Below are 114,874 nucleotides of genomic sequence, written 5' to 3'. Positions count from 1 at the left end.
CGCCAATCCAAGCTCGTCCTTCCAGGTCACTAATGCACCGGGCTTGGCCAGGCTGGCGCGAAACAAATCGGCCAGATCAAGTACGGCCTGTTCGGCCTTGAACGGATCGCTGACCACCAGGCTGGCAATGCTGTTCAGGCTGTTGAACAGGAAGTGCGGGCGTATGCGCGCCTGCAGCGATTCGATACGTGCCTGCAGCTCCGCCTGCTGCTGTCGGCGCCATTGGCTTTGCAGGTAAAAGTAGCGTAGCAGCAGTGCCGACATGATCAGGCTGATCAAGGCGTGGCGCAGGTACAGACGCGCTTCCGGGCTGGGTGGCCCGCCCAGCTCGAAATACTCGGTGACCCAGGTACAGCCCAGGGTCAGCACCACCACGATCAGACAGCACAACGGCCCCGCCACGGCCGGGCGCAAACGGGCCAGCCAGGGGCGCAGGCGACACAGCACGGCGGCTGACAGCAGCACGCACCACTGCACGAACAGCGAAGTCAGCGCCAGGCGCACCCAGTCGAAGCCGTGCAGCATCGGCTCAGCCAGTACCAACACCAGCACCAGCAGCTCAGCCAGCAGCACCAGGGAGAGCAGCGCCTCGGGCTCGCAGAGCTCAGGCACGAAGAAATCGTCCAGGGGCGCACGCGGCGCACCGTTCAGCCATTTAATTTGCATGGCTACAGTTTCCGCTCTGCCAGGCACGTCAGCAGCGATCTGGCGCACCGAACACAGGTGCCGTCCTAAGGAAGCGTGATGCGCTCGACAGCGTTGCACGGCAGCGGCGACAGGCCCGACCCTGCTATCATTCGCGCACCTTTTTGTCGGCATGCCGGCCGCCCCGAGCGTCCCGCCTGCCTGTTGCGCACCAGCCGAGAGCATTCCCATGAGTGTCGAGAAAACCAACCAGTCCTGGGGCGGCCGCTTCAGCGAGCCCGTCGACGCCTTCGTCGCCCGTTTCACCGCCTCCGTCGACTTCGACAAGCGCCTCTACCGCCATGACATCATGGGCTCGATCGCCCATGCGACCATGCTCGAGCAGGCGGGCGTACTGAATACCGAGGAGCGCGACGCGATCATCGCCGGGCTCAAGGATATCCAGGCGGAAATCGAAGCCGGCCAATTCGACTGGCGCGTCGACCTGGAAGACGTGCACATGAACATCGAAGCGCGCCTGACCGACCGCATCGGCATCACCGGCAAGAAGCTGCACACCGGACGTAGCCGTAACGACCAGGTAGCTACCGATATCCGCCTGTGGCTGCGTGACGAGATCGACATCATTCTGGGCGAGATCACCCGCCTGCAGCAGGGGCTGCTGGGCCTGGCCGAGGCCGAGGCCGAGACTGTGATGCCCGGTTTCACCCACCTGCAGACCGCCCAGCCGGTCACCTTTGGCCACCACCTACTGGCCTGGTTCGAAATGCTCAGCCGCGACTACGAGCGTCTGGTGGATTGCCGCAAGCGCACCAACCGCATGCCGCTGGGCTCGGCGGCCTTGGCCGGGACCACCTACCCGATCCAGCGCGAAATCACCTGCCACCTGCTGGGTTTCGAAGCCATTTCCGGCAACTCGCTGGACGGCGTGTCGGACCGCGACTTCGCTATCGAATTCTGCGCCGCCGCCTCGCTGGCCATGATGCACCTGTCGCGCTTCTCCGAAGAGCTGGTGCTGTGGACCTCCGCCCAGTTCCGCTTTATCGACCTGCCCGACCGCTTCTGCACCGGCTCCTCGATCATGCCGCAGAAGAAAAACCCCGACGTGCCCGAACTGGTGCGTGGCAAGTCCGGCCGCGTGTTCGGTGCCCTGACCGGCCTGCTGACCCTGATGAAAGGCCAGCCGCTGGCCTACAACAAGGACAACCAGGAAGACAAGGAACCGCTGTTCGACGCCGCCGACACCCTGCGCGACAGCCTGCGCGCTTTTGCCGACATGGTGCCGGCCATCAAGCCCAAGCGCGAGATCATGCGCGAGGCGGCGCTGCGTGGTTTCTCCACCGCCACAGACCTGGCCGACTACCTGGTGCGCAAGGGCCTGCCGTTCCGCGACTGCCACGAGATCGTCGGCCATGCGGTGAAATACGGCGTCGACACCGGCAAGGATCTGGCCGAGATGAGCCTCGACGAACTGCGCCAGTTCAGCGAGCAGATCACCGATGACGTGTTCGCCGTACTGACCCTGGAAGGCTCGGTGAATGCCCGTGACCACATCGGCGGCACCGCGCCGGCGCAGGTGCGCGCGGCGGTGCAGCGCGGCAAGGAACTGCTCGCAGGCCGTTGAAAGATGTGGGCGAGGCAGGCACCAGTCTGCCCGCTTAACACGGGAGCGAGCCCATGAGCGCGCGCAAGACTCGCCTGCCCTTCGCCAATGCCTGGTTCTTTCCCGCCGCAGCGCTCTACGCTGCGGTCTTACTCCCGTGGTCGGTACTGGCCCTGTTCGGCCTGCTGCCGACACCCGCCGGATTGCTCAGCCCGCTCGGGCATGCCCATGAAATGCTCTTCGGCTTTGCTCTGGCTGTGGTCGCCGGCTACCTGCTCGGCCCGCAGCCGCTGCCGCTCATCCTATCGCTGCTGGGCTGCTGGGCACTGGCGCGCCTCGGCTGGCTGTTCTGGCCGGGGGCCTGGTGGACAGTAGTTGCCGCCGCGCTGTTTGCCGGCGGCGTGGCCTGGAACGTGGTGCCGCGTTTTCTCGGTGCGGCGAAAAAATGGCGTAACCAGATCGTCGCGCCGGTGGTGGCCTCGCTCGCCCTGCTGAGTGCCATTGCCAGCCTACCCTTACCGTTGGAATTGACCCCGCGCCTAATGCACGAAGCCTTGCTGCTGCTCGCCATGCTACTGTTTTTCATGGGTGGACGAATCATCGCTCCGGCGGTGGCAGGGCACATGATGAGCCAGGGTCACATCCTGGATGCACGCGTACAGCCGAGGCTGGAGGGCGCGGCCTTGATCCTGCTGGGCCTCGCCTTGCTAAGCAATCTGCTGCCCTGGGCACTGGCCAGCCAGGTAAGTGGTTTCTTGTTGCTGAGCGTGGGCCTACTGGCTGGCGTGCGCCTGTTGCGCTGGCAGCCCTGGCGCTGCGCCCGACGACCCGACTTGCTGGTGCTGCTGCTCGGTTACCTGTGGCTGAGCGTGGGCCTGCTGCTGTTCGGGCTGGCGCTGCTGACGACTGCCCTGCCGTTGAGCGCCAGCCTGCACGGCTTGACCATTGGCGCGCTGGGCACCCTGACGTTCGCGGTGATGGCCCGTACGCGGTTGATCTACCGCCTGCGAGACGCCAACGCACGGCCCTGGATTCACCCTGTCGCCGTTCTGCTCAGCCTGGCGGCGCTGGCGCGCATCCTGCCGCCACTGCTGCAGCTGGAGCCTTTTCCCTGGCTGCTGCTGTCTGCGGCCTGCTGGTCGCTGGCCTTCCTGCTACTGGCCGTGCTGCTCTGGCAGACGCGCGGACGCTTTAACCACAAACCCTGAAGTAGAGTACGCGAGCCCACCATGAATCTGCATATCCGCCCCGCCAGCGCCGATGACGCTGCGCTGATTCTGCGTTTTATCACTGACCTGGCCATCTACGAAAAGGCCGAGCACGAGGTCAAGACCGACGCCGCCGGCATTTGCGCCAGCCTGTTCGCCGCTGACAGCAGCGCCCAGGCGCTGATCTGCGAGCGCGACGGCCAGCCAATCGGTTACGCGGTGTATTTCTTCAACTATTCGACCTGGCTGGGTAAGAACGGCTTATACCTCGAAGACCTGTATGTCGATCCTGCCCAGCGAGGTACTGGCGCGGGAAAGGCGCTGCTGCGCCATCTGGCAAGACTCGCAGTGGACAAGGGCTGCGGACGCTTCGAGTGGGCGGTGCTGGACTGGAACCAGCCGGCCATCGATTTCTATGAGTCGCTGGGCGCGCGCCCCCAATCGGAGTGGACCACCTACCGGCTGGCCGGCCAGGCGCTGCTGGATCTGGCAGCGGATTGAGCGCCAACGGCTGCTGAAAAATAAACGCCCCGGCTTCTGGCCGGGGCGTTTGCATTCAGACCTGTACAGGTCGCACAGGCTTGTTGCTGAGGTTTTCTTCTTTCATCTGCTCGATGGAATGCTTGCGACGCTCCTCCGCGCGACGGGTGAAGTACCACGCCGCGAAGGTGAACATCGACACCACCAGCAGGATCAGGCTGGCCACCGCGTTGATCTCCGGCTTCACACCCAGGCGCACGGCGGAAAAGATCTCCATCGGCAGGGTGGTCGACCCCGGACCGGAAACGAAGCTGGCCAGTACCAGGTCATCCAGCGATAGCGCAAAGGACAGCATGGCCCCAGCGGCCAGCGAAGGCGCAATCATGGGCACGGTGATCAGGAAGAACACCTTCCACGGCCTGGCGCCCAAGTCCATGGCCGCCTCCTCGATGGACAGGTCCAGTTCGCGCAGCCGCGCCATCACCACGATTGCCACATAGGACGCGCAGAACGTGGTATGGGCGATCCAGATGGTCACGATGCCACGCTCCGCCGGCCAGCCGATCAGCTGGGCCATGGCCACAAACAGCAACAGCAGCGACAGACCAGTGATCACCTCGGGCATCACCAGCGGTGCGGTGACGAGGCCACCAAACAGCGTGCGTCCCCGAAACCGCGGAACGCGGGTGAGCACGAATGCCGCCAGGGTTCCGATGGCCACGGCGGCGATGGCGGTGTAGCAGGCGATTTCCAGCGAGCGCATGACCGCACTCATCAACTGGCGGTTATCGAGCAGGCCGACGTACCACTTCACCGACCAGCCGCCCCAGACGGTAACCAGTCGCGAGCCGTTGAAGGAGTAGATCACCAGAATGATCATCGGCAAGTAAATGAACAGCAGCCCAACCCAGAGGACGATGTTCGAAAAACTCCAGCGCCTCATGGCTTGCCCTCCATGACCTTGGCTTGCTTCGGAATGGAGAGCCGGTTGAACAGAATCATCGATCCTGAGCGTGAGAGCGTCATGGCTTGCCCTCCAGTTCCTTGGCCTGGTTACGGTTGAACAGAATAATCGGCACCAACAGGATCGCCAGCATCACTACCGCCAGCGCCGAAGCCACCGGCCAGTCACGGTTGTTAAAGAACTCCTGCCAGAGCACCTTGCCAATCATCAGCGTCTCCGGACCGCCAAGCAGCTCGGGAATCACGAACTCGCCAACTACCGGGATGAACACCAGCATGCAGCCGGCAATGATGCCGTTCTTGGACAGTGGCACGGTGATCTTCCAGAAACTGGTGAAATGCCGCGCACCCAGGTCGGAAGCAGCTTCCAGCAGGCTTGGATCATGCTTCACCAAATTGGCGTAAAGCGGCAGGATCATGAATGGCAGATACGAATAGACAATGCCGATATACACCGCCAGGGTCGTATTGAGGATTTGCAGCGGCGTATCGATCAGACCCACGCCCATCAGCACACCGTTGAGCAGACCGTTGTTGCTGAGGATACCCATCCAGGCGTACACGCGGATGAGGATCGCGGTCCAGGTCGGCATCATGATCAGCAACAGCAGCACCACCTGTTTTTGCGGGTCGGCCCGGGCGATGGCATAGGCCATCGGGTAACCGATCAGCAAACACAACAGCGTGCTGAACAGGGCGATTTTCAACGATCCCAGGTAAGCGAGCAGGTACAGCTCGTCCTCGCTGAGGAACACGTAATTGCCGAAGTTGAGCAATACCTGCAGCTGATTCTCGGCCCAGGCAAACACTTCGGTATACGGCGGGATGGCCACATCGGCTTCGGCGAAGCTGATTTTCAGAACAATCACGAACGGCAGCAGGAAGAACAGCAGCAGCCAAAAGAACGGCACGCCGACGACCAGTTGCCGCCCGCTGGGCAGCAGTCTTTTCAGGCCGGACGCTCTCATGACTGCAGCACCACGCCGCTGTCGTCGATCCAGTACAGATACACCTGATCATCCCACGTCGGGCGCTTGACGTTGCGCTCGGAGTTGGCCAGGAACGACTGGACCAGCACGCCTGACGCCAGCTTGATGTAATACAGGGAATGACCGCCCAGATAGGCGATGTCATGCACGGTGCCTTGCACCCAGTTGTAGCCTTCGTGCTCGATTTCCGGCATTTCGCTGCTGATCAGCAGTTTTTCCGGGCGCAGAGCATAGGTAACGCGTTTGTCTTCAGCGCGCGTGCTGATACCGTGACCGACATAGATCGGGCGTTCCAGCGCCGGGCAGGCAATCACCGCATGGTCGCCGACGTCTTCGATCAGCTCGCCATCGAACAGGTTGACGTTGCCGATGAACTCACACACCAGGCGGCTGGCCGGCGTTTCGTAGATGTCCATGGGGCTGCCGACCTGGGCGATCCAGCCCTGGTGCATGATCGCAATGCGCTCGGCCATGGTCATGGCCTCTTCCTGGTCGTGGGTGACAATCAGGCAGGTCACGCCGACGCGCTCGATGATCGCCACCAGTTCCAATTGCATCTGCGAGCGCAGCTTCTTGTCCAGCGCACCCATAGGTTCGTCGAGCAGCAGCAGCTTGGGACGCTTGGCCAGCGAGCGGGCCAGCGCCACGCGCTGGCGCTGGCCGCCGGACAACTGGTGCGGCTTGCGCTTGGCGTACTGGCTCATTTGTACCAGCTTGAGCATTTCCGCCACGCGCGCTTCGACCTCCGCCTTGGGCAGGCTGTCCTGCTTGAGGCCGAACGCGATGTTCTGCTCAACCGTCATGTGCGGAAACAACGCATAGGACTGGAACATCATGTTGATCGGCCGCTCATAGGGCGGCAGATCGGTGATGTCCTGACCGTCCAGGTAGATGCGCCCCTCGGTGGGCCGCTCAAAACCGGCCAGCATGCGCAACAGAGTCGACTTGCCCGAGCCAGACCCACCCAGCAGGGCGAAAATTTCGCCCTTGCGGATGGTCAGCGACACGTCGTCAACCGCCACGGTATCGTCGAATTGCTTGGTCACCCGGTCAATCTTGACCAGGATTTCCTTGGCTTGCTGATCGCCACTGAGGGCTTTCTTGTAGGCGCTAGAGGCCACCGCCATAACTATCATTCTCCCCGAAACTTCAACCCTGGCGCCGCCAGGCCGGATATTTCAATAGCGATGCAGAACGACGGAAGCAGTCAACCATTCCGCGCCCTTGCAGCAAGTCAAAATCAGTCGTGCCGGCGCACTCGCCAGCCCCCGTGCGGACCCTCCGGCGCGGGGGCGCAATTGAAACATTCAGACGAGCGTGGGGCCAGCCCGGGCGCGGCTTTCTCGCCACTTATTGGCCGGATTTAACCTTGGTCCAGCTACGGGTCATCAATCGCTGCACCTTTGTCGGCAATTCGGCAGAAATATACAACTTGTCCAACACGTCTTGCGGAGGGTAAACAGCCTCGTCCGCCAGCACGTCCGGGTCCATGAACTCGCGCGCCTTGAGGTTCGGATTGGCGTAACCGACATAATCGCTGACCTGAGCAATCACCTCAGGCTCGAGCAGATAATTGATGAAGCGGTGCGCCGCTTCCACATTACCGCTGTCGGCGGGAATGGCCAGCATGTCGAACCACAGGTTGGCGCCCTCTTCGGGAATTACGTAGGCGATTTCCACGCCCTTGCCGGCTTCTTCCGCGCGGTCAGCCGCCTGGAACACATCGCCGGAATAGCCCACCGCCATGCAGATGTTGCCGTTGGCGAGATCAGACACATATTTGGAGGAGTGGAAATAGGTGACGTAGGGGCGCACCGCCGCCAGCTTGGCCTCGGCCTTGGCATAGTCCTCGGGGTTCTGGGTGTTGGGGTCCAGGCCCAGGTAATTGAGCATGGCCGGAAGCATTTCATCACCCGAATCGAGGAACGCGACGCCGCAGCTGGACAGCTTCTTCATGTTCTCGGGCTCGAACACGATGGCCCAGGAGTCAATTTCCACGTCATCGCCCAAGGCCGCCTTGACCTTCTCGACGTTGTAACCCAGGCCATTGGTACCCCACAGATAAGGGACCGCGTACTGGTTACCCGGATCGTTGACCTCCAGCTGCTTGAGCAGGGCCGGGTCCAGATTGCTCCAGTTGGGCAGCTTGCTCTTGTCCAGTTTCTGGAAAGCACCCGCCTTGATCTGCTTGCCAAGGAAGTGGTTGGACGGCACGACCACGTCATAACCGGAACGGCCAGCGAGCAGCTTACCTTCCAGGGTTTCATTGGAATCGAACACGTCATAGACCGGCTTGATGCCGGTCGCCTTGCGGAACTCGGCCAGCGTGTCTTCGCCGATGTAGTCCGACCAGTTGTATATATGCACCGTGGTTTCGGCCTGGGCCGTGCCGGTCAGGATCAGGGCTGCGCTCGCGGCGAGCATGGCGTTGCGATAGGACGTATTCAATGGAGGATCCTCTTGCCAGCCGCGGTTAAAGCCACGGTCTTGCGTCGTTTAGTGGCGACCTGAAGGTCGCACTCATGGTGCCCTGACGAAATTCGCCCCGGGCATTGGGGTTACGCTCCCGGCCTTGCGGCCTGACTACGGTTTATTACGGTGTGAATGGCCGGCTGCACGAGCAACCGGCCGGGTCTGCACTTAACGACCGGACTTGATCTTGGTCCAGCTGCGGGTCATGGCGCGTTGCACTTTCTGGTCCAGGTCCGGGAAAGTGTAGAGCTTGGCCATCACCTCTTCAGACGGGTAGATACCCGGGTCGGTGCGAATCGCCTCGTCCACCAGCGGCGTGGAAGCAGCGTTGGCACTGGGGAACTGCACATAGTTGACGATCGGCGCCATTACTTCAGGCTTCAACAGGTAGTTGAGGAAGGCATGGGCGTTATCGACATTCTTCGCATCGGCGGGAATGGCCAACATGTCGAAGAACGCACCCGCGCCTTCCTTGGGAATGTTGTAGCTGACCTTGATGGCGCCACCGGCTTCCTCGGCGCGCGCCTTGGCTTGGTAAACATCACCGGAGTAGCCGATCGCCACGCAAATATTGCCGTTGGCCAGGTCGGAGATGTACTTGGACGAGTGGAAATAGGCCACGTTCGGACGGATCTTGAGGAACAGCTCTTCGGCTTTCTTCAGCTCATCGGGCTTTTCACTGAGCGCGGGGTAGCCTAGGTAATGCAGCGCGGCGGGCAGAATCTCGGTGGGCGAGTCCAGGAAGGACACACCACAGGCCTTCAGCTTCTCGATGTTCTCGGGCTTGAAGACCAGTTCCCATGAGTCCACGGGCGCGTTATCGCCCAGCACAGCTTTGACCTTCTCCGGGTTATAGCCAATGCCGATGGTGCCCCACATATAGGGGACGGCGTACTGGTTGCCCGGGTCGCTGGAGTCCAGGGACTTGAGCAGGTTCTTGTCCAGGTTGTCCCAGTTGGAAAGCTTGCTCTTGTCCAGTTTCTGGAACACGCCGGCCTTGATCTGCTTAGCCAGGAACGGGTTGGACGGCACGACGACGTCATAACCCGAACCACCGGAGAGCAGTTTGGCTTCGAGTACTTCGTTGCTGTCGAAGACGTCATAAACGACCTTGATGCCGGTTTCCTTCTGGAAACCCTCCAAGGTGTCCGGAGCGATGTAGTCCGACCAGTTGTAGACGTGCAACACTTTTTCCTGCGCCTGGGCCAAGCCGGCCACGGCAGTCAGGGACAACGCGAGAAGGGTCTTGCCGAACATATTCATGCGTTACAGCTCCGATTGTTTATAGGTATCTGGAGTGACGTTGCTGACGAACCCGATCTTGCGGCTCACTACGGCGCACCCCCGGTGAGCCTGGCAAACGCACCGGCGAAGTCTGGCAAGGACCAGGGTCCGTGACAACAGGTGCGGCGGCGAAATTGTGAGCGGACTTTAAGGATTCTGCCGTTTCGCAATCGGCGTGACGGCAATAGGCCTTCAGCCCTTGCCCGACACTTCACGTACCGTTAGATCCAGGCAGGTGCGCGCCTTGTCGATCAGCTCATCAATCTCCTCCTTGTTGATTACCAGAGGCGGGGCAATGATCATGGTGTCACCCACCGCGCGCATCACCAGGCCGTTGGCAAAACAGTGTTCACGGCAACGCATGCCGACTTCCAAGCCACTGTAACGCTCGCGGGTCTCCTTGTTCTTCACCAGCTCGATGGCGGCCACCAGTCCGACGCCGCGGGCCTCGCCCACCAGCGGATGCTCGGCCAGCTCACGCCAACGCTGCTGCAAGTACGGTGCCGTTTGCGTCTTGACCTGGGTAACGATGCCTTCGCGCTTGAGCAGGCGAATGTTGGCCAGCGCCACCGCCGCCGCCACCGGATGCCCGGAATAGGTGAAGCCGTGGGCGAACTCGCCGCCGCGGTCTAGCACCTTCACCACGCGCTCATGCACCACCACGCCGCCCATGGGGATATAGCCGGAGGTGAGCCCCTTGGCGATCGGCATCAGATCGGGCTTGAGATCATAGTACTGGCTGCCGAACCATTCACCGGTACGCCCGAAGCCGCAGATCACCTCATCGGCCACGAAGAGGATGTCGTACTTGGCAAGGATCTCGCGCACCTTCGGCCAGTAGCTGTCCGGCGGCACTATCACCCCACCGGCGCCCTGGATCGGCTCGGCGATAAAGGCCGCCACCCGGCCCTCGCCGACGTCGAGAATCTTCTTCTCCAGTTGCTCGGCGGCCCACACACCGAAGTCCTCGGGAGTCATGTCGCCGCCTTCGCCGTACCAGTAGGGCTGATCGATGTGCTCGATACCGGGAATCGGCAAGCCACCCTGGGCATGCATCCCTTTCATGCCGCCCAGGCTGGCACCGGCGATGGTGGAACCGTGATAACCATTCCAGCGCCCAATGACCACTTGTTTATCAGGCTGACCCAAGGTTGCCCAATAATGGCGCACCATGCGCAACACCGTGTCGTTGGCCTCGGAACCCGAGCCGGTGAAGAACACATGGTCCAGCCCTTCCGGTGCCAATTGTGCGATTTCCTGCGCCAGCTCCAACGCCGGCGGGTGGGCAGTCTGGAAGAACAGGTTGTAGTAGGGCAGTTCCCGCATTTGCGCGGCGGCGGCCTCGACCAGCTCTTCGCGCCCATAACCGACATTCACGCACCAAAGACCGGCCATGCCATCGAGGATCTTGTGCCCCTCGCTGTCCCACAGGTACACGCCCGACGCCTTGGTGATGATCCGCGCACCCTTGCGGTTCAGCGCCTGGTAATCCGTGAAGGGGGCCAGGTGGTGCTGGCGGCTCAGGGTCTGCCATTGCTCGGTTTGCGGATTGCTCATCGATTCCCCCTTTGAATGCACTGTATGGACGCGCGGTGATCACACCGAAAACAACAGAAACTCCCGTTCCCAGGAGCTGATCACCCGCTTGTAGTTTTCGTTTTCGGCTCGCTTGACCGCCACATAGCCGGTAATGAATTTGTGGCCCAGGTATTTATCCAGCGTCTTGCTGGTTTCCATGCGCTCCAGGGCATCTTCGATGGTCAGCGGCAGGCGCAGGTTACGCCGCTCATAACCACGGCCCTTGACCTGGGGACTTGGGCTGATGCCCTCGATCATGCCGATATAGCCACACAGCAGGCTGGCGGCGATGGCCAGGTACGGGTTGGCGTCGGCCCCAGGCAGACGGTTCTCGATGCGCCGGTTCTGCGGCGTGGATTCCGGCACGCGCAAGCCCACCGTGCGGTTTTCTTCGCCCCATTCGACGTTCACCGGCGCCGAGGTGTCAGGCAGGAACCGGCGGAACGAGTTGACGTTGGGCGCGAACAGCGGCAGCACTTCAGGGATGATCCGCTGCATGCCACCGATGTAATGCAGAAACAGCTCGCTCATGGAGCCGTCATCATTGGAGAAAATATTGCGCCCACTCTTTATGTCGATCACGCTCTGGTGCAGGTGCATGGCGCTGCCCGGCTGATCGGTGATCGGCTTGGCCATGAAGGTCGCCGCCACGTTGTGTTTGAGCGCCGCCTCACGCATGGTGCGCTTGAACACGGTGATCTGGTCGGCCAGGTGCAAGGCCTCGCCGTGGCGGAAGTTGATCTCCATCTGCGCCGGGCCTTCCTCATGGATCAGCGTGTCCAGATCCAGGTTCTGCGCCTCGCACCAGTCGTACATGTCCTCGAACAGCGGGTCGAATTCGTTGGCCGCGTCGATGGAAAACGACTGCCGACCGGTCTCCGCTCGCCCCGAGCGACCGATTGGCGCCTGCAGCGGGTAGTCCGGGTCATCGCTGCGCTTGGTCAAGTAGAACTCCATTTCCGGCGCGACAATCGGTTGCCAGCCGTGGTCGGCATACATCTTCAGCACGCGCTTGAGCAGGTTGCGCGGCGACAGCTCGATGGGGTTGCCGACCTTGTCGAAGGTGTCGTGGATCACCATGGCGGTGGGCTCCAGCGCCCAGGGCACCAGGAACATGGCGCTGGCATCCGGACGGCAGAACATGTCGATGTCCGCCGGGTCGAGCAATTCGTAATAAATGTCGTCTTCGACGTAATCGCCGGTCACCGTCTGCAACAGCACGCTCTCCGGCAGGCGCATGCCCTTCTCGGCGAGAAACTTGTTGGTCGGGGCTATCTTGCCGCGGGCGATGCCCGTCAGGTCGCTGATCAGGCATTCGACTTCGGTGATCTTGTGTTCTTTCAGCCAGCTGGTGAGCTGGTCGAGGTGGCTGCTCATAAAGACCTCAAGGTTGAACCAAACCGGCCCCTGCCGGCTCAGCGGTTTTGCGCTCGCGCCCGACACGCCCGGCCAAAGGCCTGGAACAGCGCGAGGGAATCGGGATTGGCCTGTACCTGCCATTCAGGATGCCACTGTACGCCGACAGCGAAGCTGCGTGCAGCCTCCACCGAAAAGGCTTCGATCAGCCCGTCGGGTGCGCGCGCCTCGATACGCAAACCCGGCGCCAGACGGTCGACGCCCTGTGCGTGAATGGAATTGACGTGGATTTCGCTCGCCAGGCCGAGCCCGCTCAGAACGCCGCCGGGCTCGAGGCGCACGACATGCCGCGGCGCGTACTGCACCTCCAGCGGCTGGTCCTTGGGTTCGCGATGATCTTGATAGGGCGCCACGCTGTGCACGTTCTGATGCAGGCTGCCGCCGAGCGCCACGTTGATTTCCTGAAAGCCGCGACAGATGCCCAGCAGCGGCACGCCAGCCTCCAATGCCGCAAGGATCAGCGGCAGGGTAATGGCATCGCGGGCCGGATCATGAGCGGTGCCCGGTGCACTGGTCGCCCCCTGATAAAAATGCGGGTCGACATTGGACGGCGAGCCGGTGAGTAGCAGCCCATCCAGGTGCTCGAGCAGCCGCGGCAGGTCGAACGCTTCGACCAGGGCGGGAATGATCAGCGGCATGCCCCCGGCAGCAAGGGCCACCGCACGGACATATTTATCGCCGGCAATGTGGTAGGGATGCAGGCCGATCTGCTTGTTGCAGGCAGTGATTCCAATCAACGGCTGGCGGGACATGGGGCACCCGTATCCAATCTATTGCTGTTTCGTTTCGAGCTTAGTCTTGTTCATTTTTTTACACAACAGCTTGGCAAAAAACCGAACACCGCTCTGCAGCGCCCCGATCAAGCGCTGGCAACGCACCCGTCCCACCGTTCTGACACGCCCTAAAATAGGCCTTGATGCCCTGTTAGAGGGCGTAATCTGGAGCTATTGACAGCCCCTGAGGATTAAGATTGACTCACCTTCAAATGACTTCACTGATTGATATTTTTAACAAGAAAGGTGTTGCATCATGTCTCCTCCCCCACGTGCCGTTCAGCTCAACGAAGCGAACGCGTTCCTCAAGAAACACCCTGAAGTCTTGTTCGTCGACCTGCTCATTGCCGACATGAATGGTGTCGTGCGTGGCAAACGGATTGAACGCACCAGCCTGCACAAGGTGTATGAAAAAGGCATCAACCTGCCTGCATCGCTGTTCGCCCTGGACATTAATGGCTCGACCGTGGAAAGCACCGGCCTGGGCCTGGATATCGGCGATGCCGACCGCATCTGCTTCCCGATTCCCAATACACTGAGCAACGAGCCCTGGCAAAAACGCCCCACCGCGCAGCTGTTGATGACCATGCACGAGCTGGATGGCACACCGTTCTTCGCCGACCCACGCGAGGTGTTGCGCCAGGTGGTGAGCAAGTTCGACGATTTGGGGCTGACCGTTTGCGCCGCCTTCGAGTTGGAGTTCTACCTGATCGACCAGGAAAATGTGAACGGCCGGCCGCAACCGCCGCGTTCGCCGATATCCGGCAAGCGCCCGCATTCGACCCAGGTGTACCTGATCGATGACCTCGACGAGTACGTCGATTGCCTACAGGACATCCTCGAGGGCGCCAAAGAGCAGGGCATCCCCGCTGACGCCATCGTCAAGGAAAGCGCGCCCGCGCAGTTCGAAGTCAACCTGCACCACGTGGCCGACCCGATCAAGGCCTGCGACTACGCGGTACTTCTCAAGCGCCTGGTCAAGAACATCGCTTACGATCACGAGATGGACACCACCTTCATGGCCAAGCCCTACCCCGGCCAGGCCGGCAATGGGCTGCATGTGCACATCTCGCTGCTCGACAAGCAGGGCAACAATATCTTCAGCAGTGATGATCCCCAGCAGAACGCCGCTTTGCGTCACGCGATCGGCGGTGTGCTGGAGACCATGCCGGCCTCGATGGCCTTCCTGTGCCCGAACGTCAACTCTTACCGCCGCTTCGGCCCACAGTTCTACGTGCCGAATTCGCCGTGCTGGGGCCTGGACAACCGCACCGTCGCCCTGCGCGTGCCCACCGACAGCGCGGACAACGTACGCATCGAACACCGCGTCGCCGGCGCCGATGCCAACCCCTATCTGCTGCTCGCGTCGGTCCTGGCTGGCGTGCACCACGGCCTGACCAACCGGATCGAGCCGGGCCCGCCCGTGGAAGGAAACTCCTACGAGCAGAATGAGCAGAGCCTGCCCAACAACCTGCGCGATGCCCTGCGCGAGCTGGACGACAGTGAGGTCATGGCCCAATACATCAGCCCGGATTACATCGATATCTTCGTGGCTTGCAAAGAAAGCGAACTGGCCGAATTCGAGCATTCGATTTCCGACCTGGAGTACAACTGGTACCTGCACACCGTGTAACCCCCGCAGATACGCCCGTGCAGGAGCGGTCTCGGCCGCGATTATCGACAGCTTGGTGCTTCCGCAGCCCTATCGCGGACAAACCGCTCCTACACGGGCAGCAAAAAAACGCCCGTATCCCAGTGCGCCTCTTCCGCTTACGGATGAGTTGCCGTGACCTGCTTTGTACGTGCAGCTACAATGCGCGCCATTCGACGCAGCCTGCGCCTGTTTTGGCGCCACGTCCGGCAAGGAGGTTTCCATGGGTCAACGCACGCCCCTGTACGCTCTGCATCTGGCAATGGGAGCCAAGATGACCGATTTCGGCGGTTGGGAGATGCCGCTGCATTACGGTTCCCAAGTCGAAGAACATCACCAGGTCAGACAGGAATGCGGCGTCTTCGATGTCTCGCACATGTGCGTAGTGGATGTCGGCGGCGCTAACGCCGAAGCATTCCTGAAACACCTGCTGGCCAACGATGTCGCCCGGCTCGACCTGCCCGGCAAGGCCCTGTACAGCGTGGTGCTCAACGAGCAGGGCGGTGTACTCGACGACTTGCTGGTATACCTCACGGCGTCCGGCTACCGGCTGGTCAGCAACGCCAGCACCCGGGAGAAAATTCTCGGCTGGCTTCATCTGCACAGTCCATCCTTCGATGTAACGCTGCATGAACGCCGCGATCTGGCCATACTGGCGATTCAAGGGCCGCAGGCACGCGCCAAGCTCAGCCAGCTGGTGACCGTCGCGCGCGCGGCACTGATAAAAGAACTCAAGCCATTCCAAGGCCTGGAAGAAGGCGGCTGGTTCATTGCCCGCACCGGCTACACCGGCGAGGATGGCCTGGAAGTGATGATGCCGGCCGACGATGCGGCGGATTTCTTCAACGAATTGGTCGGTGCCGGCATAGCGCCAATTGGCCTGGGTGCGCGTGACACGCTGCGTCTGGAAGCGGGGCTCAATCTTTATGGCCAGGACATGGATGAAACGGTTTCACCGCTAGTCTCCAATCTGGCCTGGACCGTCGCCTGGGAGCCGGCCTCGCGAGCCTTCATCGGCCGCGCCGCGCTGGAAGCTCAACTTGCCAGCGGCGTGCCGAGCAAGCTGGTCGGCTTGGTATTGGAGGAGCGCGGCGTGTTGCGCGCCCATCAAGTGGTGCGGGTCGAAGGCTTGGGCGATGGCGAGATCACCAGCGGCAGCTTTGCACCAACCCTGGGTAAATCCATTGCCCTGGCGCGGGTGCCGATGGCCACCGGCGAGCGGGCGGAAGTGGAAATTCGTGGCAAATGGTTTCCCGTACGGGTTGTACGAGCGCAATTTGTACGACACGGTAAAGTATTGATTTGATCATCGGCGATATCGCCAACCAGAGAGGACATGACATGAGCACTATCCCCGCTGATCTGCGTTATGCCGCCAGCCATGAGTGGGCGCGCCTGGAAACCGATGGCACCGTGACCATCGGCATCACCGACCATGCCCAGGACGCCCTCGGCGATGTGGTGTTCATCGAACTGCCCGAAGTGGGCCAACAATTGGCTGCCGGACAGCAAGCGGGGGTAGTCGAGTCGGTAAAAGCCGCATCGGACATCTACGCACCGATTAGCGGCGAGGTGATCGAGGTGAACTCGATGCTGGTCGACGGCCCCGAACAGATCAACAGCCATCCTTATGAGAGCTGGTTCTACAAGCTCAAGCCGCAGAACACTGCCGAAATGGATAACCTGTTGGATGCCGCTGGCTACCAGGCCTCAGTTGACGCCTGACCCACCGTGCATCGCGTCCAGAGGCCGCCTTAGTGCGGCCTCTGGCGTTTCTGGACGCTTATTCTGCAAACTGTTGGGGATACGCGAGGATCGCAGTGGCCAGTTCCAGGTCATTGACCCGCAGGTCGGGATACTGTTCACGCACCTGCTGCAGCGCGGCGTCGAGGTAGGCGCCACGCAGGGTGCCGCCGCTGGCGACGAAGGCGCTGGCATCGTCCTGGGCAGCGGAAACGACCTTGTCATCCTTGAGCGTGGAATACAGCGAGGCCGAAATACCAGCCGACGTAGCGTAATCACTCCAATCCCTCGCACTCAGCGAAGTGGCGGACACACCCAACGCGATAGCGCTGAACATCAATAGCGTGCGGCGCATGGCAGCAGCTCCTGCAAAACTGAAGAAAATACTTACCTTTGTTCAGATTACCGCTGCGGCAGGTGAGTTCCCGCCTGTTCTCGAGGTGAAGCCGCATTCAAGGCCGCACGCAAGGCAGGATCACGTCCGTAGATATCGGGGCGATACAGCACCCGACCACTGGCATCGACTTCAGCAGTCCAGTACGCCATGAGGATGGGCAGCGGTCGGTTCAGTCGGTACTCATGGGTCTTGCCCGTTTCCAACAGTGCCGTCACCCGTTCGTGCTCGCCCTCGCTGAGCAACAGATCCACCAGCGTCAGGGCACCTTCGACTCGTACACAACCGGAGCTGAACGTACGCTGCGCTTCCGAGAACAGCTGCTGGCTGGGCGTGTCATGCAGGTAGACCGCAAAGGGATTGGCAAAGCGCACCGCCACCTTGCCCAGCGGATTGCTCGGCCCGGCATCCTGGCGCAGGCGCAAACCCCGCACATTGTTCCAATCCACGTGATAAGGGTTCAGTCGGTTGCCATACTGGTCGAAGACACGCATCTGGTGACGGGCCAAAAATCCGATGTCACGGCGGATTTCCGGCAGTTTGTCTTCGCGCAAAATAGTCGGCGGTACCGTCCAGGTCGGGTTCAGGGTCAGCCGTTCGATCATCGACTTGAGCTGCGGCGTGGCCCGCTCCGCACGACCGACCTGTACGCGCGTCTGCCAGACAGGCATCCGGTTGCGGTAGTAGCTCAACTGCCCTCCGGCGATATCCACCAGCAGCAGCTGGCTCTCCATGTCGCGGGCGTACCAGCGCCAGCGTTCGAGATTGACGCGCAATTGATCGAGCCGCGACGCGGGGCTGATATTGAGCGCGTCCAGCGTGCCCGGGCCGACGATGCCATCCACCTTGAGCGCATGTTGGCGCTGAAAGTCCTCTACCGCGTCCACCAGCGCGTATTGATAGCGCAGCCCTTCGCCGCCTTTTTCCAGTTCGAGCACCGAGGACGTCAGATAACCCGCCTGAATCAAGCTGCTACGCAAGGCGGGCACTCGACTGTCCTGCATGCCTGGTCGCAGCAGGGGGCCGGGCGGCACTGGCGTCCAGGGCGGCAGCGGGCTGTCCCGCATTCGCACATAGGCAGCGCGCAACGCCTGGTAGTGATCGAGCGATGGACGAGCCCGTTCGAACGCGCTGTGTACGTCATCAACGCCCAGCAACGCCAGCGTCTGCACGGTCAGGGCTTCATCCGTGTGCTGCGCACGCCACATAGGCTCCAATTGCGCCTGTGGTAGCCGCCCATGGACGAGATGCTGCAAAGCCTGCAGATAGGCATGACTGGCTAGAATGTCGAGGCAGGCGAGCCAGCGTGGATCGGCGCCGCCATTCTGGCTCATTCGCCGCAGCGTCGCCGGCTGGTAGAAGGCCGCGTCCAGGCCATCATCGGCCAGTTTCTCCAGCTCTTCCACCAAGTTGTTCAAGCTGCGCGGGTCGCTCCACAGCGGGGTGAAGGCGAATGGCAAGTAGAAAGCCTGCAAGCGCTGGCGGGCCTGTTCATCAAGCCCCGGCGGGGTCGTTTGGCAGCTGCCCGGCAACCGTCCCAGGATTTGCTGGAGTGGAGTGGTGGCGATGGGGGCGTCCGTTTTAGCCGTTGCGACGAGCGGAACCGTCAACAACCAGACACTCAGATAAACTGCCGATCGTTTTTTATCCAAGACATCGCTCCGCACTCACTTGGACAGTCAGACGGTCGCACCCTCAAAAGGGCGGACCCGTGAACAACAAGAGTCCTCAAGGAGTATAGGCAGGTAGCCAGCGATACAAGACAGGACGTCAGGAGACTGACCAACGAGGCCTTTGCCCATGATTCGCGTTATTCGACGCCTGCTTTGCGCTGCGGGATTGTCCCTGTGCGCCACGCCACTTCTGGCAGCTCAACCGACGTATCAACCCCTGGTGGACAGCCTGGCCAGGGTCGCGCCCAAGCTCGACCGTCAGGTACTCACCCATGCCGTGGCGGCCATGCAATGTGCGGTCAACCATGGCGCCACGCCTGCCGAGCGGCTGGCGGTGATCGATTTCTCGCTGCCGTCCAGTCAGCGGCGGCTGTGGATTTTCGACCTGGACAAGAAAACGGTTTTGCTCAAGGAGTACGTGGCCCACGGCCAGAAGTCCGGACAAAACCATGCCACGCGCTTCTCCAACCAGGTCAACAGTCATCAATCGAGCCTGGGTCTGTTCCGTACAGCCGAGAGCTATCGGGGCAAGCACGGCTACTCACTGCGCATGGATGGCATGGAGCCCGGCATCAATGACCGCGCCCGTGAACGGGCCATCGTCATTCACCCCGCCGATTATGTAGACCCAAGCTGGATCGCCAAGCAGGGGCGCATCGGCCGCAGCTGGGGTTGTCCGGCGGTACGCCCGGAAGTGGCGCGCATGGTGGTGGATAGCCTCAAGGGCGGGCAATTCATGTTTTCCTGGTACCCCGACCAGGAGTGGCTGCAATCCTCGGCCTACCTGAACTGCGAACCGCAGCGGGTGGCGAGCATCATTGCCGCCGGTCCGCGCAAAGGCTGATCCGCATCAGCCACGGTTTCGTCAGCGCTACCGTTGCTCACTCTGCGGGGTGACCCGCAACACTTCCTCCACGGTGGTCAGTCCGGCGGCAATTTTCTGCGCGCCGGACAACCGCAAGCTGCGCATCCCGTCCTTGAAGGCGGCCCGGCGTAGGGCGATCAGGTCGGTATCGGCACCGATCAGCGGCTTGAGGTGATCATCCAGCAGCATGATTTCGTAGACCCCGGCGCGCCCGCGATAGCCGGTGTCGCGGCATTCCAGGCAACCCACCGCACGATGCGCACCCGTGGGCAGCGGCGCGTTCCACGGTTTGGTCAGGGTCTGCCAATCCTCGGCGTTCAACTCCACCGGCGCCTTGCAGTGGGGGCACAGGGTGCGCACCAGGCGCTGGGCCATCACGCCAAGCAGCGTGGCGCGCAATAGATAATGGGGCACACCCAGTTCCAGCAAACGGGTGATAGCGCTGGGGGCGTCGTTGGTATGTAGGGTGGACAGCACCAGATGGCCGGTAAGTGCCGCCTGGATGGCCATCTCGGCCGTTTCAAGGTCGCGGATTTCACCGATCATGATGATGTCCGGATCCTGACGCATCAGCGCACGCACGCCACTGGCGAACCCCAGTTCGATGTTGTGCTGCACCTGCATCTGGTTGAAGGCGCCTTCGATCATCTCGATCGGGTCCTCGATGGTGCAGACGTTCACTTCCGGCGTCGCCAGCTGCTTGAGTGTGGTGTACAGCGTAGTGGTCTTGCCCGAGCCAGTCGGCCCGGTCACCAGGATGATGCCGTTGGGCTGACCGGTCATGCTCTGCCAACGACGCAGGTCGTCGGCGCCAAAACCAAGCTGATCGAAACTTTTTAGCAGCACTTCCGGATCGAAGATACGCATCACCATCTTCTCGCCAAACGCCGTAGGCAGCGTTGAAAGCCGCAGCTCCACCTCGTTGCCCTCGGGCGTCTTGGTCTTCACCCGGCCATCCTGCGGCTTGCGCTTCTCGGCGACGTTCATCCGCCCCAGCGATTTCAAGCGGCTGACCACCGCCATGGTCACCTGCGGCGGCAATTGGTAGACGTTGTGCAGCACGCCGTCGATGCGAAAGCGCACCGTGCCCTGCTCGCGGCGTGGCTCGATATGGATGTCGCTGGCGCGCTGCTGGAAGGCGTATTGGAACAGCCAATCGACGATGTTGACGATGTGCGCATCGTTGGCGTCCGGCTCCTGATCGGTAGCGCCGAGACTGAGCAACTGTTCGAAGTTGCCCAGGCCACTGAATTTCTGATCCACCGCCGTGGCGCCACTCACCGAACGGGCCAAGCGGTAAAACTCGGTGGTGAAGCGCTGAATATCCGCCGGATTGGCCACCACGCGGCGGATCGGCCGTTGGAGCACATGGGTCAGGTTGGCTTCCCAGGCATGCACGAACGGCTGGGCGCTGGCGATGGTGACCGTTTCGCTGTCCACCGCCACGGCGAGAATCTTGTGCCGCTGGGCGAAGGCATAGGACATCAGTGGCGTGACCGAGGCGACATTGATCTTCAAGGGGTCAATGCGCAGGTAGGACTGGTCGGCCCACTCGGCCAACCACAAGGTCAGGCTTTCCAGATCCAGCATGCGACCTGGCCGAGTCAGATCATCCAGCTGCTGAGTGGCGAGAAACTCCAGCGGGTGCTGCTGGGGATTGGCGGCGCCGCGGCGGATGGCCAGGCATTGCTCGGCACTTTCCTGGGACACCCGCCCCTGAGCGACCAGCTCGCGCAACACATCGTTGAGGTCCAGCCAGCGGTCGGGGGCGGCAGGAGCGAAAGTGGACATGGACGAGGCCTCGGACTGCGGCAAACGGATCGGCGCAGCTTAACGAGTCGTCCTCGGCCACGCCTTGCGGCTTTGCACAGTCCGAGCAGAGGGCGGCGGAGCCGGATGCAGGAGCGGGCGGGTCCGCGATATTCGACTCCCGATACCCATCCGGGGTCTGTGATGGGTATCGCTTCGCTCAACGCCCTGCCACGAGGCGCGTGTCGCGCCAAGGAAAGGATTTTTACGCGCGGTTACTTCAAGGCTTTCCAGCCCTTGAGCATCCATACGGTTTGCACCTGCTCGGCGCGTGCTGCCAGCACGGCGTCGTCGGCCGGGGCGACTGCCAGCTCATGCAACTTGTGCAGCTCGCCGTACAGGCGGTCGGCTTCGGGAATGTTCAGCGCACCACGGGCCAGGCGCAGCCACGCGAGCATGCGCTCCAGACGCGGCAACTGTTCAGCCAGGTCACCCGGTTGGCGCTGGTAGCGCTCCAGCGGCAGGGCGGTAATTTCCTCGTTGAACAGGCGGTTGAGCCAGCGTTCGATCGGTGCGGCGCCGGCGCGAGCACCGCGCTCGTTGCGCGCTGTGGTCCAGGCGCGGCTCAGCAGCCACTGCGAGGCCAGCAATGAGAAGCGGCCCCAGCGAATCGCGCCGAGCTCGGCAGCGAATAGCTCTGGCGCCGCCTGACGCACCTGGGCGTCATCGCGACCGGCGCTCAGGCGCGGACGCCAGTCACCGATCAATGCATCCAGCGCTTCGCGCAGCTCACGGCTGCTGGCGCGCGGCACGGCCTGGCCGAGACTGCCGAGCAATGCGCGCAGGTCGAGCAAGTGTTGAAGCCACTGCTCGAGCAGCTTCCAGTGGCCATTAAAACGGTACTGCTCCGCCAGGCGCTGACTGCTGCCCAGCAGGTACCAGGCCAATACAGTAAAGGCATCGTCCAGCGGTTGCTGGGCCTCAATCTGCGGCGTCGGCAGGCTCAGGCTGTAGCTGTTGGCATCGAACAGTCGGTAGCCGCGCTCGGCCTTGCTGATGTCGCAGGGCATCAACGGCAGATCGGCGGCCAGCTCGGCAGCCAGTTCCAGCAGCGCTGCGGGCTCGCCCTGGCGAAGCTCCAGTTCCAGCTCGCAGATTTCTTCTTCGCCTTCACCGGCAATCACCTTGCCCAGGTCCAACGCCGCCTCAATCACCACCTTCGCCTTGCCACGGCCCCAGGCAATTTCCGCCTTTTCACGAACAAAATCGGTGGTGAAGAGCGGCGCGAGCTGCTGTTTGTCCAGGTCGGCCAAGGCCGCCGGCCAGCAATCGTCCGCCAGCTTGCTCAGGTCCAGCGCGGGGGTATCGAGGTACCAGTCCCACTCGTTGCGCTCAGAAAGCCCTGCGACGCTCTGACCGCGGCTCTTCAGCGTCTGGATCAGTTGTTCACCGTCGCGACGCAGGCGCAGGGCGACATGGGCGCGGGCCAGGTCGCGGGCGGGCGTGTCGAAATACTGATTGGAGAGCTCGCCGCGCTGCCAGCCGCTCTTGTTGCGCTTCTTCAGCAGCGGGTGCTCGCGCAGGGCGGTCAGGGTTTCACGGCTGACGCGCAGCTTGATTTCGGTTTCTTTGTTCATGCGGTGGCGGGCTCGGTGTCACGATGAGAGGGCGGGAACAGACGGCGAACGTACTGCAGTCAGGGAGACCGCCTCGCGGCCTGACAAGGGCCGTCTAGCATACAGGCATTACTGTTCGATGACCTACGCTAGCGAGGGCTCGCAGTGCCCCGTATACTTGCCGCCTCTTTTCGACCTAGGGTTCTCCCTAATGCCAGTCAATCCCTTTGCCAGTCTGTTCGGTCGGTCGCCTATCGGGCCGATGCAACAACACATCGCCAAGGCCCACGAATGTGCGGCCAACCTGGTGCCCTTCTTCGAGGCCGTCATGGCCGAAGATTGGGAGCGTGTAGAACAGGTGCAGCAGGAAATGGTGCGTTTGGAGCGCGAGGCCGACAAGCTCAAGAAGAGTGTGCGCATGCACCTGCCCAAGAGCCTGTTTCTGCCTGTGCCGCGTTCCGACTTGCTCGATCTGCTCAGCGTGCAGGACAAAGTGGCCAACCGGGCCAAGGACATCGCCGGCCTGATGCTGGGCCGCCAGATGACCATTCCCCACTCCATCCAGCCGCAGATGCTTGCCTACGTGCGCCGCTGCGTGGATGCCAGCGCCCAGGCCTTGAAGGCCATGGATCAATTGGACGAATTGTTGGAAACCGGATTCTCGGGCCGCGAAGCCACGATTGTGGAGCGCATGGTCGAGGAACTGGAAGCTATCGAAAACGAGACCGATCGTCAGCAGATCGAAGTTCGTCGCGGTTTGTACAAACTGGAGAAGGACCTTCCCCCCGTCGATGTGATGTTCCTCTACCGGATCATCGACTGGGTCGGCGACATCGCCGACCGTGCCGAGCGTGTCGGCAACCGACTGGAACAACTGCTGGCGCGCTAGGCGCCAGCTTCCTTTCTGGAATCTACAGGTAATTTTTTATGTCTCTTGTCGCGGACTACGGCTTCGTACTCCTCGTGCTGGCCTGCTGCTTCGGTTTTTTCATGGCCTGGGGTGTGGGTGCCAACGACGTTTCCAACGCCATGGGTACTTCGGTGGGTGCCAAGGCACTGACCATCAAACAGGCGATTCTGATCGCCATGGTGTTCGAGTTTCTCGGCGCCTACCTGGCCGGTGGCCAGGTCGCTGAAACCATCAAGAACGGCATTGTCGCCGCCGATGTGATTCCCGCCGACCTGTTCGTGCTGGGCATGCTGTCCTCACTGCTCGCCGCCGGTACCTGGCTGCTGGTCGCCTCCCTGCGCGGCTGGCCGGTCTCCACCACCCACTCGATTGTCGGTGCCATCATCGGCTTCGCCTCGGTTGGCGTGTCGGTCGATGCCGTGAACTGGGCCGGACTGGTACCCATTGTCTCTAGTTGGATCGTTACACCGCTTCTCTCTGGAATCCTCGCCTGGGGACTGTTCAAAAGCGTGCAATGGCTGATCATCGACACTGACAACCCCTTCCAGAACGCCAAGCGCTGGGTGCCGGTCTACATGTTCCTCACCGGCTTCATGCTGGCGCTGATGACCTTCACCAAGGGTCTGAAACACGTTGGCTTGAACTTTAGCGTGGGCCAGAGCGTGCTCTTTTCTATCGGCGTCGGTGCTGCCGTTTGCCTGCTGGGCGTTGCCCTGCTGACGCGCATCAAGCTCGACCCCGAAGCCAACCGCACGTTCCAGTACGCCAGTGTGGAAAAAGTGTTTTCCGTGCTGATGATCTTCACCGCCTGCGCCATGGCCTTTGCCCATGGCGCCAGCGACGTGTCCAACGCCGTGGGCCCATTAGCGGCAGTGGTCGGGGTGATCGAAGCCGGCGGAGACATGGTCGTTGGCGGCAAATCGCCCGTTCCGGCTTGGGTCCTGTTGATGGGCGCCTTCGGTATCGTGGTCGGCCTGGCCACCTACGGCTGGAGAGTGATTGCCACCATCGGCAAGGGCATCACCGAGCTGACCCCCAGCCGTGGCTTCGCCGCCGAACTGGCCACCGCCAGCACCGTGGTCGCTGCGTCAGGCATCGGCCTGCCAATCTCCACCACCCATACCCTGGTGGGCGCCGTACTGGGCATCGGCCTGGCACGCGGCATCGGCGCATTGAACCTGTCGGTGGTCGGCAAGATCTTCACCTCCTGGGTCGTGACCCTGCCGATTGGCGCTCTGTTGGCGATCATCTACTTCGAAATCATGTCGCTGATTTTCCTGTAAGAGCAGTTGCAAGCTCCAAGCTACGAGCCGCAAGCTCGTAGCCTGGATTAGCCGAAGGCGTAATCCGGGGGATGCATGTCCTTCGGGTTGTCGGATTACGCTTCGCTAATCCAACCGACGCCTGAAGCCTGTTGCTATGATGAGGGCCTCTGCGAGAGAGTCGCCCCCTATGCCCTTGCCTTCGCTGAAAGACCAGTTCGCCGCGCTGATCGCCGCGCCCTCGGTGAGTTGCACCCAGGCGGCCCTGGACCAATCCAACCTTGCCGTGATCGAGTTGCTGGCCGGCTGGCTCGGCGACTTGGGGTTCGTCTGCGAACTGCAAGAGGTTACGCCCGGAAAATTCAACCTGCTGGCCAGCCATGGCACAGGCCCAGGCGGCCTGGTGCTGGCCGGACACAGCGACACCGTGCCTTACGATGCCGCCTTGTGGCGCAGCGATCCCTTGCGCCTGACCGAGCGGGACGGCCGCTGGGTTGGTCTGGGCGTGTGCGACATGAAGGGCTTTTTTCCGCTGGTGATCGAAGCGGTCAAGGGCCTGCTCGACCAGACCTTCCGCCAGCCGCTACTGATTCTCGCCACCTGTGATGAGGAAAGCTCGATGTCCGGGGCCCGCGCCCTGGCTGCCGCCGGTCGACCGCTAGGCCGCGCTGCGGTGATCGGCGAACCCACCGGACTCAAGCCAATTCGCCTGCACAAAGGCGTGATGATGGAACGCCTGAATATCCTCGGCCAGAGCGGCCACTCGTCCGACCCCCGTTATGGCCACAGCGCCTTGGAAGCCATGCACGACGCCATGGGCGAACTCCTTGCACTGCGCGCACAATGGCAACGCGAATTCCACAACCCGCTGTTCAACGTGGCGGTGCCTACGCTTAATCTCGGCTGCATCCACGGCGGCGACAATCCCAACCGCATCTGCGGCCAGTGCGCCTTGGAGTTCGACCTACGCCCGCTACCGGGCATGGACCCGCAGCAGCTGCGCGCGGCAATTCACAGCAAACTGCAGCCCCTGGCCGAGCGGCACCAGGTGCGCATCGACTTTGCCCCATTGTTTCCCGAGGTGCCGCCCTTCGAGCAGACTGCCAACAGCGAACTGGTACGCCTGGCCGAACGCCTGACCGGACAGGCCGCCGAAGCGGTGGCGTTCGGCACCGAAGCGCCTTATCTTCAGCAGCTTGGCTGCCAGACAATTGTGCTGGGCCCGGGCGACATCGCCTGCGCCCATCAGCCGGACGAATACCTGGAGCTGGCGCGCCTCGAACCCACCGTGCGTATCCTGCGCCAACTGATCGAACATTACTGCCTGCGCCCAATGTCCATGGATGCCAGCGCCACCTTGCCTACAGGAGACTGACCGTGCAGCCGCAGCTTCGACGATAAAGCCGCTTACTGTCTTCCGCTTGCTCATCGACCGCTTACGCAAAAGGCTTCCCATGCACGAATACGTCAACTGGCTGCGCCATGCCTCGCCCTACATCAACGCCCACCGCGACCGCACCTTCGTGGTCATGCTGCCCGGCGACGGCGTCGCCCACCCGAATTTCGGCAATATCGTCCACGACCTGGTTCTGCTGCACAGTCTCGGCGTACGCCTGGTGCTGGTACACGGTTCGCGCCCGCAGATCGAAGCGCGTCTTGCTCAGCGCGGGCTGACGCCGCGCTTTCACCAGGACCTGCGCGTCACCGACGCGGCAACCCTGGAGTGCGTAATCGACGCGGTCGGCCAATTGCGCATCGCCATCGAAGCGCGCCTGTCCATGGACATGGCCGCCTCGCCGATGCAGGGCGCGCGCTTACGTGTCACCGGCGGCAATTTCGTCACCGCACGGCCCATCGGCGTCGTCGAGGGCGTCGACTACCAACACACCGGCGAAGTGCGACGCATCGACCGCAAGGGCATCAATCGCCAACTCGACGAACGCAGCATCGTGCTGCTGTCGTCGCTGGGCTATTCGCCCACCGGGGAAATCTTCAACCTGGCGTGTGAGGACGTCGCCACTCGCGCAGCCATTGATCTGGAAGCCGACAAGCTGCTGCTGTTCGGAGCCGAACGCGGCTTGCTCGACGAACAGGGCACGCTGGTGCGTGAACTGCGCCCACAGCAGATTCCGGCCCACCTCAAGCGCCTGGGTAACAGCTATCAGGCCGAGCTGCTGGATGCGGCCGCCCAGGCCTGTCGCGGTGGTATCAAGCGCAGTCATATAGTCAGTTACGCCGAAGACGGCGCGCTGCTCAACGAACTGTTCACCCGTGAAGGGGGCGGCACCTTGGTGGCCCAGGAACAGTTCGAGGCGGTGCGCGAAGCAAGCATCGCCGACGTTGGCGGCCTATTGGAATTGATTCGCCCGCTGGAAGAACAGGGCATCCTGGTGCGCCGCTCACGGGAGATGCTGGAGCGCGAGATCGAACAATTCAGCATCGTCGAGCGCGAAGGCCTGATCATTGCCTGCGCGGCGCTTTATCCCATACCGGACTCGGACTGGGGCGAACTGGCGTGCCTGGCCGTGCATCCCGATTACCGCCACGGCCAGCGCGGCGACGTGCTGATGGAACGCATCGAGAAACGCGCCCGTGCGTTGGGGTTGAAGACCCTTTTCGTGCTTACCACCCGCACTGCCCACTGGTTCCAGGAGCGCGGTTTCAAACCCAGCGGCGTCGAACGCCTGCCGGCGGCCCGCGCTTCGCTATACAACTTTCAGCGCAACTCGAAAGTGTTTGAAAAAGGGCTTTAAAAGCAGCGGCCAGCATCAAGCCCGAGGCGTGACAGGGCACTCGGCTTTAACACGCTGCTCGACGCCATACCCATCGCCTTAATGCGCTGGGTATCGCTTCGCTCAACGCCAAGGCGAGGCTTATTCCAACGCCATCCATTCCTCGCTCAGGGCGCGCGCGTGACGGTCCACGGTAGTGGGCGCAAAAGGCCGACCGGAAGCGCTGACCAACGCACTGCTCTGGCTGTTCATGTCGAGCAGGGCAACGCGCAGGTACTGCCAGCGTGCCTGGATCTTGGTCAGCTTCGGATTATCCTCGGCCAACCCCTGCATTTCCTGATCAATGAACGGCACCAGCTTGCGTTCATCCTGCCCAAGATAGGTATCCGGCTGTTCGCGAGCGATCTCGAAATTACCAAAATAGGCGCGGCTGAGGTATTGCACGGCGAGGTATTCGACCTTGGCCGCCACCTCGGTGGGCGAGGCGGAAGGATGCGTGCGCAGGGCACTGAGGAAATCGCGCAGCGCACGGGCCAGTTCTTCCGGATAGCGCCAGGGCATGCTGTCTTCCCCTGGGCCGAACGCCACGCCACGGCGCAACTCTTCGATCAATTGCAGGTGCAGGCGGTACAGCGTCTCGTCGGACTGCAGCGCCTGCATGGCCCGTTGCAAAGCCTGGATGTCATCCTCCAGCCGCAGCTGATGGTCTTTCTGAAATCCTTCGCCACGCAGCAGTAACAGACTGCCGGTAGCCCGCGTGGCCTGGATCTGAACAGTTTCCACCGGCGTCAAAGCAGCAAACGCCAGAGGCGGCGCCATCATCAACAGGCCCAGAAAAAGAGCCGCCAGGCGGCGCAGTGAAACCACGAACGTTGGCATGGGATGCTCCTTTTTTTATTGTTGTGAGCCGTCAGCCCAGTGGCTTGGAATGACGTGGTCCCCAGCTTAGCGCTCGCCGTAACGAAAAGAGTCAGTCGAAAAGATGATTTGTGACCGGCTTGGCCTGGCGCTCTCACATGACGCCATGCAGGCGCCTTGTAGGGGGGATGTCGCTTTTTTTACATCCACCTTGGGCACCGACAGGTGGACAACTAACAGCGGTTGTCCACCCTACATGCCTCTACGTCAGGGATGCAGCGGCACACCGGCCTTGGGTTTGAAGTACAGCGTCTGGCCACGGCTCAAATCAACCAGGCTGTCGTGGTCCTTGGCCACTTCGGCTTCGATCGGCTCTTCCTGCCCAGAGAGCTTCAAGGTCACCCGGGTAATGGCGCCGAGCGGACGTATGTCGCGCACTTCGCCGGCGAGGAAATCGCTCAGCTGGCTACGGGACAGGTCCACTTCGTGGGGGCGGAACAGCACGTGGTGCTCGGTGCCGACATACAGGCGGTTGGCGTCGCCCAAGAAGTGGTAGACGAAATCGCTGGCCGGATGCTCGTAGACCTCGGCCGGCGAGCCGATCTGCTCGATCACGCCCTTGTTCATCACCACGATGCGGTCGGCCACTTCCATGGCTTCCTCCTGATCGTGGGTGACGAAAACGCTGGTCAAGTTGATGTCCTCATGCAGGCGCGCCAGCCAGCGACGCAGCTCCTTGCGTACCTTGGCATCCAACGCACCGAAGGGCTCGTCAAGCAGCAGGATCTTCGGCTGCACCGCCAGGGCACGGGCCAGGGCGATGCGCTGGCGCTGGCCGCCAGACAGCTGCTCCGGGTAACGGTCGCCGAGCCAGTCCAGCTGCACCATCTCCAGCAATTCCTTGACCCGCGAGGCGATCGTGGCCTCATCCGGGCGCTCGCGCTTGGGCTTCATGCGCAGGCCGAAGGCGACATTGTCGAAGATGGTCATGTGACGGAACAGCGCGTAGTGCTGGAACACGAAACCAACGTTGCGGTCGCGCACGTCGCGGGTCGACACGTCTTCGCCGTGGAACACGATGGAGCCGGTGTCCGGGGTTTCCAGGCCGGCGATAATGCGCAGCAGGGTGGTCTTGCCGCAGCCGGACGGGCCGAGCAGGGCAACCAGCTCGCCGCTGTGGATATCCAGGTTGATGTCGTTCAATGCGCGGAAGGCGCCGAACTGCTTGTGGACGTTGCGGATTTCAATGCTCACAGGTTTTATTCCTCCGCGCCGCTGTGGCGTTGGCGGTTGATTCGCGATTCGCTCCACTGCTTGAGCAGCAGGATGATCAGGGCTAGGGCCAGCAGCAGGCTGGCCACGCTGAACGCCGCGACGTGGTTGTATTCGTTGTAGAGAATTTCGACATGCAGCGGCAGGGTGTTGGTAACCCCGCGGATATGCCCGGACACCACCGACACGGCGCCGAACTCGCCCATCGCACGCGCCGTACAGAGTACCACGCCATAAATCAGCCCCCAGCGGATATTCGGCACCGTGACGTGCCAGAACATCTGCCAGCCGCTGGCGCCAAGCAGACGCGCGGCCTCTTCTTCCTGGGTGCCCTGCTCCTGCATCAGCGGAATCAACTCGCGGGCCACGAAGGGCACGGTGACGAACAGCGTGGCCAGGACAATGCCTGGCACGGCGAAGACGATCTGGATGTCGTGGTCCTGCAACCAGGGGCCGAGCGCGCCTTGAGCGCCAAACAGCAGGACATAGATCAGGCCGGCAATCACCGGCGAAACCGAAAACGGCAAGTCGATCAGCGTGACCAGGATGCTCTTGCCGCGAAACTCATACTTGCTCACGCACCAGGCGGCGGCGACGCCGAACACCAGGTTGAGCGGCACCGAAATGCCCACGGCAATCAGCGTCAGCTTCAGTGCCGCGATGGCGTCGGGCTCGAAGATGGCGTTGAAGAAGGTGCCCAAGCCGTGCTTGAGGCCCTCGCTCAGCACGATGACCAGCGGCAGCAGCAAAAACAGCACGAAGACTGCCCAGGCCGCGCCAATCAGCGTGATGCGACCCCAGTGGCGCGGGGCCGGGCGGTTCAAGACGGTAAGGGGCGCTGCCACGGAAAGACTGCTCATGACGGACTCCTCAATGGGCGCGAATGTAGCGCTGCAGCAGATTGATCAGCAGCAGCAGGATGAAGGCCACCACCAGCATCAGCACGCCAATGGCGGTCGCGGCGGCATAGTCGTACTGGTCGAGCTTGACCATGATCAGCAACGGCAGGATCTCGGTCTTCATCGGCATATTGCCGGCGATGAAAATCACCGAGCCGTACTCGCCGACGCCACGGGCGAAGGCCAGGGCGAAACCGGTCAGCCAGGCCGGAACCAGCGCCGGCACCAGCACGTGACGGAACACCTGGAAGGGTTTGGCGCCCAGGCAACTGGCGGCCTCCTCAACCTCCCTGGGAATGTCGGCCAGCACCGGCTGCAGAGTGCGCACCACGAACGGCAGGGTCACAAAGGTCAGCGCCAGGGTGATGCCCAGCGGGCTGTAGGCGATCTTGAAGCCCAGGCTGGTGGCGAACTGGCCGATCATGCCGTTGGGCGCATACAGCGCCGTGAGCGCAATGCCGGCCACCGCGGTGGGCAGGGCAAAAGGCAAATCGATCAGCGCCTCGATCAGCTTGCGTCCGGTAAAGCTGTAACGCACCAGCACCCAGGCCAGCAGCGTGCCGATGATGCCATTGAGCAGCGCGGCGCCTAAAGCGGTGAGAAAGCTTAGCTTGAGGGCGGCGAGCACGCGCGCGGAACTGATGATGGCGATGAACTGGTCCCAGCTTAGCTCGGTGGTTTTGACGAACAGGGCGCCCAGTGGAATGAGCACAAGGAAGCTCAGGTAAAACAGGGTGTAGCCCAGGGTCAGCCCGAAGCCGGGTATGACGGGAGACGTTCGAATGGACATGGTCAACGTTCGCTCTGGTTGAGCTACAAGCAAGCCACAAGCGGCAAGTACAGGAACCAGATGGGCTCGCTCTTGCCGCGTGAAACCTGTCGCTTGCAGCCGGCGCGCTTAGTACGCCTGGTAGATCTGGTCGAACACGCCGCCATCGTTGAAGAACTTGGGCTGAGTTTCTTTCCAGCCGTTGAAGTCCTTGTCGATAGTGACCAACTCCAGGGCCGGGAACTGCTGACTGAACTCGGCCGCCACCTTGGCGTTACGCGGGCGGTAGAAATTCTTCGCCGCTATGCGCTGACCTTCCTCGCTGTACAGGTAATTCAGGTAGGCGTTGGCCAGTTCGCGGGTGCCGTTGCGCTCGACGTTCTTGTCCACCACGGTCACCGGCGGCTCGGCAAGAATCGACAGCGACGGCACGACGATTTCCAGCGCATCGCCGCCTTCTTCCTTGAGTGCCAGGAAGGCTTCGTTTTCCCAGGCCAGCAGCACATCGCCGATCTTGTTGTTGACGAAGGTGATGGTCGAGCCACGGGCGCCGGTGTCCAGCACGGGCACCTGCTTGTACAGCTGGGCCACGTACTCCTGCGCCTTTTCGTCGCTGCCGTACTGCTTCTTCGCCCAGGCCCAGGCGGCGAGGAAGTTCCAGCGCGCACCGCCGGAGGTCTTCGGATTCGGGGTGATGACTTCCACGCCAGGCTGGACCAGGTCGCCCCAGTCCTTCAGGCCTTTCGGATTGCCCTTGCGCACCAGGAACACAATGGTCGAGGTGTAGGGTGTGCTGGCGTCCGGCAGACGTTCTTGCCAATCTTCCGGAATCAGTTTGCCGAGGCGGTGCAGCTCATCGATGTCGCCAGCCAGGGCCAGGGTCACCACGTCGGCGCGCAGGCCGTCGATCACCGAGCGGGCCTGCTTGCCAGAGCCGCCATGGGACTGCTGGATGCTGACCTTGTCATGGCCCTGGGCTTGCCAGTGTTGGGCGAAGGCGGCGTTAAATTCCTGATACAGCTCACGGGTCGGGTCGTAGGACACGTTGAGCAATTTGTCCGCAGCGAAACTCGGGGCGGCGAACAGGGCGCTGGCCAGGGCGGCGACAGCGAAACGGCGAATGGACATGGTGCAGCTCCTGAAGTTTTCTTTTACGTCTTGGCTATTTTTTGAGGAGGAGTGTCAGCTCCGCATTCGCGGGCGACAGCTGCGGTACCGGTGCGTAGTCATCTGATGGTCTCGATTCATACACGCCCTCCGGTGGTCCAGTCGGGCTTCAGCGTTGGGGTGTTTAGGCAGGCTTGCCCGGTTGATGCTGCAAACGGAATTTTTCCTTGCGCTCGATCTGTACGACTTGGCCGTTGTGCACGGTGATTTCCACTGAGCCAAAGCGCAGATCACGCAGGGCGCTGCGGATTTCACGCAGCAGGGTGGCATCGTCCTGGCCGTCGAGGCTGAGAAGGGTTGCGCTCATGATGGCTCCGAAAGGTCGGCACCCTGACCAGTGGGCCAGGGCGTGGAGCGGAATATAGAGATCACGTGATATTCTGAAAAATACCATTTAAGAATTTTTATATTCTTATATTGCATATATCAATGGCCGCTTGGGATGTGTGCGGGGATAAGTCATCGTGGGTGAACTACTGAGAGGTGAAGTAATTTGGAACAGCCTATGGCGCGAGTGGCGTAAGGCAGTCTCGCCCGCTGCGAGCTGTTGGGATGGATTTGCGCATACTCGGAAAGCCCGCCGTGAGGGATACTCCGGGACGATCCCATGGGACCGGGATAATCGGTATGGTGCCGTACGGTGGTGGAGCGCAGCGATATCCATCGCGTGATTTGGCGCCGAAGCACAGACCATAGGGACGGCATGAAATCAGGCATAAGAAGATAACTTTTTATTCCTTCACCGACATACCAGCTGTCCCTACACTGCCACCCATTCCTTTACGGAGGTGGCTCATGCCCAGTTCCCTCATTCGTTACCTGATCGTCCCCGGCTGGCATGGCTCACCGGTGGATCATTGGCAAAGCCACTGGCAACGCACCTTGCCCAACAGCGCTCGCGTCGAACAGGCCGATTGGCTGACCCCGCGACGCGAGGACTGGGTTGCCCGGCTCAACGCTGCGATTGCTGCTGATGGCTGCCCAACCATTCTGATCGCCCACAGCCTGGGCTGCGTAACGGTGGCGCACTGGGCCGAACAGGCACCACGACATTTACTCGGTCGCGTGCGCGGTGCCTTGCTGGTTGCGCCAGCGGACGTCGAACGGCCCGACTGCCCCGAGCCATTGCGCAATTTCGCTCCACTGCCTCGCCAGACGATGCCGTTCCCTAGCCAGTTGATTGGCTCGGACAACGATCCGGCAGCCACTGCCGCACGTGCGTTGCAGCTCGCCGTCGACTGGGGCGCCGAGGCGAGCATTCTCAGTGGCGTCGGGCATATCAACGTGAAATCCGGGCACCAACGCTGGGAGCAGGGCTTCGCCTGGCTGTATCGCTTGCAGGTACAGATCGACGAGCAGGCACGGCGCCGCGCCTGACTTTTCACAGCCCGCGCGGGTAACCGGTCGCCACAGATTTTGGAGCGGACACCGTTATTGTGACGCCACGAATACGGGTTGTGCGCCCTACAAAGCAGCCGATGTGAAGTCGACCCTACAAGAAAGCCATGCGTTTAGCCGGCCTTGCGAAAGGTCAGGTTGATGCGGTGCGCGCCGAGCACCGCGTGACTCGCGGCCTTCACCGTCAGCACGCCGTGGTAACGCAGGCGATCCACGCCACCCCACACCACCACATCCCCATGCAGCACCGGCACCCGCTGGGTCTTGTCGCTGCGTTTTAGGCCGCCGAACTGAAACACGGCGGGAATGCCCAACGACACGGACACGATCGGCGCGCTGAAATCCCGCTAGTCCTTGTCCTGATGCAGCGAGAGCTTGCTGCCCGGCGCATAGCGATTGATCAGGCAGGCATCGGGCTCAAAGCCGGCAAAGCCCCCCTCGGCCGCAGCGGCTTGCGCCAGGCGCCGGAACACCTCGGGCATTACTGGCCAGGCCAAGCCGGTCAGCGCCTCCACGGGGGCATAGCGATAGCCGTGGCGGTCCGACGTCCAGCCCAACGCGCCGCAATTGGTCATTGCCACCGACATGCTGTAGCCGCCCGGCGCCTGCATATGGCGAAAGGGCGCAGCTGTCTCGATATCAGCCAGCGCTGACAACAAATCGCCGACGTAGGGCAAGGCGAATTCGCGCAACACACAGGCGCTTGGCCCCAGCCATTCGGTGGTCAGAGTGGATTCGGGAAACAGGTCGGGGATGGAGCCCAGTAGAGTGTGAACTTTCATGGACACATGATCCTGCGCAACACGGGGCAAAGGAACACCAAGTGACCAATGGCCGAACGCTTTTGTAGGGGCGAATTCATTCGCCTGGCGCATGACTCCCAGGCCACACAGCCGCCGCGACCAACTCAAAGGCATCAGCTGGGTCGTTCGTCGCACCCCCGCAGGTGCCGGAAAGCCCGATGCCAGGCGAATGAATTCGCCCCTACAAATGCCCCGCCAAAAATAATTCGTCAAAATAATTTAAGTCCTGCTTCAAGTCCGTCGCCCTACCTGTATAGCGGGCAATCGAAGCCAGCTTTCCAAGCCAATTTTTTGATGGAGGCCCACATGGCCATCTCGATTCATACCAACTACGCCGCATCGCTGACCCAGACCAACATGAGCAAGACCAACAGCGCACTGGGCACCAACCAGCAGCGTCTGGGTACCGGTCTGCGCGTGAACAGCGCTGCTGACGATGCCGCTGGCCTGCAAATCGCCACCCGCCTGAACGCCCAAGCCCGTGGCCAGGCCGTTGCCATGCGTAACGCCCAGGACGGTATCTCCCTGCTGCAAACCGCCGAAGGCGCGCTGAACGAATTCACCAACGTTGTGCTGCGCATGAAGGACCTGGCCACCCAGGCCGCCAACGGCACGAACAGCGCCGACGACCTCACCGCCCTGGATGCTGAATACACCGAGCTGAGCGCTGAACTGACGAACATCCTGGCTAACACCAGCTACGGCGCTGACAACAACCTGTTCGCATCGGGTACCGGCAAACTGGTTCAAGCGCTGACCCTGCAAATCGGCTCGTCCTCCGCTGAAACACTGGACATTGACGTCAGTGGTGATATTAACGCTATTGACGTCACTACCCTCTCGACCGACATTACCGCCTCTGGCGCCGCGAAGGGCGAGATTGATAAGCTGAACACTCTGCTGACCGATGTCGGCGCGGCACGCGGTGCCATGGGTGCCAACATCAACCGCCTGAACCACACCATCAACAACCTGGCCAACATGGCGGACAACACCAACACCGCCAAGGGCCGCATCATGGACACCGACTTCGCCGCCGAAAGCGCGACGATGGCCAAGAACAACATGCTCATGCAGTCCGGCATCGCCATGCTCAAGCAGACCAGCCAGATGCCGAGCCTGGCTCTGTCTCTGCTGGGCTAAGCCCTGCCGCCTTTTCACCCGGGGACGCCCGGGTGAAATCGCTCAAAAAACCCGCTTCGGCGGGTTTTTTGTTTTGTTTAAACACACATAAACACCGTACCCCGGCGTAAAAACTGACACCCATCTTGTGTGGGAGGCCCGCCCTCGGGCCGAAGCTGTTACCGAGCACAGCCGCGTGTTCCGGCCATGACCCGTCTTCGCGGCGAGGTCGCCGCTCCCACAGTGAAACTCCGTGCTGGCCACCTATCTTGTGTGGGAGGCTCGACCTCGGGCCGAAGCTGTTACCGAGCAATGAATTCGCCCCCTGCCATCGGCAGCGGAAATAGATCTTCCCGTGGCGACAGAAAATGGGAACGATCCTTGCTATCACCTCTATGCCTTCACCTTGGCATCACTTTTTTGACGCACGTCCCATTACACCTTTAGTGACCTTTGCCCATGAACAGTCAAGCCCTCCAGCACGCCGTAGTCGACAGCCCCTGGTCTGCCGATTCCTTCACGCTGCGCACAGGCCGGAGCGCCTGCCGCGCCCTGTTCCAGCCGCAGCAATACCAGTTGCGCCTGCAGCCCGAGCAAGGCGACACCGAACGTGTCGACCTGGGTTTCGCCGGCAGCCGGGTGTTGGAGCGCCTGCTGCAGACTCCCGGCGAGGTGGTAACCCGCGAGGAGCTGCTCGGCTACGCCTGGGCCGACCGCGTGGTCAGCCAGGGCAGTTTGAACCAGCAGATCTATGTGCTGCGGCAGATTCTCGGCGACGAAAAAGGCCGGCAGATCATCCAGACCCTGCCGCGTCGGGGGTATTTGTTCAACCCGGACTATATCGAGGTCGAGCAGGTATTACCGGCTTCTTCCGCCGAGACGCCCGCTACGGTTCAGGCCTCACTGGACTGCAACACGAGCAACACCCGCCGCAAACTGCCGAGCTGGTGGCGACTGGTAGCACTGCTTGGCTTCACCCCCTTGCTCGCCACCTGTGCGGCCAATCTGCCAGGACTGTGACGTCTTAAGCCGTACGATGCCATTGCTGTGACGGGCGAATTCATTGGCTTTGTCCAGCTGTTGCAAGGGGCGTTACCCAAGCGTTCTATTCACCGACCTTACAACTGGTGTAAGGCGGTGACGCTCGTTGCAGGCGGGTTGGCTGTGTCATGGCGCACGTTCCTCCCGCAACTTGCGCCGGGCGTGGCCGCCCGACGAATTTCATGCCCGCATAACTCACCGCTTAGGCACGTTTCTGGCAGCTTGCATCAGCAGTCCTGCGCCCCTAACGATGTCGGGCCCTTACAGCCGCTTGGCGAGGGCGGCCTCCCACAGAGGTTCAGTGTGGGAGTTGCGACCTCGCGACGAAGACGATGGCACGGCTTAAACGCAAGCCCACCCAAACAAAAGGGCGGAAGGCAGGAGTTCTCCCTGCCGCGGGCTGCGCGGGTAACTGCGTATCAGATGGCTCCTGCGCTCCGGCGTGGGAATCGAGCTGGTGTCGCTCCGCGCCCCTTCTGAGGCGCAGCCCGATCACTTACTCCACCCAGAGCGTGTCAGCCTCTTTTTTGTTCAGCACGCTAACAGGAGCGGGCTGTACAACCTTCTCTGGCACCTTCAAACGCGTGCCGTCCTGGGTGTAATGCAGCTGCGGGTAGCTTTCGCCGAACAGGTCGCGGTACAGCCCTTCGGATTTTTCCGTCAGCAGCAACAGTTCAATGCGTCGGTTGGCGCCGTCGCGCGGATTGTCTGCGCGCAGCGGCATGACGTCGGCCAAGGCCGAGACTTGCAGCACCTGCGTCGCCTGCAGGCCGGCATTGACCATCACGTTTCGCGCCAGCAGCGCGCGATCCCCGGACAGGTTCCAGTTGTTGTAGGTAGCGCTCTTGCGGTACTGCGTTGCGTCGGTGTGGCCGCTGATGATCAGGCGGTTTTCGACCTTGGCCAGCATGTGCGCCAGGCTGGTCAGCAAACGCTGGAAATGCGGATTGAGCCGCGCGCTGCCGCGCTCGAACATGAAGCGCTGCTGGTCGTCCTTGATCAGAATGCGCAGCCCTTGCGGCACCACGATGACTTCGAGGTTGGACAGCGCATCCACTTCACCAGACAGCTCCTCGATCAGATCCGCCAACTGCTCCAGATCTTCGCGGGTGTTGTACTGCCTGATATCTTGCGGCTCGGGCTGGATCTCGCGCACGCTGCCGTCCAGGTCGATCGGCAGCTCGCTGATGTTGTCGAACATATTGGCACCGACCATGCCTTCCATCAGCGGGTTGCTGACCGGGTCGTCGGCGCTGAGGGGCGAAGACGTCTTACTTGGATTGATGATCCACAACACCATGAACAGCGCCATCATCGCCAGGGTAAAGTCAGCAAAGGCGACCTTCCAGGCACCACTGTGAGCGCCTTCGTGACCCTTCTTACGACGCCGCTTGATAACAATCTCGCGATCCTTATCGCCCTTCCTTCTCAAGCTGCTCATGCTGCGTCCCGCTCTTCCTCATAGCGGTTGACCCAGGATTCGAGCAGGCTGAACGCCGGCTTGACGTCCTGCTCGATCAGTTTGCGACCGGCGTCCACCGACAATAGCGTCGGCTTACCGGCCACATGGGCGACCAGCGTGGTGCGCACACATTCCAGAGCCGACAATTCGGTGCGGATGCGTTGCGACATGGCCGTGGCCAGCGGCTGCATTACGCAGTAGCAGAAGAAGATGCCAAGGAAGGTGCCGACCAGCGCAGCAGCGACACTGGCACCGATTTCCGCAACCGAGCCGCCAATATTACCCATGGTGATGATGATGCCCATGATTGCGGCGAGAATACCGAAGCCGGGCATCGCTTCGCCGACCTGATTGAGCGAGCGCGACGGCAGCAGCAGGGTTTCCTCCATGGCTTCCAGTTCCTGGTCGAGAAAACCTTCCAGTTCGTGGGCACTGATCTTGCCCATCGCCATCAGGCGGAAGTTGTCGGCAATGAAGGCCATCAGGTTGGGTTCGGCGAGGATGAGTGGGTATTTGGCAAACAGCTCGCTCTTCTCCGGCTCCTCGATGTGCTCATCGAGCACCTTGAGGCCGCCGATTTCGACCATTTCCAGCAACTCATAGAGGAGCATCAGCAGTTGACGCTGGAATTCTTCCCCGCGCCGTTTGTAGACCACCACACCCTTGATCTGCTTGAGCATTTCGATCAGCACTTCCTTGGGATTACCCACGATCAGGCTGCCCAGGGCGGCGCCGACGATGATGAGCAATTCTGCAGGCTGCCAGAGCATGGCCAGGTTGCCGTTGGCCAGGGCATAACCACCCAGTACACACGCGACAATGAGGAGAGATCCGAAAATTTTCTGCATAACGGCTCGACTAATTAGGCTCGGTTAAAAAGACACAGGCCCGTTTGACGGCCTGCTTGATCAGCTGGCAAATCCGTGCATCGCTGAGGTCCAGCACCAGCGCGATCTCCTTGAGACTGAGGTCGTGCTGGTAGTACAGGGTCAACACCAACTGTTCGCGCTCGGACAGCCGGCCCAGCACCTGGGCCAACAGGCGTTCCTGATGCACGCGCTGCTCGAACCCCTCGGTGACATTGGCGTTCGGTTCATGGCCGTCCTGCAGCAACGCATCGAGGCTTTCGATCGCTTCGCCGGACTGGTCCAGCAAATACGCGTGGTAGGCGTCTTCATCCACGCCGAGGTGCGTACGGATTTCCTCATCGCTCGGCTCACGCCCTAGCTGGCGCGCCAGGGCACGCACGCCATCGCGCATCTTGTGGCTCTGCTGACGCACTTGCCGTGGCCGCCAGTCCTGGCGACGTAACTCATCGAGGATCGCACCGCGAATGCGCAGGCTGGCAAAGCGACCAAATGCCTCATCCGGCTCGCCATAACGACGCAGGCTGTCGAGCAGGCCGAGCAGGCCGATCTGCTCCATGTCTTCGCGATCCAGCGTCGAACTGGCCTGCAGTGCCAGCTGGCTGACAATGCGCTTGACCAGCGGCAGATAACGCAATAGCCAGCGCTGCTCGTCCTGCGGAGCGAACAGCGGCGGGGCGCTATGCCCAGGGTAGGCTGTCTCGACGACGCAGGGGCTGTTCATGATTATTGCGCGAGCATCTTGCTGACCAACACGTGCTCGAACGGTGCCTTGAGCTGGCGTGCGGCAAAATCATCAAACAGGGTCTGCTCGATCAGCGCCTGCAGTTCGATAATGGACATCTTGCGCAGTGTCTCGTAACGCATGCCTGACAATTCGGCGACCACCGAATTGCGCACCACCGGCACCAACGGTGGCAGAAGCTTGCTGTCGACCTTGGCGCTGATCTGCAACGCCAGGTCAATCACCACGTAATGTTCACGTTTGGCCCCGCGCACACCAATGATGATTTTCTCGATGGGCAGAAACTGGTAGGCCGACAGCTCGCTCAGCTCCCGCAACTGTTGGGCGGAATCACCATCGGCCGCGTGCAGCTCACCCGTAAACGGGCGCTGAGTCATAAAAAAAGCCGCCAACGCTGTACCCACCACAATGATGTTGAGTACCAGCAGCACGACGATAACGCGGGATGACCTCATACTTTCTCTCTTACGAATTTCTGGAGTGCGCGTCAGACCGTAACCAGCACATCGGAGGTATCACGCTGGCGGGTGTCGTCCCCGCTTGGCTCCAGGACGTTGTCCCGTACCGCGTTCTCCGCGTAGCGCAGTGGCTCCTGGCGTGACTGCTGACCCGACTGACTGTCGGCACCGACCTGGACGTTGACCTGAACAAAATGCTGCGTGAGCAGCTCCTGGCGCAGACGGTCACTGGTTTGCTGCAGCAATCTAAGGGTATCGGCCTGTCCCGCATTGATTTGAATGGTGATGCGGCCCACCTCTTGACTGACCACGATTTCCAGCTTGCCCAGCTCCGGCGGGTCCAGGCGAATGGTGGCGCGTTGCGCCTTTTGTTGTATCTGCATATCGACGCTGTCACGCAGTGCATGCAGCATCTGCTCGCCACGCTGGGCGTCCGAGCCTTGTAGTTTGAGGGTTCGCTCCGGCAGTGCGCTAACCGCTGCCGGTAGCTGACTGGCCTGACCGGAGAGCACCGCTGACGTCTCGCCCTCGGCCGCTTTGCCCCCGGCCATATCCACGGTCGTGCCGATAGCATTGCCGGTATTGAGCGGTGCGGCCTCGGCGCGCGCAGCGCCGGCGAGTGTTTCACTGCGCACTTCAACCGGGGCTGGCAAGACGGGTGCCTTGCCGTCGACGATATGTGGCTGCGTCAGGCGATCACCCGGCAGCCCTGGCAGGGATTGCGCCGCGCGATCCGCCAACACAGCGCTCTGGCTTGTCGCTGGCTGGGCCTGAACCTGTTGCTGTTGCTGGGCCAGCAGGCTGCCCAGCAGGGCTTCGATCTGCTCGAGGCCAGCTTCACCTTCAGGGGCCACCAAAGTCGGCTCCACTGCGCCAGACTCGACCGGCTCCAGCTCGGCCGGTACATCCACTAATTCAGGCAGAAGCTCAGCGCTGGCATGCAGCTCCGTCGCAAATTCAGGGGCGTTGTTGGCTACATCCTGCGATGCGGTTCCTACAACTGCGGCAGATGCGGACTCGGCAGCGGCGGGCAAGATGGCAGAGTTCGCCTGCTGGACAGGTCCGGCCAGATTAATACTCACAGCTGTATTCACCGCAGACTCTCCACCCAGGCATAAGCACTTCGGCCATCTGCGGGTTGTTCGTGACTGTCCAACAGCACCCGCAGGCGCTGACATTCTTCCTGGCAGCGCTGGCGCGCCAGACCGTGCAAGTGCTGAACATCCCGGCACGCGGCCAGCAGTTCGGCGCTGGGCTCGTCACCCTGCTTGCGCAGGCTCAGCAGGATGTCGCGCAGCGAGCGATCAATTTCGCGGATAGCGTCCCAGTCATCGAGATGCAGCACCCGCTCGAGTTGCACCTTGAGATTGTGCAGACGCTGCAGCTCATTGGCGGGCGGCACGCACGCCCTCCCACCCTTCGCGCAACGTGCCGAGCAGGTTTACCACTTCGTCCAGACCTTCCAGCGACAACGTCACGCTGACATCGGCCAGGCGGTAGATGCAGTAGTCGTACAACCGCGCCAGACCGGCAACCAGTTCGCCGCCGTTTTCATAGTCCAGGGAACTGGACAGCCCGTTGAGAATATTGATGCTCTTCTCGATCGAGCGGCCTTTCTCTTGGTAGCGCTTACCTTCGATGTGACCACGGGTGCGTGCCAGCTCGTCGAGCAGACCGTCGAACAGCACCAGCACCAGTTCGTAGGGCGAAGCCGCAGCGGCCTTCGACTCGAGATCGACCATGCGATAACTGTTGTAGCTGTCTTCGTAGTGGTAGGTCATGGGGCCTCAATCGTTAGGATCATTTCTTCTCGGCGCTGGCGAAGTCGAAGTACAGGCTGGAGGTCTGCTCCAGCGTCGACATGATCTGCATCATGCTGGTGTACTGCTTGAGATAGCGTTGATAGAGATTTTCGTACTGGGTATCGACCCGCTCGTACTCGACATCGGCTCGTTTCATGGAGTCGCTGATGCTGTCCTTGCGCGTTTTCAAGATGCCGTTGACGCTGCTGGTGTAAACCGCCAGGCCGCTTTTGGTATCCAGCAAGGAGTCGAGCAAGCCTTTTGTGGCTCCATCGCCCTTGAAAATGGCGTCCAGGGCTTCAGGCTTGCTGGCCAGCATCTTGTCGAAGCGCTCGCCATTCAGTTCGAGACTGCCGTCGCGCTTGCCGGTGATACCCAGCGACACCAGTGACTCGCCGCCGAAATCCTTGCGAATCAGGTTGTCCACCATGCTCTTGAGGCCGCGGGTCATACCGTCGGCGGCCAGCACCCCGCGTTCGGATTCTTCCGAACCGCTGGCAGTCAGGCTCTTAATGGTGGACATCAGGCTATTGTAGGCATCGACGAACTCCTGAACCTTGGCCTTGGTGGCGCTTGGGTCTTGAGCGATGTCGACAGTCAGCGGCGCATCGCCGGTTGTGTGTGCCTTGGTAAAAGTCAGACTGACATCGTCGGCAATGTTCGTGAAGGTATTGCTACTGTTGGTCAGTTTGATGCCGCTGGCATCGGCGCCCAGATAAATTTCAGCGTCTTGTGCTTTGGACAGCTCTTTGGTCTTTGAGAGAGCCTTGATAGTGAGGTCCGTCGGCGCTCCGACCTCTTCAAATGTGATTTTGTTGGCAGCCCCGGTCTCTTCGCTGCTCAGCATCAATGTCTTGACCCCGTTCGCCGTTACCAACGAGGCACGAACGCCTTTGTTCTGGTCGGAGTCATTGATGGCCTTGGCTATCTTCTCCAGCGCATCGCTACCGTCTGCCGCGATTCCTAGAGTGGAAAGGTCGACCTCAATGCTGTTGCCACCTTGTTTGACGAGGAATGTGCCCGCATTACCGAAATCACTGCCGCTGACATTTTCAAATGCCAGCTGGTGTGCACTTGCGAGCTTATCGACGTAAAACTGATAGCTGCCGGCCTGCGCCTTGCCGCCCACGGTGGCCGTAGCGTAATCCGAGCTGCTCAGCGTGGCCTTGTTTTGCATCATCGAACTGGTGCTGCCGGCGCCTTTCAAGCCACTGAGCTTGGTTTGAAAGGTGCTCAGGGCGGAACTCAAGGTATTGAGCGCCGTCTGCTGGGCCTGGTAGTTCTTTTTATTGCGGTCCAGGCGGCTGTAGCTGGTCTGGGTATCGAAACCCGCCAGCTGAGTGGCCATGTTGTACGCGTAGTTACTGTCAAAAGTCGTCATGTCTGGTACCCCTTGATAGATGGGAGGCAATTCCGATGCCAAAACGCCATGCTGTATAAAATTGGCCGTAGCGCCGTTCGCAGCTGAAACTCCGCTTCCGCGCGGAGCACCTAATACCCCGGCGCGCGCTCGATGCGGAAACACCGCTTCCGCATTCCAGCTGGCGGTGGATTTGATAGACACAGGCGACCGAAACGCCTTAGGGCTTAAGCGCCAAGGTTCTGACGCTAATAAATGAGGGGACCGCAGCCTCTAGAGACAGTGCTCGAGTACAACCCGCAAGGAGGCGCACACCAAAGCTTTATCGGCCACAGCCCTGGAATCGTGCCCGATACGGCCAGGACAACCCGATCGACATAGACTCAGCAGCCTGCGAACCCCATCAAGGCGCTCGCGGCGTCTTGCAGCGAAAATACGCAACGTCCCATACGCCGCCAGCGCGCTTGCGCCAGCCCCTCGGCCGACTTTCACCCGAACCTGGAGCTCCGGCATGCCGCCATCCGTTAACGTTCGCAAACCCCGCGCCAGCAGTCAGGCGCGCATCGCTGCCATTCACAACGCCGCCCGGGCCCAACTGGCCGATTGCGGCGTGAGCGGATTGACGATCTATGGGGTGGCCGAGCGCGCCCAGATTCCGCCTTCTTCGGTGTACCACTTCTTTCCCAGCGTACCGGCATTGCTGCAGTCGCTGGCAGGTCAAGTCCATGCAGCCTTTCGCGCCACACTGACCGTGCCGGTTGAGCATGCATCGCTGCTGACTTGGCAGGATTTAGCGCGTCTGGTTGAACAGCGCATGCTGTGCATCTATGCCGACGACCCCGCCGCCCGCCAACTGATACTGGCCCAGCATGGTCAGGCAGAAGTGACCCAGGCCGACCTGCAGCACGACCTAGAATTGGGCCGGTTGATGCACGCGCTGTTCGACCGGCACTTTGCCCTACCACCGCTGCCCGAGGACCTGGATGTCTTCGCGCTGGCCATGGAACTGGCCGATCGCGTTTATGCCCGCTCGGTACAACAACACGGCGAAGTCATCCCCCGCTGGCGGGAAGAAGGCGCCCGAGTCTTTGTCGCCTACCTGGGTCTGTACCTACCACCCTGCTTGATCAAGCGGACTGAACCCCTCGAAAACGGATTCATATCGGCAGCTCTCGAGAACACGCCCTAGGATCTTGCGTTAGCGCGCTTCATTTATCGATTTATATCGGCTATACATCCGCATAAGCCCAAGTGGGCCACACTGTTATCGCCGACGGCGAGATCCCATCCGAGTATCTCCACGGATGGGCTGCTGCCCGCTACAAAGACCGCATCGGTGGGTTAACCCACCCTACGGAAGGAAGACCGATGATCACTCTGACCACCAGCCCTCGCGCCGACGGCTTTCGCATGCCCGCCGAATGGGAAACACACCAGCAGACGTGGATGATCTGGCCCGAGCGCCCCGACAATTGGCGCCTCGGCGGCCAGCCAGCACAGGCCGCGTTCGCAGCCGTGGCACGTGCCATTGCCGAATTCGAGCCGGTCAGTGTAGGTGTTTCTGCCGGCCAATACGCCAATGCCCGCCTGCAGCTGGAACACGCCAACATCCGCGTTGTAGAACTCAGCAGTGACGATGCCTGGGTACGCGATACTGGGCCAACGTTCGTGTGCAATGCCCAAGGCGACGTGCGCGGTGTGCATTGGGATTTCAACGCCTGGGGCGGCTTCAATGGCGGTCTGTATGCACCCTGGGACCGCGACCAACAGGTCGCCAAGAAGATTTTGCAGATTGAGCGCCAGGACCGTTACCGCACTGGCGACTTCGTGCTGGAAGGTGGCGCCATTCACGTTGATGGTCAGGGCACACTGATCACCACCGAAGAATGCCTGCTCAACCCGAACCGCAACCCTCACCTGAACCGTACTCAGATCGAGACGCTGCTCAGCGAGCATCTGGCAGTCGACAAGATCATCTGGTTGCCGGAAGGCCTGTACAACGACGAAACCGATGGGCACGTCGACAATTTTTGCTGCTTCGTGCGCCCCGGCGAGGTGCTGCTGGCCTGGACCGACGATGCGCAGGATCCTAACTATCCACGCTGTCGCACCGCCTGGGATGTACTCAAAGACACGCTTGATGCCCAAGGACGTGCACTGACGGTCCACAAGATACCGATCCCCGGCCCCATTTATGCCACTGAAGAGGAATGCGCCGGTGTCCAGACGGTTACGGGCAGCCAGCCGCGCGACCCGTCGATCCGCCTGGCCGGTTCCTATGTGAACTTTCTGATCGTCAACGGTGGGATCATCGCTCCAAGCTTTGATGACCCAATGGATGTGCAAGCTGAAACCATCCTGCAGCGCTTATTCCCTGAGCGCCGAGTGGTGATGGTGCCTGGGCGGGAAATCCTACTCGGCGGGGGCAATATCCATTGCATCACCCAGCAGCAGCCGGCGCCGCAGAATCAGTAGAGAGCATTCATAAGCGAGGGCGCCAGGCTATGGCGCCTGCTGGATCAGGACAGCAGGCTGACCACACTGTAACGGGTCAGGTTGGCTTGGCTGACGACGACCTGGGCCTGGCTGACATAATTGACCGGCCCACGATGCATGACCTTGTTCAGTGCTTCGACGTAGGTTTGCGCCCACTGGCGCTCATCATCTTGCAGGTGTTCGGCTAGGAATAGGCGTATATCCGACTCCCGCTCGCGGATCTGTTCACGCAGTTGGGTGACCCGGTCCAAGGCACTGACCACGCTGTCGAGGATCTGGCGCATTTCGCGCACTGACTCCAGGGCAGATTCGCTTGGCAGACCGAGCAGACCATCTTCGGCGCTTTCCACTCGCGCATAGTGGCCCTTGGCAAACAGCTTGCCCTCACCCTGCACCGCCAGCTCGTCGCGCAGCGCAGTCCAGTCGCTTTCACGGGCGGAGAATTTCAGCGAGCCGTCCGGATCGATTTCCGCGCGCAGTCCCGCCTGGTTGAGGGGCAAGTTGAAACGGCGCAAGGTTTGCTCGACGCTCATACCGTCATCGAGGACCACCGCCAAAGGTTCGCTGAGCTGGCGCCCGGCGCTGAATACTAGGGTTTCCTGGCCCGAGGCGCGCACCTGCTCGATGTTTTCCAGCCCCTGCAGGCTGAAGCGAATGCGCACCGGCTCATTCAGTTTCAGCTGGAAACTGGCATCGAGCACATTGCCGGTGTTACGGCTGCGCTGGTCGAGGATTGCGTTAACCTTCTGCAGCGCTTCGCGCGCTTGCTGACGGCTAACTGACTGGCTGGAGGCCGCGCTGACCTCGGCGCTCAACTTGAGCTTGAGCTGACTGAGCCGGCTCTGCACTTCATTCAGGTAGCTGTTGGCCGACTGGATGGAAGACAACTGCTGGTTGAGTTGCAGGCTGTAGGTGCTGCTCTGGCGTGGCGCCCGCTCGCTGGTGCGAGTTTCGCGCTGGACAGGCTGCGCGCGGCTCTGACGTTGTACGGGGACACCCTTGAGGTCCGCCGTGCGACGATCCAGGTCGAACGGCGTGACGGCTGGCAGTTGTTTATCGACAACCTTCATAGTGTCCCCTTATTCCTTAAAGCAGGTCGAACAGCGACATTCCAGTGAGCTTGGCATAGGTTTTTTGCGTGGCCTGTATGGCCATCTGGTAATTGGCCAGCTCTAGCGAACCGAGAGAATAATCGAAGCGCGACAATTCACCTTCGATTTTCTCATTGACCAGGGAAATATCCGCCTGGCTGTTGGCAAGCAGAGTCAGCGTGTTTTGCCGGCCACCGAGTTCGGTGACATTCATCAGTAGAGCATCATGGCTGCTATCCAGCGCCACGATTGCGTCGGTAATGCTGGTGCGAACTACCGCTGGATCGAGCGTGGCATCCTTCATGGAAGCCACGGCCTCGTGCAGCTTGTTGAGCAGATCCACATTGGTGCCCAACACCGTTTCGGCGGTGACATTATCATCGAGCAGCACGCCATTGGCCACGGCGACCTTGCGGGTGTCGTTGTTACCGCCCAACGTATAAACGGTGCCATCGAACTTCACAGCCTCCTGGTTGGTGGCGGTGCCGGAAAACAAAAAGCGTCCTTCCTCGTCGCGCGAGTTGAAATAGCTGTAAATGGTTTCTTCCAAGCTTTCCAGCTCGCCGGCCATGCTCTCCAGTGCAGCCTGGTCATTGGTGCCGTTGGCTGCCCAGAGCAACAAGTCGCGCACGCTAAGTATGGTGTCGGATGCCGCAGTGAGGTTGGTCTCGGCCGCCGACAGGCGCCCGGACAGGTTGGCTATATTGGTCTGGTATTGGGCCAGACTGGACTCTTCCCGGGCGATGCGCAGCAACCGCACGCTGGAAATCGGGTCATCCGATGGCAGGATGATACGGTCGCCTGTGGCCATCTGCTGCATCAGCTTGCCGGTTTTCGCTGCGTTGTTGCTCAGCGAGCCATGCATGATGGCGTTGATCTGGGCGTTGGTGATGCGCATATCGCTATCCTTCGTTAAATCGTCGGGGCCGGCAGCACGCCGGCGCGCAGTCGTCAGAATACGGCCAGCATGCTGTCGAACAGGTCGCGGGCGGTGCTGATGACTTTCAGGTTGGCCTGATAGGCCTGCTGGAAATTCATCAAATTCACACCTTCCTCATCGAGGCTCACCGCGCTGATACTGTCGCGCTGGGCCTGGACCTGAGCCAGCACCGACGTGGCGGTTTCCAGGTCCGCCTGACCCTGGCGACTCTGACTGGCCACTTTACCCAGCAGAGAGGCATAGGCATCGTTGAGAGTGCTGGTGTTGCCATCAACGGTCACAGTGGCGTTTTTAAGCTGGATCAGCTCCAGCAACGTCTCGTTGTTACCCTGCGCGGCGTTGGCACCGGAAGCGGAGAAGGCCAGCTCCCTGGGGGACAAGCTGGCGACCGTCAGCACTTGCGAAATGCTGGTGGGGTCATACACGAACAGCGGCTTGCCGGGATTACCATCCAGATCCGTACCGCTGGCCAGGACAGTGTTGAACTGAGTCGCCAGTTCACCGGCCATCTGGTTGATGCTGCCCTGAATAGAGCGCAGTGAATTGTATTCAGCGTCGTGCAACCCACCCAGCTTGCCGCCCCAGCCATCGCGAGCCATAGGAAACTCGGTGCCGGCGAAGGACAGCTTGAAATCCTGCTCGTTATCGGCTCCGGCGCTTAGGCTGACGGTTGCAGCGGTGGCTCCAGCCACCAGCGGCTGTCCGTTAGCCAAGGAAACACTGAAACTGCCATCAGCGGCTTCGCCCACACGGATATCGGCCAGTTCGGCCAAGCTCTGTACCAGGCTGTCGCGCTGATCGCGTAGGGCCTTGCTGTCACCGTTGGTGGCATCGGCGTAACCAATGCGCTTGTTCAACTCGGCAATGTTGCCGGTCAGACCATTTAACTCGGTGACCATCGCCTCGCGTTGGCCGCGTACGGCCTTCAGCTGCAGCTCGATATTGTTACTCAGGCCGTTAAAGCGTTGGGTCAGAGCCCCAGCTTCATTGAGTATCTGCTGACGAAGGGCAATGGAATCAGGCGTTGAAGTCGTGGCGTTAAGCGCCGCATAAAGGTCGTCCAGGCCGCCGCTGATATTCGAGCCTTCGCTGGCCATCATCTGCTCCAGCGCAACCAGATACTGCTGACGACTTGAGTTGATCCCCTGCTCGCTGGTCGAACGCCACAGCTGACGATTAACGTAATCGTCGGCAATACGCCGAATCGTCGTTATTTCTACCCCACGACCGCCACTCAAGGTGGTATGCCCGGAAAGAGACATCTGCTCGGTACGCAGGCGGCTGAAGCCCGGGGTATTGACGTTGGCGACGTTCTGGCTGGTGGTGGTCAAGGCAGTCTGCGAGGCGCGTACGCCGCTCATGCCAATCTGGCTCATAAGACTCACGAGCGATTCTCCTTGGTGTCAGGACGAATCGGCTGGGCAAAAGCCGCCGACAGCGCTTGATGAGGGGGCGTGGAGGTATTCGACGCCAGTTGCTGATTCAAGGCGACCGTTTCGCCTGCCGGCTTAAATGCCGCATGCGATTGCGCCCAGCTACCGGTCAGCGGCGCTTGCAACGCCTGGCTGGGCAGCGCGGCCACCGGCTCGCCGCCCAGTTGCTCGACCAGCATGTCGGCGATGCCGGTGTTGCGCTGGCCGGCCAGTTTTTCGGCGAGCACGTCGTCGTAAAAGTCGCGCATGGTGTCCAACTCGCGACTGCGCATCGAGCTGCCTTCGGACAGCACATCGCTGGCCTTGCGCATCTGTTTGAGGATCTGTTGCAGGAACATCGCTTCGAACTGCTCGGCGGCGGCCTGCAACTGGTCGTTGCGCGAGATGCCGGTGTGCTCCGGGGCGTTGCGCCAGGACTGCAGCGTATTCGGAAGGTTGAGAATACTCATGGTCAGATCACAATCAGTTCGGCGTTGAGGGCGCCAGCGCGCTCCAGGGCCTGGAGAATGCTCATTACGTCATCCGGCGTGGCGCCCAGGCTGTTCACGGTATTGATAATGCTTTCCAGATTGGCGCCTTCCGGCCAGCGGAACATGGCGTTGCGGTCCTGGGTGACTTCCAGCTCCGAACGGGGCACCACGGCCGTCTGGCCCTGGCTGAACGGCGCGGGCTGGCTGACCTGCGGGTTTTCGCTGATGGTCACGGTCAGGTTGCCGTGGGACACGGCCGCGGCCTTGACGCGTACGCCCTCGCCAATCACCACGGTGCCGGTGCGGCTGTTGAACACCACCTTGGGTCGCTCGCGACCCTCGCGCACATCCACCATTTCCAGCATGGCCATGAAGCTCATACGCTGGGTGCTGGTGACCGGTGCGCGCACCGACACTTTGGTGGCGTTCAGCGCCGTCGCCGTGCCGGGACCGATGCGCTCATTGATCGCATCCACCACACGGGTGACGGTCTGGAAGCTGGGGTTGCGCAAATTGAGCATGATGTCCGGGCGCTTGGCGAAATCGCTGGGGATCATGCGCTCGACAGTAGCGCCGTTGGCGATCCGGCCCGTGGTCGCGCTGTTGATCGACACGCTGGAGCCGCTGCTGCCTTCAGCCTTCAGGCCGCCCACCACCAGGCTGCCTTGGGCCAGGGCGTAGATTTCGCCGTCCACGCCATGCAGTGGGGTGAGCAGCAGCTGGCCGCCGCGCAAACTCTTGGCATCGCCCAATGACGACACCGTGACGTCAATGCTCTGCCCTGGGCTGTAGGACGGTGGCACGCTGGCGGTGACCGTCACCGAGGCGACGTTCTTCAGTTTGGGATCGACGTTGGCCGGCAGGTTGACGCCGAACTGCTTGACCAGGTTGGCCATCGCCTGGTTGGTGAAACGTACCTGGTTCTTGTCACCCGAGCCATCCAGGCCGACCACCAGGCCATAGCCGATCAATTGGTTGTCGCGGATGCCTTCGACATCCACCAGGTCCATCAGCGGCACGGCCCGGGCGCAGGGCAGGGCCAGCAGCAACAGAAGGGGGAGAAGCTTGCGCATGTCAGTATCCGCTTAGAAGGGGAACCAGGGGCTGGTAAAGAAGCGCGTCAGCCAGCCGGCCGAGTTGCTGTCGTTGAGCACGCCGCGCCCGGCATAAGAGATCCGCGCATCGGCGATGCTCTGCGAGGACACCTGGTTGAAGCGGTTGATATCGTCGGGACGTACCAGACCGCTCAGGCGGATGAATTCATCGCCCTGGTTGAGGCGCAACGACTTCTCGCCGCGCACAAGCAGCACGCCACTGGGCAGCACCTTGTGCACGGTGACCGCGATGGAGCCGAGCAGGGTGTTCTGCTGCGAGCTTTTCGCCGAACCGGAGAAGTCGCGCTGGGCATCGGCGGACGCCCCGAGGCGGTCGTACTCGCGACCGAAGACATTGGGCACGCCGATACCGATGGAGGACTCTTTGCCAAAGCTGGTACCGGCGCTCTTGCTCGATTGGGTCGATTCGTTGAGCACCACAGTGAGGATGTCGCCAACCCGGAAAGCGCGGTTGTCGTTGATCAACGAGCTGCCAAAGCCCCGGTACAACCCTCCCGCCACCGTCGTCGACTGCTCGTAGTCCAGTTCCGGCGGAGCATAATCGGTGGTATCGGCGTCTTCGCGCAGCTCGTGGAAGCTGGCGCACCCACCGAGCATTAGCACAGCAATCCACAGACAAAGCGTGCGCATCATGGTCATCAAACGGTCTGGTTGAGGAATTGCTGCATGCCGGAGCTGGCGTCGAGCACCTTGGCGTTGGCCTCGTAGGCGCGCTGGATGGCGATCATCTGCACCATGGCCTCGACCACCTGCACGTTGGAACCTTCCAGCACGCGCTGCTTGAGTTGTCCAAGGCCATCCTCACCCGCAGTACCCTCAACCGGTTCGCCACTGGCCACGGTTTCGCGGTACAGGTTGCCGCCCAGGGCCTCCAGACCAGCCGGGTTGAGGAAGTTGACCAACTGGATCTGACCCAGGTCTTCGGTCACCCCTTGGGCATTGACCACGGTCACGGTGCCGTCGCTGCCCACAGTGAAACCGCTGCTGCCTTCCGGCACGAGAATCTCATCGGCCAGCGGCAGCCCCTGGGAATTGACCATCATGCCTTCGGCATTAAGCTGGAACTGGCCGTTCTCGGTGTAATAGTCCTCGCCATTGGGGCCTTGCACACGAAAGAAGCCCTGGCCGATGATCGCCAGGTCCATCGGCTGGCCAGTAGTCTGGATGTTGCCTTCGGTAAAGACCTTCTGGGTACCGACCACGCGCACGCCATTGCCCATCTGCAGGCCGGACGGCACGGTGTTGACCTGATCGGCCTGGGCGCCGGGCTGCACCTCGATGGCGTAAAACAGGTCCTCGAATACTGCGCGGTCGCTCTTGAAGCCGACGGTATTCACGTTGGCCAGGTTGTTGGCCACGGTGGTCATTGCCATATCCTGGGCGACCAGACCGGTCTTGCTGACCCAAAGTGCCGAACTCATCGGTTAATCCTCTTTTCAGTGCCTGCCCCTGGCAATGCCAGGGGCGGATAATAGTGATTGCTTCGGCGCAGTGCTCTTGGGGTGGGGCCGAATTTACTTCGGCTGCGAAGTCACAACATGACCCGATCACCACCCGAACACCGCTGCCGATATGAAATCGGCCCCACACACTTAGCGCGCCCTTGCAACGCAACGGCTTCGTTTTGCTTAGCCGCGAATCAGCCGATTGCCTGCCTCGGAGAGGTTTTCGGCGGCTTTCATCATCTTCACCTGGGTTTCGAACAGGCGGCTCAGGCTCATGGTCGATACCAACTGGTCGATGGACGAGACGTTGCTCGATTCCAGATAACCGCTGGCTAGCGTGATGTCTTCGTTGGCTGCCAAGGGCTGGTTGTCGCGCGGGATCAGTAGCCCTTGGGCATTCTTCATCAGGTCTGCGCCCTGACTGTCGACCAGGCGGATACGGCCCACCTCGACCATCAGGAAATCGCCACGCGGCACCACCGACACCGTGCCGTCTGTGCCGATATGCAGTTGATCGTACTCCGGCAGCACCAGCGGGCCATCCTCACCCAGCAGCAGGCGACCACCGACAGTCAGTTGCCCTTCGGCGTCTACCTGCAAGCTGCCGTTGCGGGTATACGCCTCGGCGCCGGCGCCATTTTGCACGGTCAGCAGGCCTTGGCCCTTGACCGCCACGTCCAGCGCCCGGCCGGTGAAATTCACCGGGCCCGGGGTAAGGTCGACGCCGTTGTTCTCCACCCGCGCCATATGACGGCTGTCGTAACCGTAGCCTTCCACCTCGACGGCGGCGGCACGTTCCATGTCGGCGCGAAAGCCGGCGGTGTTCACGTTCGCCAGGTTGTTGGCGTGAATCTGCAGTGCCTGCATGCTGCGATTGGCCGCAGTCATCGCGGTATAACCCAAACGATCCATGGATGATTCCGCCTTACATCGCGCTGAACAGGATCTGGTCGAGATCCTTCTGGGTGGAGATCACCTTGGTGTTGGCCTGGTAGTTGCGCTGGCCCTGCATCAAGGTCACCAGTTCCTCAGTCAGGTCGACGTTGGAGTTTTCCAGGGTCCCGGCGTTGATCTTGCCGAACTGGGCAACGCCCGCAGTGCCGATCAGCGCAGCGCCGGAGTCGATGGTTTCCACCCAGGAGGTGCCGCTGACGTTCTTCAGCCCTTCGGCGTTGATAAAGCTGGCCAGCACGACCTGGCCCTGCTGCTGGCTCTGGCCGTTGCTGTAGTTGACGAACACATTGCCCTTGCTGTCGATGCCCACGCCGGTCTGTTCACCGGAGGTGTAGCCCGATGCCAGGTTGGTGGAGACACCGAAGTCGGTGCCATACTGGCTGGTGCCGGTGTAGTCGATAACGATTTCCAAGGGAGTAGCGCCGGGAGGCGTAATACCGTCAAGGGTTACAGCCCCACCCGTATCAAGGCTGCCGTCCGTATTAAAGGTTATCGCCTGCGAAGCCGGAGTCATCGCAGCTCCATTGAGGTAGTAATGAGCGTCCCATGTATTGGCCCCAGTATTAACAAAGTACTGGGTCAGGGTATGCTCCTTACCCAACGAGTCGTACACCTTGGTTGTATAGGTGTGGTTGTACCCATTGGGATCGCCTGGATTAGCCGGATCGAAGGCCACTGCTGGTGGAACCTCGTTTGCATCCAAGTTGGCGACGAACTCCAAGCTGTCGGTCGCCTTGGCCGGCAGAGTGGATGCCTTGATGCGCAGATCGCCCAAGCTACCCGTCAGCAGGTTGCCGTCGGCGTCGGTGGGGTAGCCCTGCAGCTTTTGCCCGGCGGCATTGACGATGTAGTTGGCCGCATCAGTGCCGAATACCCCGGCACGGGTGTACTGAGTCTCGCCACTGGTGCCCTTGACCACGAAGAAGCCGCCACCGGAGATGGCCATATCCAGGGTACGGCCGGTGTTCACCAGCGCGCCGCCGAGGCTGATGCTCTGGGTGTTGCCGAGTACCTCCACGCCCATGGCCTGGGTGTCGGCATAGACGCTGCCAAACTCGGTGCGCGAGGACTTGAAGCCGGTGGTGCCGGTATTGGCGATGTTGTTACTGACAGTATTCAGTTGTTCGGTGACGGCGTTGAGGCCGGTCAGGGCAATGTTGAAGCTCATGACGATCTTTCCTCGGAATAGGATCAGGCTCAGCTGCGCTGGCCGAACTCGACGATGTTGTAGAACGGCACGCTGCCGGCGCCGGCGATGTTGAGGACCGGCCCGGTGTTGCTGACGCGCACATCCTTGACCAGGCCGTTGACCTCGACGGTCAGGCGCTGATCGTCGGCGTTGAATGCCTGAATGCTGTATTGGCCGGGCTTGAGGCCCAGCGCCACAGGATCGACGGTATAGGCGACCTTGCCGGCAGCCTGCTCACCCAGCTGAATGACGGTTTCAGTGCCATTGGAGTCGGTCAGCAGCAGGCTGGTCTTGCCCGAGTAGTTATCCAGAGTGAACTGACCGTTGACCGGCTGATCATTCAGCTCGAGGCTCTCTACGTTCACCGACACTTCCTGACCTACCAGTCCCGCAGCAGTCAGGGTCTGCAGATTGTCGGCCAGCACCAGGCTGCTCTGCTGCAGGGTGGCCATGTTCTCCATGCTCTTGACCTGCGACATGCTGGCGTACTGCTGGAGGAACTGGCTGCTGTCCACCGGGTTGGTCGGATCCTGGTTCTGGATCTGCGCAACCATCAGAGAGATGAAGTTGTTCTCCATCACGCCCAATTCGCTGAGGTCCACTGCTGCACTGGGCAGCGCGTTTTCATTGGTCAGCGCGCTACTGCGCGAGTAGTTGATCGAATCAACGCTCATCAGGCTTCTCCGAGACGCAGCAGACCCTGCTGCATGCTTTTGAGGCGATTGAGGACTTCGACGCTGGTCTCGAAGCTGCGGGTCGCCGACATCATGTCGGTCATTTCCTCGATCTGATTGACCGCCGGGTAAAAGACGTAGCCATCGGCGCCCGCCAAGGGGTTGCCGGGCTCGTAACGCTTCACCGCCTCACGCTGGTCGGCGACCACATCGAGCACCTGTACATGGGCACCGCCCATGCCGACGCCTCGCGTCAGCTCATCGTTGTTGTACACGGCGGCGAACAGTGGCCGGCGCGCCTGATAGACATCCTCGGCGGACGTGGCCGCCGAATCGATGTTGGCCAGGTTACTGGCCACGGTGTTCAGGCGTACCGTCTGGGCATTCATCGCTGAGCCGGCGATGCGGTAAATGGATTCAAAGGCCATCGTCAACGTCCTTCAATGGCCTGCTTGAGGCCGCGAAATTTCATGGTTAGGAAGGTCAGGCTGGTCTGGAAGTCCATGGCGTTACGCGAGAACTCGGCCTGTTCGACACCCAGCTCCACGGTATTGCCATCCAGAGACGCCTGGAACGGCACCCGGTACTGCAACGGCGAAGCGAGGCTGGACTGAGACAGTTCGGCACTGCTTTCCAGGCGGCTCATTTCCCGGGCGAAGTCAATATCGCGGGCTTGAAAGCCCGGGGTGTCTACGTTGGCCAGGTTGGCGGCAATAATTTCGCTGCGCTGCATGCGCACTTCGAGCGCATGGGCATGCAGCCCAACCACGTCATCAATCCGTATACTCATGCTTCCCCCAAAAAACCGTCACTGGGGAGTGGACAGCAGCTTTCATGCCATTCCGCTATCATTTAGCAGGTAATTGATTTTGTTAGGCTTTATCAGCGTTACAGACGATCGTCGGGGACGCGGATTTCCGTCTTTGACGGCAAAAGGACGCCGCAGCGGAAGTGTTGCTTCCGCCTGCCTGGTCATGTTGCTTGCTTCGCAAAGCCAGGCTGGCGGCGTCAGCGAACAGATTGATCAGGCGCTGCGCAATCATTTACAGCCGCTCCTGCATCACGAGATCCGCCAGCATGGCTGGCAGCAGCCACGCCTGCATCTGGACAACACACTGCCCAGCAGCACGCAAAAATTGCCGGTCTGTACGCAGGACTTACAGGTCAATAACCTGTCACCCCGCCCGGCACTCCTCAGTCGGCAACGCTACCGAATCGAGTGCGCCGCGCCCGCCTGGAGCGTGAACGTGACCAGCCAGGCCGACATCAGCGTACGGCTGCTGGTCGCCCGCCATACTCTGGAACGCGACCAGTCGCTCAGCGCCGACGATGTACTCGCCCGCCGGCAAAGTGTCAGCAAGAATCGCCAAGGGTTCTATGGTCGAGTTGCCGACATCGAAGGCCTCAGCGCCAAGCGGCGTATTCGCACCGGCCAGGTACTCAGCCCGCGGTTGCTCGGCGCGCCCTTGCTGGTGCGGCGTGGCCAGATGGTAACCATTGTCGCCACCCATGACGGCATCGAAGCCGCGACGCAAGGCGAGGCCTTGAGCAACGGCAGCGCCGGTGACCTCATCAGGGTGCGTAATCAGAGCAGCGAAAAAATCATCGAGACGCAAGTGACGGGCGAAGGCGTAGTGACTAGCACGTTCCGCTAAGGAAGCGCTGTATAAGTCGTTACTTCCGCGAAGGCGGGAATCCAGAAGGCCAGGTCGATCACTCCCACGCTCCGCGTGGGAATGCAGCCCGAGGCGCTGTGCGCCTCAGAAGGGACGCGGAGCGTCCCGTGTTCGGTTCGGCTGTGTCTGCGTTAAACGTTGCTAGCCCAAGGGCGGGCGCAACGCCTGCGCCGCGCCTTCCACTCGGCGCTGCATGACGCGATTTTGTAGGGGCGAATTCATTCGCCTGGCGCATGACCTTCAGCCCACGCATCCGCTGCGACATGCACAAAGGCATCAGCCGCGTAGTTCGTCGCATCCCCGCAGGTGCCGGAACGCTCGATGCCAGGCGAATGAATTCGCCCCTACCGGAACCTGTGCCGGGCACGGCTTTTCGGTGTGGGAGTCGCGCCCTCGCCGCGAATGCGGGCTGCCCGGTGATCTCCGTGTTTCTTTCCCCAATATCCAGCAACGGGCGAGGCCGCCGTACGTTTGTGCGGGGCCAAATAGCACCCTACCCGCACAAATAGGTGCCAGTACCCACCGCCACTAGCACGCCGTCTTCGTTATGCAACTCGCTGCGTACCACCGCAACCTTGTTACCCGCGCGCAGCGGCACGGCATGAGCGGTAAAAAGCTGGCCGCGGCCGGGGCGCAGGTAATCGATACGCAGGTCGATGGTGCCCAAGCGCGACAGCCGCGCCATGCGTTCTTGCGCCGGCAGGCCGGCGTGGCGCTCGCAGGCACCGATCAACGCCATGGCACCGCCGGCCACGTCCAGTAAGGTGGCGATCACCCCGCCGTGCAGGATGCCCTGCACGAAATTACCAATTAGCTCGGGGCGCATCGGCAGGTGCATGGTCACCCGCGCTGACGACAACTCGTCAATTTCGATGCCCAGGACCTGATTGAACGGAATGCGCGCGAAAAAATGGCCGATGGCCTCGCGCAGTTCGGGTGTGAGTTCACAGGATGGACTGATCATGGGCGGCTCCGACAGTAGGCCGCCACGTTCACCTAACGGCTCGCGACTGAAAAGAGGCGCGGCAGAGCAAGCCGGCAGTTTGTCCGGAATGGCCTGCAGCTGACGGCCCTCGCAAGGGCCGTCGCTCTTCAGACGCAGCGTTCACCATCAACCTTCGCTGAGCTCCAGGACCCGATCCACCAGCTTGTTGATACCGGACGCAGCCTGGCTAATCGATTCGGCCAACATGTAGGCCGGTGTGGTGACCAGCTTGCGTTGCTCGTCGACGATGATGTCCTCGACCGGACAATCCTGGTGCTCGGCGCCCATCTGGCCCAGCGCTGTGGCCGTATCCGCATCGGTACCAATGGTGCAAACCACCCCAGCGCCATAGATCTTTGCCGCCATGGCCGGAGCGATGCAGATCAGTCCCACCGGTTTGCCCGCGCTGGCGAAGCCCTGGGCAACTCTCAGCACCTCAGGATTCACCGTGCACTGCGCACCGCTGACGGCAAAATCGCTGAGGTTCTTCGCCGCGCCGAAGCCGCCCGGCACAATCAGGGCATCGAAGTCATCAATCTTGGCTTCGCGCAGATCTTTGATCTTGCCGCGAGCAATGCGTGCGGATTCCACCAGGACGTTGCGGCTTTCGGACATTTCGTCGCCGCTGAGATGATCGACGACATGCAACTGCGCAATATTCGGTGCGAAGCACTGTACCTGGGCGCCACGCTGATCAAGGCGCAGCAGGGTGAGTACGCTTTCATGGATCTCGGCGCCATCATAAACACCGCAGCCAGACAGAATCACAGCGACTTTCTTGTGCATGTTTTCGTTCTCCAGGAAAGAGTAAGGGCCTTGGACATGCTACCTGCTACTTACCGGGTGCACGAGGTCTGGGTGTCAGGCCATACCGCGCAACAAACCGTGGAGGCCCGACGTTGGGCCGAAGCTTTTTGCCGAGCACAGCCGCATGTCCAGCCATGCCACCGCCTTCGCAGCGTGATTGCCCCCACACCCGCCTGTGCAAGGTCCACTTCGTGTCCTACCGCTGTTGATCTGCGTCAAACGGTCATTCGGCTGCCGTTTGCCAGCGACCCTGACCCTAGCCAACAATGGTCATCTGGCGCGTTCGGTGCAATTCCCCACGGACGCCGTGGCGTCATCAAGCAGTCATAATGACGCCTTATAACTGTCACACTTGCGCCACACGCCTGGCGCCCTGGAGTCTGCCGTGAGCTTTACCCCCGCCAATCGCCTGTTCCCCTCCACCCGCCTGCGGCGCAACCGCAAGGATGACTTTTCCCGTCGTCTGGTGCGCGAGAATGTACTGACCGTCGATGACCTGATCTTGCCGGTGTTCGTGTTGGATGGCGAAAATCAGCGTGAGGCCGTAACGTCGATGCCCGGCGTCGAGCGGCTGTCCATCGATCTGCTGCTCCAGGAAGCGGAGACCTGGGTCGAACTGGGCATCCCGGCGCTGGCACTGTTCCCGGTCACGCCCGTGGAGAAAAAATCCCTCGACGCCGCTGAAGCCTGGAACCCGGACGGCATTGCCCAGCGTGCCACCCGCGCCCTGCGCGAACGTTTCCCGGAGCTGGGCATCATCACCGACGTGGCTCTGGACCCGTTCACCACCCATGGTCAGGACGGCATCCTCGATGAGAACGGTTATGTGCAGAACGACGTGACCGTCGATGCACTGGTCAAGCAGGCATTGTCCCATGCCGCTGCTGGCGCCCAGGTCGTTGCGCCGTCAGACATGATGGACGGACGCATCCAGGCAATCCGCGAGGCGCTGGAACTGGCCGACCATTCCAATGTCCGCATCATGGCCTACTCGGCCAAGTACGCCAGCGCCTACTACGGCCCGTTCCGCGATGCAGTGGGCTCGGCCGCCAACCTGGGCAAGAGCAGCAAGAACACCTATCAGATGGACCCGGCCAACGGCGACGAAGCCCTGCATGAAGTGGCGGCAGATTTGGCCGAAGGCGCCGACATGGTGATGGTCAAGCCCGGCCAGGCGTATCTGGATATCGTCTGGCGGGTGAAGGAAACCTTCAAGACGCCGACCTTCGCCTACCAAGTGAGCGGCGAGTACGCCATGCACATGGCAGCTATCCAGAACGGCTGGTTGAGCGAGGCGGTCATTCTCGAATCTTTGGTCGGCTTCAAGCGTGCCGGTGCCGATGGCATCCTCACCTACTTTGCAGTCCGCGCCGCGCAGTTGTTGAAACCCTGATAACAGCAGTAACACAGGAACCTAAATGAGCAGCGAAGGACTCACCGACAGCATCCCACTCGACACAGCCTCCGCGGTGATGGTCGAAACGGTCACGATCACCGACAACCTGCCGGCCGTGGTCGAGGCGCCGCCGGTGATTCCCAATCTGGACGACAGCAGCCTGTACATCCACCGAGAGCTGTCACAGTTGCAATTCAACATCCGCGTGCTGGAACAGGCGCTGGATGAATCCACGCCGCTGCTTGAACGTCTGAAATTCCTGCTGATCTTCTCCAGCAACCTCGACGAGTTTTTCGAGATCCGCGTCGCCGGGCTGAAGAAGCAGATCACCTTTGCCCGCGAACTGGCCGGTGCCGATGGACTGCAACCCCATCAGGCACTGGCGCTCATTGCGGAAGTGGTACACGGGCAAGTCGAGCGGCAATACGCGATTCTCAACGATGTGCTGCTTCCCGAGCTGGCCAAGCAGCAGGTGCGTTTCATTCGCCGCCGGCACTGGACGCCCAAGATCAAAACCTGGGTGCGGCGTTATTTTCGCAACGAGATTGCGCCTATCATCACGCCGATTGGCCTGGATCCCACCCATCCGTTTCCGCTGCTGGTCAACAAGAGCCTGAACTTCATCGTCGAGCTGGAGGGCATCGATGCCTTCGGCCGCGACTCAGGCCTGGCGATCCTGCCGGCGCCGCGCATGCTGCCACGGGTGATCCGCATTCCTGAAGAGGTGGGCGGCGCGGGTGACAATTTCGTGTTCCTCTCCTCTATGATCCATGCCCATGCCGACGATCTGTTCCACGGCATGAGCGTCAAGGGCTGCTACCAGTTTCGCCTGACCCGCAACGCCGACCTGTCGGTGGATGCGGAGGACGTGGAAGACCTGGCCCGCGCCTTGCGCGGCGAACTGTTGTCGCGTCGTTACGGCGATGCGGTGCGCCTGGAAGTGGCCGACACCTGCCCGAGTCATCTGGCCGACTACCTGCTCAAGCAGTTCAACCTGGCGGAAAACGAGCTGTACCGCGTCAACGGCCCGGTCAACCTGACCCGCCTGTTCAGCATCACCTGCCTGGACAGCCAGCCGAACCTGCAGTACACGCCGTTCACCCCAACCATTCCCAAGTTGTTGCAGAACAGCGAGAACATTTTCAGCGTGATCGCCAAGCAGGACATCCTGCTGCTGCATCCTTACGAGTCTTTCACGCCGGTGATCGACCTGCTGCGCCAGGCCGCCAAAGACCCCAACGTGCTGGCGATCAAGCAGACGCTGTACCGCTCGGGAGCCAACTCGGAAATCGTTGACGCACTGGTCGATGCGGCGCGCAGCGGCAAGGAGGTCACCGTGGTGATCGAGTTGCGCGCGCGGTTCGACGAGGAATCCAACCTGCAGTTGGCCAGTCGCCTGCAAGCCGCCGGGGCGGTGGTGATCTATGGCGTGGTCGGCTTCAAGACCCACGCCAAGATGATGCTGATTCTGCGCCGCGAGAACGGCGAACTGCGCCGTTACGCACACCTGGGCACCGGCAACTACCATGCCGGCAATGCCCGCCTGTACACCGACTACAGCCTGCTGACCGCCGACGTGGCGCTCGGCGAGGACGTGTCCAAGCTGTTCAGTCAGTTGATCGGCATGGGCAAGACGCTGCGCATGAAAAAACTGCTGCACGCGCCTTTCACGCTGAAAAAAACTTTGCTGGACCTGATCACGCGCGAAACCCAGAACGCCAGCGAGGGTAAACCCGCGCACATTATCGTCAAGGTCAACTCGCTGACCGATCCGAAGATGATCAAGGCGCTGTACAAGGCCAGCCAGACCGGGGTGAAGATCGACCTGATCGTGCGTGGCATGTGCTGCCTGCGCCCGGGCATTCCTGGGGTGTCGCACAACATTCACGTGCGCTCGATCATCGGTCGCTTCCTGGAACACAGCCGAGTGTATTACTTCCTCAACGGTGGCGAGGAGCTGATCTACCTGGCCAGTGCCGACTGGATGGAGCGCAACCTCGACAAGCGCGTCGAGACTTGCTTCCCGGTAGAAGGTAAAAAGCTCACCCTGCGGGTCAAGAAGGAGCTGGAAACCTACCTCGCCGACAACACCCAGAGCTGGATTCTGCAGTCCGATGGCCGCTACGTGCGCAACAGCCCGACGGGCAATGCCCACCCGCGCAACAGCCAAGCCATTTTGCTGGATCGCCTTGGCACGCCGCTGCTAACAGTACGCTAACCGTCAGGGCGCGACGTAAGTCGCGCCCTTGGCTGGTTAAGCGCGCCTCAGCCCTGGGATGACGTAAAGGCCGCAGCAGCCGGGTTCGATGCCCGGCACATAAAGGGATCCCGCGGCTTGCGCTGCCGGGACTATCCACGACGAGGGTTGGAAACCCGTGATGAAGCCCGCTCGCCGCAGCAATCCACAGCCCGCCCTAAGCCGGGTTAGCTCAAGTCATCCCGCCCGTTTTGCGCGCCATTTCTCATACCTGTGACCGAGTAGACGGCACGTTTTGGGCCAATGGCCAAAACTCCACCTTGCGTGGCCACAAGCCAGGCAGCAGTCGGCCGTTGCACACAGGTGCAACGGCCTCATTCCCGGATCAGCGACGTCCACCAGCAGGACGCCAGCGTGCGCGCGATCCGCGTATTTTTTGATGCAAGCCGGCTATCGGATCGTTGCCGGCTTGGTCACTGTGTAGGCTGGAAAATCCAGATGCTCCCATCATGTCTCGTGGCCGCGTTGCTGGCGCTCTCCATCATTACCCCCCTGCACGCTCAGGAGAGCCAGCCGATCCTGATCCGTTTCGCCCATGTGGTGGCCGATGACACCCCCAAGGGCAAAGGCGCGCTGCTATTCAAGCAACTCGCGGAAGAACGCCTGGCCGGCAAGGTCAGGGTCGAGGTGTATCCCAACTCGACCCGTTACGGCGATGCCGACGAGATGCAGGCATTGCTCAATGGCCAGGTCGAGCTGCTCGCGCCGTCCTTGTCCAAATTCGACCGTTACACCAAGCAGCTGCAGGTCTTCGACTTGCCGTTCCTGTTCGATGACGCCGAAGCGGTCAAGCGTTTCGGCAAGCGCGAGAAAAGCCAGGAACTGCTGCGTTCCATGACCAGTCACGGGATCACCGGGCTGGCCTATTGGAGCAACGGCCTCAAGCAATTGTCGGCCAATCGCGCCTTACGGCTCCCCAAGGACGCCCAGGGATTAAAGTTCCGCATCCAGAACTCGGCCGTGCTGGAAAGCCAATTCGAATCGATCGGCGCCCAGGCAGTGCGCCTGGCCTTCGGACAGATGTTCAAGGGACTGGAAAGCGGCGAGGTACAAGGCGCGGAAAACCCCTGGTCGAACATCGTCAGCCAGAAGGTCGATACCGTGCAGTCTCATATCATCGAGAGTAACCACGGCGTGCTGCACTACATGCTGATCACCAATACCTCGTTCTGGCACAGCCTGCCTTATGCGATCCGCAGCGAGCTGGACAACATCATTCTTGAAGTGACCCATGTGGTGAATGCCGAGGCGGAAGCGCTGAATGCGCGTGACCGCCAGAAGGTTCTGGCCGCCGGACGGGTCAAGGTGATCGATCTCAGCGATGCGGAGCGTGAAGCCTGGCGCCAGGCCATGCTGCCGGTCTGGAAGCGCTATGAAGACGAAATCGGCACTGACGTGATTCGTGCAGCGCTGGCCGTCAATCGCAAGCGCTGAGCCGACAGTTCAACACGGCATCCGTCAGCGAGCAGTCAGGCGATACTCGATGCGCTGGAGCCACTCGGCCTCCTGGGCGAAATCCGCCTGGGTCAGCGGGTTGGCGGCCAGCCAGCCTTCCGGGAAAATCAGCTCCAGACTGCGCTCGCCGACTTCGAGGCGCACCTTGGGCATTTCCTGGGTGCCGCGGATATGGTGGAACAGAATAGCGAAGCGCAGCAGGATGCACAGGCGCACCAGGCTTTCGGTGTCCGCCTCGGCATCCCTGAACTTGTCCAGCGGGATATTGCGTCGATGGCCTCGCACCAGCAAGGCGAGGACCTGCTGATCCTGGCGTGAAAAACCCGCCAGATCGCAGTGTTCGATCAGGTAAGCACCATGCTTGTGATAATGGTAGTGGGCGATATCCAGGCCCACTTCGTGAACACGCGCAGCCCAGCTGAGCAGCTCGCGATGCCAGTCTTCCTGCAGATTCCAGGCAGCCGCCACCTGATCGAGTGCCGACAGCGCCTTGGCCTCGACCCGGGCAGCCTGCTCAAGGTCGACGTGATAACGCTCCATCAGCGCTGACAAGGTACGTTGGCGTACATCCTCATGCTGATGGCGACCGATCAGGTCGTAGAGCACGCCTTCGCGCAAGGCACCTTCGGAATGCGTCATGGTTTCCAGCCCCAGCGCATCGAAAATCGCTTCAAGAATGGCCAGACCAGCCGGGAAAATACCCCGCCGCTCAGGCTTCACACCTTCAAAGTCGACTTTATCTACATCGCTGCACTTGAGTAATTTGCGCTTCAGCCAGACCAGCCCCTGGGCGTTGACCTCGCCACTGCCCCGCCCACCGGCTTGAATCGCCAGCCCCACGGAACGAATGGTGCCCGAAGCCCCAATGGCCTCCTGCCAGCCCTGTCGGCGCATGCCCTGTTCCCGACTCATCAATTCCAGACGTGCGGCGGTATAGGCCTGGGCATAACGTGCGGCGCTGATCTTGCCATCGGCAAAGAAACGCTGGGTAAAGCTCACACAGCCCATCTGCAGACTTTCGCGCAGCAACGGCTCGAAACGTTGGCCGATGATGAATTCCGTGCTGCCACCGCCAATATCGACGACCAGACGCTTGCCGGGCATATCCGGGAAGGTGTGTGAAACGCCAAGATAAATGAGGCGCGCCTCTTCGAGGCCAGCCACGACATCCACGGGGTGCCCTAGGAGCGCCTCGGCACGCCGGATAAACTCTTTGCGGTTGCGAGCAATGCGCAGCGCATTGGTGCCGACAATGCGCACTGCACCCTGGGGCAGGCCATTGATCAGCTGGGCAAAGCGCCCCAGGCAATCCAGGCCACGCTGCATCGCTTCTTCGCTCAACAGTCGCTGCTCATCAATCCCCGCAGCCAACTGCACCTTTTCGCCCAAGCGCTCGAGAATACGAATCTCGCCCTGATCGACCCGCGCCAAGACCATGTGAAAACTGTTGGAGCCCAGGTCAATGGCAGCGATCAGCGGAAAGGGATCGGGAGGAATGGCTGGCATGAGCGAAGCGTCTCTTGGAAAATCGCGACATCCTGCCACGATAGTCGGTGAGCGCCAACGTTTTACCCCTGTCACGCTTGTCGCAGGTCTTTTCAAAAAACCAGCGACGAATGGTTGGCACCTTGTCTACATGCACCGCGCCTAACGTGCAGTTCCGATAGACTTTACAGCCAGGGTCGATAGCCAGTGGCAATCAGCGCCACCTTCCGATTACGACCATTGCGGGATATGATACCGCCACTTTTTTTGCTTCCGACCAGGAGATCTCCATGAGCGAGTTCATCACTAACGTCAGCGACGCCAGTTTCGATCAGGACGTGCTCCAGGCAGAAAGCCCGGTGCTGGTCGACTACTGGGCCGAATGGTGCGGCCCCTGCAAAATGATCGCCCCGGTGTTGGACGAGATTGCACAGACTTACCAAGGCAAACTGAAGGTCTGCAAGCTGAACATCGACGAAAATCAGGCCACCCCACCCAAATACGGCGTGCGCGGCATCCCGACCCTGATGCTGTTCAAGAACGGTAATGTCGAAGCCACGAAGGTCGGCGCCCTGTCCAAATCGCAACTGGCGGCCTTCCTCGACGCGAATATCTGATCCGCGCATCGATTTTCTATTGAAAAACCCCATCAGTCGGTGGGGTTTTTCATATCCGGGGCTAGACGCTGGTAATCCCCCGGTGGTAGATTCGGCCTCGCTGCTTCTTTCGCAGCCCCCCGCAAGCCGTCGCCGACGCACTCCTACATTCGTATCAGTACAGCGATCCAGTCGCCTCTTCGCGGCGCGGCCTTCAAGCTCAACGCTTGCCCACTCCTATTGCATATCTATTCGTCATTCCTTATGAATCTGACCGAACTCAAGCAAAAGCCGATTGCCGAACTCCTCGACCTGGCCGAACAAATGGGCATCGAGAACATGGCCCGTTCGCGCAAGCAGGACGTGATTTTCTCCCTGCTGAAAAAACACGCGAAAAGCGGCGAGGAAATTTCTGGCGACGGCGTTCTCGAAATTCTGCAAGATGGCTTCGGCTTTCTGCGCTCCGCCGATGCCTCCTACCTGGCCGGCCCTGACGACATTTACGTCTCCCCCAGCCAGATCCGCCGCTTCAATCTGCGGACCGGCGACACCATCATTGGCAAGATCCGTCCTCCCAAGGAAGGCGAGCGCTATTTCGCCCTGCTCAAGGTTGACTCGATCAACTACGACCGACCGGAAAACGCCAAAAACAAGATTCTCTTCGAGAACCTGACCCCGCTGTTCCCCACCCAGCGTTTGAAGATGGAAGCGGGCAACGGCTCCACGGAAGACCTGATCGGCCGCGTTATCGACTTGACCGCCCCGATCGGCAAGGGTCAGCGCGGTTTGATCGTCGCCCCGCCGAAAGCGGGTAAAACGATCATGCTGCAGAACATCGCGGCGAACATCACCCGTAACAACCCTGAGTGCCACCTGATCGTCCTGTTGATCGACGAGCGCCCGGAAGAAGTGACCGAAATGCAGCGCACCGTGCGCGGCGAAGTGGTCGCCTCGACCTTCGATGAGCCGCCGACCCGCCACGTACAGGTCGCTGAAATGGTCATCGAGAAGGCCAAGCGTTTGGTCGAGCACAAGAAGGATGTGGTCATCCTGCTTGACTCCATCACGCGCCTGGCACGCGCCTACAACACCGTGATCCCCAGTTCCGGCAAAGTGCTCACCGGTGGTGTCGATGCCCACGCCCTGGAGAAGCCCAAGCGCTTTTTCGGTGCTGCGCGCAACATCGAGGAAGGCGGTTCGCTGACCATCATCGCCACCGCGCTGGTGGAAACCGGCTCGAAGATGGACGAGGTGATCTACGAGGAATTCAAGGGCACCGGCAACCTGGAACTGCAGCTGGAACGGCGCATCGCCGAGAAGCGCGTGTTCCCGGCCATCAACATCAACCGTTCCGGCACCCGCCGCGAAGAGTTGTTGACCGCCGATGACGAGCTGCAGCGCATGTGGATTCTGCGCAAGCTGCTGCACCCGATGGATGAAATCGCCGCCATCGAATTCCTGCTCGACAAGCTCAAAGACACCAAGACCAACGACGAATTCTTCATGTCCATGAAGCGTAAGTGATCGACAGGCGGCGAGCCGCCTGGGGCTGAAGGCTGGAGGTGGGACGTTATGCTTTTCGTCCAGCTTCCAGCCTTCCGCGTTTCAATCGAGAAGCCTGATGAAATACTCCGACTTGCGCGATTTTATCCGCGCCCTTGAACAGCGCGGCGAGCTGAAGCGCATTCAGACGCCTGTCTCACCCATCCTGGAAATGACCGAAATCTGTGACCGGACCCTGCGCAAGAAGGGCCCGGCGTTGCTGTTTGAAAACCCCACAGGGTTCGACATGCCGGTACTCGGCAACCTGTTCGGCACGCCCGAGCGTGTCGCACTGGGCATGGGCGCTGAGGATATTTCCGAACTGCGCGAGATCGGCAAACTGCTCGCCTACCTCAAGGAGCCGGATCCGCCCAAAGGCCTGAAAGATGCCTGGAGCAAGCTACCGCTGCTCAAGAAAGTCGTCAGCATGGCGCCCAAGGTGCGCAAGGACGCCATCTGCCAGGAAGTGATCCTTGAAGGCGATGATGTGGATCTGGGCACGCTGCCTATCCAGCATTGCTGGCCGGGCGACGCGGCGCCGCTGATCACCTGGGGTCTTACCGTCACCAAGGGGCCGAACAAGGAACGCCAGAATCTGGGTATCTATCGCCAGCAGGTCATTGGTCGCAACAAGCTGATCATGCGCTGGCTCAGCCATCGCGGCGGTGCGCTGGATTACCGCGAGTGGTGCGAAAAATACCCGGACCGCCCGTACCCTGTGGCTGTGGCGCTGGGAGCCGATCCGGCGACCATTCTCGGCGCGGTCACGCCAGTACCCGATACCCTGTCCGAATATGCCTTTGCCGGCCTGCTGCGCGGCTCGCGCACCGAATTGGTCAAGTGCATCGGCAGCGAACTGCAGGTCCCGGCGGGCGCGGAAATTATTCTCGAAGGGCATATTTATCCCGGCGAAATGGCCGATGAAGGCCCGTATGGCGATCACACCGGTTACTACAACGAAGTGGACCGCTTTCCGGTGTTTACCGTCGAGCGCATTACCAAACGCCGCGATGCGATCTACCACAGCACCTACACCGGCCGGCCGCCGGATGAGCCGGCGGTGCTCGGCGTGGCACTCAACGAAGTGTTCGTGCCGATCCTGCAGAAGCAGTTTCCGGAAATCATCGACTTCTACTTGCCGCCCGAAGGCTGCTCGTATCGCATGGCGGTGGTGACCATCAAAAAGCAGTACCCGGGCCATGCCAAACGGGTGATGCTTGGCGTGTGGAGCTTTCTGCGCCAGTTCATGTATACCAAGTTCGTCATCGTTACCGACGATGACATCAATGCCCGTGACTGGAACGACGTGATCTGGGCGATCACCACGCGCATGGACCCCAAGCGCGACACGGTACTGATCGACAACACGCCGATCGACTACCTGGATTTCGCCTCGCCAGTGTCTGGCCTGGGTTCGAAAATGGGCCTGGACGCCACCCACAAATGGCCAGGTGAAACCAGCCGCGAGTGGGGCCGCGTCATCGTCAAGGATGAGGCGGTGGTCAAGCGCGTCGACGAACTCTGGTCGCAACTGGGCATCGACTGATAAATGACACAAGAGGCAGGGCATCGACCCCGCCCACCTGGCCTTGGCGGGCCTTTCACGCCCGCCCACTAAAAGACGTGCACATGAAAGTTACCTTGCAGCCCAGTGGCGCCGTTCTTGACGTTCGCCCTGGAGAAACCATTCTCGACGCCGCACGGCGCCTGGGTTATGACTGCCCCCAAAGTTGTCGCAACGGCAATTGCCATATCTGTACGGCACAGCTGCTGGAAGGTCGTGTGCGCCAACGGGGCATGGAACAGGGCCCTGGCGAACTGTTCCCCTGCCTGGCCGAACCGCTTGAGGCGTGTCAACTGCATTGGGAGAGCGTACTGATGCCCGGCGAACTGCCCGTGCGCCAGCTTAGCTGTCAGCTCATCGCATGCGAGGCGGTCGGTGGCGATGTATATCGTCTGCGCCTGCGTGCACCGGCCGGCAATCCGCCACGCTACCATGCCGGTCAATATGCGCTGCTGCAGCGGGAGGATGGCGAATGGTCGGCCTTCTCGCTGGCCTCGGCGCCGGCGATGGGGCGTGAGCTGGAGCTGCATATCCTCGCCCGTGAAGCGCAGCCACGAGAGCTGCTGGAATTCATCAATCGCCAAGGGTTCGCTCGTATGCAGCTGCCATTCGGTGATACCCATCTGGCCGAATTGCCGGACGGGCCGCTGGTGCTGATCGCCGCCGGAACCGGCATGGCACAGATGCACAGCCTCATCGAGCATTGCCGCTTCAGTGGCTTTGCCCACCCGGTGCATCTGTACTGGGGCGCACGCACCCCCGAAGATTTCTACGACTTGCCTCACTGGCAGGAATGGCGACAGCTGCCCAACCTGTTCCTGCATCAAGTGGTCAGCGAGGTCTGCGGCTGGGATGGCCGGTGCGGCATGCTCTACGAGGCGATTCGAGAAGATTTTGCCGAGCTCAGCTCGCTGCATGTCTTTGCCAGCGGCTCGCCAGCAATGGTCTATGGCACCCTGGATGCACTGCTCGAGGCCGGTCTGGACGCCCATCAAATGCGCGCCGATGTGTTCGCCTACGCGCCTCGAGAGTGAAGGCGGAACGCCTTAACGAACCTTGACTACCACCTTGCCCAGCGCCTTGCGCCGCGCCAGGGTATCGATTGCCAGCCCGCCCTGGGCCAACGGGAAGATCTGCGATACGCGTGGTTGCAGCTTGCCCTGGGCATGCCAGGCGAACAGTTGCTGAAAGTTGACGGCATTGTCTTGCGCCTGGCGCTGGGCAAAGCTGCCCCAGAACACGCCGATGATCGCGGCGCCCTTTAGCAACGCCAAGTTGGCCGGCACCTGAGGTATCTGCCCGCTGGCGAAGCCGACCACCAGCAACCGACCGTTCCAGGCCATGGCGCGCAGGGCCTGCTCGAACAGCTCGCCGCCAACCGGATCGAAAACAACATCGACACCCTGACCGTTGGTCTGCGCCTTGAGGGTGTCCCTGAGGTTGCCCTTGGAATAATTGATTAGAGCATCAGCGCCGGCAACCTTGGCCACCTCCAGCTTTTCCTCGCTGCTCGCCGCGGCGATCACCCGCGCGCCCATCGCCTTGCCGATTTCCACGGCGGCCAGCCCGGTACCGCCTGCCGCGCCCAGCACGAGCAGGGTTTCCCCCGGCTGCAGGTTGGCGCGCTGTTTAAGCGCATGCATTGCGGTGCCATAGGCCATTCCAAACCCTGCCGCCGTATTGAAATCCATGCCTGCGGGCATCGGTATTACCTGCTGGGCCGAAACCGCTACCTGTTCGGCAAAGCCGCCCCAGCCGGTCAGGGCCATGGCGCGGTCGCCGGGCTTGAAGTTGCGAACTTGCTCGCCCACCGCGGCAACAATGCCGGCAACCTCCCCACCGGGAGCAAAAGGTAGCGGCGGCTGGAACTGGTATTTGCCCTCGATGATTAGACTGTCGGGAAAATTGACCCCGGCAGCATGCACGTTGAGCAGAACCTCGCCCGGCTTGATCTCAGGGGCCATGATGTCTGCCAGCACCAGGCTGGAAGCAGGGCCGTAGGCATTGCACAGCAGAGCTTTCATGGAGCACGTCCTTAGCAAGAAGAACTGCCAGTGTAGAAGGGCGCAACCGTCGGTCAATCCGTATCCCAGCCGGTGATAACGGGTCATAACCGGATGGTTGGTGTTGGGGGATGGCGAAGTAATAGCTATGCTAGGCCGCATTCTCAGCAGGAGTCAGATCGTGAAGCGTTGCATTGCATTGTTGTTGCTGCTTGGCCTGCCACTGGGCATCGCCCAGGCCGCCAGGGAAAATGATCCGACCAAGGTCGGTTATCTGGAACTGCGCCCCGCACTGGTGGGTAATTATGGCGAAGGCGCCCGGCCCAAATTCTTCAAGGCGGACGTTGCCCTGCGCGTCATCGGAACCCAAAATCTGGAGCGTCTGGAACACCATCAGCCATTGATTCGCAACGAATTGATCATGATGTTTGCCGAGCTGGGCAATGACAGCATGACCACCGTAGAAGACAAGGAAGCCCTGCGACAGCAAGCGCTGGAGCGCGTGCGCAAGGTCATTGAGGAAGAGGAAGGCCGTCCCTTGGTGGAAGACTTGCTGTTCAACAATCTGATTGCTCAACCCTGAACTGCGCCTGGTTTATTGCTCAGGCAAGGATGGCGCCGCATCCTGATTGACACCAAATCCCGCCCAGACGCAGGTTTGGTTACGCCCATTGCGCTTGGCCCGGTACAAGGCCTGGTCACTGTGGGCTATCAGGGTCTGGGGATGCTCCTGGAGATTAAGGTCGGAGGTGGCTACGCCGATACTGAGGGTCAAGCGCCTCAATGGGCTGCCGGGGTGGGGAATTGCCAGCTCGGCCAGGCGCTGATGCACACGCGCGGCCAAGTGCTCGGCGCCCTTGAGTCGGGTATTGGTCAGGATGATGGCGAACTCTTCGCCACCGTAGCGACAGGCGATATCGCCTTCACGCTGCAAGCACTCCACCAGCAACTGGGCTACCTTGCGTAGCGCATCGTCCCCGGCCAGATGGCCCAAGGTGTCGTTGTAGGATTTGAAGTGATCGATATCCAGCATCAGCAAAGACAGCGGCGCACCAATCCGGCGCAGGCGGCGCCATTCCGCCTGAAGTTGCTGGTCGAAATGCCTGCGGTTGTGCAGTCCGGTCAGGCCATCCTGTTGCGACAATCGTTGTAGACGCGCCTCAAGCTGTAAGCGCTCGCTGTTATCACGGGCCACGCCAATCAGATATTCACGCCCATTGCGACTCACCAACTGGGCACTGATCTCCGCCGGCTGCAGGCTGCCATCGCGGCGCAGCAATTCTCGCTGCAAGAAGCGCGGCAAGCCAGCGCGATGCAACTGGCGAACTTCCTCCAGCCATTGTTCGTAACCGGGTATCAACTTTTGCGGAGCCTGCTCAAACAGCTCGATGAAGGTTCGCCGGTCATATCCAAGACCCAGATGGATTGCACGGTTCATGTACAGCATCTTTCGGCTGTGCGAATCGACGATAAACAGGCCGTCGCGACAAAAATCGGTCAGATCGAGGATCAACTGTTGCTGCTCACGGCTGTCGCGCAGCGCTTGCTCGACCTGTTCGCGTCGCGCCATTTCGCTCTGCAAGCGCAGGTTGGCAGCCAGCAATGCGCGAGCACGTCGCGAGTTTTCAAAGGCCAGGTACAGCGCAGCGACCAACAACAGGCTAAGCCCCAGGCTGGCCACCAGCACGGCACGTGTCCAGGGCCGATTGATGCGAGCCTTCAACGTTGAAGTCGGACTCAGGCGCAGGCTGAAAGTCGTGTTGTCGATCAGGTCCAGCGGCACGACACGCTGCAGATCATCCGGACTGGTGGGCGAAACCTCATCGGGATAGCGCCGAAGACCATCCTCCAGCAACTCTATGCCGAAGCGCTGGTCGGCAATCGAGGAAAGCAATTCGTCGAGCAGCGGTGTAACGCGAAAGATGGCTTGCAGGTATCCATCGAAACGCCGCTCCGACTGGGCGTCGGGTACATACAGCGGGACATAGAGGATTAATCCACGTCCACCTTGCAGCAGCTCGAAACTGCCACTCAGTTGGCTACGCGCACTGACGCGAGCGCGCTCCGCCACTTTATAGTTGGGGTGTTCAGGAGTCAGTTGAAAATCTTGCGCCGCCTGATTGCCCTCGCTCGGCAAAAGCCAGCGCATACGTAAATCCGCACCTAGCCATTGGATGGATTGATAGCCGGGAAAGCTGCGTAACAGAAATTCGGCTTCGCGCTCCCAGTCCGCGCGCGACAACCCTCCCTCATGCAGCCAACGCTCGGCCAGACGGCGCAAGTCAAGCTCCTGGTCAGCCAGCCGGTTTTCGAGCTGGCGGGCCAGTGTTCGGGCCTGTACAGCGACACGCTCGCCGACAAAATTGCGCTGGTCGGTTTCAAGTTTTTGCCAGAACAACCCGCTCAATACGAACAGTGCCACGAGCAAACCGCCGAGCAGCAGATTGAGTAAAGATACCGGGGCTCGGATCATGGACACACTCCCTTGTGTGCTGAATATGTAGCACAGCCTCTTCAGAGTGCCTCACACCAAGGAAAGAATACTTTGCCACGCGACGGGCGATACCGGCATCACCGACAACCGGCTGCCCTTTTTTACAAGGGCAAGTTCAGCGAGCTGGGGGAGGGCCTTGAGTTGCGACAAGGGAATCACAGCAGCAAAGACATCGACGAAACCGACGTCCACGGCACTCCAACGATTCTTGTCGGGCGTCGACATGATGTCAAAATAGTGGCTATCCGGATCGAGAGCGGTTGGGTCGGGATAACTGGAAGTGAGAATTTTGCCCACGCCGGCAATACCCGGTTTGGGGCAGCTGGAATGATAGAAAAAGAACAAATCTCCCGGCTGCATGGCCCGCAGATAGTTTCGCGCTTGATAATTGCGGACTCCATCCCAGCGCGCTTGGCCCAGATGCTGTAGCGACTCTATTGACAGCTCGTCGGGTTCCGACTTCATTAACCAATACGGCATGAACTTTGCCTTTAGTCGTGGGTCCGATGTTCCCGGACATTTAGGAGCCCTAGGCGTCGCGTCGCAACACTCGTTCAGTTACGGCAGACCATCGCTCGTTTTTTTGAATGGCTTGCAGATGCGAGACATAAGAAACGCCAGGGTTTTCATGTAGTTGTCTATTTGGGGAAAGACAAACGATGAAACGCAAGCCGGATATTTTATTAGTACTGGTGATTTTGTTCAGCCTGGGCATGGTCACCACGGGCTATACACAAGGCCTTTGGGACCGTCAAAACGACAACTCTGCAGCTTTAACCGGCCGCTGATGCCGCCATAGCGCTCTCAACAGACTGTGTTTCAACGGTCTGTTGAGCGTTTCTGACGCCGTACCAGCCCCGATCAGTCACGGTGGCCCGCATGGGGATATCCCAACGGGCCAATGTCAGCCGGTCAACCTTCTGACACTCATGAGCCAAGCCCAACAATGTCGGCTTGTGCCATTTTTTGCGCAAGTTGCGAAACGCCAGGCCACGGTCGTAAAAACCGCCGCCCATACCCAGGCGACCGCCATACGCATCAAAACCGACCAACGGCATGAGAATCAGGTCCAATGCCCAGGCCTTGCGCTGTCGGGCACGATTGACCCGAGGCTCGGGTATGCCAAAGCGATTGCGGCGCAACGGCTCGCCAGGATCAATCCGCTGAAACGCCATCTGGGTGCGTGGCCAGCTGTTGAGCACCGGCAAGTAGATGCTTTTGCCTCGCCGCTGAGCTTCGACCATGAGGGCGCGCGGGTCTATTTCCCCATCATTGGGTAAATACAGCGCGATGTGTCGGGCACGGCGGAACATCGGATGCTGGGCAAGCTGGCAGTACAGGTCACGAGCCGCGCGTCGCTGTTCTACGGGACTCAATTGCCGGCGGCACTGGCGTAGCAGGCGGCGCAGCTGGGGGCGGGACAGGTCGTCGCCATGAATCATCGCGAACCGGCCATAGGCAGAACGATAAAACGCCAGTGCGGGTAACTCGGCTGGCGGTTAGAAGTGGAACTCCCCAAAGTGCCGCTTTCGGCTTTGGCCCTTGAACCCGAGAGTTCAAGGTGGCGACTGCAGGCGACCTTAAGGCTTTCCGTCGAGCGGACATGCACACGGGCCACACGTACAGCCTCCAAGGTTTTGCTTATCGGGAGAGGGACATGGCCTACCGGCAAACACCCCAGGGAGCTGGGAGGCAGTATACCCCAATCAATTCTGTTGGCGACTGTCACTAGTCCGGGTTGCTGCCCAGCGCCTGATCGACCCGCTCCAGCATGTCGCGTATCTGTTCGCGACTGGCGCCGGTTTGCTGATCGAAGAATTGCTGTTTCTGCAGCAGCTCATGGGTAATGTTCAGCGCGGCCATCACGGCGACCCGCTCAGATCCGATCACCTTGCCGGTGGCGCGGATCTCGCGCATTTTGCTGTCCAGGTAACGCGCGGAGTTTTCCAGGTTGCTGCGTGCTTCCGCGGGACAGGCAATGCAGTACTCCTTGTCGAGAATCATCACGGTGACGGTGGTTGACTGAGTCATGAGTCCTGCTCCAGGGCTTTGAGGCGTGAAATCATCGCTTCGACCTTTACCCGGGCCATTTCGTTCTTCTCGACCAACTGGGCACGCTCTTCGCGCCAGGCCTTTTCACTCGCCCGCAACTGGCGGTTGTGCGCCTTGAGCTGCTCATGCTGTCGCAGCAACACTTCCAGCTTGGCCGCCAGCGCGTGTAATTCGGCGTTTTCCATGGGCTCTCGAGAAAAACCTGGGTTCTGGACTATAAGGGATTGTCCCTACTAAGGGTCAAACCTGCTTGGCTCCGAATCAGTGATGACGGTCGCGTTATTGGTCTGCCCCCGTCAGGCTGCTAGGATACGAGTCCTTCATTCTAGTGATTGCGCTGCCTTGCGCCTAGCAGACCATGCCCAGTTCCAATTCTCCGTATTACGCTTTCGCTGCCTTGCTGGCCAACGCCGGGCATCCTGTCTCCCCCGCTGAGCTGCACGGCGTGCTACTTGGCCGCAGCTGCGCCGGTGCCGGCTTCGATCCGGAGCCCTGGCTGGCCGATGCCCAGGAAGTGCTGGGCGATGTTCCGCAGGACAACGTGCGCCAGGCGCTGATCGGCCTGCAGGAGATGGTCAAGGCCGAGCTATCCAGTGGCGACTTCACCGTGGTGCTGTTGCTGCCTGGCGACGAGGCGCCTCTGGAAGAGCGCGCCTTGGCTCTCGGGCAGTGGTGCCAGGGCTTTCTCTCCGGCTTCGGCCTGACCGTGCGCGACAGCGCGCTGTCCACCGAAGCCACCGAGGTGCTGCAGGACTTGGCTGCCATTGCCCAGGTGCAAAGCGCGCTTGAGGATTCCGAAGACGGCGAAAGCGACTACATGGAAGTCATGGAGTACCTGCGCGTGGCGCCCTTGCTGCTGTACGGCGAATGCGCCAAGGCTCCCGTCGCCCCCTCCCCGAAGCCTTCTTTGCACTGACCGGAACGCCGCCATGAATCGCATCCCGCAATCGGAATTTGCCCAGCGGCGCCAGGCGCTGATGGCGCTGATGGACCCCAACAGCATCGCTATCCTGCCCGCCGCACCGGCGCAGATGCGCAACAGCGATGTGGAACACACCTATCGCCAGGACAGCGATTTCCAGTACCTGTCCGGCTTCCCTGAGCCCGAAGCGGTAATCGTGCTGATTCCCCGCCGCGAACACGGCGAATACGTGCTGTTTTGCCGCGAGCGCGATCCGGAACGCGAGCTGTGGGACGGTCTGCGCGCCGGGCAGGAAGGTGCGGTGCGCGACTATCATGCCGACGATGCCTTTCCCATCAGTGATATTGACGACATCCTGCCCGGCCTGATCGAGGGCCGCGAACGGGTCTACTACGCCATCGGGCGCGACGCCGAGTTCGACCACCGGCTGATGGAATGGATCAACATCATCCGCGCCAAAGCCCGCCAGGGTGCCCAGCCGCCCAGCGAGTTCGTCGCCATCGATCACCTGTTGCATGACCTGCGCCTGCGCAAGTCGGTCAACGAGATTGCGGTCATGCAGACCGCCGCGGCGATTTCCGCCCGTGCCCACGTGCGCGCCATGCAGGCCAGCCGCGACGGGTTGTGCGAGTACCACCTGGAAGCCGAACTGGACTACGAATTTCGCCGTGGCGGCGCGCGTCTGCCGGCCTACGGCAGCATCGTCGCCGCCGGCCGCAACGCCTGCATCCTGCACTACCGCGAGAACGACGCACCCCTCAAAGATGGCGACCTGGTGCTGATCGACGCCGGCTGCGAAATCGACTGCTACGCCAGCGACATCACCCGCACCTTCCCGGTCAGCGGCAGCTTTTCGCCGGAACAGAAAGCCATCTACGAGCTGGTGCTGGAAGCCAACGTTGAAGCCTTCAACCACATCGGTCCCGGCAAGCGCTGGAACGATGCCCACGAAGCAACCGTACGCGTTATCACCGCCGGCCTGGTGAGGCTCGGCCTGCTGCAGGGCGAGGTCGACGAGCTGATAGCCAGCGAGGCATACAAACCGTTCTACATGCACCGCGCCGGCCACTGGCTGGGCCTGGATGTGCACGACGTCGGCGACTACAAGGTCGATGGCCGGTGGCGCGAACTAGAGCCCGGCATGTGCATGACCGTCGAGCCGGGCATTTATATCGCGGTGGACAACCAGAACGTCGAGGCCAAATGGCGCGGTATCGGCGTGCGCATCGAGGATGATGTGGTGGTAACCGAGACCGGCTGCGAGATCCTCACCGGCGGCGTGCCGAAAAGCGTGGCCGAGGTCGAAGCCCTGATGGCCGCCGCGCGCGCGCAGGTGGCGTGATGGCCCGCACGCAGCTGGCGATCATCGGCGGCGGCCTGGTGGGCGCCAGCCTGGCGCTGGCCTTGCAAGACCGCGCCAGGGCGCGCGGCTGGGACATCGTACTGATCGAGCCCTTCGCCCCCGGCAACCCCTACCAGCCCAGTTATGACGCCCGCAGCTCGGCGCTGGCGTATGGCAGCCGGCTGATCTATGAGCGGCTCGGCGTCTGGGCGAGCATTGCTCCGCGGGCCGAGCCGATTCTGCATATCCACGTCTCCGAACAAGGCCGCTTTGGCGCTACGCGCATGCATGCCCGCGATGAGGGCGTGCCGGCATTGGGTTATGTCGTGGAGAACGCCTGGCTCGGCCAATGCCTGTGGCAGGCGCTGGACCATGACGTCGTGAAATGGCGTTGCCCCGCGGAGGTGCGCGACCTGCAGCCGCTGACCGACGGCTATCGGCTCATTCTTGATGACGACACCACTTTGGACTGCGACCTGGCGGTGCTCGCCGATGGCGGCCGCTCCGGATTGCGTGAGCGCCTGGGCATCCAGGTCAACCGCCGCCCGTACGGGCAGAGCGCGCTGATCACCAACATCACCCCGAGCCTGCCCCATGGCGGCGAAGCCTTTGAGCGCTTTACCGCGCAAGGCCCCATGGCCCTGTTGCCGATGTCCGAAAACCGTTGCGCGCTGATCTGGACGCGTACCGGTGAGCACGCCGAACGTCTGCAAAGCCTGCCGGATGGGCACTTTCTCGCCGAGTTGCAGGATGCCTTCGGTTATCGCCTGGGGGCGTTGCGTCAGGTTGGCGCACGGCATCTGTACCCGCTGGCGCTGATCGAGGCCCAGGAGCAGGTGCGCGCCAACCTTGCTGTGCTCGGCAATGCCGTGCACAGCCTGCATCCGATTGCCGGCCAGGGTTTCAACCTGTCGCTGCGCGATGCCCTGGCCCTGGCTGAATGCTTGCAGGAAAGCGACGCTCCGCTGGGCGACCTGGCCACGCTGCAAACCTACCGCGAACGCCAGCGCCCAGACCAGGACATGACCATTGGCTTTTCCGACAAGTTGACTCGCCTGTTCGTCAAGAATTCCACTCTGCTCGGCCACACCCGGCACCTCGGCCTGCTGGGACTCGACCTGCTGCCGCCGGTCAAGAGTTGGTTTGCCCGCCAGGCCATGGGCTTGGGTACCCGCTCGCTGTGATTTCGGATTAAAACGCAATGAATGCAAAAAAACTGGCCCGCAAGGCGCGCCTGCTGCGCTGGCTGCTTAACTGTTACCCGCCCTACCTAGGTGCAGGTATTCGCGTCTGGCAGCTCAGCGCAGACTTTCGCCAGGCGCGGGTAAAGATGGGCCTGAGTTGGTACAACCGCAACTATGTGCGCACCCAGTTCGGCGGCTCGCTGTATAGCATGACCGACCCGTTCTACATGCTGCTGATCATGGAATGTCTCGGCCGCGACTACATTGTCTGGGACAAGGCCGCGCACATCGACTTCATTGCACCGGGCAAGGGCACGGTGTACGCGGACTTCAGCATCGACGAGACATTGCTCGACGAAGTACGCCAGCGCACCGCTGGTGGTGACAAATACCTGCCCGAGTTGCAGGTCGAGGTGCGTGACGCGCAGGGAACGCTCGTCGCGCGCGTTCACAAGACGCTTTATATCCGGCTCAAGCCGCAGTTGCGGCCGGCCGCCTAAGGAATGGACATGCAAGCGGATCTGATCATTGTGGGCGCCGGTATGGTTGGCAGCGCCCTGGCCTTGGCGCTGCGCGACAGCGGCTTGAATACCTTGCTGGTTGACGGCGGGCCGCTGCAGGTCAAACCCTTCGCAACCGATGCACCCTTCGAGCCACGGGTCAGCGCGCTATCGATGGCCAGTCAGCGTTTGCTGGAACGCCTGGGTGCCTGGGAAGGGATTCGTGCGCGGCGCTGCAGCCCCTATCGCGACATGCGGGTGTGGGATGCCTCCGGCACCGGGCAGATCCACTTTTCCGCTGCCAGCGTGCATGCCGAGGTGCTCGGCCATATCGTCGAAAACCGCGTGGTGCAGGACGCGCTGCTTGAGCAACTGCACAGCAGCGATGTTCAGCTACTGGGCGACGCGCGCGTTGAGCAGCTGCGGCGTACCGAACACGGCTGGCTGCTGACCCTGGGCGATGGTCGCGAGCTGCGCACGCCCTTGTTGATTGCCGCCGATGGCGCCAATTCCGCAGTGCGCCGCCTGGCCGGCTGTGAAACCCGCGAATGGGATTACCTGCACCATGCCGTCGTCACCAGCGTGCGCTGCAGCAAAGTCCATGACCTGACCGCCTGGCAACGCTTCACCGACGACGGTCCGCTGGCTTTCCTGCCACTGGATCGCCAGGGCGACAAACACTGGTGCTCGATCGTCTGGTCCTGCACGCCAAGCGAAGCCGGCCGCGTGATGGGGCTGGATGACGAGGCGTTTCGCGCCACCCTCGGCGCTGCCTTTGAGCACCAGCTGGGCACAGTGCTGGAAGCCGACCCACGGGTGTGCATTCCGCTGCGCCAGCGCCACGCCAAGCGCTACATCGAACCGGGCCTGGCACTGATTGGCGATGCGGCGCACGTCATCCATCCGCTGGCCGGCCAAGGTGTCAACCTCGGCTTCCTTGACGCCGCTGTGCTGGCTGAAGTGCTGCTGCATGCCCAACAACGCGGCGAAACCCTGGCCGACAAGCGCGTGCTCAGCCGTTTCGAGCGCCGCCGCATGCCCTATAACCTGGCGATGATGGCGTCCATGGAAGGCTTTGAGCGGCTATTCCAGGCCGACCAGCCGACCCTGCGCTGGCTGCGCAATGTCGGGTTACGCCTGGTCGATCATCATGAGCAGGCCAAGGCACTGTTCGTGCGCCAGGCGCTGGGGCTGAGCGGGGATCTGCCGGAGCTGGCCAGACCCTGAAGCCTGCGCGCGGAGCTACCAGCTGAGCAGATCGGCACCAAAGGTGAACATGAACCCCGCCGTGCCAAGCAAGGCGACCTGCGCATTAGCACCCATCATCTGATAGCCCAACGCAGGGATGGCGCCCAACCCTACACCTTTGCGGTTAACCGGAATTTTGTTTTCGTACTCACCGGTGTACCCCAGCAGTGGACCGGCGGTCAGCTTGCCGTACAGGTTGGGGCTGACCGTGTCGAACGTCCATTGCCTGCCGGCGTAGTAATACTGGCTGGGCTGGTCGAATGAATTGTCGAACCGAACGCCACCAAACACCCATTCCGAAGGCGCTCGGTACTCCAGGCCAATCAGGTGCGGCGTGTTGTTATGCTCTGGATTGTGTTGCCAGTGATAAACGTAGGGCGCGTATTGAATCGCCAAGGTATGTGTCGTTGGCTGGCTGGAGGCAAAGGTCAGGCTACAGACCAGTGCGCAGGCGCAGGCAATTAGCGGCTGGAAAGCGTTCACGGAAAATACCATCTCTAAAGCGGAATTGAGCGATGCAACCTCGGCGGATGTAGACAAGCGCGAGGGCGCGCACCTTAACGCGCAGTTGCGTCCCATGCAAAACAACATGTTGCGCTGCTCCACCGCACAAAAGCCTGCGGCTAAATGCTGCGTTGTGAACTCAAGTGATAGTCACTATCATTTGCTTTCCCAACTTCCCCAGCAAGAGGCAGTTTTTCATGCAGGTCAGCAAAATGTTGCTCGCCGCCCTGGCGCTCGGTGTCTGCGCCGGGCAGGCCCAGGCCGCCGATGAAGTGGTCGTCTACTCCTCGCGGATCGACGAATTGATCAAGCCGGTGTTTGATGCCTATACCGCCAAGACCGGGGTCAAGGTCAAGTTCATCACCGACAAGGAAGCGCCACTGATGGCACGCATCAAGGCCGAGGGCGACAATACCCCGGCTGACCTGCTGCTCACCGTGGACGCCGGCAATCTCTGGCAAGCCGAGCAGATGGGCATTCTTCAGCCCATGAAATCCGCTGTGGTCGACGCCAATATTCCTTCGCAATACCGCTCTTCAACCGGTGCCTGGACTGGTCTGTCGCTGCGCGCGCGCACCATCGTCTACTCCACCGAGCGGGTCCAACCAGAAGAGCTCAGCACCTACGAGGCACTGGCTGACAAGAATTGGGAAGGCCGCCTCTGCCTGCGGACCAGCAAGAAGGTGTACAACCAGTCGCTGACCGCCACTCTGCTGGAAACCCACGGTCCCCAGAAAACCGAAGAAGTCCTCAAAGGCTGGGTCAATAATCTGGCCACCGATGTGTTTGCCGACGACAACTCGGTCATCAATGCGGTAAACGCCGGCCAGTGCGATGTGGGTATCGTCAACACCTACTATTTCGGGCGCTTGCATAGGCAGAACCCTGATCTCAAGGTCAAGCTGTTCTGGCCAAACCAGGCTGACCGCGGTGTGCACGTCAACCTTTCCGGCATCGGCCTGACCAAGTACGCGCCCAACCCGCAAGCTGCGCAGAAGCTGGTGGAATGGATGACCGGCGAAGAAGCCCAGGCGATTTTCGCCGGCGCCAACCAGGAATTCCCGGCCAACCCCAAGGCTCCGGTTTCCGAGGAAGTGGCCGCCTGGGGCTCGTTCAAGGCTGACAGCATTCCAGTCGAAGTGGCCGGCAAGCGCCAGGCCGAAGCCATCAAGTTGATGGACCGGGTAGGCTGGAATTAAGCGCCAGGCTGTCGGGCTAAACACAGCCGCCAGCCACCTCTAGCTGCTTTATACTGCGCGCCCCGGCATCGTCCGGGGCGCCTGCATTTCGACGGACCCTTTCCCGCAGTAAGGAGTTTGCGTGGCCCACCCGATTCAGCGCCGCTGGTACCCCATTGCCTTTGGTGTCGCAGCGCTGGTGTTGCTGCCCTTGAGCGTGCTGCTGTTCAGCTGGCATGACATCGACGCCGAGATCTGGTCGCACCTGTGGGAAACCCAGATGACCCGCCTGATCGGCAATACCCTGATCCTGGTGCTGGGCGTCGGCCTTGGCGTCACCGTGCTGGGTGTCAGCCTGGCCTGGCTGACTTCGCTGTGCGAATTCCCTGGACGCAAGTGGTTGGACTGGGCGCTGATGCTGCCCTTCGCGATTCCCGCCTACGTGCTGGCCTTCGTATTCATCGGCCTGTTCGATTTTTCCGGACCGATCCAGAGCCTGGCCCGCGACTGGTTCGGCAGCGGCATTCGCTTTCCACCCGTGCGTTCCACCGGCGGGGTCATCGTGGTGCTGGTGCTGGTGTTCTATCCCTACGTTTATCTGCTGGCCCGCTCGGCATTTCTCGCCCAGGGCAAGGGCCTGATGGAGGCTGCGCGCGTACTGGGTCAGACGCCCTGGCAGGCCTTTTGGCGCGTTGCCCTGCCGATGGCCTGGCCGGCCATCGGCGCAGGGCTGGCGCTGGCGATCATGGAAACCCTGGCCGATTTCGGCGCCGTCTCGGTGTTCAATTTCGACACCTTCACCACCGCCATCTACAAGACCTGGTACGGCTTCTACAGCCTGACCGGCGCCACCCAACTGGCCAGCTTGTTGCTGCTGGCGGTGCTGCTGGTGTTGTTCGGCGAACGCCGCGCCCGCGGCGCCAGCCGACCCGCCAACGAGCGCCCACGGGGAAAGGCGCTTTATGAATTGCGTGGCTGGAAGGCCGTACTGGCCACTGGCTGGTGCGGTTTGGTGCTGCTCTGCGCCTTCGTGATTCCCCTGCTGCAGCTGCTGGTGTGGTTCTGGCAGCGCGGGCGTTTCGATCTGGATGAGCGCTACGCTGACTTGATCCTGCACACCTTGTATTTGGGCGGCATGGCCGCACTGATTTGCGTCGCCGTGGCGCTGCTGCTGGCCTTCGCCCGCCGCCAGGCGCCCACCGGTGCGATTCGTTCGGCGGTGGGCCTGGCCAACGTCGGCTACGCCCTGCCCGGCGCGGTATTGGCGGTGTCGATCATGCTCGCCTTCAGCTACCTGGACCGTCATCTGGTCGTGCCGCTGTCGGGCTGGCTGGGCGGCGCTGGCAAGCCGATCCTGCTGGGTAGCCTTGCCGCACTGCTGGTCGCCTACCTGATCCGCTTTCTCACCGTGGCCTATGGCCCTCTGGAAAGCAGCCTGGCGCGCATTCGTCCGTCTTTGCCGGAAGCCTCGCGCAGCCTCGGCGTTGGTGGGCCGGCGCTGTTTTTCAAGGTCTACCTGCCGTTGCTGCTGCCCGGCGTGCTGAGCGCCGCCTTGTTGGTGTTCGTCGACGTCCTCAAGGAGATGCCGGCGACCCTGCTGATGCGCCCCTTCGGCTGGGACACCTTGGCCGTGCGCGTCTTCGAGATGACCAGTGAAGGCGAATGGGCACGCGCCGCGCTGCCCTCGCTAACCCTGGTGCTGGTCGGCCTGCTGCCGGTGATCCTGCTGATCCGCCGCTCGGCACGGCGCTAACCCTTCACACCTGAACGTCACCGCGTGCCTTCATGCAGGCGGTGATATCGAGAGGAACCATGACTCAACTGCAACATATCGGCCTGGCCCTGTTCGTGCTCTTCACCTTCGGCTTCGCCCTGGGCTACACCCAAGATTGCGCAGACGGCTCCAAGGTCGAAACCTTCATGCTCGATGGCGTAGCGGCGAAGCTGACCGGGCGCGATCTGTGCCAGCCATAAGAAGGCATCTGGCCTACGCCTGATATGCCGGTTTTACGCCGGGCATAAAAAAACCCGCCGAGGCGGGTTTTTCAGATGTTCACAGGAGACAACCGCGAACGAATATGTGGCGCACCAGGCGGGATTCGAACCCACGACCCCCCTTCGGAGGCCAATGCGGTACAGGAATCTCAGCTAACGAAAAGCACCCTAAAGTGACTGTAATCCACGCGGTGTAAGGATTGTAGCGTTCCTCAGTAATGTGGCTTCACGTCATCTGCCGTCAATTAAGTTCCGAAATCCTGGGCACAAAAACGAAATCTGCCGATACGCTTTTGGACCACTAGCTACAAGCATGCCAGACGACAGCTGTGGTACGAGGTCTCACCTCTATCGACCAGCTTTTGCAAGAAGGCCCTTCACGCCCTATCACCTCTGCATGCTGCCTAAACTGTAGCTGATGGCGAGGCCAGCCAGCATCGCCGAGCACACCCAGGCAGGGGTTAAAGCCTTGGACGCACCCCTAAGTGAAAGGCGCACGGGGTTGGTGCTATTAATGGATCACCTGCTAGGACAAATACGTATCATGAGACAGCGGGTTACCTCGATAACCTCGTGCTCAGACAACCTTTGTCAATGTGGCCATCATGGAAGAAAGCGCACAACAGCGTTCAGAACGCTATGTATCCACCCGCAGCCAACACCCGGCTTGGCTTTTGCTCGCCTCGTGTCGTGCCCCGCTCGTATTGGGTTGCCTGCGGACACTTTTCGAGCGGGCGCACGATGGGATTCTCATGGAGGATACGCTGCAAGCGCTATCTGAAATGCTGGCTGCTTACGCCAGCCAGGAGCTCTATGGGATCAATCCAGATGCAACGCATCTCCAAGCAGGTCGCGAACTTCGCGAATGGATCAAGCGGCGCCTTGTAGTAGAGCGGGAGGGACGGATCTACGCAACCGACGCATTGGAGTCTGCCATCCAGTTCGTCGACTCGCTGGATAGTCGGATCATGACCTCCACGGCATCTCGGCTTTCGGTGGTCCAGCGCGAGATCGAAAACCTGGAAACAGGTCTGAACCCCAGCCCAACTGGCCGTATTGCCAGCCTGCGCCGCCGAATCCAGGATTTGGAGCACGAGCTAGCGCAGGTAGAAGCTGGCCACGTTGTTGTGCTGGATGAAGCGCAGGCGATAGAGGGCATACGCGAGATATATAACCTCGCCACCAGCCTGCGCGCTGACTTTCGACGAGTTGAAGACTCTTGGCGCGAGGCTGATCGCGCCCTTCGACACTCCATCATCAGCGAGCAGTCTCACCGTGGACAAATCGTCGATCGATTGCTGGACGGTCAGGATGCGCTACTCAACACACCGGAAGGGCGTGTGTTCGAAAGCTTCCAGCAGCAACTGAGGCAGTCCGCTGAACTGGAAACCATGCGTGAGCGCTTGCGCACCATCCTTCGTCATCCAGCGGCTCCAAAGGCGCTGAATCGTCCCCAGCAACGTGAGCTGCGTTGGCTGGCGTTACGCCTGGTTCGGGAGTCGCAGGCTGTTCTCCAAGCACGCGCCCGAAGCGAGCGCGATGTCCGCGGCTTCATGAAGACGGGCCTGGCCGCCGAGCATCATCGCGTCGGACAGTTACTCAACGACTTCTTCAATCTAGCGCTCAGCGTCGACTGGCAACGCCAGTCAGAACGCCGTACGCCTGCATGTTTACCACCGGTTGGTGTAGCCATTACCGGTGTCCCGGCAATCGAGCGTCTTCGCTTCAAGACTCTGGATGACGATGATACGGGCGAGCTGGATCTGAGTTTGAAGCCCGCGGGGTTGGAGCAGATTGATGATGACTTCTGGGATGCCTTCGACGGGCTGGATCGTGAAGCGCTGATTCATGACACCCTGGCCGTGCTGGTGGAGCAGGGTCGCCCTGTGAGTCTTGTGGAGCTTGCGTCTTTGCTTCCACCTGTTCACGACCTGGAAACCTTTGCGCTCTGGCTGGCGATGGCGCGCGAGGCAGGTATCGAGGTGCTGACAGAGGAGCGTCAGCTCATGGAGCTAGTTAACGAGGATGAGCAACGCTGGCGCTTCAATCTGCCTTATGTCGGACTCGAGCACGAGGCACTCAAGGACATCGATTGGGAGTTGTGAGCATGGCAGGGATATTCGATCGAATTGCAGGCGCCTCTGGCGCCGACGAAACGGAGCTGACGGTGGAGCCCATGGCGTTGGATGACGGCATGGATGATGAACAGCCTCTTATGAGCGCCGCTGTACAGGTCGATGAGCGCCGGACGCCGCAACGGGTACGTGAGGCCGTACAGGAAATGCTGAAGTACGGGCTGCTGGAAGAAAGTCACAAGCCCAACCTGTATCGCTCAGCGCTTTCCAATATCGAGGCGGTCGACAGAATCCTGGAACCCCTCGACCTTGCCATGGGGGTCGACGAGGTTCGGGGGCTGGTGTTCGTCACCGTTCGCCAGGGCGAGGTGGCCGAGCAGGATGACTGGTCGCACCCCCTTGTACGTCGGCAAAGGCTGAATCTGGAGCAGTCCCTGCTGATAGCCATCCTGCGACAGCATTTCATCGCGTACGAACAGGAAAGCGGTACAGGCGCCAGTCTAGCGCTGGTGGCGGTTGATGAGCTGATTCCCCAATTGCAGGTTTACCTGGGCGAGCTGGGCAGTGAAGCGAAGGAGCGCAATCGCATCATCACGCTGCTGGATCAGCTCAAGGGACATGGTCTGGTGTCGGCTCTGGACGCACATGATCGCGTCATCATTCGCCCCATCATTACCCACTTGGCGAACCCGGAGAACCTGCAGGCACTGGTGGTATGGCTGCGACAGCAACTGGAGAGCGCCGCGACGCCGGCTGCTGATGGCGAGGAGGGCATGGCATGAAGCAGGCACTCCGCTGGCGTGACAGCGAGACCTTCATTCTTACCAGCATTGAGCTCTATAACTGGGGTGGTTTTCAGGGCTATCACCGTGCCGAGATCGATCCCGCAGGTACCGCGGTGATCGGCCCAACGGGGAGCGGTAAAACGACGCTGGTGGACGCACTGATGACCTTGCTGTGCGCCAATCCGCGCTACAACTTGGCATCCACGGGTGGACATGAAAGTGACCGGGATCTGGTGTCTTATGTGCGGGGAGTTACCGGCCCTGGGGACGGAGGTGTAGAGCAATCTCATATCGCTCGCCAGGGTAAGACAGTAACCGCAATTGCAGCCACGCTCGAGCGTGACGGTACGCAGGTTCGACTGGGCGCCGTGCTCTGGTTCGAGGGCACAAGTTCCTCGGCGTCCGATCTGAAAAAACTTTGGCTGTTAAGCGAGTCCCCCGAGCAGACTCTGGAGCATTGGCTCAGCCAGCATCACTCAGGCGGCATGCGGGCTCTGCGTCAGATGGAGAAGGATGGGACGGGTATCTGGCCTTATTCCAGCAAGAAAGCTTTCTTAGCCAGACTGAGGGATTACTTCGAGGTCGGTGAAAACGCATTCACCTTGCTCAACCGCGCTGCCGGCCTGAAGCAGCTCAATAGTATTGATGAGATCTTTCGAGAGTTGGTGCTGGATGACCGCTCCGCCTTCGAGAGGGCTGCTGAGGTCGCCAGCAGCTTCGATGATCTAACTGACATCCACCGAGAGCTAGAAACCGCTAGAAAGCAGCAGCGCTCGTTGCAACCGGTCGCCGATGGCTGGGAGCGTTATAGGGCCTTGCAAGAACAGTTGCAGGATAAACAGACTCTCGAAGGCATTCTTCCGGTCTGGTTCGCCGAGCAGGGTTATTGCCTGTGGTTGGCTGAAACCAACAGGCTTGAGAGGGAGCACAAGCAGGCCGAGCTGGATCAGGAACAATGCAGGAGTCAGCTTCAGGTCCAGAAGGGTGTGGTCGATCAACATCGTCAGCGCTACCTGCGAGTAGGGGGCGCAGGGATAGATCAATTACGCGAGCGCATCGCTGATTGGGTCAGGGAGTGCGATAAGCGCAGCCTGAAAGCCGAGCAATACCAACGCTTGGCCAAAGGGCTTGGACTAGCGGATGAGTTATCGGCCGCTGCTCTCGAGGAAAATCAGCAGCAGATCACGGCACGCCTGGAAATACTGGCCCAGCAAACCACGGTCGCGCGCCAGAAGGCGTTCGATGCAGGTCTCGTCCAGCAGGAACTCAATGGTCGCCTGCAGACCTTACAGCAGGAGCGTGCTGAGGTTGCGAGACGGCCAGGTTCTAACCTGCCCGGGCAGTTTCATGCTTTTCGAAGCGATCTGGCGCAGGTGCTTGGCGTCGATGAGTCGGCCCTACCTTTCGTTGCCGAATTGGTGCAGGTCAAGCCCGAGGAGCTGACCTGGCGAGGTGCCATTGAGCGGGCAATCGGCAGCCACCGGCTCCGTATCCTGGTCCCGCAGGGCTCATCCCAGGCGGCACTGCGTTGGGTAAACCAACGGCACAACCGTCTGCATGTGCGCATGTTGGAGGTCAAGGAGCCATCGTCGCGCCCCGTGTTCTTCGATGATGGTTTTACCCGCAAACTGACCTTCAAGGAGCATCCGTACCGAGAAGCCATAAAGGCACTACTGGCGGACAATGACAGACATTGCGTCGAAAGTCCGGAGCAATTGCGTCATACCCCTCATGCCATGACGGCGCAGGGTATGATGTCGGGCAAAGAACGCTTCTTCGACAAGCAGGATCAAAAGCGCCTGGATGAAGACTGGCTGACCGGCTTTGACAACCGCGATCGTCTGGCCTTCCTGACTGAACAGATTCGCGAGGTCAATGAACAGCTCGTGACCGCCAAGCAGGCCCTGGATGTTGCCCAGGGCGATGTCGGTCAGTTGGAGAGTCAAGCTTCGTTGCTGCAACGCGTCGAAGAACTACAGTTCGAGGAGATTGATCGGCCGGGCGCCGAGCGTCAGCTGCAGTCGCTGCGTACTCAGCTGGACACCCTGACCCGTCCCGATTCTGACCTTGCCGTGATCAAGGCCGAGCTGGATCAAGCCGAGGCCCTGCGAGAGTCTCTGGATCACCAGCTGCAACGGCTGATCGAGCAGTGTGCGCAGTTGAAAACTCAGTTTGACCAGGCCGCATCCGCTACCCGTAAGGCCTATCGCGGCGCCGAAAAGGGGCTGAACGATACACAGCATGAACTGGCGCAAGCGCATTTCCCGACCCTGACCGCGGATAACCTCGGCGATATTGACGAGCTGGAGCGCAAGCATACGCGTGAGCTTCAAGGGCAACTCAAAACGCTCGGCGAGAAACTGGGCGACCAGAAATCAGAGCTTGCCAAACGTATGTCTGACGCCCTGAAGGTGGACACCGGGGCGCTTGCAGAGGTCGGGCGAGAGCTGAGGGACGTACCCAGTTATCTGGAGCGTCTACGTGTGCTGACCGAGGAAGCCCTGCCCGAGAAACTCAAGCGCTTCTTGGAATACCTCAATCGTTCCTCGGATGACGGCGTCACCCAGCTGCTCAGCTATATCGACCATGAAGTCTCGATGATCGAGGAGCGCCTGGATGACCTCAACAGTACGATGCAGCGTGTCGACTTTCAGCCAGGACGCTATCTGCGCTTGGTTGCGAAAAAGGTCATCCATGAAAGCCTGCGCACCTTGCAACAGGCTCAGCGCCAACTGAACTCGGCGCGTTTCATCGATGATGAAGGCGAGAGCCATTACAAGGCATTACAGGAGCTCGTTGGACTGCTCAAAGATGCCTGCGAGCACAGCAGGAATCAGGGCGCCAAGGCGCTTCTGGATCCGCGCTTCCGCCTGGAGTTCGCGGTCTCGGTGATCGATCGAGAAAGCAAGAGTGTCATCGAAACCCGAACAGGTTCTCAGGGCGGTAGTGGTGGCGAGAAGGAAATCATAGCCTCCTATGTGCTGACCGCTTCCCTCAGCTATGCGCTATGTCCCGACGGTAGCAACCGGCCGTTGTTCGGCACCATTGTGCTAGACGAGGCGTTCTCGCGCAGTTCCCATGCGGTTGCCGGTCGCATCATCGCAGCGCTGAGGGAGTTCGGCCTGCACGCTGTCTTCATCACCCCCAACAAGGAAATGCGCCTGTTGCGCCACCATACGCGTTCGGCAGTCGTTGTTCATCGGCGCGGCGTGGAATCCAGTCTGGTTTCCCTGAGCTGGGAAGCGTTGGATGAGCATCATCAACAGCGCATCAAGGCCATGCATGAAGTCGCCCACTGACATCGGCCGCAACCTCGCGAGACAATGGCAGCGCTCCAGCGTGCGCTTGGAGCGCTTGCTCAATCCCGGTAGTTGGCCGCAAAGCCTCAACATCGGCAAGCCTTCGGCACGTCTATTCACTGACAACATCCAGGCGGTGCTCCGGCATGTGGAGAACTGGCGGAGCGTAAACGTGGGTAAAGTCGACTGGGAACCCGTCAGCTACCGAGCAGGGCTGGCCCCCATTTCCTTGCCGATGCGTTGGCATTTGCGTAGCCCCTCCGAATGGATTGCCGCGAGCGATGATCCAAGGGTCAGCCAGGAATACGCTCAACTCGAGTATCTGGTCGAGCAGGTAGACAGTGCCTTTCATGCGCTGCTGGTGGCACAACGGAGCTTGTGGTTGACGAAGCCGTCTGAAGAAGTCGTCGCTACAGCGCAACTCGCTACCCTGTTGTCTCCAGGCTGTGCTCAAGGCCGCCCACTGCGCCTGCTTGCAGAGCACGGAGTGGACACCAAGTTTTTCGAGCGCAACGCTACCTTGCTGACGAAGCTCCTCGATGAGCGCTTCGAAGGTGCGGCGTCCGAGCAAGGCCTGACGACGTTTCTAGATGCCTTTGAAGAGAGCAGTCATTGGGTTCTAGTCGTTCCTCTTCAGCCTGAGTTGCTGCCCTTCAAGCGGCTCAGGCTCGCGACTTCGGAACTGGCCGAATCCCCACTTCCCGGTTCGCGGTTGCTCGTGGTGGAAAATGAGCAATGCATTCACTTGCTGCCAGAAACCTTGCCGGACACCCTGGCTGTGCTGGGCTCAGGACTCGATTTGCAGTGGTTAGCGTCTGAGCACCTGGCCGGGAAACAGATCGCATACTGGGGCGACATGGATACCTGGGGCTTGCTGATGCTGGCGCGAGCGAGACTCCATCAACCAGCAGTCCAAGCCCTATTGATGGAACGGGAGCTGTTTGAACAGCACTCACCGGTGAGCGCAGTCGTCGAGCCGACCAAAGCTCTGGAGTCGGCCCCACCTGGTTTGCCGGCTGACGAAGCGGATTTCTATCGGTATCTGTTAGCGCAGGAGCGAGGACGCCTTGAGCAGGAGTATCTGCCAAAGGCACAAGTGGACCGAGCCATCAGGCAGTGGGCTCGAAAGGTCCCTGTATAAAACTGCTGGCGGGGTGTTCGCCTCAATAGCCCTGCGATCCTGAGACAAGGGATCTAACTTAGGTAGACATAAGGGAGCAGAAATATGACGGCTACTAAGCAAGCTGCCATCTGTGCCATTCGTGGTGAGATCCCGCCCCAGGTGATAACAGAGCGCTTAGGCTTGGACGCGCAGCTTGTAAATGTCTGAATGTCACAGCGCTGGTTGCGCCAGCATGGACTTCCAAGTAATGCCATCCGTTGCGTGGCAGCCGGCAGCGTGCGGCGCGCTGGACACAAATGGTTCAACGCACGCTTGAACTTGCTCCCATAGCTCCCTGACATCGAGCTCAAGCAATATCTCTGCACCTTTGCGTAGTGATGTTGTGTACAGCAGGGCCCCCAGTAGTCGACCCTAGGGAAACGCCAGTGCTCTGTCTGTGCTGCAGAGTGATGCGCTTAGCTGTTCGGTCACCCCGTGCCGTATTTTTTGTCCAGATGCTCGGCCAAAACATAACCAGTAACTCCGACGATGACGATGAAACCGAGGATCACAGCGAAAACGTGTACAAATGTCATGGCATTCAAACCTCTTGTAAGCACAACGCACGAAGTAATTTGCTTATTTTCTAGACGGCATGATACCGCTTTGGAGTAGATGGTTTACCAAGCGTAGCCCGAGTTACGCATAGGTAAGCATATGCTACTGATCTGATGTTCCACGCATACATAAGCAGGCTCAAGCCGTGAAAAAAACGGCCAGTACAATCCCAGCTCTTCGATGGCCCTACGCATCCGCAACGCAACATCATCGAGCGGATGTTCGGCTCATTACGATCAATTACACGTCGCCAAAGAAGTTATCGCGGGCAATCCGCCCAAACTCATGCTCATCGGCCGGCTGGTCGTCATCAAACATAGTGTGAATACGTTGCTCTCGCCGCAGATTAGCTAGCGTGCAGAAAAAGCATGGCTCGCACAGGTGCACTCGGTAGACTTCGCCATCGTGTTGTGATCCATACCCCCAACTTGCCTGCAAGGTACCGAACTGTTGGCCGAAGCCCAGTACTTGGGTATGGCTGCCACACACATCACAAACGATTTCGGCATGCAGCCGAGTTGGCTCTTGCATCACGATCACTCTTAATAACGCCCGGTCAAACAACACCGCCGAATTCAATAGCGTGGAGTAATCGCTTAACGAGCGTAGCTCCATGTTCATCTGTGCAAATCGAGCGAGGTGATCTCCCCGCGAGAGCGATATTAGAGGATGACAGCCACCATTCAGCCCGAGCCGGTTCCTCGAACATCTGTACAGCCAGTGCCTCGATCTTTGCGAACTGCTTAGCGTTTGCATGATCGGGGGCGTCAGAATTCTTCATGAATGCCCTGCCCACGTTGAAGGCTACAACGCTCATAATAGCAACTACAGAATGAACAGCTGATGGCCAGCGATGCTGCCTTCCAAGCGGAGCCAGAGCTCCACATAGGCAACCATAATGGCTATTGATCCGATGCTCCCACAGCATGCATATGCAAGCCTAAGCCGTGAGGAACCGGCTGGTACACAGCCTGGGCAGCTCACCAGTTGAGAAACGAGCCGGCCCCCCAAACCTCGCTACGGATTTTCTGACTGAAATGGAGCCTGAACAGACTGTCGACATTAAGTAATCGAAAGCTGTTGCCGCCACGGTCGAGCCGCCAAGCGCTGACTGGCCGACACATTGCCACCGAAACAGCTCTGGCAAAGTGGCTTATTAAGCTCGTCATAACGAATCGGTTGGCCATCCTGATCAAGCAAATCTCCACCAGCAGCCCTAAGCAAGGCATGGCCGGCGACCACGTCGTGCGGTGAGACAGAGTAGAGCGAAACTCCCGCGATGCCATCGCAAGCGGCCACACGAGCGAGGCGGTAAGCGATGCTCGGCATCGGGCTGAAGCGCGCTGGAGCACAAAGCGCGGCGTTCAGCTCCGGCTGCTGGTAGGCGGCTGTGCTGACGAATACAACGGAGTTCGCGTCGAGCTGTAAAGCATTCACATCGGGACAAACGTGTAGGCCATTGCGCAACAGGCCAGACATGCCGTATTGCCAAGCAATGCAGTCAGGACCGCGCACGGAAATGGGCGCATATACGACGCCCAGAACTGGTACTGAATCCCTGAGTAGGCCTACAGAAATGGCCGATCCAGGCCTGCCTGCTAGGAAATCCGTGGTTCCATCATTTGGATCCACCACCCAGCAGTGACGCGCTCCCGTTAGCACGCTCCCCGTTTCCTCTCCCCAGAAGTCACACTCCTTTACTCGTAGAAGCCCTTCGCGAAGCAAAAGCTCCACTTCGACGTCGATATCCGCCTTGTCTCCTACTCCGCGTGGCCCTCCTGGTCGGGCGGTTTCAGCACTGATGAGGGCTCCGGCGCTTAGAACCAAAGAGATGACGTCATGCACCATGAGGTGGGAAGTCGAAACCAGCTCATTCATTCTCAGCACCCAAGTCGCTTGCGACCTTACCGAAGGATTCCCAGTGACCAATCAGCTCATCAACACGGTCAGGAATGCGCGGAGTCTTACTGAGCACTAGGCAGCGGGTGGTGCCCACATACTCCTCAAGCAAGTAGAGCGTGCTTCCAACGTCGACTCCCATTTCCTGCAGAACTTCGTCGGGCACGCGAATAGCACCGTCCCCTTCCCACTCCTCAATCACCACGGAATGTTTCATCGAAACTCCAAGAGATGATTTCGCTCAAGTGTCCGCAGGGGGAGGCAGCGGCAAGCCGCTGCCCGCTAAGTCCCGCGGCGCAGGCCGGCAGCATAGCAAAAAAGGAGTTAGATCTGAAAATGGCAATTGGCGAAGCTAAAGTTTCTGTACGGAAAGTCCGGCGGTAGTGTCGGTGCCATGACGGCTTGAAGCCGGCATTGCAAAGCCCCATAAGCTCCCGCCGTCACCTGGGGGCTGAACGCAGTAAGATCGGCAACACTGCATTGATGATCGACTTATGCTCATTGGGTATCTTTTTCCTGCTAGAACGCTTTGCTCCGTGGTCAATCGACTCTAAGTACTTATATCCTACTGGGGGTGTAAGTACTGCGTTTGTCTCATTGAAGAGGTCAAAAATAATGACATTGCCACACGAACGTACCCGTGCAGTGGTGCAGACTTACGATTTTTTGGTCGAACTCTCCCTTGACGCCTCCCTACCACATAGCATTCGCCACGACGCCCTTTTCCTGCTGCGCCATTATCCAAGCCAGGCCGATGTGCTACAGGCAGGGGAAAATGAGGAGAAATTGGCAAAAATGCCGCTAATGCACATTGATCCAATCTTTAGCTCTTCGACAAAATGGAAGTGAGTATTTGTAAAGTGTTTTTTAGGAATCACTGCCATAGGTATCGTAGGAAGACGCAGCCTGAGGCGGCCGCGGCGGTAGTCAAACATCGTATTGACACGTCTACCTCCCGGCCTCAGTCCGCCAGGGCGGGAGTCGGCAGGTCGATATGGTGGGAGATCAGAGGCCCATAATCCTCAAGGCCCCGCCAATGCTGGGTTGGCAGATCGCCACACCCAGCCAGCCAAGGCCGGGAGTCGGCAGGTCGATATGGTGGGGGGGTCAGAGGCCGTAATCCCCTCAATGCCGCGCCAATGCTGGGTTGGCAGCGTCACCACACTCTCGTCAGGCCGGGAGTCGGCAGGTCGATAAGGCGGGAGATCAGAGGGCCATAATGCCCTCAAGGCCGCGCCAATGCTGGGTTGGCAGCGTCGCCACACTCTCGTCAGGCCGGGAGTCGGCAGGTCGATATGGTGGGAGATCAGAGGCCCATAATCCTCCAAGGCCGCGCCAATGCTGGGTTGGCAGATCGCCACACCCCGCCAGCCAAGGCTGGGAGTCGGCAGGTCGATATGGTGGGGGTCAGAGGCCCGTAATCCCCTCAATGCCGCGCCAATGCTGGGTTGGCAGCGTCACCACACTCTCGTCAGGCCGGGAGTCGGCAGGTCGATAAGGCGGGAGATCAGAGGGCCATAATGCCCTCAAGGCCGCGCCAATGCTGGGTTGGCAGCGTCGCCACACTCTCGTCAGGCCGGGAGTCGGCAGGTCGATATGGTGGGAGATCAGAGGCCCATAATCCTCCAAGGCCGCGCCAATGCTGGGTTGGCAGATCGCCACACCCCGCCAGCCAAGGCTGGGAGTCGGCAGGTCGATATGGTGGGGGTCAGAGGCCCGTAATCCCCTCAATGCCGCGCCAATGCTGGGTTGGCAGCGTCACCACACTCTCGTCAGGCCGGGAGTCGGCAGGCCGATAAGGCGGGACCATAATGCCCCCAAGGCCGCGCCAATGCTGGTTTTGTGGCGTCGCCACACCCCGCCGTCCAGGGGCGGGAGATGGCAGGCCGATAATTCGGGAGATCAGAGGCCCTTAATTCCTAAAAGCCCCGCCAATGCTGGGGTCTTCATCCCGCGCCAGACCGGTCGTAGTGTCGAATGACAATGAGGTTTCCCTGGGCTTGCGAGCAGCTGGGCGCTTGTGCTTTTGCTTTAAGTTTCATCCTCAGCGCATGACGAGGGTGAGAATGGGCCAACAATTAACGCAGTCATAGGAAAAAAACTTTGTGACCTGAATCACATTTTTATTATATGCGTTTTTATCTAAGCAGGACGGAAATCAAAACAAAAAAATATAAAGGATAAGATTTAGATTCTCAGGTTTTATTATTTAATTTGGCAAAAATAAATTTCCTTGTTTTTCAATGATTTAGAAAATCCTCTTTTTCTCAGAAGTTAAAATGTAAGTTGGCTGCTCAGAAACAATTTTGCATTCTGGCATCCCTCTAGAGCGGGGTGTTGTAATTTCATCCATTCTCAGTTTTCATGGATTAACTCGCCGGATTAACCTGGCGATAATCCAATAACCACTTCACGAAGTTATTAACCAAGATCGGAATAAAAGAAATGCCAGATAAAAATCTCATCTATGTTTACGATGTTCGTTTTGCCAATTTCCCGGAGAATGTTCATCACTCCCATTACATCAAGCGTTTGCCCCATGTGATGTTTGTTTTGAACAATTGGGCTATTAAGCCGGCAAACGATTATTTATTTGAAAATAAGATCGCCTCTCTGGAGGAACAGGGGTATATGACGAAGATTGCTACAACCCTGAGCCACTACCTTGGGAACCCCAATGGTACGGAGCTGGTTTGCATTCTTGGTTCTGGCGAAGAGAAGAACAACCACCAAGCGCTTAACACCTGGGTCGCCTATCACAGCAAAGAGATTTTCGAATTACGCTTGGAAGGTGTAAACCCGTTGGAGTATCTGAAGGAGAAGCTAGAAAGCCAACTCAACAACTGAAGCAAGAACAGGGGCTTTAAAAGATTCTTGGCGGGAACAGCGGGGATGAGTAGATTGACAGAAATCAAGTAAGGGGCAAGCCAAAAACCTCTTACCTGCCCCGCTATCGCTGCCAACAACACACCGCCTCAGCACTTAAACGCCTGTTTGAATTATCGAGCATGGTCGGTTCAAGACATTCTGAGATTTTGCCTGCACCATTTGGCTGGAATGAATGCGAGGCTCCAATCAAATGGGAAACACACTACTGTGCAACAGCGGGCGAGGTTTAGTGGCACTACCGCCGATTGGCCGGGCGGTCGATGTATGAGCAGGCGGCAAGCTCTTTTGTTGCTGGCCTCTGAGCAGGGACAATCCGCCCAGGGAATTAACCAGATCCTCGATGCAATAGGTGCACACCCTGAGCTAATCGATCTGCCACGAATAGTGACTGGGCTGATCAGCGCACTCCGTGCATCCGATCTCAGTTCACCTATTAATATAGGAATCTGTGATCCGCTCGTATGGCAAGACGCCTGCGAGTGGATCGTCTCGCTGTGCAAGCAGCCCCACATCTCGGTGCGTTTAGGTGAGCGGTTTTGGCTGGGTGAAACTCCTCCCACCCGAAACCCTGTGCTGAGCCGGGGTGTAAAAACCTACGGATTTCCCTACGCAGCGCTATGGTACGCCCCAAGAGATACAGAGAACGCCCCAGACTACTACCGTTTGGTAGCTCAGTTGTTAGCGGCAATCCAGGCCCCCTGTCCGTTACTGCTATCTGCTCAGCGCTATGCCGCGTTTTTGGATCTGAGGAGACTATGCGAAGCACGCTCTCTAATTGTTCCGCCGGAATTGAAGGTTTGGGGCACCACTGGAAATTTCTTGGCGGCATGTCGAGGGTTTTCAGCAAGCGACTCCAAATCAGAACAAGCAGAGCTGTTCGCCTCAGTTACCCGCCTGGTTCGCTACAGCCACGGAGAAGCCCCGCCAACGAGGTCAAGTGGAGGCGGCGGCCGCGGCAGGCGAAGGAAGTCCGACGCTCCGGAGTTAACGCACTTCATTGCTGAGGACCGCCGCGGTTTTCCCATTGGGGATCCAGATGATCCGGACCAATTGCCTGGCCACTACCAAATTCTCACCGAATCCCAGACGGGCGATACGGATGAATGTGATCTGGCTCCGGATGAATTGAGTCCTCCCGCCGAGATCTGGGTGCTGGACGATGATGGTGCTGAGCGACCCTTCGTCGCTGACCTGCTCAGCCAGCAGGGCATCGAGAGTCACATCGTACGGAGCCGGCAGCAACTGCCGTTCACGTATGCACGATTCACGCTGGCGGAGCTGAGGGATTTGCTTTTCGGTGCCAGCGATTTGTTTGAGACATGCAGCCAAGAACTAGATCGCACCCAGGACAGGTCGCGACTCCAGTTGCGTATGGAAGCAGTCGTCATGATGCACATTAGCCTATGGTTGGGTCAGCCCCCGACCCAGGTGGTACAACTGACTGTGGTGGATCAGGTTGAGGATTGCACGGACGGAGTAGCCCTGATCAGGGGAACGCCCGGACAGTTCAGCTTGATTGTTCGTAGGCCCGAGTTAGTGGGCGATGAGCGCTGGCAGGCTACATCCGGCATTCGCCTGTCACAGTCACGCCTGCTACTGCCCGATTTGGCCGGCAGTTCTGCACTGATCCATACGCTGCTCAGGCGTTTTCCTCGCGTGTCCAATCGTGTTTTTACGTATCAAACAGAGGAGCTGGAGGCAGAGGTCAGAGTGGTTCTTGGGATTCTGGGTAAGGGTGAGTCCCGGTTTACGCTCAGCAAGATCCGAAACTATCTGTTTCACCAGCTCGTCATCGATACCCATGACATCGCTGCTGCTGGAATGCTGTCAGGTGTACGCGTGCCCTCTGCGCAAACGCCTCAATATTACCTGCAACCCAGTGCTAACCATTTGCGACGCCTCTACGTGGCCTCCCTAGAGCGGGTACTACAGCTGGTCTATGCCTGTGCCGGCCTCGCCTACGAGCCGGCTAAGGTCGAGGAGATTGACCAAGAAGGTTCGGTAGGCGCGACGCACTGCCTGCTGCCCGAAACGATTTCGGTCAATGTAAAAGCCCTGGCGAGCATCCTGCGTAAGAAGCCGTCATCCGGCTTGGTCGACCAGATCGCCTGGCATAACGCCTATACCCTATGGGTCGTGCAGATGTTCATGCTGTCCACCGGCTGCCGGGCTATCCGCAACCCCCTGCGGTACGTCGATGAATTCGATCCTCTGCTGGGCATAGGCGCTATCGCCGATAAAGACAGCGGAGATCGGCACATGAGCCGGCTGGTCTGCCTACCCGCAATGCTGCATCGACAGTTGGTTCAGTATTTCGCGCATTGCGCGGCAATCACGAAAGACTTCATCAGCTCTGCCTCTTTGGAAGAAGACGACAGGTGGTCTCGTGGATTTTTCCTGTCGTTCAGCGAAAGCGGTACACGTCGCGTGGAAATCAGGCCCGCCACTATTTACCAACATATGGAGCAGGTGGCTGGCTACCACCCACATCGCATCAATGCCTACCGAAAATTCCTCCGTACAGAGCTGTTCGAGCGTGGCTGCCCTGCTGAAGCTCTGGGCGCGTTCATGGGCCATTGGCTGCGCGGAGAGGAGCCCCAGGATAACTATGCCTCGTTTTGCCCGGTGGCCTACGCCGAGGTCATAGGCGAGTGGATTACGCACCTATTGGAATCGCTGGGCTGGTACGCACAGGGAAGCCGGTGGGCAGGGAAATGAACATGCTCCGCTTGAATGACCAGCAGGTCGAGTATCTCTGGTCTGCAGCACCTCATGAGCCGGACTGGAAAGGGGAGGTTCGTGAGCGCCTGAAGCGGATCGCCCGCGAATCCGGAATGGTGCTGGGTCAATGGTTGCTGGGAGCATGCGCCATCCGAGAAGTCACGGTCGAGCATGTGCGTGAGCTGGAGGCCCAGCTGGGTGCTGACCACGCGCTGCGCAATATGCTGCGCAGCATTACTCAGCGGGCCCGAGGGCAGATAGCAGGGTTTCCGCTGGCACGCCTGGCCATTGCCGTTGAACGGGCGGCAAACCCGATTAATCCGGATTTCTACACAGCTGAACGATTGCACCTCAGTTGCCAGCTGCTCAAGGCCATGCGAGATGGAATTAGGCGAGATCTCGATTCATTGCTTCCTGCAGAGCGAGTCGGTCTGCTCCTGATGAGCGCCGCCTATAACGGTGGCCTGATGGATGTCGCGCAACTGAAGGCTCTCATTTCGGTGCCCTTAGAGCGGATTGAATGGCTGGCGGGTGTGCCGGAAATCAGACTGCCGTTGCCCATTCGTGGCAAGACGGAGGCCGAGTACAGACAGTGGTTTCCTGACCCGGGGACGTTGGCCTTGATGTTTCGCTGCGCGGATGACCTCCGGGCCATGGGTGGTCAGTTGGAGCGTAAGGGCGGCAAGATCCGATGCATCCAAGCGTTTCTGACGTCGGTTGGGCTACCCCGGAGGGATCTCCCAGGCAGTGTGACTGGACTGCTAGATTTGCTGCGAATGCAGATGCAAATGCGCCTGCCCCAAGTATTGGTGAATTTTGCCTGCCGGCAGGGGTTCGTATCCCAGTCGCTACGTCCCTCGTCGTGGGGAGAGCTGTTCGGCCTGCCAGGTCTGGAAGACCCAGCCGATGCGTATGGCAATGACGCCGGAGCGACTGAAGTAGCGGAGAAAACGGATGCCCCTGACTGGCTGATGGAGCTGTGTCGGCAGATTCGTGCCGATGAACCAGTCGATTCACCTGCACATGCTGGGGGGCACGAACCCCTGGTGAGAGAATGGGCTGGCTATATGCTCTCGGGCGCCTCGGTGTATGGCCACGTTATAGGGCGGAGCACCGTAGCCCGCTACGTTAGGTTGCTCGGGGAAGCCTTGGCGCAGCTAGACGGCATGACGGTTTTCCAGCTGGAGCCGGATGCGCTGGAAACCGTCTATGAGTCCCTTTTGGAGGCCCAGCCGACTGATGGCAAACGTCGGACTCTAGCCAAGGCCATTTACGAGTTTCATGCGTTTCTGGAGCGACGCTATCACTATCCGCCCATCAGCCCCTACGCGGTGCTGGGTATCGGCCAGGACGTTGTTAGCGTGGATGCACGCATCCTCTCCGAGGATCAGTATCAGGGGGTTTTGCGTGCGCTTGGCACCTGCGGGCTGGAGCTGCGTACACCGCGCTTGGTGACTGCTGCCAAGCTATTTCTGATTCTGGGATTCCGACTCGGCCTGCGGCGTAACGAAGCTCTGAAGCTGCGGCTCCGTGATGTGCACCTGCCCGAGTTGCCGGCGTACACCAGCGAGCGCATTCACCGGCGTCACCCGAATATGCGCAGGCTATCCACACGAGAGCTGGCTGGCCTGAACCTGCCCGTTGACCTACTGGTTCGCCCCCACGCGCAGCGCGGTTTAAAAACTCAAAATTCGGTTCGGCGACTGCCGCTCCGCATGCTGCTGGAACCCGATGAACTAGAGCTGTTGGTGGACTGGTACCAGCAGCGTTTGACAGAAGAGAACCGAACACCCTCTTCGGAGTTTCTGTTCTGTATCCCCGAACTGAGAACCCAGTGGATTAGCGAAAGTACGTTGCTGCCGGCATTGCACGCGTGCATGCGCGCCGTCACGGGGTCGGACGTAATCCATTACCACCATCTGCGGCACTCATGCGCCACCTGGCTGATGCTCAAGCTGATGGGTTCAATCATGGATGCCTCGCCGGGCCTCATCTTCAGTGAATTACCCCAGACCAGCCGATGGTTACAGGACATGGGCAGACTGCGCGAGGCACTGACATCGCCCAACGGCGGCCCCACACGGCGCATCGTCCATATCGTCAGTGCTTTGCTCGGTCATGGCAGCCCGAAAACCTCATTGCTGCACTATATCCACAGCCTGCCACAGGTGATGGCACAGGCCTGGCAGTGGAATCCCAAGGTCTGGCTGTTCAGCGCCTACAACGTTGCTTCGATTGCACAGGTGAGCCTGCCCACGATGCCTGCGTCCGGCGACGCTGAGCACCTTTTACATGTCATCGGCCGGATCAAGCCCCTCAAATCTCAGAGGCGGGCTCGACGAGCCGCAGTGTGTTCGGTCGTACAGCAGGTCAAAAATAATTGGGCGATGGAGCGAATCCGGCAAATCGAGTCGATGCTGGCGTACGCCTCCTATGCAGAAGACAGCGGCCAGCAAGTCAACCTGGACTGGCTGGAGTTTTCGCCCGAAGACCGCGGCATGATGCTCGATCGGGCTCGCTATATCCGGGATTTGGCACAGCGCTCCCAGCCAGGTTCTGGCAACAAACACCGATTGCGCTCCTCGCTGCACGCCGATACGCCATCGCTCGTACCGAGGCCGCCTCGCCATGGAGGGCGCGATGCCGTAGCGGGTTATGCCCAACGTCTCTACAACATCCTGGAAGGTGCAGAACGCGAGCGCGCCAACCGAGCGATAGATGACTTTGTCGAACGCAGCTGGTCGTCGGAAACGACCCTGCGTTTTTACCGTGACCGGGATGAGGAACAGGCACGGGACTACCTGTGGCTGCTGACTGCATTAGGTATTCCAGCGCGGTCGATAGAGCTGATCGTTTACGACACGCGAAAGCCGAAAGCGAGCAAAGCGTACTGGCGCCGAGAGCTTGGTAATATTCGGAAGCCGGTTGCGCTGCATCAGCCCGAAAATGCGGAGGTGGAGAATCTCCATCTAGGCATCCGTGCCACGCTGGAGCTGGAAGGTAGTACGCAGCAGAACCGGCATTCAGGGGCTGGGCTGCGTTATCTACTGCTGATGGCTTCCATCGACTGGCACTTCCGGGGATAAACACACCCAGAGGGCTGCTTAGCCTTCTGGATCATCCTGTATGTCCAGCGCACCCTTCATCAGCCGATTGCAGCCTTTAATACCTGCTAATTGAATGGGAAATTAGTTGCCGTTAAGCAATGCAGCAGCCATACCGTCCAGTCGCTTTTTGGTCTTTTCCCATTGCGGCATTACCTGCTGCATGAGCCGGTAAAAGCGCTCGCTGTGATTGTGTTCAGCGATGTGGCAAAGCTCATGCAAAATCACATAGTCAATGCACTCGCGGGATGCTTTAACTAAGTGGGGGTTGAGCGTGATGCGGCCGGCAGGGGAGCAGCTACCCCACTGCGTTTGCATGCTGAGGATGCGCAGTGGTGGCTTGGCAGCAACCCAAAGGGTTTGCTGCAAGACGGCCTCCAGCCGTCGATCAAAAACCTCGCGTGCGCGAGCCTTGTACCAGCTACGCAATAGTTCGCTTACCTTTCCTGCCGACTTTACCCGGACAGAGACCTCCAGCTTGCCACGCAATAGACGCACCCGTTGCAGCTCATCAGGAGCCTCTATGACCTTAAGTACATATTGCTTGCCTAGGTAGTAGTGGCTTTCTCCGCTGATGTACTGCCGCGGGCGGACATGTGTGAGCTGTGCGCGGAATTCACGAAGCTGCTGATAGATCCAGCGACCGCGTCGTTTCAGTGCAGCCAATACCTGCTCATCGCTAGCACTGGCCGGTGCACTGACGCGCACGCGGCAATCTGGATCGACCTTGATCAGAATGCGCGAAACCTCGCGCCCCCGTTGCGCCCGCTCAACCTGTATCAGTTCATCTGCGTAGTAAAAACTCAGCCAGCTTTGCGCTAGGGGAGCAGGCTGAGCATTCAGGACGATGGGCACGCTCATACGCCGGACAAGCCTACCCGTGTGATTTGCACCACCCACTCAACCATGGCCTTCGCCTGATCCATCCCGGCTCCCACCGCCTTGCACTCCTTGAAGAGCAACGGCAATAGCTTCTTGCGGATGTCGCTTTCGATGTTCTGTGGGTTGATTGAATGTTCGGCCACAGAGGTCATAACCATTTCATCCAAGCTGAAAGCCAGCTTCACCCAGTGTCCCTGTACCTGCTCATCAGCTGAGATCAGAGCTTCCGGAAGACTCTTCTTGAAAATACCAAAGTAAGCTTGAGCATGCCGGTTGCCCGCAAAAACATCGGGCAACTCATCCAGTTTGCGTGCCTGCACCTGCTGCTCAAATTCATGGAATAGCAGGTACTGCTTGAGCGGATGATCGAATAGCTTTGCCGCCTCTTCGATAGCTTGGCGTAGCAGCTTGGAGAACGCTTCCTGAGCATAGGGATCGTCCCGCAGATCCTGCTCAATCATCTTGCTGACGCGGGTCTTGATGATGTCGGTTTCGTTGCGCGTCTTGTCCTCGCTCCACTGTTCAGGCTTTTGTTGCCCCATCTTGCCGACTTCATAAACACCGCCGGGGTCTTTCACCTCGACCCCAACTACATGCTTGTCCAGCAGCTTGCGCACCTGGTCCGCGTACTGGTCATAGTTAACCGTTTCACCAGCATCCTGTTTGGCCAGTTGGCGCAGGCTGGAAAACTGCTTGAGGGTTTCCTTGTAGTGAGTGCGGTCGGCATCGCTGAAGCTGGTGTCTTCGAAGAAGGAGGCAGATTGCAGGGCAACCTTCAGGCAACTGGCGAACTCCGTCAGAGCCTCGTAGAAGTCATCACGGACCTTGAGATTCACATCAACCAGCTCGCCATCACGTTCCTGCATCTTGGGCACAAGCACCTGACGCAACTGCTCGATATCACCTTTGTTTTTAACATCGGAGAAAATCGCCCAGAGGTTTTTATGCAGCTGAGGTAGCCGTTTGTACTCGCTGCTCATCTGGTTGTAGAGGCCAGCGATGTCATTGATGTCATAGCCGCCCTGGGTACGCGAAGCCAAATCCTGATACTTCTGAATGGTGGTATCCAGCTCGGAAAGAATGCCTCGGTAGTCGATCAGCAGGCCGAATTTCTTTAGCGGATGCAGGCGGTTTACCCGTGCAATCGCCTGGATCAGGTTGTGTTCCTTGAGCGGTTTGTCGATGTAGAGCACGGTGTTCTTCGGCTCATCAAAACCCGTCAGCAGCTTGTCCACCACGATCAACAGCTTGAGCGAATCATCCTTGTCGAAGCGCTCGATCAGCTGCTTGGTGTAGGCCTGCTCATCTGTGCTGCCAACGTTTTTCTTCCACCATTGAGTTACCTCAGGTGAGGCCGTTTCATCCACATCGGTGTTGCCCTCACGGCTATCCGGCGGGCTCATCACCACGGCACTTTCAAACAACCCTGCCTCATCCAGATACTGCTTGTACTTGATTGCCGACGCCTTGCTGTCACAGGCCAATTGCCCCTTGAGACCCTCGTCGATGTTCTTCACGAAGTGGTTGGCGATATCCAGTGCAATCAAACGAATACGGTCATCAGCGCTGTAGATCTGGCCTTTCTGAGCGAACTTGCGCTTGAGATCGGCCTTCTGCTGCTCGTTTAGTCCTTCGGTGATCCGCTCGAACCAACTGTCGATGGCGCGTTCGTTCACATCCAGATCGGGGATGCGCTCTTCATAGAGCAACGGTGTCACGGCCTGATCTTCTACCGCGCGTTGCATGGTGTAGGCATGCACGATAGGTCCAAACTTATTCGTCGTCTTGTCGTCCTTGAGCAGCGGCGTGCCGGTGAACGCCACAAAGGCAGCATTGGGCAGCGCCTGCTTCATGCGGATATGGTTTTCACCACCTTGGCTGCGATGACCTTCATCAATCAGCACGATGATGTCTGCACTGGTGTTCACGCACTGTGGCAGCTTGGTGGCGCTGTTGAATTTCTGAATCAGCGAAAAAATGATGCGCTCATTACCCTTGCCGATCTGCTCAGCCAAGCGTGTGCCGGAAGTGGCCATCGCCGCCTCGCGATCCTTCTTGCCTGCTAGTTCGCCACCCGAAGCAAACGTCTTGCTCAGCTGGTTTTCCAGATCAACCCGGTCGGTGACTACCACAATGCGGCACTGCTTGAGCGAGTCATGCAGGATCAGCGCCTTGCTCAGAAAAACCATCGTGAATGACTTACCCGAGCCAGTCGTGTGCCAAATCACGCCGCCCTCACGGCCGCCGTCCTTGCGCTTGTGGTTGATCCGCTCGATCAGACGTTTAATCCCGAATACCTGCTGATAGCGGGCGACGATCTTGCCTGCCTTCCTATCGAACAGGGTGAAGTAGCGTGTCATTTCCAGCAGCCGCGCAGGGGAAAGCAAACTAATAAGCAGCTGATCCTGGCCAGTCAACGCTAGCTCGCCACCGGCGATCAGGGTTTCGTACCAGTGCAGATCAGCCGCTGGGCGATGGCTGAATATGGAGGCTTTCTGTTCTGCACTCAGCTTGCGATTCTTCAGCGCATACAACTCGGCGGTAGAGATATCCTCCTCGCGCCAGGCCGCCCAGAACTTTGCAGGTGTGCCGCATGTGGCATAGCGACCATCGCTGCCATTGATCGACAGCAATAACTGGCTATAGGCGAACAGTCTGGGGATTTCGTCATGGCGTTGATTGCGCAAACTTTGCGAAACGCCCTCGTCGATTGTCGGGCCCTTTTGCGCATTGCTATTGGGGCGTTTGGCTTCGATCACGACCAGCGGGATACCGTTGACGAAGCAAACGATATCCGGCCTGCGTGCCTCCACTCCTCCGCTGCGCAGCACACGAAACTCTTCAGTGAAGATAAAGCTGTTGTTCGCCGGGTTATGCCAGTCGATCAATGCCACAGTCGGGTTGGCTTTTTTGCCATCCACGAACTCAGTTACCGAGATGCCATACAGCAAATGGTTGTACAGCCGCTCGTTGGCAGCCTGCAGACCTTCATTGAGCGCAGGGCTGCACACTTCACTGATCAGATTGTCGATGGCCTTGGCAGAGAGCGGATATTCACCCCCACCAAACAAGAAGCGGCGCTTACTCAGTTGCTCGCGCAGCACATCACGCAACACCACTTCATCGCTCTTGCCGCTCCGCGCGGCCAAAGCCTGCTCGGGTGAGATGAACTCCCAACTGAGGTTACACAGCAGTGCCAGCGCCGGAAGTTTTGCGCTGTATTCTTCCTGAAACTTGGGGGTGGGAGTCACGGGGCAATTCCTTCTTCTTCCGGAGCGCGCATAGTGATAATTCGTGATCGATCAGCGTTTCTTTTTTTCACTGCTCAGCCGCTTTTCCAGGCGCTCCAAAGCTGCCAGTTCCTGGGTGTCGGCTGCCAGGGCTTCGGCGCTGCGGCGGTGTCGGTCGAACGTCTCGTAACGTTCGTGCGCCACCTGTTTCATCTGCTCATGGCTGATGCTGCCAGCGGTGCGCAGCAGCGGTTGCTCGTTGAAGGCCATGAAGCTGTCGATGTACTGCCGCCAGTCGGCGAGCTGCAGATGCTGGCGCTGCTCGGCACGCAGTTCAGCAAAGTCCAGGAACATGCTGACCAGCCGGTTGAGCTGGTCCAGCTCCTCGGCATTCAGGTAGTTTTTGGCCACCACTACATCAGCCTTGCGCACCCGGTCGCCCTTGAAGCTGAGCAGGTTCATATTCGGCGCGCCGGCGTCAGCTCGTTGCACGATCAGCTCGGCGGCGGTGAGGCCGGTCACGGCGAAGAACAGCTTGTTCTGTACTTCGGCAAACAAACGGGCGGTGTCCTGCTCATTCGCGCGGTAATCCTCGGCCAGGGTGAAGAGGTCACGCACCTTCTGGTAGAAGCGCTTCTCCGAGGCCCGTATGTCACGGATGCGCTTGAGCAGTTCATCGAAGTAGTCCCAGCGGGGCTCCTTCAACCGGGCGTCGTCCATCACGAAGCCCTTCTGTAGGTACTCACCTAGGGTACGAGTGGCCCACTGACGGAACTGGGTGCCGCGCGTCGAGCGCACGCGGTAGCCCACGGCGATGATCATCGGCAGGGCATAGAGGTGGGTCAGGTAATCCTTGCCGTCGGCGGCAGTAGTAAACTTCTGGTTTACAACTGCCCCTTCAGCCAGCTCACCATCAGCGATGACGGCTTGAATATGCTTGCCGATATTCTGCTTGCTGGTCTGGTAAAGCTCGGCTAGTTCCAGTTGTGTCAGCCAGACCTGACCGCCCAGCTCACGGAGCACGAACTGCGACTGACCATCGTCGGTGGTGTAGAGGATCAGATCATGTGAGTGCATGGCGACTCCTGTATCAACGGCGGGCCGGTGTGCGGTGGAAGGCGGCCAGATCACCATCTAGGGACCAGATGAATACCTCGCTCATCGGGAAGCGCGCCATGCACTTTTCGTACTCCTTGATGATGCTGAGATCGCCGAAGCTGGTGCCTTCACCAGTTCGGGCGGGCGACTTGTTCTGGCCGGCCCTACCCGGAAACTCGTCCAACCAGCCGAGGATTTCCCCGGTATTGGGAAACTCGCTCGGCCGGTAAGGCGCCTCGCCGGTAAAAGCCCCATTCACTGCCTCGCAGAAGCGCTCTGCTGTTTCCCGGCGGAGTCGGCCGTCGCCGTTCTGGGCGATATGGTTACCGGTTTCCAGGATGGTGGCCATCGGTAAGATGAAGGTGCAGCCGTTGTCGGCATATTCCATGAAATCGTCAGCGACCTGTTGCATCGACTGATTGCGATTAGGGACATTCAGGAGGTTGAGAAACACACCGGTATCGATCAAGCAGACTGCGCTCACTCTGCCTCTCCCCGCATTTTCTGCAGCCAGGCAAGGGCGTTCTGGCGCTTCTGTTCTGCTGTGATCGGCGACTTGACGAAGCGATCCACTACCCCATGGGTCACCAGCTCGCCCAGCGGGCCCTGAGAAACCAGCCCGGCGTAGTCCTGCAGGTCGGCAAGACGAGCCAGGCGGCTGTCGCCTTCCTGTGGATCGCGGTAGCAGAACACAACATCGCCCAGCGCACTGTCGGGCAGTGCATCCATTAGCGCCGGATTATGGGTGGTCAGTAACAAGCGCACGCCACGCTGTTCGGCCTGTTCGCGCATGGTGGTCAGCAATTGTCGGGCGCGCGAAGGATGCACGCCGTTATCGACTTCCTCGATCACCAGGGTCGACTCCGCTGGTGCAGACAGCAGGGCGGCGGCAATCGCCAGAACCCTAAGCGTGCCATCAGAGAGCAGTTCCACCGACCAGTTGCGATCGACTTCACCGAAACTCTCGATAAGCTCTAGAGATACGCGCCCGCGGCGATCCTCGAAGAAGCAAACATCTTTAACGTCCTGCTCGGGCAGGCTCTTGATGAATTCGATAATGGCAGGACGGGCTTTTTCGTCCTGCCAGAGCGTGAAAAGTACACCGGACAGGTTGGAGCAATCGCCCCGCAGCTTCTTGTCCGGATAACTATCACCTCGCATCAGGGCAGGCACGGGGTCAAGGAACAGGGTGTTGGCCAGCAGGTGCTGAAAGTGCTTGGTAGTTTCCGGAATGGTCCTTTGCGCCGCCTTGTGTCCAGTCTCAAACAACGCCGAACTGGCTAACTGGTTCAGAATAGCGATCTGATCCGTGCAAGTAACCTGTGGTTTCTTACCGCCTCTCGCAAAGTTGTTGTAGGCAACGCGTACGTCGGTACTCAGGCCGCTGGAGGGCTGTTCGATGCGGTAGAGCGGGAACTTCTGCTGAGGCGAACTGATGCTTTCCTGAATGATATGTAGCTCATCATCACGCAGGGCGATTTCAACGCTGAGGCTATTCCACACTTTGTCGTCGGTTTCACAACCCAAGATAAACGACTGACCCTGCAGATAGGGAAGGTCTTTGACCTGACCACGTAGGATTTTCTCCGAGTCATCGACCGTGTGGCGTAAGACCGATAGTTTCTGACCCTGGCCAAGCCAGCACAAGAAGCGAAAGGCTTCCAGCGCGTTGCTCTTGCCCGAGGCGTTGGCACCAATCATCAAGGTTAAGGGCGACAGCGGCAGCCGCTGGTTCCGATAGCTTTTGAATCCCTCGATAAGAATATTCGTCAGCATGGTGACTCCTGCAAAGTCTCGTCTATTTTCACCCGGCGCCTACCGGTCAATAGTTGCTGCATCAAGGCTTTTTTCTCATCTTTTAGGCAAGCAAGTCCGTTTTGCAGTGATTGGATTTCTTGGTCAGCTGATGTGATTACTGCAGCAATTGCTTTTTGCTCAGATATCTCTGGGACAAATACATTTAACCCAAAGAAGTCGCTGGGTTTGACGTTAAGCAAGCCATGCGCTCGCCCACCTTCGTTAGCGACCTTGCTTAAACCCTTATTCAGCAGACCGGACTCGAAGTAGTGCTCAAAGAATTCCGGATTACATTTGGCTTCATCATTTACTTCAAAGCAAATATAAAGCGTGGTTACCACGCCTTTTTCATAATTATTCAGGCGCTTTATCGCGCCCATCGGGTACCCGTTGGAGTAACTTTTGTTGTATGCAAATTGTCCTTTCTTGATCAGGAAATAGTTGTCTAGGGTTTCCGAGGCAACAGCTTTGCTAAAGAACTCTTCCTGTCGAATCAGGCCGTGCTGGGCCGATATAGTGACCACATTGGTATTGGCCTCAGTATTCATAGTTGTGACTCTGGAGAAAAGCTGCTCTAGTCGATGCTTTTCCCATGGCATCTGAAACCCACCAAGACGCTTCTTGCTTGTCAATAATTGTTGCATCAACGCCTTTTTTTGGTGCTGGCTTTTTTTCAGTAACTTTTCGGTTACAACAATCGCCTTATCCCAAGTTGAAAGAATTTCGGCAACTTTCTCTTGCTCTGCTAGCGGTGGTAACTTTACCGGTATTGCTGCCAGATCGGATCGGTTAATCTTTGGCATGCCGGTACGCATCGAAACAGCAGTGGTTCGCCCAACGAATTCTGGACCGAGCATTAACTGAAGCAGGAAGCGCGCATCTATACCATCTTTCGGCCATAGCGGATACATGTCTGCACTACAGAGGCCGCTAAACCCAGGAATGCAAACCTTATTAAGGTTAGGGCGAATTTTGGAATATACAATTGCATATTCATCAAACTGGTACTTCCCAGAAATCAAATCCAGCTCGCCACAAGATTTGACACCGACAACTCTCCCTGAGTCAGAAATCACATTCTCTGGTCCTACATGGGGAAGACTGCAGTAAGGCTCCACCCGAGGGTCCACTTGACCATTTGCAATATTTGCGATCTCGCCAAAACCCTTAAGCTCCCATCCATCAGGCACCATAACCCAACTCCATCAGGTACTCAGTCATCTGCACCTCCAAATCAGCTAGCTGGGCCTTAAGCAACTCACGCTCTTTGCGCACCTTCAGCAAGTCGATTTCAGTTTCCTCTTCGAAGGTATCCACATAGCGCGGGATATTCAGGTTGTAATCGTTATCGCGGATTTCCTGCAGGCTGGCGCGGTGGCTGTATTTGTCCGAGTTGATACGGTGGCGGTAGGTGATCAGGATCTTGTTGATCTGCTCCTCGCCTAGCACGTTCTGATTCTTGCCAGCCTTGAAGTCACGGCTGGCATTGATAAACAGCACGCTTTCATCAATTTTGGCTTTGCTGAAAACCAGGATCGCGGCGGGGATACCGGTGCCGTAGAAGAGTTTTTCCGGCAGGCCGATGACAGCATCCAGCAGGTTTTCCTCGATCAACTGCCGACGAATCTTCCCCTCGCTAGAGCCACGGAACAGCACGCCGTTGGGCACGATCACCGCCATGCGCCCGGTTTTGGCCTTCAGGGTTTCGATCATGTGCAGGATAAAGGCGAAGTCGCCCTTGGTTTTCGGCGGGATGCCGCGCTTGAAACGTCCAAAGGGGTCGTGTTCGGCTTCTTCATGGCCCCACTTGTCCAGTGAGAACGGCGGATTGGCGGTGACGATATCGAACTTCAGTAACTGGCCATTTGAGTCGAGCAACTTGGGGTTGCGCAGGGTGTCGCCCCACTCGATCTTGTGGTTATCCTCACCGTGGAGAAACATGTTCATCTTGGCCAGCGACCAAGTGGAGCCGATAGCTTCTTGGCCGTAGAGAGCGTATTGCTTGCTATTGTGGTGCTCACGCACCTTGCGCCCGCACTTCATCAGCAACGAAGCAGAGCCGCAGGCCGGATCGCAGATGGTGTCGCCCGGTTGCGGGTCGAGCAGTTCGGCGATCAACTCGGAAACTTCCGGCGGGGTGTAGAACTCACCGGCTTTCTGCCCGCCGCTGGCGGCGAAGTTCTTGATCAGGTACTCATAGGCGTTGCCGATCACATCCAGGCTGCCAACGCGGGACGGTTTGAGGTTGAGTTCGGCCCCAGCGAAGTTTTCCAGCAGGTGGCGCAGGATGGTGTTCTTCTGCTTTTCTTCGCCGAGCTTGTCGGTGTTGAAGGAAATGTCCTGGAACACGCTCTTGCCGGCATCCTTGAGTTTGGTGCCGTTGGCTTCTTCGATGGCGTGCAGCGCCTGGTCAATGCGCTCACCGTTGCCTGGCTCATGGCGGCGCTCGTAGAGGGCATAGAAGCTGGCGTCACGTGATAACACGAAACGCTCATTCTTGAGCATTTCTTCGATCAGCTCCTGCTCGTCGCCGTATTCCTTCTTGTAGTTGTCGTAGTGGTCCTGCCAGACATCGCTGATGTACTTGAGGAACAGCATGGTGAGGATGAAATCTTTATAGGTGTCCGCACTGATGGTGCCGCGGAAGGTGTCGCAGGCTGCCCACAGCGCCTTGTTGATGTCATCCTGGTTTACTTTGTCACTCATGGTTCAATCCTTAATAAGGTGCTGGTAAATGCCCTGCAGCATTCGCTCTCTGTTGGTTTGCAGGCGCACGATCAGTTGGTCCTCTTCATCCCATAGCTGCTGCAGGTCGATCAGCTTTTGCTGCGTTGCAAGCGTGGGGAGAGGAATCATCATGTCCTGCAAGGCGCCTTTGCTGATGGCCTGGATGCTGCTGCCGCTGCGCTCAAGGCTGCGTTGGCTTTGCGGCAAATTGATCACCCAGCACAGGTATTCAGGTAATACGTTCGGCTTTTTTGCGCTAACAATAAAGAACTGGCTGGTCGCTACAACTGACTGCTCACCCTTATAAAGCACGGCCTTGTTGCTATCTCCACGGGCGATCACTGTAATGTCACCTGACTGAAGCAGGGGCGCGGCGGTACGGGCATCCCAGGTAATGGCAATCAGCTTATCGGGTTCAATCGCTGCGTTTTGGCGCAGATCCTTGATCTGCAGCACGCGAACATCACCAGACGAGGTATGCTCCAGCGCACCCCGAAAGGTGTAGCCGGAGCGGACATCAGCCAGTTCGCTCAATTTGAATAACTGGGTTGGCATAAATAGCTCTGGGTAAAAGCGCCATCCTTGGCGCGAGAATGGGTCAGACTTCGCAGCGCTGGTATTGGTTTTTCAACCACTCAGTCGCCTTCGCAGACAATCCATACCAGGCAGCATCACCCTGGAGGCGGGTTACCAACAAACCGTCATCAGCATCCATTACAGCTTTGAGGTTATCCCGTACCTGAGCCGAACTCTGGCTCGTAGCGATGATCCAGGTGGACTCCAGCGGCCGACACCTGGTGCCATAGGCCTTAATGCGCTCATGCAGGGATTGATAGTCACGCTGCTTTCGCAGGTCATAGGTGATTTGGTACAGTTTCATAGCTTTAGCTCTCCTAACGGGTCAGTTATTGCAATCGCGACAGGTTGCAGCCTGTCGCACCTCATTTTCTCCTCTGTACACTGCGTACTGAGATGATGGCGAGATCAATATCGCTCCCTTTCGGCAGCACGTCAACTGCTTTTTATACAGTAGAGCTTCTACAGGCTTCATTTAAGGGGAGACCTGCGCACGTTTTGGCCTATTCTCTTGCTACCTAGATGCGCGCACCAATAGAAAAGGGGCCTTACGGCCCCTTGGTTGTTTCAGCTTTGGACGAGCTGCTCAATTTTGTTGATCAGGTAGTCCAAAGGGTTTTGGCCTTCTAGCCGCTTAGCGAAGATCTCATCGCGGTGATAGCTCACCCACGTCTCCAACGCCTGCTGATTATCTTTTTCGTAACCCGAGCCCAGTCGGAGAACCAATTCGCTGCCCTGGGGGTTTTCCAAGTAGTGGCCCAGGGCAGATGCCAGATGCTTTAGATAACGCTGCTCACGCACCTCCAGGGGAGTACCCAAACTGATGACGTTACCGCGCTTGATCAATTTCATGGTCACAATCATCACCCCTGCAGGTTGGCTTTAATCAGGTTGTCGAAAGCGCTGCCATCCCGGCGCGTAAGATTTGGCACATAGCGGGAATAGATACGAAACAGCATCTCGGTGGTGGTGTGCCCCATTTGCCGGGCAATCCACTCTGGGTTTTCCCCTGCGGCAAGCCATAGCGTCGCGGCTGTATGCCGACTCTGATA

Annotated in this window: 105 protein-coding genes, 1 other RNA gene and 2 pseudogenes (2 of these 108 running past the window's edge); 42 read left to right on the top strand and 66 right to left on the bottom strand. The window is 59.9% G+C overall.

What is annotated here, in order from left to right; translation table 11 throughout:
- A pseudogene (locus tag H9642_RS06840) lies at positions 1–666 on the bottom strand (sensor histidine kinase) (it extends 404 nt beyond the left edge of the window).
- A gap of 208 nt (positions 667–874) precedes the next feature.
- On the opposite strand from H9642_RS06840, the gene argH reads away from it, so the two are divergent.
- Genes argH through H9642_RS06825 form a run of 3 tightly spaced genes read left to right on the top strand, consistent with a single transcriptional unit; the run spans position 875 to position 3,957 of the window.
- Positions 875–2,269: an argininosuccinate lyase gene (gene argH, locus H9642_RS06835; protein WP_251835670.1), complete on the top strand. Its 1,395-nt coding sequence runs from the start codon at positions 875–877 to the stop codon at positions 2,267–2,269.
- 53 nt (positions 2,270–2,322) lie between these two features.
- Positions 2,323–3,456, top strand: a complete 1,134-nt coding sequence (locus H9642_RS06830) for an NnrS family protein (protein ID WP_251835669.1) — start codon at positions 2,323–2,325, stop codon at positions 3,454–3,456.
- Positions 3,457–3,477: 21 nt separating this feature from the next.
- Positions 3,478–3,957 carry a GNAT family N-acetyltransferase gene (locus tag H9642_RS06825; RefSeq protein WP_251835668.1) on the top strand — a complete coding sequence of 160 codons (480 nt, stop codon included), beginning with the start codon at positions 3,478–3,480 and terminating at the stop codon, positions 3,955–3,957.
- A gap of 55 nt (positions 3,958–4,012) precedes the next feature.
- Here the strand turns inward: H9642_RS06825 and H9642_RS06820 are convergent, their stop codons facing one another.
- The 8 genes from H9642_RS06820 to H9642_RS06785 all read right to left on the bottom strand — a co-directional run bounded on the left by H9642_RS06820 (position 4,013) and on the right by H9642_RS06785 (position 13,390).
- Entirely contained in the window at positions 4,013–4,879 is an 867-nt protein-coding gene (locus tag H9642_RS06820; protein ID WP_251835667.1) for an ABC transporter permease subunit, read from the bottom strand.
- Positions 4,880–4,958: 79 nt separating this feature from the next.
- Positions 4,959–5,840, bottom strand: a complete 882-nt coding sequence (locus tag H9642_RS06815) for an ABC transporter permease subunit (protein ID WP_251835825.1) — start codon at positions 5,838–5,840, stop codon at positions 4,959–4,961.
- A 23-nt stretch (positions 5,841–5,863) separates the two neighbouring features.
- The gene (locus H9642_RS06810; RefSeq protein WP_251835666.1) at positions 5,864–7,015 is read right to left on the bottom strand and encodes an ABC transporter ATP-binding protein; all 1,152 of its coding nucleotides are present in this window, start codon (positions 7,013–7,015) and stop codon (positions 5,864–5,866) included.
- A 223-nt stretch (positions 7,016–7,238) separates the two neighbouring features.
- Positions 7,239–8,312: a polyamine ABC transporter substrate-binding protein gene (locus H9642_RS06805; RefSeq protein WP_251835824.1), complete on the bottom strand. Its 1,074-nt coding sequence runs from the start codon at positions 8,310–8,312 to the stop codon at positions 7,239–7,241.
- A gap of 216 nt (positions 8,313–8,528) precedes the next feature.
- A complete protein-coding gene (locus tag H9642_RS06800; RefSeq protein WP_251835665.1) occupies positions 8,529–9,623 on the bottom strand; it encodes a polyamine ABC transporter substrate-binding protein in 1,095 nt (364 codons plus the stop codon).
- Between the two features lie 213 nt (positions 9,624–9,836).
- On the bottom strand, positions 9,837–11,201 hold the full coding sequence (locus H9642_RS06795) for an aspartate aminotransferase family protein (protein ID WP_251835664.1): 1,365 nt from the start codon (positions 11,199–11,201) through the stop codon (positions 9,837–9,839).
- A 39-nt stretch (positions 11,202–11,240) separates the two neighbouring features.
- A complete protein-coding gene (locus H9642_RS06790) occupies positions 11,241–12,599 on the bottom strand; it encodes a glutamine synthetase family protein (protein ID WP_251835663.1) in 1,359 nt (452 codons plus the stop codon).
- A gap of 38 nt (positions 12,600–12,637) precedes the next feature.
- A complete protein-coding gene (locus tag H9642_RS06785) occupies positions 12,638–13,390 on the bottom strand; it encodes a gamma-glutamyl-gamma-aminobutyrate hydrolase family protein (RefSeq protein ID WP_251835662.1) in 753 nt (250 codons plus the stop codon).
- Between the two features lie 277 nt (positions 13,391–13,667).
- On the opposite strand from H9642_RS06785, the gene H9642_RS06780 reads away from it, so the two are divergent.
- The 3 genes from H9642_RS06780 (at position 13,668) to gcvH (ending at position 16,787) form a co-directional block, all read left to right on the top strand.
- Positions 13,668–15,044 carry a glutamine synthetase family protein gene (locus H9642_RS06780; protein ID WP_251835661.1) on the top strand — a complete coding sequence of 459 codons (1,377 nt, stop codon included), beginning with the start codon at positions 13,668–13,670 and terminating at the stop codon, positions 15,042–15,044.
- Positions 15,045–15,285: 241 nt separating this feature from the next.
- A complete protein-coding gene (gene gcvT, locus H9642_RS06775; protein ID WP_251835660.1) occupies positions 15,286–16,368 on the top strand; it encodes a glycine cleavage system aminomethyltransferase GcvT in 1,083 nt (360 codons plus the stop codon).
- Positions 16,369–16,403: 35 nt separating this feature from the next.
- Positions 16,404–16,787, top strand: a complete 384-nt coding sequence (gene gcvH / locus H9642_RS06770; RefSeq protein WP_251835659.1) for a glycine cleavage system protein GcvH — start codon at positions 16,404–16,406, stop codon at positions 16,785–16,787.
- Positions 16,788–16,845: 58 nt separating this feature from the next.
- Here the strand turns inward: gcvH and H9642_RS06765 are convergent, their stop codons facing one another.
- Both H9642_RS06765 and H9642_RS06760 read right to left on the bottom strand, forming a co-directional pair.
- Positions 16,846–17,160 (bottom strand): DUF2388 domain-containing protein, encoded by a 315-nt coding sequence (locus tag H9642_RS06765; protein ID WP_251835658.1) that lies wholly within the window; start codon positions 17,158–17,160, stop codon positions 16,846–16,848.
- A 47-nt stretch (positions 17,161–17,207) separates the two neighbouring features.
- Positions 17,208–18,851, bottom strand: coding sequence for a L,D-transpeptidase family protein (locus H9642_RS06760; RefSeq protein ID WP_251835657.1), 1,644 nt, complete (start codon positions 18,849–18,851; stop codon positions 17,208–17,210).
- A 148-nt stretch (positions 18,852–18,999) separates the two neighbouring features.
- On the opposite strand from H9642_RS06760, the gene H9642_RS06755 reads away from it, so the two are divergent.
- Entirely contained in the window at positions 19,000–19,716 is a 717-nt protein-coding gene (locus H9642_RS06755) for a murein L,D-transpeptidase catalytic domain family protein (protein WP_251835656.1), read from the top strand.
- Between the two features lie 27 nt (positions 19,717–19,743).
- On the opposite strand, the gene tfpB is transcribed toward H9642_RS06755, so the two are convergent.
- Both tfpB and H9642_RS06745 read right to left on the bottom strand, forming a co-directional pair.
- Complete coding sequence (gene tfpB / locus H9642_RS06750; RefSeq protein WP_251835655.1) at positions 19,744–21,528, bottom strand: type IV pilus assembly ATPase TfpB; 1,785 nt, start codon at positions 21,526–21,528, stop codon at positions 19,744–19,746.
- Positions 21,529–21,761: 233 nt separating this feature from the next.
- On the bottom strand, positions 21,762–23,123 hold the full coding sequence (locus tag H9642_RS06745) for a CYTH domain-containing protein (protein ID WP_251835654.1): 1,362 nt from the start codon (positions 23,121–23,123) through the stop codon (positions 21,762–21,764).
- 190 nt (positions 23,124–23,313) lie between these two features.
- On the opposite strand from H9642_RS06745, the gene H9642_RS06740 reads away from it, so the two are divergent.
- From H9642_RS06740 to argA, 4 genes are all read left to right on the top strand, one after another.
- Positions 23,314–23,991 carry a TIGR00153 family protein gene (locus H9642_RS06740; protein WP_251835653.1) on the top strand — a complete coding sequence of 226 codons (678 nt, stop codon included), beginning with the start codon at positions 23,314–23,316 and terminating at the stop codon, positions 23,989–23,991.
- A gap of 38 nt (positions 23,992–24,029) precedes the next feature.
- Positions 24,030–25,295, top strand: a complete 1,266-nt coding sequence (locus H9642_RS06735) for an inorganic phosphate transporter (protein ID WP_251835652.1) — start codon at positions 24,030–24,032, stop codon at positions 25,293–25,295.
- Between the two features lie 169 nt (positions 25,296–25,464).
- Positions 25,465–26,649: an acetylornithine deacetylase gene (gene argE, locus H9642_RS06730; protein ID WP_251835651.1), complete on the top strand. Its 1,185-nt coding sequence runs from the start codon at positions 25,465–25,467 to the stop codon at positions 26,647–26,649.
- A gap of 79 nt (positions 26,650–26,728) precedes the next feature.
- Positions 26,729–28,027: an amino-acid N-acetyltransferase gene (gene argA / locus H9642_RS06725; RefSeq protein WP_251835650.1), complete on the top strand. Its 1,299-nt coding sequence runs from the start codon at positions 26,729–26,731 to the stop codon at positions 28,025–28,027.
- A 120-nt stretch (positions 28,028–28,147) separates the two neighbouring features.
- Here the strand turns inward: argA and H9642_RS06720 are convergent, their stop codons facing one another.
- From H9642_RS06720 to oscA, 6 genes are all read right to left on the bottom strand, one after another.
- Complete coding sequence (locus H9642_RS06720; RefSeq protein WP_251835649.1) at positions 28,148–28,885, bottom strand: hypothetical protein; 738 nt, start codon at positions 28,883–28,885, stop codon at positions 28,148–28,150.
- Between the two features lie 246 nt (positions 28,886–29,131).
- Positions 29,132–30,118 (bottom strand): sulfate/molybdate ABC transporter ATP-binding protein, encoded by a 987-nt coding sequence (locus H9642_RS06715; protein ID WP_251835648.1) that lies wholly within the window; start codon positions 30,116–30,118, stop codon positions 29,132–29,134.
- A 5-nt stretch (positions 30,119–30,123) separates the two neighbouring features.
- Positions 30,124–30,996: a sulfate ABC transporter permease subunit CysW gene (gene cysW, locus H9642_RS06710; protein WP_251835647.1), complete on the bottom strand. Its 873-nt coding sequence runs from the start codon at positions 30,994–30,996 to the stop codon at positions 30,124–30,126.
- 10 nt (positions 30,997–31,006) lie between these two features.
- The gene (cysT, locus tag H9642_RS06705) at positions 31,007–31,825 is read right to left on the bottom strand and encodes a sulfate ABC transporter permease subunit CysT (RefSeq protein WP_251835646.1); all 819 of its coding nucleotides are present in this window, start codon (positions 31,823–31,825) and stop codon (positions 31,007–31,009) included.
- A 108-nt stretch (positions 31,826–31,933) separates the two neighbouring features.
- Positions 31,934–32,932: a sulfate ABC transporter substrate-binding protein gene (locus H9642_RS06700; protein ID WP_251835645.1), complete on the bottom strand. Its 999-nt coding sequence runs from the start codon at positions 32,930–32,932 to the stop codon at positions 31,934–31,936.
- A 163-nt stretch (positions 32,933–33,095) separates the two neighbouring features.
- A complete protein-coding gene (gene oscA / locus H9642_RS06695) occupies positions 33,096–33,278 on the bottom strand; it encodes a sulfur starvation response protein OscA (protein ID WP_251835644.1) in 183 nt (60 codons plus the stop codon).
- A 488-nt stretch (positions 33,279–33,766) separates the two neighbouring features.
- Here oscA and H9642_RS06690 point away from each other — a divergent pair, with 488 nt between their 5' ends.
- Positions 33,767–34,348 (top strand): RBBP9/YdeN family alpha/beta hydrolase, encoded by a 582-nt coding sequence (locus tag H9642_RS06690; protein ID WP_251835643.1) that lies wholly within the window; start codon positions 33,767–33,769, stop codon positions 34,346–34,348.
- 134 nt (positions 34,349–34,482) lie between these two features.
- On the opposite strand, the pseudogene alkB reads toward H9642_RS06690, so the two are convergent.
- A pseudogene (gene alkB / locus H9642_RS06685) lies at positions 34,483–35,151 on the bottom strand (DNA oxidative demethylase AlkB).
- A 327-nt stretch (positions 35,152–35,478) separates the two neighbouring features.
- On the opposite strand from alkB, the gene lafA reads away from it, so the two are divergent.
- On the top strand, positions 35,479–36,315 hold the full coding sequence (gene lafA / locus H9642_RS06680; protein WP_251835642.1) for a lateral flagellin LafA: 837 nt from the start codon (positions 35,479–35,481) through the stop codon (positions 36,313–36,315).
- A 438-nt stretch (positions 36,316–36,753) separates the two neighbouring features.
- On the top strand, positions 36,754–37,314 hold the full coding sequence (locus H9642_RS06675; RefSeq protein WP_433962677.1) for a winged helix-turn-helix domain-containing protein: 561 nt from the start codon (positions 36,754–36,756) through the stop codon (positions 37,312–37,314).
- A 517-nt stretch (positions 37,315–37,831) separates the two neighbouring features.
- Here H9642_RS06675 and H9642_RS06670 read toward each other — a convergent pair.
- From H9642_RS06670 to fliD, 8 genes are read right to left on the bottom strand one after another with little or no spacing between them, the layout of a single operon-like run.
- Positions 37,832–38,776: an OmpA family protein gene (locus H9642_RS06670; protein WP_251835641.1), complete on the bottom strand. Its 945-nt coding sequence runs from the start codon at positions 38,774–38,776 to the stop codon at positions 37,832–37,834.
- On the bottom strand, positions 38,773–39,645 hold the full coding sequence (gene motA, locus H9642_RS06665) for a flagellar motor stator protein MotA (RefSeq protein ID WP_251835640.1): 873 nt from the start codon (positions 39,643–39,645) through the stop codon (positions 38,773–38,775). Before motA ends, H9642_RS06670 begins: the two co-directional genes overlap by 4 nt.
- 10 nt (positions 39,646–39,655) lie before the next feature.
- Positions 39,656–40,387: a FliA/WhiG family RNA polymerase sigma factor gene (locus H9642_RS06660; RefSeq protein WP_251835639.1), complete on the bottom strand. Its 732-nt coding sequence runs from the start codon at positions 40,385–40,387 to the stop codon at positions 39,656–39,658.
- A 2-nt stretch (positions 40,388–40,389) separates the two neighbouring features.
- Entirely contained in the window at positions 40,390–40,863 is a 474-nt protein-coding gene (locus tag H9642_RS06655; protein ID WP_251835638.1) for a flagellar basal body-associated FliL family protein, read from the bottom strand.
- A 32-nt stretch (positions 40,864–40,895) separates the two neighbouring features.
- Positions 40,896–41,948 (bottom strand): flagellar hook-length control protein FliK, encoded by a 1,053-nt coding sequence (locus H9642_RS06650; protein WP_251835637.1) that lies wholly within the window; start codon positions 41,946–41,948, stop codon positions 40,896–40,898.
- 8 nt (positions 41,949–41,956) lie between these two features.
- Positions 41,957–42,268 (bottom strand): hypothetical protein, encoded by a 312-nt coding sequence (locus H9642_RS06645; RefSeq protein ID WP_251835636.1) that lies wholly within the window; start codon positions 42,266–42,268, stop codon positions 41,957–41,959.
- Entirely contained in the window at positions 42,252–42,647 is a 396-nt protein-coding gene (gene fliS, locus H9642_RS06640; protein ID WP_251835635.1) for a flagellar export chaperone FliS, read from the bottom strand. The genes H9642_RS06645 and fliS overlap by 17 nt, the downstream gene beginning before the upstream one ends.
- Positions 42,648–42,666: 19 nt before the next feature.
- Positions 42,667–44,232, bottom strand: coding sequence for a flagellar filament capping protein FliD (gene fliD / locus H9642_RS06635; RefSeq protein WP_251835634.1), 1,566 nt, complete (start codon positions 44,230–44,232; stop codon positions 42,667–42,669).
- A gap of 307 nt (positions 44,233–44,539) precedes the next feature.
- Between fliD and H9642_RS06630 the strand changes: the two genes are divergently transcribed.
- On the top strand, positions 44,540–45,217 hold the full coding sequence (locus H9642_RS06630) for a TetR/AcrR family transcriptional regulator (RefSeq protein ID WP_251835633.1): 678 nt from the start codon (positions 44,540–44,542) through the stop codon (positions 45,215–45,217).
- 179 nt (positions 45,218–45,396) lie between these two features.
- The gene (gene aguA, locus H9642_RS06625; RefSeq protein ID WP_251835632.1) at positions 45,397–46,503 is read left to right on the top strand and encodes an agmatine deiminase; all 1,107 of its coding nucleotides are present in this window, start codon (positions 45,397–45,399) and stop codon (positions 46,501–46,503) included.
- Between the two features lie 44 nt (positions 46,504–46,547).
- Here aguA and H9642_RS06620 read toward each other — a convergent pair whose 3' ends face one another.
- The 12 genes from H9642_RS06620 to flgB form a co-directional block, all read right to left on the bottom strand.
- Positions 46,548–47,594, bottom strand: a complete 1,047-nt coding sequence (locus tag H9642_RS06620; RefSeq protein ID WP_251835631.1) for a hypothetical protein — start codon at positions 47,592–47,594, stop codon at positions 46,548–46,550.
- A gap of 16 nt (positions 47,595–47,610) precedes the next feature.
- Positions 47,611–48,513: a flagellar hook-associated protein FlgL gene (gene flgL / locus H9642_RS06615; protein ID WP_251835630.1), complete on the bottom strand. Its 903-nt coding sequence runs from the start codon at positions 48,511–48,513 to the stop codon at positions 47,611–47,613.
- A 53-nt stretch (positions 48,514–48,566) separates the two neighbouring features.
- On the bottom strand, positions 48,567–49,940 hold the full coding sequence (gene flgK / locus H9642_RS06610; RefSeq protein WP_251835629.1) for a flagellar hook-associated protein FlgK: 1,374 nt from the start codon (positions 49,938–49,940) through the stop codon (positions 48,567–48,569).
- Positions 49,937–50,437 carry a rod-binding protein gene (locus H9642_RS18425; protein WP_433962676.1) on the bottom strand — a complete coding sequence of 167 codons (501 nt, stop codon included), beginning with the start codon at positions 50,435–50,437 and terminating at the stop codon, positions 49,937–49,939. Before H9642_RS18425 ends, flgK begins: the two co-directional genes overlap by 4 nt.
- Positions 50,438–50,439: 2 nt before the next feature.
- On the bottom strand, positions 50,440–51,531 hold the full coding sequence (locus H9642_RS06600; protein WP_251835628.1) for a flagellar basal body P-ring protein FlgI: 1,092 nt from the start codon (positions 51,529–51,531) through the stop codon (positions 50,440–50,442).
- 12 nt (positions 51,532–51,543) lie between these two features.
- Complete coding sequence (flgH, locus tag H9642_RS06595; RefSeq protein ID WP_433962681.1) at positions 51,544–52,203, bottom strand: flagellar basal body L-ring protein FlgH; 660 nt, start codon at positions 52,201–52,203, stop codon at positions 51,544–51,546.
- An 8-nt stretch (positions 52,204–52,211) separates the two neighbouring features.
- Entirely contained in the window at positions 52,212–52,994 is a 783-nt protein-coding gene (gene flgG, locus H9642_RS06590; protein ID WP_251835627.1) for a flagellar basal-body rod protein FlgG, read from the bottom strand.
- A gap of 207 nt (positions 52,995–53,201) precedes the next feature.
- Entirely contained in the window at positions 53,202–53,930 is a 729-nt protein-coding gene (locus H9642_RS06585) for a flagellar basal body rod protein FlgF (RefSeq protein ID WP_251835626.1), read from the bottom strand.
- 13 nt (positions 53,931–53,943) lie between these two features.
- A complete protein-coding gene (gene flgE, locus H9642_RS06580; protein ID WP_251835625.1) occupies positions 53,944–55,140 on the bottom strand; it encodes a flagellar hook protein FlgE in 1,197 nt (398 codons plus the stop codon).
- A 29-nt stretch (positions 55,141–55,169) separates the two neighbouring features.
- Positions 55,170–55,835, bottom strand: a complete 666-nt coding sequence (locus H9642_RS06575) for a flagellar hook capping FlgD N-terminal domain-containing protein (RefSeq protein WP_251835624.1) — start codon at positions 55,833–55,835, stop codon at positions 55,170–55,172.
- Positions 55,835–56,263, bottom strand: coding sequence for a flagellar basal body rod protein FlgC (flgC, locus tag H9642_RS06570; RefSeq protein WP_251835623.1), 429 nt, complete (start codon positions 56,261–56,263; stop codon positions 55,835–55,837). The genes H9642_RS06575 and flgC overlap by 1 nt, the downstream gene beginning before the upstream one ends.
- 2 nt (positions 56,264–56,265) lie before the next feature.
- Positions 56,266–56,625: a flagellar basal body rod protein FlgB gene (flgB, locus tag H9642_RS06565; protein WP_251835622.1), complete on the bottom strand. Its 360-nt coding sequence runs from the start codon at positions 56,623–56,625 to the stop codon at positions 56,266–56,268.
- Positions 56,626–56,809: 184 nt separating this feature from the next.
- Here flgB and flgA point away from each other — a divergent pair, with 184 nt between their 5' ends.
- A complete protein-coding gene (gene flgA, locus H9642_RS06560) occupies positions 56,810–57,490 on the top strand; it encodes a flagellar basal body P-ring formation chaperone FlgA (RefSeq protein WP_251835621.1) in 681 nt (226 codons plus the stop codon).
- Positions 57,491–58,004: 514 nt separating this feature from the next.
- Here flgA and H9642_RS06555 read toward each other — a convergent pair.
- Complete coding sequence (locus H9642_RS06555) at positions 58,005–58,475, bottom strand: thioesterase family protein (protein WP_251835620.1); 471 nt, start codon at positions 58,473–58,475, stop codon at positions 58,005–58,007.
- Between the two features lie 147 nt (positions 58,476–58,622).
- Positions 58,623–59,282 carry an isoprenoid biosynthesis glyoxalase ElbB gene (gene elbB / locus H9642_RS06550; protein ID WP_251835619.1) on the bottom strand — a complete coding sequence of 220 codons (660 nt, stop codon included), beginning with the start codon at positions 59,280–59,282 and terminating at the stop codon, positions 58,623–58,625.
- Between the two features lie 406 nt (positions 59,283–59,688).
- Here elbB and hemB point away from each other — a divergent pair, with 406 nt between their 5' ends.
- The 3 genes from hemB (at position 59,689) to H9642_RS06535 (ending at position 64,390) form a co-directional block, all read left to right on the top strand.
- Positions 59,689–60,696 carry a porphobilinogen synthase gene (hemB, locus tag H9642_RS06545; RefSeq protein WP_251835618.1) on the top strand — a complete coding sequence of 336 codons (1,008 nt, stop codon included), beginning with the start codon at positions 59,689–59,691 and terminating at the stop codon, positions 60,694–60,696.
- 79 nt (positions 60,697–60,775) lie between these two features.
- Positions 60,776–62,917: a polyphosphate kinase 1 gene (gene ppk1, locus H9642_RS06540; RefSeq protein WP_251835822.1), complete on the top strand. Its 2,142-nt coding sequence runs from the start codon at positions 60,776–60,778 to the stop codon at positions 62,915–62,917.
- Between the two features lie 477 nt (positions 62,918–63,394).
- On the top strand, positions 63,395–64,390 hold the full coding sequence (locus H9642_RS06535) for a DctP family TRAP transporter solute-binding subunit (protein WP_251835617.1): 996 nt from the start codon (positions 63,395–63,397) through the stop codon (positions 64,388–64,390).
- Between the two features lie 24 nt (positions 64,391–64,414).
- Here the strand turns inward: H9642_RS06535 and ppx are convergent, their stop codons facing one another.
- Positions 64,415–65,917, bottom strand: a complete 1,503-nt coding sequence (ppx, locus tag H9642_RS06530; protein ID WP_251835616.1) for an exopolyphosphatase — start codon at positions 65,915–65,917, stop codon at positions 64,415–64,417.
- 269 nt (positions 65,918–66,186) lie between these two features.
- Between ppx and trxA the strand changes: the two genes are divergently transcribed.
- The 4 genes from trxA (at position 66,187) to H9642_RS06510 (ending at position 70,632) form a co-directional block, all read left to right on the top strand.
- Positions 66,187–66,513 carry a thioredoxin TrxA gene (gene trxA, locus H9642_RS06525; RefSeq protein WP_251835615.1) on the top strand — a complete coding sequence of 109 codons (327 nt, stop codon included), beginning with the start codon at positions 66,187–66,189 and terminating at the stop codon, positions 66,511–66,513.
- Positions 66,514–66,756: 243 nt separating this feature from the next.
- On the top strand, positions 66,757–68,016 hold the full coding sequence (gene rho / locus H9642_RS06520) for a transcription termination factor Rho (protein ID WP_251835614.1): 1,260 nt from the start codon (positions 66,757–66,759) through the stop codon (positions 68,014–68,016).
- Between the two features lie 97 nt (positions 68,017–68,113).
- Positions 68,114–69,580 carry a 4-hydroxy-3-polyprenylbenzoate decarboxylase gene (gene ubiD / locus H9642_RS06515; protein ID WP_251835613.1) on the top strand — a complete coding sequence of 489 codons (1,467 nt, stop codon included), beginning with the start codon at positions 68,114–68,116 and terminating at the stop codon, positions 69,578–69,580.
- Between the two features lie 83 nt (positions 69,581–69,663).
- On the top strand, positions 69,664–70,632 hold the full coding sequence (locus tag H9642_RS06510; protein WP_251835612.1) for a CDP-6-deoxy-delta-3,4-glucoseen reductase: 969 nt from the start codon (positions 69,664–69,666) through the stop codon (positions 70,630–70,632).
- 12 nt (positions 70,633–70,644) lie between these two features.
- On the opposite strand, the gene H9642_RS06505 is transcribed toward H9642_RS06510, so the two are convergent.
- Positions 70,645–71,622 carry an NADPH:quinone oxidoreductase family protein gene (locus H9642_RS06505; protein WP_251835611.1) on the bottom strand — a complete coding sequence of 326 codons (978 nt, stop codon included), beginning with the start codon at positions 71,620–71,622 and terminating at the stop codon, positions 70,645–70,647.
- Positions 71,623–71,782: 160 nt separating this feature from the next.
- Between H9642_RS06505 and H9642_RS06500 the strand changes: the two genes are divergently transcribed.
- The gene (locus tag H9642_RS06500; protein ID WP_251835610.1) at positions 71,783–72,184 is read left to right on the top strand and encodes a flagellar basal body-associated FliL family protein; all 402 of its coding nucleotides are present in this window, start codon (positions 71,783–71,785) and stop codon (positions 72,182–72,184) included.
- Positions 72,185–72,196: 12 nt separating this feature from the next.
- Here H9642_RS06500 and H9642_RS06495 read toward each other — a convergent pair whose 3' ends face one another.
- Positions 72,197–74,074, bottom strand: coding sequence for a diguanylate cyclase domain-containing protein (locus H9642_RS06495; RefSeq protein ID WP_251835609.1), 1,878 nt, complete (start codon positions 74,072–74,074; stop codon positions 72,197–72,199).
- A gap of 51 nt (positions 74,075–74,125) precedes the next feature.
- Complete coding sequence (locus H9642_RS06490; RefSeq protein ID WP_251835608.1) at positions 74,126–74,575, bottom strand: EVE domain-containing protein; 450 nt, start codon at positions 74,573–74,575, stop codon at positions 74,126–74,128.
- A gap of 179 nt (positions 74,576–74,754) precedes the next feature.
- Between H9642_RS06490 and H9642_RS18325 the strand changes: the two genes are divergently transcribed.
- Complete coding sequence (locus H9642_RS18325) at positions 74,755–74,883, top strand: hypothetical protein (RefSeq protein ID WP_273538340.1); 129 nt, start codon at positions 74,755–74,757, stop codon at positions 74,881–74,883.
- On the opposite strand, the gene H9642_RS06485 is transcribed toward H9642_RS18325, so the two are convergent.
- The 4 genes from H9642_RS06485 to H9642_RS06470 form a co-directional block, all read right to left on the bottom strand.
- The gene (locus tag H9642_RS06485; RefSeq protein WP_251835607.1) at positions 74,869–75,537 is read right to left on the bottom strand and encodes a 5-formyltetrahydrofolate cyclo-ligase; all 669 of its coding nucleotides are present in this window, start codon (positions 75,535–75,537) and stop codon (positions 74,869–74,871) included. The genes H9642_RS18325 and H9642_RS06485 overlap by 15 nt on opposite strands.
- A 66-nt stretch (positions 75,538–75,603) precedes the next feature.
- Positions 75,604–75,782, bottom strand: a non-coding RNA gene (ssrS, locus tag H9642_RS06480) — 6S RNA.
- A gap of 41 nt (positions 75,783–75,823) precedes the next feature.
- Positions 75,824–76,126 (bottom strand): cell division protein ZapA, encoded by a 303-nt coding sequence (locus tag H9642_RS06475; RefSeq protein WP_251835606.1) that lies wholly within the window; start codon positions 76,124–76,126, stop codon positions 75,824–75,826.
- Positions 76,123–76,332: a TIGR02449 family protein gene (locus H9642_RS06470; protein ID WP_251835605.1), complete on the bottom strand. Its 210-nt coding sequence runs from the start codon at positions 76,330–76,332 to the stop codon at positions 76,123–76,125. The genes H9642_RS06475 and H9642_RS06470 overlap by 4 nt, the downstream gene beginning before the upstream one ends.
- A gap of 173 nt (positions 76,333–76,505) precedes the next feature.
- Here H9642_RS06470 and H9642_RS06465 point away from each other — a divergent pair, with 173 nt between their 5' ends.
- Genes H9642_RS06465 through H9642_RS06445 form a run of 5 tightly spaced genes read left to right on the top strand, consistent with a single transcriptional unit; the run spans position 76,506 to position 81,322 of the window.
- Positions 76,506–77,063 carry a YecA/YgfB family protein gene (locus H9642_RS06465; RefSeq protein WP_251835604.1) on the top strand — a complete coding sequence of 186 codons (558 nt, stop codon included), beginning with the start codon at positions 76,506–76,508 and terminating at the stop codon, positions 77,061–77,063.
- A 13-nt stretch (positions 77,064–77,076) separates the two neighbouring features.
- On the top strand, positions 77,077–78,411 hold the full coding sequence (gene pepP, locus H9642_RS06460) for a Xaa-Pro aminopeptidase (RefSeq protein WP_251835603.1): 1,335 nt from the start codon (positions 77,077–77,079) through the stop codon (positions 78,409–78,411).
- Complete coding sequence (gene ubiH / locus H9642_RS06455) at positions 78,411–79,595, top strand: 2-octaprenyl-6-methoxyphenyl hydroxylase (protein WP_251835602.1); 1,185 nt, start codon at positions 78,411–78,413, stop codon at positions 79,593–79,595. Before pepP ends, ubiH begins: the two co-directional genes overlap by 1 nt.
- Before the next feature lie 17 nt (positions 79,596–79,612).
- Positions 79,613–80,095: a DUF4442 domain-containing protein gene (locus H9642_RS06450; protein WP_251835601.1), complete on the top strand. Its 483-nt coding sequence runs from the start codon at positions 79,613–79,615 to the stop codon at positions 80,093–80,095.
- Positions 80,096–80,104: 9 nt separating this feature from the next.
- A complete protein-coding gene (locus tag H9642_RS06445; RefSeq protein WP_251835600.1) occupies positions 80,105–81,322 on the top strand; it encodes a 2-octaprenyl-3-methyl-6-methoxy-1,4-benzoquinol hydroxylase in 1,218 nt (405 codons plus the stop codon).
- 15 nt (positions 81,323–81,337) lie between these two features.
- On the opposite strand, the gene H9642_RS06440 is transcribed toward H9642_RS06445, so the two are convergent.
- Entirely contained in the window at positions 81,338–81,883 is a 546-nt protein-coding gene (locus tag H9642_RS06440) for a sn-glycerol-3-phosphate transporter (protein WP_251835599.1), read from the bottom strand.
- 161 nt (positions 81,884–82,044) lie between these two features.
- Between H9642_RS06440 and H9642_RS06435 the strand changes: the two genes are divergently transcribed.
- The 7 genes from H9642_RS06435 (at position 82,045) to H9642_RS06405 (ending at position 92,320) form a co-directional block, all read left to right on the top strand.
- On the top strand, positions 82,045–83,046 hold the full coding sequence (locus H9642_RS06435) for an extracellular solute-binding protein (protein ID WP_251835598.1): 1,002 nt from the start codon (positions 82,045–82,047) through the stop codon (positions 83,044–83,046).
- 121 nt (positions 83,047–83,167) lie between these two features.
- Positions 83,168–84,778 carry an ABC transporter permease gene (locus H9642_RS06430; protein WP_251835597.1) on the top strand — a complete coding sequence of 537 codons (1,611 nt, stop codon included), beginning with the start codon at positions 83,168–83,170 and terminating at the stop codon, positions 84,776–84,778.
- Between the two features lie 59 nt (positions 84,779–84,837).
- Positions 84,838–84,999, top strand: a complete 162-nt coding sequence (locus H9642_RS06425; protein ID WP_251835596.1) for a hypothetical protein — start codon at positions 84,838–84,840, stop codon at positions 84,997–84,999.
- 626 nt (positions 85,000–85,625) lie between these two features.
- Positions 85,626–87,125, top strand: coding sequence for a DUF3375 domain-containing protein (locus H9642_RS06420; RefSeq protein ID WP_251835595.1), 1,500 nt, complete (start codon positions 85,626–85,628; stop codon positions 87,123–87,125).
- A gap of 2 nt (positions 87,126–87,127) precedes the next feature.
- On the top strand, positions 87,128–87,877 hold the full coding sequence (locus H9642_RS06415; protein WP_251835594.1) for a DUF4194 domain-containing protein: 750 nt from the start codon (positions 87,128–87,130) through the stop codon (positions 87,875–87,877).
- Positions 87,874–91,179 carry an ATP-binding protein gene (locus H9642_RS06410; RefSeq protein WP_251835593.1) on the top strand — a complete coding sequence of 1,102 codons (3,306 nt, stop codon included), beginning with the start codon at positions 87,874–87,876 and terminating at the stop codon, positions 91,177–91,179. Before H9642_RS06415 ends, H9642_RS06410 begins: the two co-directional genes overlap by 4 nt.
- The gene (locus H9642_RS06405) at positions 91,130–92,320 is read left to right on the top strand and encodes a Wadjet anti-phage system protein JetD domain-containing protein (protein ID WP_251835592.1); all 1,191 of its coding nucleotides are present in this window, start codon (positions 91,130–91,132) and stop codon (positions 92,318–92,320) included. The genes H9642_RS06410 and H9642_RS06405 overlap by 50 nt, the downstream gene beginning before the upstream one ends.
- An 819-nt stretch (positions 92,321–93,139) precedes the next feature.
- Here the strand turns inward: H9642_RS06405 and H9642_RS06400 are convergent.
- From H9642_RS06400 to H9642_RS06390, 4 genes are all read right to left on the bottom strand, one after another.
- Entirely contained in the window at positions 93,140–93,520 is a 381-nt protein-coding gene (locus H9642_RS06400) for a hypothetical protein (RefSeq protein ID WP_350027853.1), read from the bottom strand.
- Entirely contained in the window at positions 93,456–93,608 is a 153-nt protein-coding gene (locus H9642_RS18370) for an MbcA/ParS/Xre antitoxin family protein (protein ID WP_350027854.1), read from the bottom strand. Before H9642_RS18370 ends, H9642_RS06400 begins: the two co-directional genes overlap by 65 nt.
- Before the next feature lie 353 nt (positions 93,609–93,961).
- The gene (locus H9642_RS06395; protein WP_251835591.1) at positions 93,962–94,777 is read right to left on the bottom strand and encodes an inositol monophosphatase family protein; all 816 of its coding nucleotides are present in this window, start codon (positions 94,775–94,777) and stop codon (positions 93,962–93,964) included.
- A complete protein-coding gene (locus tag H9642_RS06390) occupies positions 94,770–95,015 on the bottom strand; it encodes an AbrB/MazE/SpoVT family DNA-binding domain-containing protein (protein WP_251835590.1) in 246 nt (81 codons plus the stop codon). The genes H9642_RS06395 and H9642_RS06390 overlap by 8 nt, the downstream gene beginning before the upstream one ends.
- A gap of 398 nt (positions 95,016–95,413) precedes the next feature.
- On the opposite strand from H9642_RS06390, the gene H9642_RS06385 reads away from it, so the two are divergent.
- The 4 genes from H9642_RS06385 (at position 95,414) to H9642_RS06370 (ending at position 103,494) form a co-directional block, all read left to right on the top strand.
- Complete coding sequence (locus tag H9642_RS06385) at positions 95,414–95,647, top strand: BPSL0761 family protein (protein ID WP_251835589.1); 234 nt, start codon at positions 95,414–95,416, stop codon at positions 95,645–95,647.
- Positions 95,648–97,243: 1,596 nt separating this feature from the next.
- Entirely contained in the window at positions 97,244–97,645 is a 402-nt protein-coding gene (locus H9642_RS06380; protein ID WP_251835588.1) for a hypothetical protein, read from the top strand.
- A gap of 306 nt (positions 97,646–97,951) precedes the next feature.
- Positions 97,952–100,405 (top strand): hypothetical protein, encoded by a 2,454-nt coding sequence (locus H9642_RS06375; RefSeq protein ID WP_251835587.1) that lies wholly within the window; start codon positions 97,952–97,954, stop codon positions 100,403–100,405.
- On the top strand, positions 100,402–103,494 hold the full coding sequence (locus H9642_RS06370) for a tyrosine-type recombinase/integrase (RefSeq protein ID WP_433962675.1): 3,093 nt from the start codon (positions 100,402–100,404) through the stop codon (positions 103,492–103,494). The genes H9642_RS06375 and H9642_RS06370 overlap by 4 nt, the downstream gene beginning before the upstream one ends.
- A 102-nt stretch (positions 103,495–103,596) precedes the next feature.
- On the opposite strand, the gene H9642_RS06365 is transcribed toward H9642_RS06370, so the two are convergent.
- From H9642_RS06365 to H9642_RS06315, 11 genes are all read right to left on the bottom strand, one after another.
- Positions 103,597–104,373 (bottom strand): M48 family metallopeptidase, encoded by a 777-nt coding sequence (locus tag H9642_RS06365; RefSeq protein ID WP_251835585.1) that lies wholly within the window; start codon positions 104,371–104,373, stop codon positions 103,597–103,599.
- The gene (locus H9642_RS06360) at positions 104,370–107,645 is read right to left on the bottom strand and encodes a type I restriction endonuclease subunit R (protein ID WP_251835584.1); all 3,276 of its coding nucleotides are present in this window, start codon (positions 107,643–107,645) and stop codon (positions 104,370–104,372) included. Before H9642_RS06360 ends, H9642_RS06365 begins: the two co-directional genes overlap by 4 nt.
- 51 nt (positions 107,646–107,696) lie before the next feature.
- Positions 107,697–108,701, bottom strand: coding sequence for a virulence RhuM family protein (locus H9642_RS06355; protein WP_251835583.1), 1,005 nt, complete (start codon positions 108,699–108,701; stop codon positions 107,697–107,699).
- Between the two features lie 13 nt (positions 108,702–108,714).
- Positions 108,715–109,206, bottom strand: coding sequence for a hypothetical protein (locus tag H9642_RS06350; RefSeq protein ID WP_251835582.1), 492 nt, complete (start codon positions 109,204–109,206; stop codon positions 108,715–108,717).
- Positions 109,203–110,498 (bottom strand): AAA family ATPase, encoded by a 1,296-nt coding sequence (locus H9642_RS06345; RefSeq protein ID WP_251835581.1) that lies wholly within the window; start codon positions 110,496–110,498, stop codon positions 109,203–109,205. The genes H9642_RS06350 and H9642_RS06345 overlap by 4 nt, the downstream gene beginning before the upstream one ends.
- Positions 110,492–111,712, bottom strand: coding sequence for a restriction endonuclease subunit S (locus tag H9642_RS06340; protein ID WP_251835580.1), 1,221 nt, complete (start codon positions 111,710–111,712; stop codon positions 110,492–110,494). The genes H9642_RS06345 and H9642_RS06340 overlap by 7 nt, the downstream gene beginning before the upstream one ends.
- Complete coding sequence (locus tag H9642_RS06335) at positions 111,702–113,225, bottom strand: type I restriction-modification system subunit M (protein ID WP_251835579.1); 1,524 nt, start codon at positions 113,223–113,225, stop codon at positions 111,702–111,704. The genes H9642_RS06340 and H9642_RS06335 overlap by 11 nt, the downstream gene beginning before the upstream one ends.
- Before the next feature lie 3 nt (positions 113,226–113,228).
- Positions 113,229–113,801: a restriction endonuclease subunit S gene (locus H9642_RS06330; protein WP_251835578.1), complete on the bottom strand. Its 573-nt coding sequence runs from the start codon at positions 113,799–113,801 to the stop codon at positions 113,229–113,231.
- Positions 113,802–113,844: 43 nt separating this feature from the next.
- Positions 113,845–114,126 carry a hypothetical protein gene (locus H9642_RS06325; protein WP_251835577.1) on the bottom strand — a complete coding sequence of 94 codons (282 nt, stop codon included), beginning with the start codon at positions 114,124–114,126 and terminating at the stop codon, positions 113,845–113,847.
- Between the two features lie 263 nt (positions 114,127–114,389).
- On the bottom strand, positions 114,390–114,674 hold the full coding sequence (locus H9642_RS06320) for a hypothetical protein (protein WP_251835576.1): 285 nt from the start codon (positions 114,672–114,674) through the stop codon (positions 114,390–114,392).
- An 11-nt stretch (positions 114,675–114,685) separates the two neighbouring features.
- On the bottom strand, positions 114,686–114,874 hold the final stretch of the coding sequence (locus H9642_RS06315) for an Arm DNA-binding domain-containing protein (RefSeq protein WP_251835575.1). Its footprint extends 972 nt past the window's final position; only the last 189 of its 1,161 coding nucleotides appear in the window; the start codon falls outside the window, past its right edge — the gene reads right to left on this strand; it ends in the stop codon at positions 114,686–114,688.

Source organism: Serpens gallinarum (assembly GCF_014836765.1).
Taxonomy (GTDB): domain Bacteria; phylum Pseudomonadota; class Gammaproteobacteria; order Pseudomonadales; family Pseudomonadaceae; genus Serpens; species Serpens gallinarum.
This window is presented reverse-complemented; position numbering and strand designations above follow the sequence as displayed.

Bases quoted from the DNA above. Each gene is read 5' to 3' on its own strand.
- argH (WP_251835670.1), top strand. From the start codon at position 875: ATGAGTGTCGAGAAAACCAACCAGTCCTGGGGCGGCCGCTTCAGCGAG.
- H9642_RS06830 (WP_251835669.1), top strand. From the start codon at position 2,323: ATGAGCGCGCGCAAGACTCGCCTGCCCTTCGCCAATGCCTGGTTCTTT.
- H9642_RS06825 (WP_251835668.1), top strand. From the start codon at position 3,478: ATGAATCTGCATATCCGCCCCGCCAGCGCCGATGACGCTGCGCTGATT.
- H9642_RS06820 (WP_251835667.1), bottom strand. From the start codon at position 4,879: ATGAGGCGCTGGAGTTTTTCGAACATCGTCCTCTGGGTTGGGCTGCTG.
- H9642_RS06810 (WP_251835666.1), bottom strand. From the start codon at position 7,015: ATGGCGGTGGCCTCTAGCGCCTACAAGAAAGCCCTCAGTGGCGATCAG.
- H9642_RS06805 (WP_251835824.1), bottom strand. From the start codon at position 8,312: ATGCTCGCCGCGAGCGCAGCCCTGATCCTGACCGGCACGGCCCAGGCC.
- H9642_RS06800 (WP_251835665.1), bottom strand. From the start codon at position 9,623: ATGAATATGTTCGGCAAGACCCTTCTCGCGTTGTCCCTGACTGCCGTG.
- H9642_RS06795 (WP_251835664.1), bottom strand. From the start codon at position 11,201: ATGAGCAATCCGCAAACCGAGCAATGGCAGACCCTGAGCCGCCAGCAC.
- H9642_RS06790 (WP_251835663.1), bottom strand. From the start codon at position 12,599: ATGAGCAGCCACCTCGACCAGCTCACCAGCTGGCTGAAAGAACACAAG.
- H9642_RS06785 (WP_251835662.1), bottom strand. From the start codon at position 13,390: ATGTCCCGCCAGCCGTTGATTGGAATCACTGCCTGCAACAAGCAGATC.
- H9642_RS06780 (WP_251835661.1), top strand. From the start codon at position 13,668: ATGTCTCCTCCCCCACGTGCCGTTCAGCTCAACGAAGCGAACGCGTTC.
- gcvT (WP_251835660.1), top strand. From the start codon at position 15,286: ATGGGTCAACGCACGCCCCTGTACGCTCTGCATCTGGCAATGGGAGCC.
- gcvH (WP_251835659.1), top strand. From the start codon at position 16,404: ATGAGCACTATCCCCGCTGATCTGCGTTATGCCGCCAGCCATGAGTGG.
- H9642_RS06765 (WP_251835658.1), bottom strand. From the start codon at position 17,160: ATGCGCCGCACGCTATTGATGTTCAGCGCTATCGCGTTGGGTGTGTCC.
- H9642_RS06755 (WP_251835656.1), top strand. From the start codon at position 19,000: ATGATTCGCGTTATTCGACGCCTGCTTTGCGCTGCGGGATTGTCCCTG.
- tfpB (WP_251835655.1), bottom strand. From the start codon at position 21,528: ATGTCCACTTTCGCTCCTGCCGCCCCCGACCGCTGGCTGGACCTCAAC.
- H9642_RS06745 (WP_251835654.1), bottom strand. From the start codon at position 23,123: ATGAACAAAGAAACCGAAATCAAGCTGCGCGTCAGCCGTGAAACCCTG.
- H9642_RS06740 (WP_251835653.1), top strand. From the start codon at position 23,314: ATGCCAGTCAATCCCTTTGCCAGTCTGTTCGGTCGGTCGCCTATCGGG.
- H9642_RS06735 (WP_251835652.1), top strand. From the start codon at position 24,030: ATGTCTCTTGTCGCGGACTACGGCTTCGTACTCCTCGTGCTGGCCTGC.
- argE (WP_251835651.1), top strand. From the start codon at position 25,465: ATGCCCTTGCCTTCGCTGAAAGACCAGTTCGCCGCGCTGATCGCCGCG.
- argA (WP_251835650.1), top strand. From the start codon at position 26,729: ATGCACGAATACGTCAACTGGCTGCGCCATGCCTCGCCCTACATCAAC.
- H9642_RS06720 (WP_251835649.1), bottom strand. From the start codon at position 28,885: ATGCCAACGTTCGTGGTTTCACTGCGCCGCCTGGCGGCTCTTTTTCTG.
- cysW (WP_251835647.1), bottom strand. From the start codon at position 30,996: ATGAGCAGTCTTTCCGTGGCAGCGCCCCTTACCGTCTTGAACCGCCCG.
- cysT (WP_251835646.1), bottom strand. From the start codon at position 31,825: ATGTCCATTCGAACGTCTCCCGTCATACCCGGCTTCGGGCTGACCCTG.
- H9642_RS06700 (WP_251835645.1), bottom strand. From the start codon at position 32,932: ATGTCCATTCGCCGTTTCGCTGTCGCCGCCCTGGCCAGCGCCCTGTTC.
- oscA (WP_251835644.1), bottom strand. From the start codon at position 33,278: ATGAGCGCAACCCTTCTCAGCCTCGACGGCCAGGACGATGCCACCCTG.
- H9642_RS06690 (WP_251835643.1), top strand. From the start codon at position 33,767: ATGCCCAGTTCCCTCATTCGTTACCTGATCGTCCCCGGCTGGCATGGC.
- lafA (WP_251835642.1), top strand. From the start codon at position 35,479: ATGGCCATCTCGATTCATACCAACTACGCCGCATCGCTGACCCAGACC.
- H9642_RS06675 (WP_433962677.1), top strand. From the start codon at position 36,754: ATGAACAGTCAAGCCCTCCAGCACGCCGTAGTCGACAGCCCCTGGTCT.
- H9642_RS06670 (WP_251835641.1), bottom strand. From the start codon at position 38,776: ATGAGCAGCTTGAGAAGGAAGGGCGATAAGGATCGCGAGATTGTTATC.
- motA (WP_251835640.1), bottom strand. From the start codon at position 39,645: ATGCAGAAAATTTTCGGATCTCTCCTCATTGTCGCGTGTGTACTGGGT.
- H9642_RS06660 (WP_251835639.1), bottom strand. From the start codon at position 40,387: ATGAACAGCCCCTGCGTCGTCGAGACAGCCTACCCTGGGCATAGCGCC.
- H9642_RS06655 (WP_251835638.1), bottom strand. From the start codon at position 40,863: ATGAGGTCATCCCGCGTTATCGTCGTGCTGCTGGTACTCAACATCATT.
- fliS (WP_251835635.1), bottom strand. From the start codon at position 42,647: ATGACCTACCACTACGAAGACAGCTACAACAGTTATCGCATGGTCGAT.
- H9642_RS06630 (WP_251835633.1), top strand. From the start codon at position 44,540: ATGCCGCCATCCGTTAACGTTCGCAAACCCCGCGCCAGCAGTCAGGCG.
- aguA (WP_251835632.1), top strand. From the start codon at position 45,397: ATGATCACTCTGACCACCAGCCCTCGCGCCGACGGCTTTCGCATGCCC.
- H9642_RS06620 (WP_251835631.1), bottom strand. From the start codon at position 47,594: ATGAAGGTTGTCGATAAACAACTGCCAGCCGTCACGCCGTTCGACCTG.
- flgL (WP_251835630.1), bottom strand. From the start codon at position 48,513: ATGCGCATCACCAACGCCCAGATCAACGCCATCATGCATGGCTCGCTG.
- H9642_RS18425 (WP_433962676.1), bottom strand. From the start codon at position 50,437: ATGAGTATTCTCAACCTTCCGAATACGCTGCAGTCCTGGCGCAACGCC.
- H9642_RS06600 (WP_251835628.1), bottom strand. From the start codon at position 51,531: ATGCGCAAGCTTCTCCCCCTTCTGTTGCTGCTGGCCCTGCCCTGCGCC.
- flgH (WP_433962681.1), bottom strand. From the start codon at position 52,203: ATGCGCACGCTTTGTCTGTGGATTGCTGTGCTAATGCTCGGTGGGTGC.
- flgG (WP_251835627.1), bottom strand. From the start codon at position 52,994: ATGAGTTCGGCACTTTGGGTCAGCAAGACCGGTCTGGTCGCCCAGGAT.
- H9642_RS06585 (WP_251835626.1), bottom strand. From the start codon at position 53,930: ATGGATCGTTTGGGTTATACCGCGATGACTGCGGCCAATCGCAGCATG.
- flgE (WP_251835625.1), bottom strand. From the start codon at position 55,140: ATGAGCTTCAACATTGCCCTGACCGGCCTCAACGCCGTCACCGAACAA.
- H9642_RS06575 (WP_251835624.1), bottom strand. From the start codon at position 55,835: ATGAGCGTTGATTCGATCAACTACTCGCGCAGTAGCGCGCTGACCAAT.
- flgC (WP_251835623.1), bottom strand. From the start codon at position 56,263: ATGGCCTTTGAATCCATTTACCGCATCGCCGGCTCAGCGATGAATGCC.
- flgB (WP_251835622.1), bottom strand. From the start codon at position 56,625: ATGAGTATACGGATTGATGACGTGGTTGGGCTGCATGCCCATGCGCTC.
- flgA (WP_251835621.1), top strand. From the start codon at position 56,810: ATGTTGCTTGCTTCGCAAAGCCAGGCTGGCGGCGTCAGCGAACAGATT.
- H9642_RS06555 (WP_251835620.1), bottom strand. From the start codon at position 58,475: ATGATCAGTCCATCCTGTGAACTCACACCCGAACTGCGCGAGGCCATC.
- elbB (WP_251835619.1), bottom strand. From the start codon at position 59,282: ATGCACAAGAAAGTCGCTGTGATTCTGTCTGGCTGCGGTGTTTATGAT.
- ppk1 (WP_251835822.1), top strand. From the start codon at position 60,776: ATGGTCGAAACGGTCACGATCACCGACAACCTGCCGGCCGTGGTCGAG.
- H9642_RS06535 (WP_251835617.1), top strand. From the start codon at position 63,395: ATGCTCCCATCATGTCTCGTGGCCGCGTTGCTGGCGCTCTCCATCATT.
- ppx (WP_251835616.1), bottom strand. From the start codon at position 65,917: ATGCCAGCCATTCCTCCCGATCCCTTTCCGCTGATCGCTGCCATTGAC.
- trxA (WP_251835615.1), top strand. From the start codon at position 66,187: ATGAGCGAGTTCATCACTAACGTCAGCGACGCCAGTTTCGATCAGGAC.
- rho (WP_251835614.1), top strand. From the start codon at position 66,757: ATGAATCTGACCGAACTCAAGCAAAAGCCGATTGCCGAACTCCTCGAC.
- ubiD (WP_251835613.1), top strand. From the start codon at position 68,114: ATGAAATACTCCGACTTGCGCGATTTTATCCGCGCCCTTGAACAGCGC.
- H9642_RS06510 (WP_251835612.1), top strand. From the start codon at position 69,664: ATGAAAGTTACCTTGCAGCCCAGTGGCGCCGTTCTTGACGTTCGCCCT.
- H9642_RS06505 (WP_251835611.1), bottom strand. From the start codon at position 71,622: ATGAAAGCTCTGCTGTGCAATGCCTACGGCCCTGCTTCCAGCCTGGTG.
- H9642_RS06495 (WP_251835609.1), bottom strand. From the start codon at position 74,074: ATGATCCGAGCCCCGGTATCTTTACTCAATCTGCTGCTCGGCGGTTTG.
- H9642_RS06490 (WP_251835608.1), bottom strand. From the start codon at position 74,575: ATGCCGTATTGGTTAATGAAGTCGGAACCCGACGAGCTGTCAATAGAG.
- H9642_RS18325 (WP_273538340.1), top strand. From the start codon at position 74,755: ATGAAACGCAAGCCGGATATTTTATTAGTACTGGTGATTTTGTTCAGC.
- H9642_RS06485 (WP_251835607.1), bottom strand. From the start codon at position 75,537: ATGATTCATGGCGACGACCTGTCCCGCCCCCAGCTGCGCCGCCTGCTA.
- H9642_RS06475 (WP_251835606.1), bottom strand. From the start codon at position 76,126: ATGACTCAGTCAACCACCGTCACCGTGATGATTCTCGACAAGGAGTAC.
- H9642_RS06470 (WP_251835605.1), bottom strand. From the start codon at position 76,332: ATGGAAAACGCCGAATTACACGCGCTGGCGGCCAAGCTGGAAGTGTTG.
- H9642_RS06465 (WP_251835604.1), top strand. From the start codon at position 76,506: ATGCCCAGTTCCAATTCTCCGTATTACGCTTTCGCTGCCTTGCTGGCC.
- pepP (WP_251835603.1), top strand. From the start codon at position 77,077: ATGAATCGCATCCCGCAATCGGAATTTGCCCAGCGGCGCCAGGCGCTG.
- ubiH (WP_251835602.1), top strand. From the start codon at position 78,411: ATGGCCCGCACGCAGCTGGCGATCATCGGCGGCGGCCTGGTGGGCGCC.
- H9642_RS06450 (WP_251835601.1), top strand. From the start codon at position 79,613: ATGAATGCAAAAAAACTGGCCCGCAAGGCGCGCCTGCTGCGCTGGCTG.
- H9642_RS06445 (WP_251835600.1), top strand. From the start codon at position 80,105: ATGCAAGCGGATCTGATCATTGTGGGCGCCGGTATGGTTGGCAGCGCC.
- H9642_RS06435 (WP_251835598.1), top strand. From the start codon at position 82,045: ATGCAGGTCAGCAAAATGTTGCTCGCCGCCCTGGCGCTCGGTGTCTGC.
- H9642_RS06425 (WP_251835596.1), top strand. From the start codon at position 84,838: ATGACTCAACTGCAACATATCGGCCTGGCCCTGTTCGTGCTCTTCACC.
- H9642_RS06420 (WP_251835595.1), top strand. From the start codon at position 85,626: ATGGAAGAAAGCGCACAACAGCGTTCAGAACGCTATGTATCCACCCGC.
- H9642_RS06415 (WP_251835594.1), top strand. From the start codon at position 87,128: ATGGCAGGGATATTCGATCGAATTGCAGGCGCCTCTGGCGCCGACGAA.
- H9642_RS06410 (WP_251835593.1), top strand. From the start codon at position 87,874: ATGAAGCAGGCACTCCGCTGGCGTGACAGCGAGACCTTCATTCTTACC.
- H9642_RS06405 (WP_251835592.1), top strand. From the start codon at position 91,130: ATGAGCATCATCAACAGCGCATCAAGGCCATGCATGAAGTCGCCCACT.
- H9642_RS06400 (WP_350027853.1), bottom strand. From the start codon at position 93,520: ATGAACATGGAGCTACGCTCGTTAAGCGATTACTCCACGCTATTGAAT.
- H9642_RS18370 (WP_350027854.1), bottom strand. From the start codon at position 93,608: ATGTTCGAGGAACCGGCTCGGGCTGAATGGTGGCTGTCATCCTCTAAT.
- H9642_RS06395 (WP_251835591.1), bottom strand. From the start codon at position 94,777: ATGAATGAGCTGGTTTCGACTTCCCACCTCATGGTGCATGACGTCATC.
- H9642_RS06390 (WP_251835590.1), bottom strand. From the start codon at position 95,015: ATGAAACATTCCGTGGTGATTGAGGAGTGGGAAGGGGACGGTGCTATT.
- H9642_RS06385 (WP_251835589.1), top strand. From the start codon at position 95,414: ATGACATTGCCACACGAACGTACCCGTGCAGTGGTGCAGACTTACGAT.
- H9642_RS06380 (WP_251835588.1), top strand. From the start codon at position 97,244: ATGCCAGATAAAAATCTCATCTATGTTTACGATGTTCGTTTTGCCAAT.
- H9642_RS06375 (WP_251835587.1), top strand. From the start codon at position 97,952: ATGAGCAGGCGGCAAGCTCTTTTGTTGCTGGCCTCTGAGCAGGGACAA.
- H9642_RS06370 (WP_433962675.1), top strand. From the start codon at position 100,402: ATGAACATGCTCCGCTTGAATGACCAGCAGGTCGAGTATCTCTGGTCT.
- H9642_RS06365 (WP_251835585.1), bottom strand. From the start codon at position 104,373: ATGAGCGTGCCCATCGTCCTGAATGCTCAGCCTGCTCCCCTAGCGCAA.
- H9642_RS06355 (WP_251835583.1), bottom strand. From the start codon at position 108,701: ATGCACTCACATGATCTGATCCTCTACACCACCGACGATGGTCAGTCG.
- H9642_RS06345 (WP_251835581.1), bottom strand. From the start codon at position 110,498: ATGCTGACGAATATTCTTATCGAGGGATTCAAAAGCTATCGGAACCAG.
- H9642_RS06340 (WP_251835580.1), bottom strand. From the start codon at position 111,712: ATGGTGCCTGATGGATGGGAGCTTAAGGGTTTTGGCGAGATCGCAAAT.
- H9642_RS06335 (WP_251835579.1), bottom strand. From the start codon at position 113,225: ATGAGTGACAAAGTAAACCAGGATGACATCAACAAGGCGCTGTGGGCA.
- H9642_RS06330 (WP_251835578.1), bottom strand. From the start codon at position 113,801: ATGCCAACCCAGTTATTCAAATTGAGCGAACTGGCTGATGTCCGCTCC.
- H9642_RS06325 (WP_251835577.1), bottom strand. From the start codon at position 114,126: ATGAAACTGTACCAAATCACCTATGACCTGCGAAAGCAGCGTGACTAT.
- H9642_RS06320 (WP_251835576.1), bottom strand. From the start codon at position 114,674: ATGAAATTGATCAAGCGCGGTAACGTCATCAGTTTGGGTACTCCCCTG.